Raw genomic sequence first — 112,724 nt, forward strand, 5'->3', positions numbered from 1 at the left:
CCAGCGCAATTCCGTGCTGACCCAATGGCTGCACCACTACAACTGGCACCGCCCTCACATGGGGATCGGTGGCCAGCCACCTATTTCCAGAGTCCTGCTGAACAACGTGGTGGGTTTACACAACTAACAGTCGACTCTACCGGGTCGACTCTACCCGGTCGACTCTGCCCGGCCGACTCTGCCCGGTCGGTTCCATCACCAAGCACGTTCGCCTGCCGACTCAAGCTCGCTCAACGGCCAGCGGCACCATCCGTACGGATGGTCACCGATCTGCGCGGCAAGACCGGCTCGAACGGGATTTGCCAGAATGTAGCAAGCGTGCCTGTGCAGCGACGCGTCACTGCGGATCGCATGATCGTGATAACCCGCCTGCCAGATTGCACCCTGGCTCCCTCGCCGCCGGTTGATTAGAAAGCTGCTGCGCGCCTTGAAGCGCTGCACGCAGTAGCCCAGCGAATGGCCACGTAGTTGAGCCAGCCAGTGGATGTGATCCGGCATGATCACCCAGGCAAACGATGCAGTCAGGCCTTCCCGATCCATCGATCCGAGGAGCTGCATGGCAAGGTCGGCATTGGCAGGGCTATCGAAAACACGATGGCGGTTCCGGCACACCATGGTGATGGTGTAGACGTTGCCGACTATGGATCGGCGGCCGGCAAGCAGTTGAGGGCTGGGCATGAGTTCGAGAATGCCCGCCAGGATGGATGCTCGACATCGGTTCACTGCCAACGTCAGGATCAGGGATCATCTTGATGCAGCGTCCGGGGATGTGGAGTCGCCTGGGTAGAGTCGACTGTTAGTCGACTATCGCGCGAAGCGCGGGCTTTCCAGCATGGGAGAGAAGAGCAGTCGACTAACAGTCGACTCTATCCAGTCGGCTCTACCCAGCCGGTTCTACCCCGTCGGCCCTACCTGGGCAACGCAAACGCCATCACGTAATCGCCGTTCGGGGTTTCCATGAAATGGTGGCCGCCAGCCATGATCACCACGTACTGGCGCCCGCCCTGCTCGTACACCATCGGGTTGGCCTGGCCGCCGGCAGGCAGCTTGGCATGCCAAAGCTCCTTGCCGGTCTTCAGATCGATGGCGCGCAGCAGGTCATCGGTGGCGGCGGCGATGAAGATCAGGCCGCTGGCGGTCACTACCGAACCGCCGTTGTTCGGCGTGCCGATCTCGATCGGCAGGCCGGAACGGATGCCGAACGGTCCGTTGCCGCGCGCACTGCCAAACGGTCGGTCCCACAGCAGCTTGCCGGTGCGCAGGTCGATGGCACGGATACCGCCATAGGGCGGCTGCTTGCACAGCAGGCCGGTGAACGGCAGCCGCCAGCCGGCGTTGACCTGGATGGCGTAGGGCGTACCCACCTGCGGGTCGCCCGCGCCTTCGGCACCGCCCTTGTCGAACCGGACCTTCTCGCGCGGCAGCCAGCCCAGCCGGTCGGCCTCCGCGCGTGGCACCAGCCGGTTGTAGTTGGGCATGTCGTTGTAGTTGGCCACGATCACGCCGCGGCGCGTATCGATGGACACGCTGCCCCAGTCCGAGCCGCCGTTGTAGCCGGGGTACTCGATGGAATGTCGCTCGCTGCTCGGCGGCGTGTAGAACCCTTCGTAGTACGCCTTGCGGAACTGGATGCGGCAGACCAGCTGGTCAATCGGGGTGATGCCCCACATGTCACGCTCGGTCAGGTCATGTTCGCGGCGCAGCGTGTGGTACAGCGAAAACAGCTGGGTGGGAGAACGCTGCTCGGGTTCGACGCCGCCGACCGGCACCTTGCGCTCTTCGGCGGCAGTCAGGAGCTGGCCGTTGCGGCGATCGAGGATGTACATGTCACCCTGCTTGGTCGGCAGCAGGATCGCCGGCACCTTGCCCGCCGCCGTCGGGTAGTCGATCAGGCTGGCCTGCGAACCCAGGTCGTAGTCCCACACATCCTTGCGCACCGCCTGGAAATGCCAGACCGGCTTGCCGGTGGCCACGTCGATCGCCACCAGCGAGGTGGAATAGCGGTTCTGGTTTTCCGTGCGCGAGCCGCTCCAGTAGTCGCCCGCGGCATTGCCCAGCGGCAGGTAGACCAGGCCCAGCGCTTCATCACCGGTGGCGGTGGTCCACATGTTGGGCGTGCCGCGCGTGTAGGTCTGCTCGCGCGGCGGCAGGCCGCTGCGCTCGGGCTGGTCCATGTCCCACGCCCAGCGCAGCTTGCCGGTGATGGCGTCGTACGCCTGGATCACGCCCGACGGCGCATCGCGGCGCTGCCCGTCCAGCACCTGGTGGCCGGTCACGATCACGCCGCGCACGATGGCCGGCGGCGAGTTGATCGACACGTAACCCGGTGGCACCTCGCCCATGCCCAGGGTGATGTCGACCTGCCCGTTGTTGCCGAAATTCGCGCAGGGGCGGCCGCTGTCCGCGTCCACCGCGATGATGCGACCGTCCAGCGTGCCTTCAATGATGCGCGCCCAGCACGCCGGTCGACTGCCCGGTGCAGCGCTGCGGGTGACGCTGGGAGGAGGTTCCGGCAACGCCAGATCAGCGGCAACATCGGCCAATGCTGCATCGGCAAGGGTCGGCGTGCTGGGCTGCTCGTAATAGCTCACACCACGACAGGCAGCGGTATAGGGAATCGAGGCATCCTTCACCTTTGGATCGAACCGCCACAGTTCCTTGCCGCTGGCAGCATCAAGCGCGATCAGGCGGTTGCGTGCGGTGCACAGGTACAGGCGGTCGCCGATCTTCAGCGGCGTGGTTTCGGCACCCCAGCGCTTCTTCGGCATATCCCCGGTACGGAACTGCCAGGCCGGTTGCAACGTGGCCACATTGGCCGGGGTGATCTGCTGCAGCGGCGAATAGCGGGTGCCCGCATTGCTGCGGCCCCACGCCGGCCAGTCGCCCTCGGCGGGCTGGTCAGCCGGCTGCAGGCCCGTGGTATCGCGCGTAGGTTCCAGTCCGGCGCTGACTGCGCCTTCCGGGAACGGCAGGTGCCCGTCCACTTCCCCATGCGGGGCAAAGGCCAAGCCGAAGGCGGCCACGAACACCAGCATCAGCACGCCCGCCACGCTGCGCGACAGGCGTTTTGAAACCGGCTCGCGAAGCGTCGGCGCCAGCAGCGCCAGCACGATGCCCAGCGCCGTCACCAGCCCGAGCCGCGGTACCCAGCGCCAGTAGTCGCTGCCCGATTCCCACCAGGTCCACAGCAGCGTGCCGATGAACACCAGCGCATACAGCAGCGCGCCGCTGCGGCGGTTGCCGAACAACAGGATTCCGCTGGCCAGCAGGCCGAGCCCGGCGATGGCGTAGTACGCCGAGCCGCCAAGGCTGAGCAGCCACGCACCGAGGCCACCGATGACCAGGCCGAGCACGACCAGCAGCAGCGACAGCGCGGTGACGAGGGGATGCCGGGAGGCGCGGACGGGAGCAGGAGCGGACTGCGGCGTGGCGGACATCGTCGATCTCCGGGGGCAGCATGCGCCGTTATCCCACCGCCTGCGTGAAGCGCGCGCGTATGCGTGGCACCCGGATACGACGACGCCGGCACAGGGCCGGCGTCGTCGGTACCTCAGGCTCGCGGCAGGATCACTCCTGCGCGGCGTCCTCGCTGCTGGCAGCAGCCGGTGCGCCGTCGGTCGTGGCCGGGGCGGCGGCAGCCACCTCGTCCTCGTCCTCGTCGATCGAGGCATCCATGCGCTCCACCGCCTGCAGCTTCTCGTCCTTGGAGAGGCGGATCAGGGTCACGCCCTGGGTGTTGCGGCCGACGCGGCTGATTTCCGAGCCACGCGTACGCACCAGGGTGCCACCATCGGAGATCAGCAGGACTTCGTCGTTGGAGCCCATCAGCACCGCGGCGACCAGCTTGCCATTGCGCTCGGTGGTCTGGATGCCGATCACGCCCTGGGTGCCACGGCCCTTGCGCGGATAGTCCGGCAGCGGGGTGCGCTTGCCATAGCCGTTTTCGGTGGCGGTCAGGATGTACTGAACGCTGGCGTCGTCGGCACCATCGATCACCGCATCGCCATTGGCGGCGGCTTCCTCGACACCGTTGTCGTCCTCGTTCTCGTCCTCGATGCCACCGGCACTTTCGGCCACGATCAGGCTGACCACTTCCTCGCCGGCCGGCATCTTGATGCCCCGCACGCCGGTGGCGGTACGGCCCATCGAGCGGACCTTGTCCTCGCCGAAACGCACGGTCTTGCCGTTGGAGGCGAACAGCAGGATGTCGCGCTGGCCGTCGGTCAGGCCGACGCCGACCAGCGCGTCGCCCTCATCGAGGTTGATCGCGATCTTGCCGCGCGCCAGACGGAAGGCGAACTCACCCAGCGGGGTCTTCTTGACCGTACCGTTCTTGGTGGCGAAGAACACGAACTGGCCATCGGCGTAATCGCGCACCGGCAGTACGGCCTGCACGCGTTCACCCGGTTCCAGCGGGATCCAGTTGATGATCGGACGGCCGCGGGCGTTGGAGCCCGCTTCCGGCAGCTGGTAGACCGGCAGCCAGAACACCTTGCCCGAACTGGTGAAGGTCAGCAGCGTGTCATGCGTGTTGACCAGCCACAGCTGTTCGATGAAATCCTCTTCCTTGGTCGCCGCCGCACTACGGCCACGACCACCACGGCGCTGCGCGCGGTACACGCTCACCGGCTGGCGCTTCACGTAGCCGGCATGCGACACGGTGACCACCACGTCTTCCGGCGCGATCAGGTCGAGGATGTCCAGGTCTTCTTCGCTGTGGCGGATCTCGGTACGACGCTCGTCGCCGAATTCGGCCTTCACACTGACCAGCTCTTCGCGGATCACCTGCAGCAGGCGGTCGGGATCTTCCAGGATGTGGATCAGCCCGGCGATCACTTCCAGCAGCTGCTTGTACTCATCGGTCAGGCGGTCCTGCTCCAGCCCGGTCAGGCGGTGCAGGCGCATTTCCAGGATCTGGGTGGCCTGGATCTCGGTCAGCTGGTAGCCGCCCTCGATCAGGCCCACGCCCTTGGGCAGGTCTTCCGGGCGCGAGGCTTCGGCGCCGGCGGCACCCAGCATCGCACCGACCAGGCCCGGCTCCCACACGCGTGCCAGCATGCGCTCGCGTGCTTCGTTCGGGTTCGGCGAGGTCTTGATCAGTTCGATCATCTCGTCGATGTTGGCCAGCGCGACGGTCAGGCCTTCCAGCACGTGGGCACGGGCGCGCGCCTTGCGCAGCTCGAACACGGTACGGCGGGTGACCACTTCGCGACGGTGGCGGACGAACGCCTCCAGCATCTGCTTGAGGTTCATCAACTGCGGGCGGCCATCGACCAGCGCCACCATGTTGATGCCGAACACAGATTCCATCTGCGTCTGCTGGTACAGGTTGTTCAGCACAACCTCGGCAGATTCACCGCGCTTGATCTCGATGTAGATGCGCATGCCGTCCTTGTCGGACTCATCGCGCAGCTCGCTGATGCCTTCGATCTTCTTTTCCTTGACCAGCTCGGCGATCTTCTCGATCAGACGCGCCTTGTTCACCTGGTAAGGAATTTCAGTGACGATGATCGATTCGCGGCCGTTGTCGGCCACTTCGATATCGGCCTTGGCACGGATGCGCACGCGGCCACGGCCGGTGCGGTAGCCGGCGACGATGCCGGCGGTGCCGTTGATGATGCCGGCGGTCGGGAAATCCGGGCCCGGGATGTACTCCATCAGGCCGTCGACGTCGATGTCCGGGTTGTCGATCAGCGCGATGCAGGCGTTGATCGATTCGCTCAGGTTGTGCGGCGGGATGTTGGTCGCCATGCCCACCGCGATACCGGCCGAACCGTTGACCAGCAGGTTCGGGAACCGGGTCGGCATGACCGTCGGCTCCAGTTCCTTTTCGTCGTAGTTGGGCTGGAAATCGACGGTTTCCTTGTCGATGTCCGCCATCAGCTCATGCGCCAGGCGCGACATGCGCGCTTCGGTGTATCGCATTGCCGCGGCGGAGTCGCCATCGATGGAGCCGAAGTTACCCTGGCCATCAACCAGCATGTAACGCAGCGAGAACGGCTGTGCCAGGCGCACCAGCGTGTCGTACACCGACTGATCGCCATGCGGGTGGTACTTACCGATGACGTCACCGACGATACGCGCCGACTTGAAGTAGGGCTTGTTGCTGTGCGCGTTGAGTTCATTCATCGCGAACAGCACGCGGCGATGCACCGGCTTGAGGCCGTCGCGCGCATCCGGGAGCGCGCGGCCCACGATCACGCTCATGGCGTAATCGAGGTAGCTCTTGCGCATCTCGTCTTCCAGGTTGACCTGGATGATTTCCTTGGCGGTTTCTGCCATTCGGGTTCCGTTGTCTGGTAGCGGTCCAGTCCGGCGCAGCCCCCTGCGGGAGGGGGTCGTGCCGGAACCTCGATTCAACCTGCGGATATTACCACAACAGGCCGTTTTCCGCCTCCCTTTACGGGTATTTTACCTGCACAAATCAGGAACTTAGGGGGTTGCCGGCCCGCGGCCGGCACCACCGGGGGCGGAGGTCACGCGGCCCCTCCCCCCGCGCGTCAGCCGCCGAAGGCGGCGCGCATGTTCTCCGGGGTCGGGTTCAGGATCACGCCGCGCTCGGTCACGATGGCGTCGATCAGCTCACCCGGGGTGACGTCGAACACCGGGTTCCAGGCAGCGATGCCCTCTGCCACCGTGCGGGTGCCGCCCACGCCGTACAGCTCGCCCGGATCGCGCTGCTCGATCTCGATCTGGCTGCCGTCCACAGTCTCCATGTCCACCGTCGAGGACGGCGCCACGACCATGAACTTCACGCCGTGATGGCGGGCGGCGATGGCCAGCTGATAGGTCCCGATCTTGTTGGCGGTATCGCCGTTGGCGCAGATGCGGTCGGCACCGACGATCACCCACTGCACAGCGCCGGTCTTCATCAGGTGCGAGGCGGCCGAATCGGCGATCAGCGTGGCGTCAATGCCATCCTGCTGCAGCTCCCACACGGTCAGGCGCGCGCCCTGCAGCCACGGACGGGTCTCGCCAGCGAACACGCGGGCAATGCGGTGCTGGGCCATGCCGGCGCGGATCACGCCCAGCGCGGTGCCGAAGCCGGCGGTGGCCAGCGAGCCGGTGTTGCAGTGGGTCAGCACGCCGCTGCCGGCTTCGATCAGGCCCGCGCCCAGCGCGCCCATGTGGCGATTGGCGGCCAGGTCCTCCTCCGCAATGGCCTGCGCTTCCGCCTCCAGCTTCGCCTTCCAGTCAGCACCGGCGGCATTCAGGCAACGGCGCATGCGCGCCAGCGCCCAGGCCAGGTTGACGGCGGTCGGACGCGAAGCGTTCAGACGCTGCAGCGCCGGTTCCAGCTGCTGCAGCGCGTGCGCACCGTCTGCGGCCTGCACGTCACGTGCGGCCAGCACCACGCCCCAGGCGGCGGCGATGCCGATGGCCGGCGCACCGCGCACGGTCAACGCGTGGATGGCTGCAGCCACTTCGTCACTGTCATGGCAGACCACATGCTCGACCACGAACGGCAGCTTGCGCTGGTCCAGCAGTTGCAGGGCATCGCCGGTCCACAGGATCGGACGGATATGGTCGTAACGGGCGTAGTCGATGTCGGAGGCAGTGTTCATGGGCCCATTGTAGGGCCACGCCCCCCGGGGTTGGAGCCCGCCCGGGCTCAATTCACCGAGAACTCGGCGCGGCAGCCACCGTCCACCCAGATGCCGTTGCGGCTCCAGCCCCAGGTACTGCCTTCCTCGCACGGCGTGCTGGACAGCTGCTCGGAGACGGCGGCACCGACCGAGATGCTGGCGCCGCAGAAACGGCGCTTCTTCGACTTCGATTCACAGGTCAGCCGGCGTGGTACGTCAACGAATCGGCCGTCCTCGTCAGCCACTTCGAAATCCCCCTGGCAACCGCGGCTGGTCCAGACTTCATTGCGCTTGTAGCCCCAGCCCTGCCCTTCGCGGCATGGCAGCGCCGACAGCTGGCGCAGCAGGCGTACTGGCGCGCCATCCAGGCGCACCGGGCAGCTCTGCGGGCGACCATTGGATTCACAACGCACCACGCGACGGACCAGGCGCTTGCCCTCGCTTGCTACCGGCGCAGCACCCGCAGCGCGGCGTGCGCGGAACTCGGCGCGGCAGCCCAGCGTGACCCACACGCCACTGCGGTCGGTGCCCCATTCGCTGCCACGGATACAGCTGCTGTTGGAAAGCTGGCGCACCAGGTCGACGCCGTTGCTGACATCGATATCGCAATGCACCCAGCCCATGTCGCGTGATTCGCAGGTCACCACTTCACCGTCGTAGCCGGCCTGCTGGGCAGATGCCGATGACGGCAACCAGGCACCCCAGAGCGCGATGGAGTAAACCGGTGCAGCGACAACCGCAAACCACTTGACCAAAGCCTTCCCCAGCAGGAATGGATGAACTGCGTGCCAGTGTCCGGCATCTGCCGTGATAAGAGCATCATCCTGCTTACCGAAGCAAGCGCGGAATCGCGGAATTCCGTTCAGTCTTTGACGTTCAGGAACGCAGGTCGCTCATGCGTGGGCAAAGTCGTAGGCCAGCACGTCGGCGATGCGCGGCGTGCGGTTCATCGCCATCAGGAGGCGATCGACCCCCACCGCCACGCCCGCGCACGCCGGCATCGATGGCAGCGCGGCCAGCAGCGCCTCGTCCAGCGCCGGCTGCACCTGGCCACGTTCATGGCGTCGCTGCAGGTCACGCTGGAAGCGCGCGCGCTGCTCGTGGGCGTCGTTCAGTTCGTGATAGCCGTTGGCCAGCTCCACCGCGCCCAGGTACAACTCGAAACGCTCGGCCAGGGGTGGTGTACCGGCACGGATGCGCGCAAGCGCCGCCTGGCTGGCCGGCCAGTCATGGACTACGGTCATCACTGTGTCATCAAACTGCGGCTGGATGCGATGGGTCATCAACAGGTCCAGCCAGTCGTCGCGGGTCAAACCGACCGGATCGATGTGCACATCACCCAGCGCGGCCCGCAATGCAGCCTCATCGGCCTTGAACGGGTCAACGCCCACATGCTGCTCGAACAGCTCGCGGTAGCTCAGCACGCGCAGGGTCGCACTGCGCCCGACCAGCGCCAGCGCCTGGCCGACCAGTTCGGCGGTCTCCTGCACCAGGCGATGATGATCCCAGCCAACCCGGTACCACTCCAGCATGGTGAATTCCGGGTTGTGGCGGCCGCCCGCCTCGCCATTGCGGAACACCCGGCCCAGTTCGTAACAGTCACCCACGCCCGCCGCCAACAGGCGCTTGAGCGGATACTCCGGCGAGGTGCGCAGCCAGCGGCGGCGTCCGCCAGCATCGACATGGCCGGTGAAATCGGTATGGAAGCTGTCGATGTTCGGCTCGGTGTTGCCGGCTACCGACAGGATCGGCGTTTCCACTTCCAGCACATCGCGTTCGGCGAAGAAGCGGCGGACCAGCGCATTGAGCGCGGCGCGCTGCTGCAGCGCGCGCAGCAGGGCCTCGCTCACAGGATGCCCTCCGGGCGCGGGTGGTCCAGCGGCAGGGTCAGCAGATCGCGGGTGTCATCAATGTAACCGCTCGCCAGATAGAGGCGACGGGCCAGCTCGTTGTGGTGGTTCACTTCCAGGCGCAGGCGGCTTACGCCGCGGCCCCGTGCCCGCTGTTCGCAGATGGCCAGCGCCTGCTTGCCGCGGCCGCGACCACGCGCACGATGGCTCAGGTACAGCTCGTCCAGCAGCATGAAGTGGCCGCCCTGCTCCAGGCTGAAGCCCATCGCGATCACTGCGTAGCCGACCACCTCGGCCGCCTCGTCCAGCCACAGCAGCACTTCGCCGTTGCGTGGGTCGGCCAGCAGCGCATCCACGCCGCGACGCACGCGCGCGTCGTCGAAGTCGATCCTGTCTTCGGCATAGAACTCGCGCATCAACGCGATCAACAGTTCTTCGTCGGCACGGGTGGCCAGGCGGAAATCCAGTGGGGCAGTCTGCATCGGTGTTCCTTTGTGCTTCATGCCGGGTGCCGGGCACCCGGCGGCGTCATCATTCGTGTTCGGCAAGATAGGCCAGCAGGCGGTCCTCATCCCACACCGGCACGCCCAGCGACTGTGCCTTGTCCAGCTTGGAGCCGGCCTCGGTACCGGCCACCACGAAGCTGGTCTTCTTCGACACACTGCCGGAGACCTTGGCACCCAGCGCTTCCAGGCGTTCCTTGGCGGCATCGCGGGTGAGCTGGGCCAGGGTGCCGGTCAGCACCACGGTCTGCCCATCCAGCGGACCCGCCACGATCTCGGCCAGCGCCGGCGCCTTGGCCAGGATCTCTCGCATCGCGTTCTCGGCGGCCAACAGCATCGCACCGTGGCCATCAGCGTCCAGCCATTCGGCCAGACCGCGCGCGGTGTCATCGGGCAGGCCGGCGTTGACGAACTGGCCATGCTCGGCATCGAGCACCGCCTGTGCGCCGGGAAGCGCAGCCACCAGCTTTTCGGCGCGCAGGCGGGTGATGCCGGGGATCTCCGACTCAACCAGCAACTGCGCCAGATCCAGCCCGTCGCGCAGCTTGGCACTGGGCGCATGCACGTCGCTGATACGCACCTGGCCGACCTGCAGCAGGTCATCGATGGCCTGCTGGTTGCCCTGCTGCTCGAAGAAGTGGCCAAGCGAACGCGCCACTTCGCCACCGATGTCCGGCACACGCTTGAACAACGGCCACGGCAGGTGACGGATCAGCTCCAGGTCACCGAACCACTGCGCCAGCGCCTTGGCGGTACTTTCGCCCACATGCTCGATGCCGAGCGCGAACAGCAGGCGCTCCAGCGTGGCCGCACGACTGGCGTCGATCGCCGCGATCAGGTTGTCGGCCCACTTGGTGGCGATCTTCTTCGTGTTCCATTCGAAGCTGGCCGGCTGCGCCAGCGCCTGCGCGCGCCAGCCCGGATCGTTGCCGTCCAGCTTGAGCACCGCATTGAGCACCGCACCACTGCCCTCGGCGGGAAGGTGCAGCTTCAGCGCCGCTGCCAGCGCCGACGGCTCCTCGGCGTCCAGCACTAGCTTCAGGTGCAGCAGCGTATCGCGGCTGAGCCGGTACAGGTCGGCCACGCTCTTGACGATGCCCGCGTCCACCAGGGTTTCGATGTACTTGTCGCCGAGACCGTCGATGTCCATGGCGCGGCGCGAGGCGAAATGGGCAATGGCTTCCTTGCGCTGCGCCGGGCAGGACAGTTCGCCCGAACAACGCCACGCCGCCGCCCCCTCCTCACGCACGATCTCCGAGCCGCACACCGGGCAGCGCGTCGGCATCTGCCACGGCGTGGTGCCCTGCGGGCGGCGGTCGAGAATGACGCTGACCACCTCGGGAATCACGTCGCCAGCGCGGCGCACGATCACGCTGTCGCCGACGCGCACATCGAGGCGCGCGATCTGGTCGGCGTTGTGCAGGGTGGCGTTGGACACGATCACGCCAGCCACAGCCACCGGCGCCAGTCGCGCGACCGGCGTGGCAGCACCGGTGCGGCCGATCTGAATCTCGATCGCCTCCACCGTGGTGCTCTGTTCCTGCGCGGGGAACTTGTGCGCGATGGCCCATCGCGGCGCACGGGAGACGAAGCCCATCGCCTGCTGACCCGCACGGTCATCCAGCTTGTAGACCACGCCATCGATATCAAACGGCAGGCCGTCGCGGCGTTCACCGATAGTGCGGTAGTAACCGAGCAGGCCGTCGGTGCCCTCCACCACTTTGCACAGCTCACTGACCGGGAAGCCCCAGGCGCCGAGCTGGGCCAGGGTGCCCGAATGGGTGTCCGGCAGCTCGCCGCCCTGCACTTCGCCGGTGCCGTAGGCGAAGAAACTCAGCCTGCGCTGCGCACTGATCTTCGGGTCGAGCTGGCGCAGCGAACCGGCCGCCGCGTTGCGCGGATTGGCCAGCACCTTGCCGCCCTGCAGGCGCGCACGTTCGTTGTAGGCCTCGAAGTCGGCGCGGGCCATGTAGACCTCGCCGCGCACCTCCAGCACATCCGGCCAGTCCTTGCCGTGCAGGCGCTTGGGAATGTCACCGATTTCGCGCAGGTTGGCGGTCACGTCCTCGCCGGTACTGCCATCGCCACGGGTCGCGCCGAGCACGAATTGGCCATCCTCGTAGCGCAGGCTGATCGCCAGGCCGTCCATCTTCGGCTCGGCCGAGAACCGCAGGCTGCGACGCCCCAGGCGCTCATCGATGCGGCGCACGAAATCGGCCACTTCCTCGTCGCTGAAGGCATTGGACAGCGACAACATCGGTACCGCATGGCGCACTTCCGGGAAGCGGCCGGAGGGGCGCGCACCGACCTGCTGGGTCGGGCTGTCGGCACGGGCCAGTTCCGGGTGCTCACGCTCCAGCGCTTCCAGCTCGCGCACCATCCGGTCGTAGTCGACGTCGGGGATCTCCGGCGCGTCCAGCTCGTGATAGGCGCGGTTGGCCTGGGCGATCTGCCGGCGAAGGTCTTCGGCGCGTTCGGCGGGGCTGGGGCTCATCGGGATCCGGTGGTTCTGGGATGGCCGGGGATTCTACCGCGCCCAGCCGTCAGGCCCTGTAACGCCTCCGCCTTTGCAGCGTCGAGCGTGCTCGACGGGCGCTTCCCGCTCCGGTGCCAACCTTCTCTCTCATTCCGATAGGTGCCAACCTTCTCCCTCGTTCCGGTAGGTGCCAACCTTGGTTGGCACATCTGCATGGCGCGACGCCCCAAAAAGCAGCTTGCCGCCCACCCTCGCCGGCGCTAGCGTGCGACGGTCTGCCCTTCGGAATCCTGCCCGTGACCCTGCCTGCTTCCCGTCGACGCTTCCTGCAACTGGCCGGAGCCGGCCTCGCCGTCGCCGGCAGCGGGCTGCCGCGGCCCGGCCATGCCCAACCCGCGACAGCCGTCGCCCCCGCCCCCGCCGAAGGTGCGGTGCTGCTGAATTTCAACGAATGCCCCTACGGCCCCTCGCCCGCTGCCCAGCAGGCCGCGCGCGACAGCATCGCCGGTTGCGGCCGCTACCGTTTCGCACTGGCCGGACAGGTGCGCGACGCCTTCATCGAACAGGCCCGCATTCCGGCTGATCACGTGCGGCTCTATCCGGGCTCCAGCGAACCGCTGAACCGGGCCGCCGTGCTGTGGACCGGCCCTCAGGCGGGACTGGTGGTGGCCGACCCGACGTTCGAGACGCTGGGCGAGGTCGCCGCCGCACACGGCGCATACGTGCAGAAGGTGCCGCTGCGCAACGATGGCGCACATGACCTGCGCGCGATGGTGGCCGCCGCACACGCGCGCTCGACCGGCCTGCTGTATGTGTGCAACCCGAACAACCCGACCGGCTCGATCAGCCCGCCGGATGAGCTCGCCTGGCTGCTGGCCCACAAGCCTGCGTCCACCCGCGTACTGGTCGACGAGGCCTACCTGCAGTACAGCGAGCAGCCGAGTCTGATCGCGCAGGTGGCGCAGCGCGATGACCTGATCGTGTTGCGCACGTTCTCCAAGCTTTATGGCATGGCCGGCCTGCGCCTGGGCGTGGCGGCCGCGCATCCCGACCGCCTGCGCGAACTGGCCAGCCTGGGCGACAACCCGCTACCCGTGCCAGCACTGGCCGCGGCACTGGCCAGCCTGCAGGATCCTCAGTTGATCGCGCAGCGGCGCCTGCAAAATGCCAAGGTGCGGCAGGCCACCATCGGGTGGCTGGGCAAGCGTGGTTTCAGCTGCGTGCCGTCGGAAGCGAACTGCTTCGTGGTGGATGTGCAGCGCGACGGTGCCGCCTTTGCCAAGGCGATGGCAGACAACGGCGTGATCATTGGCCGCAGCTGGCCGATCTGGCCGCAGCGCGTGCGCGTGACCGTCGGCACCGAAGATGAAATGGCCGCGTTCCGCAGGGCATTTGCCAAGGTCGCCGGCGTACCGGCCTAACCCTGTTGGTGGGGGCGAACCTTGGTTCGCCCCATCCACGCATGGCGTGGATCTACTGTTGTGGGTGCCGACCGCTGGTCGGGGTGGGTGCCGACCGTTGGTCGGCACACCATGGCGCTCACCAGCGCGGGGTCTTGGTCAGCGGCGGCGCCTGGTGCTGGCGATCATAGGCACGCAGTTCGTCACGGATGTGCGCGATGCGCTGCCGGCCGAGAGCGTTGCGGCTGTCGTCCAGCACCACGCCGTCGAGCAGCTCGGCCATGCGCTGCACGGTGGGCAGCATCTTCTCCCAGGCATCCAGCGCGGTCAGCGGCGCCGGCAGGGTCAGGAAGAAGGCGATGGCCGGGGTCTCCATGGCGCGGATGTTGGCCATGTCGAAGCTGCCCGGCTTCATGATGCTGGCCATCGAGAAGATCGGGCCGCGCTCGGGGTGGCCTTCCACCAGGCGGTGGAACACGTTCATGTGGCCGAACACCAGGCCGGTCTTCTCCGCCGCCACCACGATGTCTTCACCACGCAGCTGTTCGCCGGCGCGAGCGGCCACGAACAGCGACACGATCTTGTCGAAGTCCTGGGTGGCGCGCTTGCCAAGGTCGCTGGCCGCGCCGGCGTCGGTGTCGGCCAGGCCAAGCTCGGCCTGCTCGCCTTCCGAGCCCATGCCCGGCTCTACGCGGCCATCGGCCACAGTGACGCCATCATCGCCCAGCACCGGCTCGCGACGCTCGCCGCCGGTCGGTTCCGCGCTTTCCACGCGACGCCCCTGGGGCTTCTTCTTCGGACGGCCAAACAGGAAGATCGCAGCGATCAACAGCAGGCCGGCGGCCAGGATGCCGATGCGCAACAGTGCCGTGTCGGACATTCGATAGGTTCTCCGGCTAGTTCATTCAGGTAATTAGGATGGCACGTCAGGCCGCGCCCGCCAATCGTGCGGCTTCTTCCAGGTCCACGCTGACCAGGCGGCTGACGCCCGGTTCGCGCATGGTCACGCCCGACAGCTGGTGCGCAGCTTCCATCGTCGCCTTGTTGTGGCTGACGAACAGGAACTGCACCTTCTCGCTCATTTCCTTGACCATGTTGGCCAGGCGACCGACGTTGGCTTCATCCAGCGGTGCGTCCACCTCGTCCAGCAGGCAGAACGGTGCCGGATTCAACTGGAAGATGGCGAACACCAGCGCAACTGCGGTCATCGCCTTTTCGCCGCCGGACAGCAGCGAGATGCTGGACACGCGCTTGCCCGGTGGGCGCGCCATGATGGTCACGCCGGTGTCCAGCAGGTCTTCACCGGTCAATTCCAGGTAGGCGTGGCCGCCACCGAACAGGCGCGGGTAGAGCGCCTGCACGCCGGCATTGACACGGTCGAAAGTGTCCTTGAAGCGGCCGCGGGTCTCGCGGTCGATCTTGCGGATGGCATCTTCCAGGGTTTCCAGCGCTGTGGTGAGGTCGGCGTGCTGCGAATCCAGGTAGTCCGAGCGCTGCGAGGCCTCGCCATACTCGTGGATCGCGGCCAGGTTGACCGGCTCCAGCCGGCGCATGCGGCCATCGATCTGGTGCACGGCCTGCTCCCAGTCGCCCAGGCGGGCGTCCTCGGGCAGTGCATTGAGCACGTCCTGCAGCACGAAACCGGCCTTTTCCACCGCCGCCTGCAGGGTATCCGCGCTGAGCACCAGCGCCTGCTGGTCAAGCTTGCGCTGCGAAATGCGCTCACGCTGGGCCAATGCCTGTTCGTCGCGCTGGTGGCGGGTCTGTTCGTAGTTGCGCAGCTCGGCGTCGATGCCGTCCAGCAGCGTGCGCGCCTCGGTCAGCACGCGATCGGCCCGAACGCGCTCTTCCAGCGCATTCTGGTGCTCGGCCTGCAGCGCTTCGACCGGCGAATCACCTTCGTCCAGCTGCGAATGCAGCTCGCCCAGGCGCGAATCCAGCTGCCCGCGCTGGGTGCCCATGCGCTCCAGCGCCTGGCTCAACGAGGCCAGCTGCGCACGCTGCGATTCCAGGGTCAGGGCCAGCGAGTGCGCGCGCTCGCGTACCGCGCGGGCGGCGTCGCGAGCCAGGTCGCGCGCCTCGGTCAACTGGCGGCGCTCGCCCTCCAGCCGCTGCCGGGTCGATTCCAGGTCGCCCATGCTGCTGACCGCGTTCTCCAACCGCGAGCGCGCTTCACGCGCTTGTTCGTTGTTGGCTTCAATGGTTTCCTGCAGCTGCTTCAGCTCGCCTTCGATGCGATCGATGCGCGTGCGCGCTGCCTCCACCTTGCCCTGCTGGCCCTGCAGCTGGCCGGCCAGTTCGGACACCGCGCGATGGGCCTGGTACAGCGCACGCTGCGCATCTTCGCGCTGCTGTTCGGCAGCCTGCAGCTGCTCTCGGAAGCCGGCCAGCTGTTCTTCCAGTTCGGCCTCGCGGTCCTGCAGCTGCTCGATCTGCTCACGCAGCTCCTGGATCTCACGTTCGCGCAGCAGCGCGCCCTGCGCGGCGGCACCGGAGCGCGATACGCGCAGCCAGCCCTGGCCCAGGCGCTCGCCACTCTGGGTGATGATCGAATCGCCTTCCGGAAGGCTGGCCTGCAGCACCTTGGCCTCGGACAGATCCCTGGCACCGTGCAGGTGCGCCAGCAGGCGCCGGATCGCTGCCGGGCCACGCACGCGTGCAGCCAGCGAGGTCGGCGCGACCTTCAGGTCCGCGCCATCGTTGGCGACCAGCGCAATGTGGCCCTCGCCCAGTTCGCCCAGCGCGTCGACCAGGCTGGCCGGGTCATCGACCAGCACGCCTTCGATCAACTGGCCGAGCGCGCTTTCCACCGCGTTTTCCCAACCGGCATCGACATCCAGGCGTTCGCCGACACGCGCCGCCGAGTCCAGCCCACGCGCCTTCAGCCAGGCCACGGCAGCACCCTGCTCCTGGCCCAGCGCGGCCTGCTGCAGGGTTTCCAGCGAAGCCAGGCGACCGCGCAGGCCATTGGCCTGCTTGCGCAGTTCGGCCAGTTCGTTCTGGCCATTGCGCTGCTGTTCCTGCACCGCCGCCACGCCCTGCTTGCGCAGCTCGACGTCTTCGCTCAGTTCATCCAGCGCGGTCTTCTGCGTGTCGTGCCGCAGGTGCAGCTGCTCGAAGGCTTCTTCCAGCGCATCCACGTCCAGCCCGGCGCGCTCGGCGGCCAGGGCTTCACGACGCCGGTCGGCATCGAGGATCTGTTTGTCCAGGTAGTCCACGCGCGTGCGCTCGACGTCGCCGGCGCGCGAGGCTTCCGAACTCTGCGAGGTGTGCTGTTCCCAACGCTGCTGCCAGCTGGACAGCCGGTCTTCAGCCTCGCGCAGGCTTTCCTGCTTTATCTCGTTTTCTTCCTGCAGTTCTTCCAGCTGCGGGGTCGCGGCCTCTACCGCCTCCCGCAGCACCCTCAGCTTGGCCTCGTCGCCACTGATGTGCTGCCCCAGCTCGGCCAGGGCCTGCTGGGTTTCGTCGCGCGCCTTGTGCAGGCGCTGCGACAGCTCGCGCTGGTGCTGGATCTGCTGCTCCAGGCGGGCCAGCGTGCTGCCGACCTGATAGACCGCCGCCTGCGCGGTGTTGAGCGCATCGGCGGCCTCTTCGCGACGCACTCGCGAGGTTTCGATGCGGGCCTCTGCGTCGCGCTGATCGGCGATCAGCTGCTGCAGCTTGGTCTCTTCCTGCGACAGGCCTTCGCGCAGCTTCGACAGGCGCCCATCGAGGCCACGGAATTCCAGCGCCTTCCACTCGGCATCCTTGATCCGGCGCTCTTCCTGCAGGGCCTGGTACTGCTCGGCCTGCTTGGCCTGGCGCTTGAGGTGTTCGAGCTGCTTGCTGATCTCGTCGCGCAGGTCACCCAGCCGGTCCAGATTCTCACGGGTGTGGCGGATGCGGGTCTCGGTCTCCTTGCGACGCTCCTTGTACTTGGAGATGCCGGCTGCCTCTTCCAGGTACACGCGCAGGTCTTCCGGGCGCGCCTCGATGATCTGGCTGATCATGCCCTGCTCGATGATCGAGTAGCTGCGCGGGCCCAGGCCGGTGCCGAGGAACAGGTCGGTGATGTCGCGGCGACGGCACTTGGTGCCGTTGAGGTAATAGTTGCTGGTGCCGTCGCGGCTGACCGTGCGCTTGACCGAGATTTCGTTGAACGAGGCGTACTCGCCGGAAATCGTGTGGTCGGAGTTGTCGAAGATCAGCTCGACCGTGGCCTGCGACACCGGCTTGCGGGCATTGGATCCGGAGAAGATCACGTCGGTCAGCGAGTCGCCACGCAGGCGGCTGGCCGAACTCTCGCCCATGACCCAGCGCACGGCGTCGATGATGTTCGACTTGCCGCAGCCATTGGGCCCCACCACGCCGGTCATGTTGGTCGGCAGGTGCAGGGTGGTCGGATCGACGAACGACTTGAAGCCGGACAGCTTGATCGTGGAAAGACGCATAGGGGTTCCGGACTGGGGCCGGCAAGCGGCCTGCGTTTACCCTCCAAGCCATTGATCCTGTTGGGATCGATGCCCGTGGAACGGGTGTGACGCCCTGAGTATACCGATGTGGACGTGTTCTACGAATGGGCGTGGAACATTGCCCACCCCCACCCCGTCGGACGGACCTGGCCCGACACCGCGGAACGGCGCCAAAAACAAAACGGGCACCCTTGCGGGCGCCCGTTCTGCGGTGATGCCAAGCCTTGCGGCGTGGGATCAGGCTTCGGCGACGACGACGACCTTGACGGTGGTCTCGACGTCGGCGTGCAGGTGGACCAGCACGTCGTATTCGCCGATGTTGCGGAAGGCGCCTTCGCCCAGGATGACTTCGCTCTTTTCCAGCGGCAGGCCGGCGGCGGTGAAGGCCTCGGCGATGTCGCGCGGGCCAACCGAGCCGTACAGCTTGCCTTCGGTCGAAGCGTTGGCGGCGATGGTCACGCTCGCGCCTTCCAGCTTGGCCTTGCGGCCTTCAGCGTCGGCGTGGATGGCCTGGGCCTTGGCTTCGTATTCGGCGCGCTTGGCTTCGAACTCGGCCTTGTTGCTCTCGGTGGCCGGCACGGCCTTGCCCTGCGGCACGAGGAAGTTACGGCCGTAGCCCGGCTTCACGTCGACCAGGTCGCCCAGGTTGCCGAGGTTGGTGACTTTCTGCAGGAGGATCAGCTGCATGGTATTGCTCCAGATAAGTTATTCGTTAGCGAGGCGATGCCCCGCAACAAAGGCTGTCCGAATAGCTGGCACAGCGGGGGCGGCGCCGGGCCGCCCCGCCGGCATCAGACGTCGTGGTTGTCGGTGTACGGGATCAGGGCCAGGAAGCGAGCGCGCTTGACGGCGGTCGCCAGCTGGCGCTGGTACTTCGACTTGGTACCGGTGACGCGGCTCGGCACGATCTTGCCGTTCTCGGTCAGGTACTGGCGCAGGGTGTTGAGATCCTTGTAGTCGATCTCCTTCACACCTTCAGCAGTGAACTTGCAGAACTTGCGGCGACGGAAGAACTTGGACATGGGAAGGCTCCTTAGGCGGCGGAAGCGGCGTCGTCGCCGGCTTCGTTGTCAGCGGTGTTGTTGGACTCGCCTTCTTCGTCGTCACGACGACGGCGCTCACCGCGCTCCGGCTTGTCACCCTTCTCGTCCTTGCTCTTCATGATCAGCGACTGCTCGGTGTCAGCCTCGTCACGCTTGATGACCAGGTTGCGCAGCACGGCGTCGTTGAAGCGGAAGCTCTCGGTCAGTTCGTTCAGAACGGCCTGGTCGGCTTCGATGTTCATCAGCACGTAGTGGGCCTTCACCAGGTTCTGGATCGGGTACGCCAGCTGGCGGCGGCCCCAGTCTTCCAGACGGTGGATGGTGCCGTTGCCGTTCTCGACCAGCGACTTGTAGCGCTCGATCATGGCCGGGACCTGCTCGCTCTGGTCCGGGTGGACCATGAACACGATTTCGTAATGACGACTCATGTTTTTTTCTACCTTTCGGATGTGGCCTTGCGGCCGGACAGCCCCCCGCCGTTGAGACCGCGGTGGGGCAAGGATTCCCGCCGGGAGGCAGGAAGCCGCGCATTATGGCGCAGATGGGGGTGCCGGGCAACCGGCGGGTCACAGGGCAACCTGAACCGGGGGCGCAGCCCCCATGCCGACCCAGGCTGGCCGCTACCGGAGCCCCGCACAGCCCAAGAATCCGCCTGGATTCACCCCAGGTCGACGTGAAGGCGATGCTGGCCGCATTCCAGGCACTGGAACAGGCAGCCGACCATCATCCCGTCCCGGCTCAGGTGCGCCAGCACCCAGTCGGCGTCGCGCGGATTGACCTCCGCCACATCGGGCCGGACCTGGTCGAGGATGGGCAGCAGATCGTCGCTGCCGGCGAAACCGAGGAAGGCGCAGGGCCGTTCACAATGGCTCAGCCAGACCGATTGCTGCCAGGACGGGTAGCCCGGCGTGCGCTCGCAGATCTCCAGCAGCAGCTCAAGAGCGATGCTCGGCGGCGGGTCGGCCGGGCCTGGCGAGACCCCTTCGATATCACTCCAGCCGGTGAATTCACCCTCGTAGCTGGCCGCCGCCCTGCCGTCGGCGATACACCAGGGGCAAAGGTAATCCGGACGCAGACGGGTGTAGAACGGCCCGCGGTAGCGCAGTGTGCGCGGCTGGCCGCAGCAGTCACAGATTCCGTCGACCTCTTCGAAGGAGAGGGCGTAGGCGTTGGGATGATAGGTAAAAGCCGGTCGTTCCATCCGCGGGGTCCCTGCCGAGCCCCGCGTGCCGACCAAGGTCGGCAGCTACCGGGACGCGCCGGGCCGTCAGGCCTTGTCGGCGTCGGTGGTGAAGCTCTCGCCGCAGCCACACTCGGCGGTGGCATTGGGGTTGCTGAACGTGAAGGTCTCGCTCAGGCCGTGCTTGCCGAAGTCGATCACGGTGCCGTCCACCAGCGCCAGGCTCTTGGCGTCGACATAGATCTTCACGCCGTCCTGCTCGAACACGGTATCGCCCTCGCGCTCGTCGCGTGCCAGGTCGGTGATGTGGCCCCAACCGGAGCAACCGGTCTTGGTCACGCCGAAACGCAGGCCCAGCGCACCGGGGGTCTGGGCGACAAAGCGCTGCACGCGCTCGAAGGCAATGGTGGTCAGGCTGACGGCCATGGGGCTACTCCAGAGGTACGGGGACATTATAAGGAGCCGTTGCCGCGAAAAATGCCTCGCAAGCAGAACGCTGCAACCGGTAAACTCCCGTGTTCACAGATCGAGTCGATCAGCAGAGGATTCAAGTCATGACGGTGGTCAGCGTTGAACATGCGCTTGCCGGGAAGATCCCGGAAGGCGGCGAAGTCACGGTACGCGGATGGGTGCGCACGGTGCGCGGTTCAGCGAATCTGGCCTTCGTGAATGTGAGCGACGGCTCCTGCTTCGCCCCGATCCAGGTCGTGGCCGGCGACAGCCTGGCCAACTTCGACGAGATCAAGCGCCTGACCAGCGGCTGCTCGGTCATCGCCACCGGCACCCTGGTGAAGTCGCAGGGCAAGGGCCAGTCGTTCGAGATCCAGGCCAGTGCAGTGGAAGTGGTCGGCTGGGTCGAAGACCCGCTCACCTACCCGATCCAGCCCAAGCCGATGTCGCCGGAGTTCCTGCGCGAAGTGGCGCACCTGCGCCCGCGCACCAACCTGTTCGGCGCGGTCACCCGCATCCGCAACTGCCTGGCCCAGGCCGTGCACCGTTTCTTCCACGAGAACGGCTTCAACTGGATCAGCACCCCGATCATCACCACCTCCGACGCCGAAGGCGCCGGCCAGATGTTCCGCGTGTCCACCCTGGACATGGTGAACCTGCCGCGCGATGAGAAGGGCGCGATCGATTTCAGCCGCGACTTCTTCGGCAAGGAAACCTTCCTGACCGTGTCCGGCCAGCTGAACGTCGAGGCCTACTGCCTGGCGCTGAGCAAGGTCTACACCTTCGGCCCGACCTTCCGCGCCGAGAACAGCCACACCACCCGCCACCTGGCGGAGTTCTGGATGATCGAGCCGGAAATCGCCTTCGCCGACCTGGCCGAAGACGCACGCCTGGCCGAAGAGTTCCTGAAGTACCTGTTCCGTGCGGTGCTGAACGAGCGCAGCGACGACCTGGCCTTCATCGCCGAGCGCGTGGACAAGAACGCGATCACCAAGCTGGAAGACTTCATCAACGCACCGTTCGAGCGCATCGACTACACCGACGCGGTCAGCCTGCTGCAGAAGTCCGGCAGGAAGTTCGACTTCCCGGTCGAATGGGGCCTGGACCTGCAGACCGAGCACGAGCGCTGGCTGACCGAGGAACACGTCGGCCGCCCGGTGGTGGTGACCAACTATCCGGAGCACATCAAGGCCTTCTACATGCGCCTGAACGACGACGGCAAGACCGTTGCCGCGATGGACGTGCTGGCCCCGGGCATCGGCGAGATCATCGGCGGCAGCCAGCGCGAAGAGCGCCTGGACGTGCTGGACGCGCGCATGGCCCAGTTCGGCCTGGATCGCGAGCACTACAGCTGGTACCGCGATTTCCGCCGCTATGGCTCGGTGCCGCACGCCGGCTTCGGCCTGGGCTTCGAGCGCTTGGTGGTGTACGTCTGCGGGCTGTCCAACATCCGCGATGCGATCCCCTACCCGCGCGCGCCGGGCAGCGCGGACTTCTAAGACCCATACGACCACGGAGGTACTGCCCCCATGACCCTGTTCTTCGCCCTCTGTTTCGTCGGCGTTGCAGTGGCCGGGTTCAGTGCCTTCGTGATCTTCTGGCCGCTGACCCTGGTGCACGTGCGCGACCGCCATCCGGCGCTCGCCGCGCGCTTCGGCAGCGGCGCCTTCCTCAAGCCCGATGCCCTGGCCTGGCTGCTGCGCCGCGACTATCGGCAGCAACCGGACCGCTCGCTGTCCGGGCTGGCGACACCGGCCTGGGTATCGCTGCTGACCCTGCTGGCCGGACTGGGCATGGCCGCCCTGCTCTGGCTGGCCTCGCTCTGGTAACACACCCATGAATGACATCACCGCCTCGCGCGACAGCTGGTGGCTGGCCAGCCTCGGCAACACCCTGATCTGGGCGCGCCTGCGCGTTCGCCCGGCCGGCACCGCCGAAGTGCTCGACAGCGATGGCAACACGCTGAGCTACGACAGCGAAGACACCGCCCGTTCGCAATTGTTCGACGCCGAGTTCGTCGAGTACGACGGCCTGGACGAGGAGGACGCACTGGTGCGCGGCTTCAGCCTGCACGAAGTGCAGCCGCCGCAGGCCGACAGCGACGAGGGTCTGCGTGGCCGCATGGTCCAGTCGCTGGGCGGGCGCGCCTGAGCCCTGCATGTTCACCCCGCGCGCCTTCGCCGAGACCGACCTGCTCTGGCTGGACCGCCTGCTGGCGCGCGACCCGTTTGTCACCGTGCTCACCCCCGGCAGCGATGGCCTGCCGGAGCTGACCCGGATGCCGGTGCTGTACCGGCGTGACGGCGACCAGATCGAACTGCGCGGCCACTGGGCCCGCGCCAACCCGCAGTCGCGCCACAGCGGCGCGGCCAAGGTACTGGTCGATGGCCCACACGGCTATGTATCGGCCAGCTGGTATCCGGACAAGGAGCCCGCCGCGCGGGTACCCACCTGGAACTACGCCGCTGCCGAGCTGCGTGGCCAGCTGCAGACCTTCGACGACGCTGATGCGCTGGCCGAACTGGTCGGCGCGCTCAGCGACCGCTTCGAAGCCAGCGTCGGCCAGGCCTGGCAGTTCGATCCCGCGCGCGCCGAACACGGCCCGGAGCTGCGCGCCATCGTCGGCTTCCGCTTCCAGGTGGAACACGTGCAGCTGAAGCTGAAACTCAGCCAGAACCATCCCGACGCCAACCAGCAGGCCGTGATCGCCGCACTGGACGCGCTCGCCTCCCCGTCCTCCCATGAGCTGGCGCAGTGGATGCGCTGGCACCGTGAACAGTCCGCCTCCAGCGGCTGATCACCCCAGCTTCCCGCGACGGCGCGACCAGAACGGCCGCGCCTTGCCCCCACCCGACGCCAGGGATACCGCACATGAAAGACATCCACCGCCTGCTGCAGAACAACCGCGACTGGGCCGACCGCATCGCCAAGGAAGACCCTGAGTTCTTCCAGCAGCTGTCCAAGCAGCAGCATCCGGAATACCTGTGGATCGGCTGCTCCGACTCGCGGGTGCCGGCCAACCAGATCATCGGCATGGCCCCGGGTGAAGTGTTCGTGCACCGCAACGTCGCCAACGTGGTCGCGCACACCGACCTGAACTGCCTGAGCGTGGTGCAGTACGCGGTGGACCAGTTGAAGGTGAAGCACATCCTGATCGTCGGCCACTACGGCTGCGGCGGCGTGCACGCCTGCCTGCACAATACCCGCGTCGGCCTGGCCGACAACTGGCTGCGGCATGTCGGCGACGTGGTGCAGAAGCACCAGGGCATCCTCGATGCGATCGAGGATGACGAGCTGAAGCACGCGCGCCTGTGCGAACTGAACGTGATCGAGCAGGTCGCCAACCTGTGCCGTTCGACCATCGTCGAGGACGCCTGGGCGCGCGGGCAGAAGCTGATGGTGCACGGCTGGGTCTACAGCCTGAAGAACGGCCGGGTCAGCGAAATGGGCATCGATGTCGGTGGACCGGAAGAGCTGAAGCCAGCCTATGAAAAGGCACTGTCCTACGTGCCCCGCCAGGGCCGGCGCGACTGACCTCACTACGGACCACCACCATGCTCGCCTCGCCGATCAACCTGCACGCCTGGATCGAAGAAAACCGCCACCTGCTGAAGCCGCCGGTGGGCAACAAGATGATCGACAACGGCGACTTCATCGTGATGGTCGTGGGCGGGCCGAATTCGCGCACCGACTATCACTACGACGAAGGCCCGGAGTGGTTCTACCAGCTCGAGGGCGAGATGGTGCTGAAGGTGCAGGAGGACGGCGCGGTGCGCGACATCCCGATCCGCGCCGGCGAGATCTTCCTGTTGCCGGCCAGGGTGCCGCACTCGCCGCGGCGCCCGCCCGGCGGCATCGGCCTGGTGGTCGAGCGCAAGCGCCTGCCGCACGAGAAGGACGGCGTGATCTGGCACTGCGAACGCTGCAACCACAAGCTGCACGAAGAGTTCTTCCCGCTGCAGAACATCGAGACCGACCTGCCCAAGGTGTTCGCGCGCTATCACGCCAGCCTGGAGCTGCGTACCTGCAGCCAGTGCGGGCATGTGGATCCGCTGCCGGTGCCGGCGGCGGGCTGACGCCCACACCGGTAGGCGCCCACCCTGGTGGGCGCATCGATCCACGCGCGCCAGCCAAGGTTGGCCACTACCAGAAAACGCGGCGCTCGAAGCGTGGCCGCGTCTACCGGGCCATGCCCCAGGCGCTACACTGGCGGTCCCGTTGCAGCCTGTTGCCCGACCATGTCCGACCTGCTCAGCCGCACCCACGCCATTGCCATGGACGCCGCCGATCCGCTGCGCCCGCTGCGTAACGAATTCCTGATTCCGCGCCATGGCGGTGGCGAGCAGACCTACTTCGTCGGCAACTCGCTGGGCCTGCAGCCGCGTGGCGCCCAGGCCGCGGTGCAGGAAGTGATGAAGCAATGGGGCGAGCTGGCGGTGGAAGGCCACTTCACCGGCCCGACGCAGTGGCTGTCCTACCACCGCCTGGTGAGCGCGCAGCTGGCCCGCGTGGTCGGTGCACTGCCCAGCGAAGTGGTGGCGATGAACACGCTGAGCGTGAACCTGCACCTGATGATGGTCAGCTTCTACCGACCGACCGCGCAGCGCCCGGTGATCCTGATGGAAGCCGGTGCATTCCCGACCGACCGACACGCGGTGGAAGCGCAGATCCGTTTCCACGGGTTCGACCCGGCCGAGTGCCTGGTGGAAGTGCAACCGGACGAAGCCAACGGAACGATCTCGCTCACCGCGATCGAGCGCGCCATCGCCGAACACGGTCCGCGCCTTGCACTGGTGCTGTGGCCCGGCGTGCAGTACCGCACCGGCCAGGCCTTCGACCTCGATGCAATCACCCGTGCTGCCCGCCTGCAGGGCGCGCGCATCGGCTTCGACCTGGCGCACTCGGTCGGCAACCTGTCGCTGCGCCTGCATGACGTCGCACCCGATTTCGCCGTGTGGTGCCACTACAAATACCTCAACAGCGGCCCGGGTGCGGTGGCCGGCGCGTTCGTGCACGAGCGCCATCACCGCGACACCACGCTGCCGCGCTTTGCCGGCTGGTGGGGCCATGAGGAAGCCACCCGCTTCCAGATGGCACCGCAGTTCACCCCCGCCATCGGTGCCGAAGGCTGGCAGCTCAGCAATCCGCCGATCCTCGGCCTGGCGCCGCTGCGCGCGTCGCTGGACCTGTTCGAGCGCGCCGGCATGGAGGCACTGCGCAACAAGTCGCTGGCGTTGACCGGCATGCTCGAAGCGCTTGTACGTGCACGCCTTTCCGGCGTGCTCGACATCATCACCCCGGCCGAGCCACAGCGCCGTGGCTGCCAGCTGTCATTGCGCGTGATCGGTGGCCGCGAGCGCGGCCGTGCGCTGTTCGAGCACCTGCGCGGCATCGGCGTGCTCGGCGACTGGCGCGAGCCGGACGTGATCCGCATCTCGCCCACCCCGCTCTACAACCGCTACCTGGACGTGCACCACTTCGTCGAGGAAGTGGAAGCCTGGGCCGGCCTCTGAGCCGGTCCCTCCCCTACTGCTGGACAGTTCGTTGATCGCACATGCTTCCCGCTCGTTGAGCATTATCGGTGCCGGCCTCGCCGGGTCGCTGCTGGCCATCCTGCTGTCACGCCAGGGCTGGCGCATCACCCTGTACGAACGCCGTGGCGATCCACGCGTGGCCGACTACGAGAGCGGCCGCTCGATCAACCTGGCGCTGGCCGAGCGTGGGCGCAATGCGCTGCGCCAGGCCGGTGTGGAAGACGAGGTCATGGCGCGCGCGGTGATGATGCGCGGACGCATGGTGCATCCGCGCGAAGGCGAACCGCAGCTGCAGCGCTATGGCCGCGACGACAGCGAAGTGATCTGGTCGATCCATCGCAGCGACCTCAACACCACGCTGCTGGAACTGGCCGAACAGGCTGGCGCGACCGTACACTTCCACCGCCGCCTGCACACCGTCGATTTCGACGCCGGCTACGCACGCTTCATCGACGACCGCGACGACAGCCCGCATGACATCCGCTTCGACACCCTGATCGGTGCCGATGGTGCAGGCTCGGCCCTGCGCGCGGCGATGAACCGGCGGGCGCCGCTGGGCGAGGACATCGCGTTCCTCGATCACTCCTACAAGGAGCTGGAAATTCCGCCGGCCGACGATGGCAGCTTCCGCATCGAGCGCAACGCGCTGCATATCTGGCCGCGCGGCCATTACATGTGCATCGCCCTGCCCAATCACGAAGGCACCTTCACCGTCACTTTGTTCCTGCCCAACCAGGGCGATCCCAGCTTCGCCACGATCAATACCGGCGCGCAGGCCGAGGCGCTGTTCGCGCGCGAGTTCGCCGACACCCTGCCACTGATCCCGAACCTGCGCGCAGACTGGGAACAGCACCCGCCGGGCCTGCTTGGCACGCTGACGCTCGATCGCTGGCACCAGCAGGGCCGTGCCGTGCTGATCGGCGACGCCGCGCATGCGATGGTGCCGTTCCACGGCCAGGGCATGAACTGCGCGTTCGAGGACTGCGTTGCACTGGCCCGCCACCTGATGGAGGCCGATGATCTGGAAGGTGCGTTCGCCGCGTTCGAAGCCGAGCGCAAGCCGAATGCACGTGCCATCCAGCAGATGGCGCTGGAGAACTACCTGGAAATGCGCGACCGCGTCGCCGACCCTGCATTCCTGCTGCAGCGCGAACTGGAACAGGAACTGCAGCGGCGCTGGCCGACCCGCTTCGTGCCGCACTACACGATGGTCACCTTCCTGCACACGCCGTACGCCGAGGCGCTGCGCCGCACCGAACTGCAACGCGACATGCTGGTGGCCGCCACCGCCGGCCATGATTCACTGGACAACATCGACTGGGCCGCGCTGGAAGCGCAGATCCACGCGCAGCTGCCGGTCCTGGAGGGCGCGCACTGATGGCTGACAGCTTCCTGTTCTACGATCTGGAAACCTTCGGCCAGGACCCGCGGCGCACGCGCATCTCGCAGTTCGCCGCCATCCGAACCGACGCCGATCTCAACGAAATCGACACCCCGGTCAGCTTCTTCGTGCGCCCGGCCGATGATCTGCTGCCCTCGCCGATGGCCACCCTGGTTACCGGCATCACCCCGCAGCAGGCACTGGCCGAGGGCATCAGCGAGGCCGAGGCCTTCGACCGCATCAACGAGCAGCTGTCGCGCCCCGGCACCTGCGCGCTGGGCTACAACACGCTGCGCTTCGACGATGAGTTCGTCCGCTACGGGCTGTTCCGCAACTTCCACGACCCGTACGAACGCGAGTGGCGCAACGGTAATTCGCGCTGGGACCTGCTGGACATGCTGCGGCTGATGCGCGCGATGCGCCCGGACGGCATCCAGTGGCCGCTGCGCGAGGATGGCGCCACCTCGTTCAAGCTCGAACATCTGGCCGAAGCCAACCACGTGCGCGAAGGCGATGCACACGAAGCACTGTCCGACGTGCGCGCCACCATCGGCATGGCGCGGCTGTTCAAGCAGTCGCAACCACGCCTGTGGGACTACGCCCTGAAGCTGCGCGACAAGCGCTTCGTCGGCGGCCTGCTGGACGTGGCCGCGATGAAGCCGGTGCTGCACATTTCCATGCGCTACCCGGCCAGCCGCCTGTGCGCGGCACCGGTGCTGCCGTTGGCCGTGCACCCGACCATCAACAACCGGGTGATCGTATTCGACCTGGATGGCGAGATCGACGACCTGCTGGAACTGCCGGCCGAGGTGATCGCACAGCGCCTGTACATGCGCGCCAGCGAGCTGCCCGAAGGCGCGGCACGGGTACCGCTGAAGGAAGTGCATCTGAACAAGGTGCCGGCGCTGATCGCCTGGAACCACCTGCGCGCCGATGACCACGCGCGCCTCGGCCTGGATGTGGCTGCGATCGAAGCCAAGGTGGAACGCCTGCGCGCGTTCGCCCCGCAGCTGGCCGAGAAGGCCCGGCAGGTCTACAACCAGCCCCGCGCCGCCACCGTGGCCGACGTCGATGCCTCGCTGTACGACGGCTTCCTCGGCAACGGTGACAAGCCGCTGCTTGCGCTTGCACGCACCACCGCGCCCGAGCAGCTGGCCGCGCTGGAAGGTCGCTTCCGCGACCCGCGCCTGCCGGAGCTGCTGTTCCGCTACCGCGCGCGCAATCATCCCGACAGCCTCGCGCCGCCTGAACGCCAGCGCTGGCAGGATTACCGCCGCCAGCGCCTGCTCGGAGACGGCGGCCTGGGCGAACTCAACCTGCCCCAGTACCAGCAGCAGCTGGATGCACTGGCCGCCGAAGCGCCCGATGACACCCGGCGCCAGGCCCTGCTGCAATCGCTGCGCGACTGGGGCCAGCACCTGCAGGAGACGCTGTGAGCACTTATTTCTCGGACGCCAGCTTCAAGTTCCTGCGCAGCCTTGCGCGGCACAACGACAAGGCCTGGTTCAACGATCACCGCCAGCAGTACGAAGACCACGTGCGGCAGCCGTTCCTGCGCCTGCTGGGCGACCTGCAGCCGGCGCTGGCCGAGGTCAGCGAGCACTTCCGCGCCGATACCCGTGGCGTCGGTGGCTCGCTGTTCCGCATCCATCGTGACGCGCGTTTTTCCAACGACAAGTCGCCGTACAAGACCTGGCAGGGTGCACGCCTGTTCCATGAGCGCCGCCGCGAAGTGGCCGCGCCCTCGTTCTACGTGCACCTGCAGCCGGGCGAGAGCTTCGTCGGCGCCGGCCTGTGGCATCCGGAACCGGAAACCCAGCGCCGCGTACGCCACTTCATCCTCGACAATCCGGGCAGCTGGAAGGCCGCCGCGCATGCACCGGCCCTGCGCAAACGCTTCGATTTCGAGGAGAGCGAAAAGCTGGTGCGGCCCCCGCGTGGCTTCCCGGCCGACTTCGAGTTCATCGACGACCTCAAGCACCGCAACTGGGTGATGTGGCGCTCGCTGGACGATGCCACCATGACCGGCCCGCGCCTGCTGTCCACGCTGGGCAAGGACCTGGCTGGGCTCGGCCCGTTCGTTGACTACCTGTGCGCGGCTCTGGACCTGGAGTTCTGAGCCGCATCACCTGCCGTTCACCACTGGCTGCCTCACTTGCGGCAGTCTGGACAGCATGAAGAAGCTCACTGCACTGGCTGTGCTGCTGGTCCTGGCCTTGGCTGCGTGGTGGTTCGGCGGCCCGTACATGGCCGTGCATGGCCTGTCCAAGGCCATCGAAGAACGCGACACGGCGCGACTGGAACGCTATGTCGATTTCCCTCGCGTGCGCAGCAGCCTGCGCGCCCAGCTCAACGACTATCTGGTACGCCAGGCCGGCCCGGATGTAGCGGCCAGCCCGTTCGGCGCCCTGCTCTACGGCCTCGGCGACCAGCTCGGCGGTGCAGCGGTGGAGACCATGGTGACCCCGACCGGGATCGGCGCAATGCTGCAGGGCCACGTGCTGTGGAAGCGCGGCCGCAATGAACTGCAGGGCGGTGATGCCTTCGGCGCGACCGAGCCGGCACGGCCATTGAAGAACGCCGAGCATCACTTCGAAGCGCTGGACCGCTTCGTGATCGACGTCGATCGCGGCCCCGACCAGCCGCCGATGAAAGTGGTGCTGGAACCGCAAGGCATGTGCTGGAAGGTGGTGGATCTGCGGTTGGGGAGGTCGGCCACCCCGTGACGGGTCATGCCCTTCGACGGTGCTGCTTTCGGTAGGTGCCCACCTTGGTGGGCATGGACCCAGGATGGCGCCAACCAAGGTTGGCGACTACCGCGGTACAGCGCTCTGGTAGATGCCCAGCTTGGTGGGCGCCGATGCATGGCTGTGCCAACCAACGGTTGGCACCCACCCGGCATGGTCTCACCCCTCGTTGGCGACACCGTGCGGTACGTGGCCGGCGGCCACGTGTTCGCGCGCACTGTCGATGTTGTGCTGCGAATCATCGAAGAAGATGTCGGCACCGAACGCCTGCAGGAAGGGCCCCTTGTGGCGGCCGCCGAGGAACAGCGCTTCGTCGAGGCGCACTCCCCACTCGCGCAGGGTGCGGATTACGCGCTCATGCGCCGGTGCCGAGCGTGCGGTCACCAGCGCAGTGCGGATCGGCGCGCTCTCGCCGGCCGGGAACACTTCCTGCAGCGTATGCAGGGCCGACAGGAAACCGCGGAACGGGCCGCCGCTGAGGGGTTCGCGGGCCCGTTCACGCTCGTGCCGGCCAAACGCCTCCACGCCCTGCTCGCGTGAGATGCGCTCGCTCTCGTCACCGAAGATCACCGCGTCACCGTCGAAGGCGATGCGCAACTGGCCGGCCGGGCGACCGGTATCGATCTGGTCGGCCGCCGCGGCGGCGGTTTCGCCGGGCGGCTTGGGCAGGATGGTCGCCGCGGCGATGCCGTGGCGCAGCGCGCTGCGCACCGATTCCGGGTTCGCCGACAGGAACAGGTCGGTGCCGAACGGCTTCACGTACGGCCAGGTCGGCTCGCCGGCGGTGAACGTTGCACGGATGATGCCCAGGCCGTAGTGCTGGATCGAATTGAAGATGCGCAGGCCGGTATCGGCCGAGTTGCGCGACAGCAGGATCACCTCGACGCGAGGATTCTCCGGGCTGGCCCCCTGGTTCAAAGCCAGCAGCTTGCGTACCACCGGAAACGCCACGCCGGGGCCGAGGATATCGTCCTCGTGCTGGCGCTGGAATTCGGCATAGGCCGCCACGCCATCGCTCTCGAACAGCGCGTGGCTTTCCTCGAGGTCGAACAGCGCGCGCGAGGTCACCGCGACGGTCAGCAAACGGGGGGAGTTGTCGCCCATCGGTGGGGGTCCTTCAAGCGGTCGGCACGGCCGGCTGCCCATTGTCCTCAAAAAACGAACTGTTCGCTCAGGATCCGGTCTTCCAGGTTGTGCTCCGGGTCGAACAGCAGGGTCACGCGGCGGTCCTTCGACTCACGGATGGTCACCTCGACCACGTCGCGGGTCTCGTGCGAATCGGCAGTCACGCTGACCGGGCGCTTGTACGGATCGAGCACGCGGAAGCGCACTTCGGTATCGGCCTTCAGGATCGCGCCGCGCCAGCGCCGCGGCCGGTACGGGGCCAACGGCGTCAGCGCGATGGTGTGCGAGCCCAGCGGCAGCACCGGACCATGCGCGGAATAGTTGTAGGCGGTACTGCCGGCCGGGGTGGCCACCAGCACGCCGTCGCCGATCAGTTCGGCCACGCGCTCCTGGCCGTTGAGGTCGATGCCAATATGCGCGGCCTGCCGGGTCTGGCGCAGGAGCGAAACGTCGTTGTAGGCCAGCGAGCCGGTACTGGTGCCGGACTCGGTCAGCGCCACCATTTCCAGCGGGCGCAGGTTGGCCGGTTCTGCGCGTGCGATGCGGGCCTGCACGTCGTCGTCTCCACGGTACTGGTTCATCAGGAAGCCGACCGTGCCCAGCTTCATGCCGAACACCGGCTTGCCCAGGTGCCCATGCCGATGCAGGGTCTGCAGCATGAAGCCGTCGCCCCCCAGCGGGCACAGCACGTCGGCCTGCTCCGGCGCGTGATCGCCATAACGCGAGATCATCGCCGCGCGGGCCATCTGCGCGGGCTCGGCGGTGCTGGCCAGGAAAGCGATGCGGGGGGTGTCGCTCATCGGTGGATCCGGGTGGGTGTGCCTGCAAGAGCATACCCGGTAGTGCTGGCCGGCAGCTGCACCCGGTTGCGGTTCATGCGGCTGCCGGCCAGCGGCCGGCACTACCGTGCAATGCAGAACGGTCCCGCTTTCGCGGGGCCGTTCCGGTTCACGCATGCCAGGCATGGCCTGGCACTACTTCACTTACGCGCCGTGTGCCGCCAGCTGGCCCAGGCGCTGCACCGCGACCGAAACGGTCGGGTAGTCCAGGGTCTTCTGCTCGGCCAGTTCGGCCAGCATCGCCAGGGTGAAGCGCAGGCTGTTGTCGTCGCGGCCCATCCAGGCTGCGACCTTGGCCTCCGCGCTGCTGCCCTTGGTGCCCAGCACCTGGCCGGCCAGGTTGCGGTGGTTGGCGGCCAGCTCGTCACGCAGCACGCCACGTGCCACGGCGTGCCAACGACCGTTGACCTCCAGCGCATCGACCTGCTCGAACAGCCACGGCAGCTGCAGGGCATCGCCCAGGCGGAAGTGGACCTTGGACACGTCCACCGGCTTCAGCTTGCGGGTGCGGGCCAGTTCGATGATGTCGAACGCCGGCTCCAGGAAGTGCAGTTCGGCCAGCTGCTGCGCCAGCGCGGACGGCAGGCCCTTTTCCTTCCACTCGGCCACCAGGGCTTCGTAGGTCGGACGCTGCGAATCCGGCAGCACACCCGAGGCAACGCGGATGTCGTTGAACGGACCCTGGTAGCGGTTGACCGCTTCAGTGATGCCCGGCATCGCGCCCGGGCGCGACAGCAGCCAACGCACGAACGAACGCTGCAGCTTCCAGATCACTTCCAGTGCGTCGATCTGCACCGACTCCGGCACCTTGCCGTCGAGTGCATCGATCTGCGCCCACAGCGCGCGCGCATCCAGCGTTTCGCGGCTGATGGTGTAGGCCTTGGCGACCTCGGCGATGGAACGGCCGGTGTCTTCCTGCATGCGCATCAGGAAGGTGGCGCCCATGCGGTTGATGGTCTGGTTGGTCACGGCCGTGGCGATGATTTCGCGCTTCAGGCGGTGACGCTCCATCGCGTCGGCGTACTTCTTCTGCAGCGGGGTCGGGAAGTAACGCTGCAGTTCCTTGGACAGGTACGGATCTTCCGGGATGTCCGATTCCAGCAGCTGGGCGAACGCCACCAGCTTCGAGTAGGACAGCAGCACCGACAGTTCCGGGCGGGTCAGGCCCTGGCCGCGTGCCTTGCGCTGGGACAGCTCGGCGTCGGACGGCAGGAACTCGATCTGGCGATCCAGCAGGCCCTGCTGTTCCAGGGTACGGATGAAGTGCTGCTTGGAACCCAGGCGCTTGACCGCCATCCGCTCCATCAGGCTCAGCGCCTGGTTCTGGCGGTAGTTGTCATTGAGCACCAGCTCGGCGACTTCATCGGTCATCGAGGCCAGCAGCTTGTTGCGCTGCTCGACGGTCAGCTTCTTGGCCCGCACCACATCGTTGAGCAGGATCTTGATGTTGACTTCGTGGTCGGAGGTGTCCACACCGGCCGAGTTGTCGATGAAGTCGGTGTTGAGCAGCACGCCGGCCTGGGCGGCTTCGATGCGGCCCAGCTGGGTCATGCCCAGGTTGCCGCCCTCGCCCACCACCTTGCAGCGCAGCTCGCCACCGTTCACGCGCAGGGCGTTGTTGGCGCGGTCGCCGACATCGCTGTGCTGCTCGCTGGCAGCCTTCACGTAGGTACCGATGCCGCCGTTCCACAGCAGGTCGACCGGTGCCTTCAGGATCGCGCTCATCAGATCGTTCGGCGACAGCGCCTTGACGTTGTCATCCAGGCCCAGCGCTTCACGCACCTGCGGGGTGATCTCGATCGACTTCAGGCTGCGCGGGTACACGCCGCCGCCCTTGCTGATCAGCTTGGCGTCGTAGTCCGCCCAGCTCGAACGCGGCACGGTGAACAGGCGCTCACGTTCGACGAACGTGGTGGCCGCATCCGGGTTCGGGTCCAGGAAGATGTGGCGGTGGTCGAAGGCAGCGACCAGGCGGATGTGGCGCGACAGCAGCATGCCGTTGCCGAACACGTCGCCGGACATGTCGCCGACGCCGACCGCAGTGAAGTCCTGGGTCTGGCTGTCACGGCCCAGAGCACGGAAGTGGCGCTTGACCGATTCCCACGCACCGCGTGCGGTGATGCCCATGCCCTTGTGGTCATAGCCAACCGAACCACCGGAGGCGAACGCATCGCCCATCCAGAAGCCGTGCGCGATGGCCAGGCCGTTGGCGATGTCGGAGAAGGTCGCGGTGCCCTTGTCGGCGGCCACCACCAGGTACGGATCGTCCATGTCGTGGCGCACGACATCCACCGGCGGCACGATCTTGTTGTTGACGATGTTGTCGGTGATGTCCAGCAGGCCCTGGATGAACAGCTTGTAGCAGGCCACGCCGTTGGCGAAGATCGCGTCGCGGTCGCCGTTCACCGGCGGGGTCTTGGCGAAGAAGCCGCCCTTCGCGCCGACCGGCACGATCACGGTGTTCTTGACCATCTGTGCCTTGACCAGGCCCAGCACTTCGGTACGGAAGTCTTCGCGACGGTCCGACCAGCGCAGGCCGCCACGGGCGACCGCGCCGAAGCGCAGGTGGGTACCTTCCACGCGCGGGCCGTAGACGAAGATCTCGCGGTACGGGCGCGGCTTCGGCAGGTCCGGCACCAGCGCCGAATCAAACTTGAAGCTGATGACATGGCCGTGCTGGCCGTTGGCATCGGTCTGGTAGTAGCTGGTGCGCAGGGTCGCGTCGATCACGCCCATGAACGAGCGCAGGATGCGGTCCTCGTCCAGGCTGGACACACGGTCCATCAGCTTCAGCAGCGCATCGCGCGCGGCCTGCATCTGCGCGTCGCGGTCACCCTTGCGGGCGTCGACCACGGTCTTGAGCACCTTCAGGGTGGCGTCGTCGCCGGCAGCCAGCACATCGAAGTGGGCCTTCAGCTGGGCCTGGCCGGCGGCGATGTCGTCCTTGCTCTCGTGGCCGGTAGCCGGATCGAAGCGCGCTTCGAACAGCTCGACCAGCAGTCGGGCCAGCAGCGGGTAGCGCGCGAAGGTGCCTTCCACGTAGGCCTGCGAGAACGGCACGCCGGTCTGCAGCAGGTACTTGCAGTAGCCACGCAGCATGGCGACCTGGCGCCAGTGCAGGCCGGCAGCCAGCACCAGGCGGTTGAAGCCGTCGTTCTCGGCATCGCCGTGCCAGACGCGGGCAAAGGTCTCGCCGAAGGCTTCATCGACGCTGGCGGCATCGATCGCGCCGGCGGTCGATTCGACCTCGAAGTCCTGCACGTACACCGGGGCGTTGTCGACCGACAGGCGGTACGGACGCTCGGCGATCACGCGCAGGCCCATGTTTTCCATCATCGGCAGCGCGTCCGACAGCGGGATGTCGTCCAGCTGGCGATACAGCTTCAGGCGCAGGCCATCACCGCTTTCGCGCGGCACGGCCTGCAGGCTCAGGCGCAGGTCGTCCGGGCCGGTCAGGGCATCAAGCTGGCTGACATCGTTGGCTGCAACCGCGGTGCTGTTGTCTTCGATGTAGCCGGCCGGCAGCGCCTTGCCGATACGCGCGGCGATGCGCAGGCCTTCGGTCTCGCCGTGGCGGGCCACCAGCGCTTCGCGCAGGTCGTCCTGCCAGTTGCGCAGCACCTGGGCCAGCTTCTGCTCCAGTTCGGCGGTATCGACGTCGAGCATTTCACCCGGCTTCGGGCGCACGATCAGGTGCACCTGGGCCAGCGGCGATTCGCCCAGCACCACCGAGCTGTCCACGTACTCACCGTGCAGCGCGTCCTTCAGCATCGCCTCGATGCGCAGGCGCACGTCGGTGTTGAAGCGCTCGCGCGGCAGGTAGACCAGCGCGGAAATGAAACGGCTGTACTTGTCGCGGCGCAGGAACAGGCGGCTGCGCACGCGTTCCTGCAGGCCCAGCACGCCCATCGCGGTGCGGAACAGTTCGTCCTCGCTGGACTGGAACAGTTCTTCGCGCGGCAGGGTTTCCAGGATGTGGCGCAGGGCCTTGCCACTGTGGCTGGCCGGGGCCAGGCCGGACTGCTTCATCACGTGCTCGTGGCGCTGGCGCACCAGCGGGATCTCCCACGGGCGGCGGTTGTAGGCGCTGGAGGTGAACAGGCCGAGGAAGCGCTGCTCGCCGATGATCTTGCCCTTGGCGTCGAATTCCAGCACGCCGATGTAGTCCATGTAGCCGGCGCGGTGCACGCGCGAACGGGCATTGGTCTTGGTCAGGATCAGCGCGTCCTTCAGGCCGGACGTGGCGTTCAGGCCCTGCGCGGCCAGGGTCTTGACCGGGCGGGCCGCGGACTTGTCCTTGCCGCGCATCAGGCCCAGGCCGGTGTCGTTCAGCGGCGCCAGTACGTCTTCCTTGCCCTGCTTCTCGACGCGGTACTCGCGGTAGCCGAAGAAGGTGAAGTGGTTGTCGGCGGCCCAGCGCAGGAACTCCTGTGCTTCCTTGCGCGATGCATCGTCGACCGGCAGCTGGCGCTTGCCCAGGTCGTCGGCCAGCGCCAGTGCCTTGTCCTTCATCGGCTGCCAGTCGCGCACGATCGCGCGCACTTCGTCCAGCGCCTTGTTGATGGCCTGTTCGATGGCGGCCATGGCTTCGGCCGGCTGGCGGTCGATCTCCAGCAGCATCACCGACTCGGCATCACCCTCGCCGACCTTGACCAGCTTGCCGGCCTTGTCGCGGGTGAAGCGCAGCACCGGGTGGCCCAGCACGTGGACGCCCACGCCCTGCTCGGCCAGCGACATGGTGACCGTATCCACGAGGAACGGCATGTCATCGTTGACGATCTGCAGCACGGTGTGCGGCGATTCCCAACCGTTGGCCTTCGCGGTCGGATTGAACACGCGGACGTTGGCCTTGCCGGCCTTGCGGGCACGCGCGAATTCCAGCGTCTCAGCCGCGAGAGCGGCCCACTCTTCAGCGCTGTGGTGCGGGAACTCGTCCGATTCCATGCGCTTGTAGAAGTCAGTGGCAAAGGCCACTGCTTCGGCCTGTGCGGCCGCGGGGTAGCGCTTGCGCAAGGCCGTGTACACCGGCTCCAGGGAGAAACCAGCGGTCACTGCGACCTCCGACTCTGCTGGTTTCGTCTTGTTCTTCACGGTCTTGGCTGCGGTTTTTTGCGGTTTCATGGCAGAGCGATGCGCTTGCTCAGTTGGGAAAATGAAATTGTAGCCCTACCGCGCGAAAAGGCCTTGCTGCAGGACGGAATAAGCAGATTCGGGTTTGCTGCGGTTCAAACGCCTATTCAGTTCGCACCGGTATGGTGCTGGCGCCTGTTTCAGCACTGCCGACAGGATCGGCAAAACGTGTTACCGGAAGACACACGCGGCGACGCCGACGCGATTCCACAATCCTGAACTGGACGGTATAGTCCACCGCGTGAACCCGGCCTACCTCCCCGTTGCCCTCGATGCACGCGATGAGCGTGTGTTCGACGCCGTACGCGAACTGCTGGCCCAGCAGGGCATGCAGATGAGCATGGAGGCGGTGGCCCAGCACGCCGGCTGCTCCAAGCAGACCCTGTACTCGCGCTACGGCAGCAAGCAGGAACTGCTGCGCCGGGTGATGCAGCGCCACGTCGGCCACGCCACCGGCGCCATGGTTCGTGCACTCCGCACTGACGACCTGCGTGCCAGCCTGCTCCAGTTCGCCACCGACTTCCTGGAGCACTTCAACCAACCGCACGTGGGCCAGGCCTGCCGGCTGATCGCCGCCGACGCGGCCCAGTTTCCCGAAGAGGCGCGTACGCTGTACCGGCACGGAGCCGGCGCACTGACGCTTCATCTTGCTGAATGGATTGAAACCGTTTGCATGCGTGGCCAGCTCCGGCATGACGACCCGCACTTCATGGCCGAACTGCTGCTGAGCATGATTGCCGGTCAGGATTTCGACAAACAGCGTTTCCATACCCCCCATCGTGATGACGCGCGGCTGCGTCGGCGCTGGGCAGAGTTCTCCGTCGACAGCTTCCTGCGCGCCTTCGCGCCTCAGCCGTCGCCGGCCCCGTCTTCAAACCAACCCCGGAGTTCCTCCTGATGACCGCCCCACTCCGCACCCTTGCCTTGACGTGCGCCGTTGCTGTCGCGCTGGCTGCCTGCAAGAAGCCGGAACAGCAGACGCCCCCGCCGCCGGAGGTGGGCGTGATCGACGCCAAGCCGCAGACCCTGCCGCTGCAGCGCGAGCTGGTCGGTCGCCTGTCGCCGTTCCGCAGCGCCGACGTGCGTGCGCGCGTGCCGGGCGTGCTGCTCAAGCGCGTCTACCAGGAAGGCTCGCAGGTCAAGCAGGGCCAGACCCTGTTCCTGATCGACCCGGCGCCGCTGCGTGCCTCGCTCAACGCCTCCGAAGCACAGCTGGCCTCGGCCCGCGCGACCTACGCCAACGCCAAGGTGGCCGCCGACCGTGCACGTTCGCTGGCGCCGCAGCAGTTCGTCTCCAAGTCCGACCTGGACAACGCTGAATCGGCCGAGCGTACCGCGCTGGCGGCGGTCAAGCAGGCCGAAGCAGCGGTGACTTCCTCGCGCATCAGCCTGGGCTACACCGAAGTAACCGCACCGATCAGCGGCGTGGCCAACAAGCAGCAGGTCACCGAAGGCGCGCTGGTCGGCCAGGGCGATGTGACCCTGCTGACCACCGTCGACCAGCTCGACCCGCTGTACGTGAACTTCTCGCTGAGCGTGGACGAGCTGACCCAGCTGCGCGCGCAACAGGCCAAGGGCGCGCTGGCGCTGTCGGGCGACGGCAAGGCCACGGTGAACGTCAAGCTGGCCGATGGCAGCACCTACAGCGAGCCGGGCACCCTGGACTTCTCCTCGACCACGGTCGACCCGGCCACCGGTGCGGTGTCGTTGCGCGCGTTGCTGCCGAACCCGCAGCAGATCCTGCTGCCGGGCGCCTTCGTCAGCTTCCAGGCCAACCTGGGCGAACGCAACAATGCCTTCCTGGTACCGCAGCAGGCCCTGCTGCGCGACACCACCGGCGGCTACGTGATGGTGGTCGGCGCCGACGGCAAGGTCGCGCGCAAGAACGTGAAGACCGATGGCGCGCAGAACGGCAACTGGCTGGTCAGCGACGGCCTGGCCGCCGGCGACAAGGTGATCGTGGCCGGCGTGCAGAAGGTCAAGGAAGGTGCACCGGCGGTGGCCAAGCCGTGGACCCCGGGGCAGGACGCCAACGGCAAGCCGGCCGCAGGCGGCGCCGCTGCGGCGGGCACCGCACCGGCTGCTGGCAAGGCACCGGCCGACGCGGCCAAGCCCGAGCAGGCCGATGCGGCCAAGCCGGCCGCCACCGATTCGAACAAGCAGTAACGGGAACCTTCCGTCATGCCTAAATTTTTCATCGAACATCCAGTCTTCGCCTGGGTGGTGGCGATCCTGATCTCGCTCAGCGGCGTGATCGCGATCCTCAACCTGGGCGTGGAGTCCTATCCCAACATCGCCCCACCGCAGGTCACCGTCTCGGCCACCTACCCGGGCGCCAGTGCCGACACCACGGAAAAATCGGTCACCCAGGTGATCGAGCAGCAGCTGACCGGTATCGATCACCTGCTGTACTTCAGCTCTTCCTCGTCGTCCAACGGCCGTGCGCAGATCACCCTGACCTTCGAGACGGGTACCGATCCGGACATCGCCCAGGTGCAGGTGCAGAACAAGGTCTCGCTGGCCACGCCCCGACTGCCTTCGGAAGTGACCCAGCAGGGCGTGGTGGTGGCCAAGGCCAACGCCGGCTTCCTGATGGTGGTGGCGCTGCAGTCCGATACCCCGACCATCAACCGTGATGCGCTGAACGACATCGTTGGTTCGCGCGTGCTCGACCAGGTCTCGCGTATCCCCGGCGTCGGCAGCACCCAGCAGTTCGGTTCCGAGTACGCCATGAACATCTGGCTGAACCCGGAAAAGATGCAGGGTTATGGCCTGTCGGCCAGCCAGGTGCTGGCTGCGGTGCGCGCGCAGAACGTGCAGTTCGCCGCCGGTGCGCTTGGCTCGGATCCGTCGCCGGAAGGCCAGCACTTCACCGCCACGGTCTCGGCCGAAGGCCGCTTCAGTTCGCCGCAGGAGTTCGAGAACATCATCCTGCGCGCCAACGCTGACGGCTCGCGGGTGCTGTTGAAGGACATCGCCCGCGTTGCCTTCGGTGCCAACAACTACGGTTTCGACACCCAGTACAACGGCAAGCCGACCGGTGCCTTCGCCATCCAGCTGCTGCCGGGCGCCAACGCCCTGAACGTGGCCGAGGCGGTGCGCGCCAAGATGGACGAGCTGCAGCCCAGCTTCCCGTCCGGGGTGACCTGGTTCTCGCCGTACGACAGCACCACCTTCGTCAAGATCTCGATCCAGGAAGTGGTCAAGACGCTGTTTGAAGCAGTGTTCCTGGTGTTCCTGGTGATGCTGATCTTCCTGCAGAACTTCCGCGCCACGCTGATCCCGACCCTGGTCATCCCGGTGGCGCTGCTCGGTACCTTCCTGGGCATGTGGATGATCGGCTTCACGATCAACCAGCTGACCCTGTTCGCGATGGTGCTGGCAATCGGCATCGTGGTCGATGACGCGATCGTGGTGATCGAGAACGTCGAACGCATCATGACCGAGGAAGGCCTGGCGCCGAAGCCGGCCACGCAGAAGGCGATGACCCAGATCACCGGCGCGGTGGTGGCGATCACCGTCGTGCTGGCTGCGGTGTTCATCCCGTCCGCCCTGCAGGGCGGCGCCGCCGGTGAGATCTACAAGCAGTTCGCCCTGACCATCGCCATTTCGATGGCGTTCTCGGCGTTCCTGGCGCTGGGCTTCACCCCAGCGCTGTGCGCGACCTTCCTGAAGCCGACGCACAACGACAACCCGAACATCGTCTACCGCACCTTCAACAAGTACTACGACAAGATCAGCCACACCTATGTCGGCCACATCACCTCGGCGGTGCGCCATGCGCCGCGCTGGATGATCCTGTTCGTGGTGCTCACCGCACTGTGCGGCTTCCTGTTCACCCGCATGCCGGGCAGCTTCCTGCCGGAAGAAGACCAGGGCTATGCGCTGGCGATCGTGCAGCTGCCGCCGGGCTCGACCAAGGGCCAGACCAACGAAGTGTTCGCGCAGATGCGTGGCATCCTGGAAAAGCAGGATGGCTATGAAGGCATGCTGCAGGTGGCCGGCTTCAGCTTCGTCGGCTCCGGCGAGAACGTGGGCATGGGCTTCATCCGCCTGAAGCCGTGGGAAGAACGCAAGTTCACCGCACCCGAGTTCATCCAGAACATGAACGGCGCGTTCTACGGCATCAAGGAAGCGCAGATCTTCGTGGTCAACCTGCCCACCGTGCAGGGCCTTGGCCAGTTCGGCGGCTTCGACATGTGGCTGCAGGACCGCAGTGGTGCCGGTTACGAGCAGCTGACGCAGGCCCGCAACATCCTGCTCGGCCAGGCCGCGCAGAAGCCGGACCACCTGGTCGGCGTGCGCCCGAACGGCCTGGAAAACGCGCCGCAGCTGCAGCTGCATGTGGACCGCGTGCAGGCGCAGTCGATGGGCATGTCGGTGTCGGACGTGTACAGCACCATCCAGCTGATGCTGGCCCCGGTGTACGTCAACGACTTCTTCTACGAAGGCCGCATCAAGCGCGTGACCATGCAGGCCGATGGTCCGTACCGCACCGGCCAGGAATCGCTGAAGAGCTTCTACAGCCCGTCCAGCCTGACCACCAATGCCGATGGCACCAACGCGATGATCCCGCTCAACACGGTGGTCAAGTCCGAGTGGGTGTCGGCACCGCCGTCACTGAGCCGCTACAACGGTTACTCGGCGATCAACATCGTCGGCTCGCAGGCCCCGGGCACCAGCTCGGGTGAAGCGATGCAGACCATGGAAAGCATCGTCAACGAAGACCTGCCGGCCGGCTTCGGCTACGACTGGTCCGGCATGTCCTACCAGGAAATCCTGGCCGGCAACGCCGCGACCCTGCTGCTGGTGCTGTCCATCGTGGTGGTGTTCCTGTGCCTGGCCGCGCTGTATGAAAGCTGGTCGATCCCGGTAGCGGTGCTGCTGGTGGTACCGCTGGGCGTGCTGGGCGCGCTGGGCCTGTCGATGCTGCGTGGCCTGCCCAACGATCTGTTCTTCAAGATCGGCCTGATCACCGTGATCGGCCTGGCGGCGAAGAACGCGATCCTGATCGTGGAGTTCGCGGTGGAGCAGCGCGCCGCCGGCAAGAACCTGCGCGATGCCACCATCGAAGCGGCCCGCCTGCGTTTCCGCCCGATCCTGATGACCTCGTTCGCGTTCATCATGGGCGTGATCCCGATGGCGATCTCCACCGGCGCGGGCGCCAACTCCCGCCATGCCATCGGTACCGGCGTGATCGGCGGCATGCTGTTCGCCACCCTGCTCGGCCTGTTGATGATCCCGGTGTTCTTCGTGGTCGTGCGCCGCATGCTGGGCGACAAGCTGGATGAACCGTCCAAGGAGTTCATGGAACGCCAGCGCGACGCGGATGCAGCACACCGTCCGGATCGTTGATCCAGCGGTGAACTGAAACGAGAAAGGCCCCGGAGCGATCCGGGGCCTTTGTTGTTGCCGCTTCTGGATCCATGCCGCCCCAGGTTGGCATCTACCGGGGCAACGGCATACCCGGTAGTCGCCAACCTTGGTGGGCGCTGTCCGGGCAGCGTCTCAGCGCAACACTGCGATCACCACGCATGCCGCCACAATCGCCAGTGCAGGCCATTGCATCGGCAGGAAGAAGAAGTGATGCGGAGCATGCTGCCCAGGTGCACGCGGCTTTCGATTGAGCACGAAACCCAGCACCGTGTTGATTGCCGAGCCAAGGCCGAACGCCAGCAGGACCTGACTGAGTGAAGTATTGCCGCGACCTACCGCTGGATCCGGGAACAGGATGAGGATGAGCAGCACGGCAGCGATCGGTGTGAGCAGGGTCAGCAGCCCTGCGCCTCGATAGATGAGCATGTGGTGGCGTCCATGAACGGTGGAGCATTCTGCGACCAAGGAGCGGGAATGCCAATGGATCGTTGGCATGTCGCCTGCCCGGAGACCGGTCGCATACGGCCTGTACTGAAAAGTCCCTTCCACTGCTGCGCCGACAACGAGGCGCTCAAGGCGTCTACCGGTTTCGCATAAGGCCCCCGCTTTGGATTCCTGGGCGCGCAGAAGTGCGGCACGCCCGGATCGTTGCTATCCAGATGCCTCCACGGCAATCGATCCGATGCCGCCCAGGAGACAGTTCATGGAAAGAGCACCACTACGACGCTTCAGCCGCCCCGCCCTTCTGCTTGGCGCGCTCTTCGCGGCCAGCAGCGTCCAGGACGCACATGCGGCAGGTGTCCTCGTCTGCGACAACTGTCGCGATCCACGCGCACTGGCGCTTTACTCGGGCACGGGGCCCACCATCGTCGTCGACTTCCAGCAGCGCCGGCTCCATGGCTTCGATGTGGAATACGATCGCGAGCTGCGTCGGTATCGCGCCACCAGGGCGCAGATCCCCGAGCCAATCAACGCATCCTTCAATCGGATCATGGGGATGCTCGACAACAACGTGCCAACCGTACAGTTCGCGCCGCGGCAGTGGGCCGGAAGAGGAGTCCAGTACGAGGTTCATCCTGATGACCCGCAATACGCCAACGGCATAGGCTTCCCGGAAGAGCACAAGAACCTCAACGCCTACGATGTCGTGCAGATGGCAACCGAGCGATTCAGGCTGGAGAGCGCCATGGGCAAGGCATTCACAGGCGCCACGACATCGTCGAGGGCCTGGAACAGCATGGCGACATTCCTGTCCTCGATCGGCCTGAGCTTCGTCAGCAAGGCCCTCGGAATCGACGGTGCAATCTACAGGATCACCTGGCGCGATGGCTCGAAGACTACGCTGGCCATCGTCTCTTCGTCAGTGGACACCGCCAGATACGTGCAAGGCCAGAGCAAGGACGCCAATGGCAACATGATTCCCGACGGCGCGGCAACCAGCCCCGGCCTGGCCCAACACTTCGCCGGCACCTACAACTTCAACAGCCGGGACGATCTGGATCGATGGATCGACTCCGGTCGCCTCTATGGGGTGAACATGTTCCCCGGTGCTCCACCTGAGTCGCTGCAGATCGTCTGTGAATGGAACGGAACGGATATCGTTTGCCGATTGCCACGTTGATCGCACAAAGGAAACGGGGCGGCAATCGCCGCCCCGTCGCGTCCATCAGCGCAACCCGGTCTCGTTGCGCGCGATCACCAGGCGCTGGATCTCCGAGGTGCCCTCGTAGATCTCGGTGATCTTGGCATCACGGAAGTAACGCTCCAGCGGCATCTCCTTCGAGTACCCCATGCCGCCGTGGATCTGCACCGCCTGGTGGGTGATCCACATCGCTGCTTCCGAAGCGGTCAGTTTGGCCACCGCTGCTTCGGTGCTGAAACGCTTGCCCTGGCTCTTCACCCACGCGGCACGCAGGGTCAGCAGCAGCGCTGCGTCCAGCTTGCACTTCATGTCGGCGATCTTGGCCTGGGTCATCTGGAAGGTGCCGATGGCCGCGCCGAACGCCTTGCGCTCCTTCACGTACTCCAGGGTCGCCTCATAGGCGGCGCGGGCGATGCCGATGGCCTGCGAGGCGATGCCGATGCGGCCGGCATCGAGCACGCTCATGGCGATCTTGAAGCCCTCGCCTTCCTGGCCCAGCACGTCTTCGGCCTGCGCCACGTAATCGTTGAACTCGATCTCGCAGGTGGCCGAAGCGCGGATGCCCAGCTTCGGCTCGGTCTTGCCGCGACCGAAGCCCGCCTTGTCGGTATCGATGAGGAAGGCGGTGATGCCACGCGCGCCCTTGTCCGGCTCGCTCATCGCGAACAGCACGATGTACCTGGCCACCGGGCCGGAGGTGATCCAGCTCTTCTTGCCGTTGATGACGAAGGTGCCGTCGGCCTGCTTCACCGCGCGGCAGCGCATGGCGGTGGCATCGGAGCCGGACTGCGGCTCGGTCAGCGCGAACGCGCCGATGGCCTCGCCCTCGGCGATCGCACGCACGTAGGTCTGCTTCTGCTGCTCGGTACCGTGGGTGAGGATGCCGTTGCAGAACAGCGAGTTGTTGACCGACATGATGGTCGAATGGGCTGCGTCGGCGGCGGCGACCTCCACCATCGCCAGCACGTACGCAACCGGGTCCATGCCCGCGCCACCGTATTCGGTCGGCACTTCGATGCCCATCAGGCCGTTCTCGCCCAGCAGGCGGATGTTGTCGAGCGGGAACTCGCCGGTACGGTCATGGTGCTCCGCGCTCGGGGCGATCTTCTCCTGCGCGATGCGCCGCGCAACGTCCTGCAGCATCAACTGCTCTTCGGTAAAGCTGAAATCCACAACACCCTCCCGGGTACATGAAGTTATGGGCTACATACGGCGCGCCCAGGTGCCCCGATTGTACCGGGGCCCGGCTGTTTCCGTACGCTGGCGACTTGACCGCGACGGGCCCTTTCAGCGAATATATCTCTATATCGCGATAGGTAGATATTTATGGATCTTGAAGACTGGTCGACCCGCCTGAAGGTGTTCGCCGATGCGACCCGCGTGCGCCTGCTGGCGCTGCTGGAGCAGGAGGAACTGACCGTGGCCGAACTGTCGGCGATCACCCGGCTGGCACAGCCACGCGTGTCCACCCACCTGGCGCGCCTGAAGGAAGCCGGCCTGGTCCGCGACCGCCGTGCGGGCGTATCGGCCTATTACCGCTTCGACGAGGCCCAGCTGGACCCCGCGCAGCGTGCATTGTGGCATGCCTTGAGCAACGGAAGCGATGACCCGCTGCTGCGCCAGGACGCTGAACGCGTCGCTGCCGTGCTGGCCCACCGCGCCTCCGACCAGAACTGGGCCGACAGCGTGGCCGGCGACATGGAACGCCACTACTCCCCGGGGCGCACCTGGGAAGCCCTCGCCCGCACCGCGCTGCCGCTGCTGGAGACCGGCGACGTGCTGGACATCGCCTCTGGTGACGGCGTGCTGGCCGAACTGGTGGCCCCGCATGCCAAGCGCTACATCTGCATCGACACCAGCGCGCGCGTGGTCGCCGCCGCCAGCGAGCGCCTGCGCCGTCTGCCCAACGTGGAAGTGCGCGAGGGCGACATGCATGCGCTGCCCTTCAAGGACAACAGTTTCGATCTGGTAGTGCTGATGCACGCGCTGACCTACGCCAGCAAGCCGGCGCAGGCGGTGACCGAAGGCGCGCGCGTGCTGCGCCCGGGCGGGCGCCTGCTGCTGTGCAGCCTGGCCCGCCATGAACACAAGGCCGCGGTGGAGGCCTACGGCCACGTCAACCTCGGCTTCAGCGACAAGGAGCTGCGCAGGTTCGTCGACAAGGCCGGCCTGCAGGTATCCAGCCTGGAGACGGTCACCCGCGAGAAGCGTCCGCCGCACTTCGAAGTGATTTCGCTGATCGCCCACAAACCCTGAGCCCGAGAACGCCATGCCTGCCCTGCCCTGGTTGCATCCTGAGCGTGCCAACGCCCTGCTCGACGCCCTGCGCGAGCGGATCCTGATCATCGACGGTGCGATGGGCACGATGATCCAGCGCCACGGCCTGCAGGAAGACGATTACCGTGGCGAACGCTTCGCCGGCGGTTACGATCACAGCCATGGCCCCGGCTGCGACCACGGCACGCCGGAGGGCCATGACCTGAAGGGCAACAACGATCTGCTGCTGCTGACCCGGCCGCAGATCGTCGCAGACATCCACACCGCCTACCTGGAAGCGGGCGCGGACCTGGTCGAAACCAACACCTTCAATGCAACCTCGGTCAGCCAGGCCGACTACCACCTCGAACACCTGGTGTACGAGTTGAACAAGGCCGGCGCTGCGGTCGCGCGCACCTGTTGTGACGCCGTGGCCGCAACCACCCCGGGGAAGCCGCGCTTCGTGATCGGGGTGGTCGGCCCGACCAGCCGCACCGCCTCGATCAGCCCGGACGTGAACGATCCGGGCTTCCGCAACACCAGCTTCGACGAACTGCGCGACACCTACCGCGAAGCCATCGAGGGCCTGATCGACGGCGGCGCCGACACCATCATGGTCGAGACCATCTTCGACACGCTCAACGCCAAGGCCGCGCTGTATGCGCTGGAGGAAGCGTTCGATGCGCGCGGCGCGCGGTTGCCGGTGATGATCTCCGGCACTATCACCGACGCTTCCGGTCGCACCCTGTCCGGGCAGACTGCGGAAGCCTTCCATGCCTCGCTGGCGCATGCACGGCCGCTGTCGATCGGGCTGAACTGCGCGCTGGGCGCCGATGCGATGCGACCGCACGTGGAAACCCTTGCGCAGGTCGCCGACTGCTACGTCAGCGCACACCCCAATGCCGGCCTGCCCAATGCCTTCGGCGAGTATGACGAGACGCCGGAGGACATGGCCAGCACCCTGCGAGGCTTCGCCGAAGATGGCCTGCTGAACCTGGTCGGCGGCTGCTGCGGCTCCACGCCCGACCATATCCGCGCCATTGCCGCGGCTGTGGCCGGGCTGCCGCCGCGCGCACTGCCCGGCACCCGGGAGCAGGCCGCATGAATGTCGCCGCCACCGTTCCGCACTTCCCGCCCTATTGCTGCTGAGCCGACGCCTGCCATGACGCCTGTCCGCCCTACCCGCCTGTCCGGCCTGGAACCCCTGGTCATCACCCCGGACCTGCTGTTCATCAACGTCGGCGAACGCACCAACGTGACCGGCAGCGCGCAGTTCCGCAAGCTGATCAAGGAAGGCCGCTACGAAGAAGCGGTGGACGTGGCCCGCCAGCAGGTGGCAAGCGGCGCGCAGATCCTCGACGTCAACATGGACGAGGGCCTGATCGATTCGGAAGCGGCGATGACCCGCTACCTCAACCTGATCATGTCCGAGCCGGACATCGCCCGCATCCCGGTGATGGTCGACTCCTCCAAGTGGAGCGTGATCGAGGCCGGCCTGAAGTGCCTGCAGGGCAAGAGCGTGGTCAACTCGATCTCGCTGAAGGAAGGCGAGGCGCTTTTCCGCGAACACGCGCGCAAGGTCCTGCGCTATGGCGCCGCCGCGGTGGTCATGGCCTTCGATGAAAGCGGGCAGGCCGATACGTGTGCGCGCAAGGTCGAGATCTGTACCCGCGCCTACCGCATCCTGGTCGACGAGATCGGCTTCCCGCCGCAGGACATCATCTTCGACCCGAACATCTTCGCCGTCGCCACTGGCATCGAAGAACATGACAACTATGCGGTGGACTTCATCGAAGCCACCCGCATCATCAAGCAGACGCTGCCGCACTGCCACGTCTCCGGTGGTGTCTCCAACGTCTCGTTCTCGTTCCGCGGCAACGAAACGGTGCGCCAGGCCATCCATTCGGTGTTCCTGTACCACGCCATCGCCGCCGGCATGGACATGGGCATCGTCAATGCCGGTGCCATGCCGATCTACGATGAGCTGGAGCCGGAGCTGCGTGAGCGCGTGGAGGATGTGATCCTCAACCGCCGCAGCGATGCCACCGAACGCCTGCTGGAGATCGCCGAGCGCTACAAGGGCAGGAAGGGTGCGGCGAAGACCGAAGACCTGGCCTGGCGCGACAAGCCGGTGGCGCAGCGCCTGGCGCATGCACTGGTGCACGGCCTGGATGCCTTCGTTGAGGAAGACACCGAACTGGCCCGACAGGCCTCCAGCCGCCCGCTGGACGTGATCGAGGGCCCGCTGATGGACGGCATGAACATCGTCGGTGACCTGTTCGGCGCCGGCAAGATGTTCCTGCCGCAGGTGGTGAAATCCGCGCGTGTGATGAAGAAGGCCGTGGCCTACCTCCTGCCGTACATCGAGGCGGAGAAGGCGCGCAGCGGCGACACTGCCAAGAGCAACGGCAAGATCATCATGGCCACGGTGAAGGGCGATGTGCATGACATCGGCAAGAACATCGTCGGCGTGGTCCTGGCCTGCAACAACTTCGAGGTGGTCGACCTTGGCGTGATGGTGCCGGCGCAGAAGATCCTCGATGCCGCGCGCGAGCACAACGCCGACCTGATCGGCCTGTCCGGTCTGATCACTCCCTCGCTGGAGGAGATGAGCCACGTCGCCCGCGAGATGGAGCGCCAGGGTTTCAATCTGCCGCTGCTGATCGGCGGCGCCACCACCTCGCGCGCGCACACCGCGTTGAAGATCGACCCGCACTACAAAGCGCCTACGGTGTGGGTGAAGGACGCCTCGCGCGCGGTCGGCGTGGCCCAGTCGCTGATCTCGCGCGACCTGCGCGAAGCCTTCGTTGCCGCCAACGAGGCCGACTATGCCGAGATCCGGGCACGGCACCGCAATCGTGGCGATGCCAAGCGCCTGGTGCCGCTGGAACATGCACGCGGGCAGAAGTTCCAGGGCGACTGGGGGAACTACACGCCGCCCGCGCCGAAGCAGCCAGGCCTGCACGTCTTCGATGACTATCCGCTGGCCGAGCTGGTCGAGTACATCGACTGGACGCCGTTCTTCCAGGCCTGGGAGCTTGCCGGCAAGTTCCCGGCGATCCTCACCGACGAGATCGTCGGCAGCCAGGCCAGCGAGCTGTACCGCGATGCCCGCGCGATGCTCGACCGCATCGTCGGCGAGAAGTGGCTGACCGCCAAGGCCGTGTTCGGCCTGTGGCCGGCCAACAGCGTCGGCGACGACGTGCGCGTGCAGCACCCACAGGGCGAGACCACCCTGCACTTCCTGCGCCAGCAGGTGGACAAGCCGGCCGAGCGCCCGGATTTCTGCCTGGCCGATTTCATCGCGCCGACCGACAGCGGCAGGCAGGACTGGATCGGCGCGTTCGCGGTCACTGCCGGCATCGGCATCGATGCCCACGTGGCGCGCTTCGAAGCCGAGCATGACGACTACAACGCGATCCTGCTGAAGGCCCTGGCCGACCGCTTCGCCGAAGCCCTGGCCGAGCGCCTGCATCAGCGTGTACGCACGGAATTCTGGGGTTATGACCAGGCCGAGACGCTGGACAACGACGCCCTGATCGATGAGCAGTACCGTGGCATCCGCCCCGCTCCCGGCTATCCGGCGTGCCCCGAGCACAGCGAGAAGCGGCGCCTGTTCGATCTGCTGCGGGCCGAGGCCAACGCCGGCATGGAACTGACCGAGAGCTTTGCGATGCTTCCGACCGCCGCGGTATCGGGCTACTACTTCAGCCATCCGCAAAGCCAGTACTTCGTGGTCGGGCGCCTCAGCCGCGAGCAGGTCACCGACTACGCCCGGCGCAAGGGCGTGGAGCGCGCCCAGGCCGAGCGCTGGCTGGCCTCCAACCTCGACTACGATCCCGAATGACACAGAATGGGGACGGAGGGGATCAAGTCGCTTGTGGCACAAATGACTTGATCCCCTCCGTCCCTTTTTTGCTTCATCATTCCGCGATGACCGTTCCCGTTGCCCGTCTTTCCAGCTTTTACCTGTTCTATTACGCGGCGCTGGGCGCGTTCACTCCGTACTGGAGCCTGTTTTTGACCGCGCGCGGCATGAGCGTGACCGCCATCAGCGTGATGATGGGGCTGTGGTATGCCACACGCGTGGTTGCACCCAGTGCCTGGACCTCGCTGGCAGCCACCTCACCGCGGCCGATCCGACTGTTGCGCATCGGCTGCGTACTGACCCTGATCAGCTTCGCCGCATTCCTGCTGCCTCTGCCGCAGCCATGGATGTATCCGGCGATGATCGTGTTCTGCTTCTTCTACAACGCGGTGATGCCGCAGTTCGAGTCGATCACCCTCACCCATCTCGGCAGCGACAGCCATCGCTACGGCCTGATCCGGGTCTGGGGTTCGCTTGGGTTCATCGCCATCGTCACCCTGTTCGGCTGGCTGATCGAAGGTGACGGCACCGCCGGCCGCGCCGGGCTGCTGCCCTGGATGATGCTGCCGCTGTTCGTCCTGCTGGTCGCCTCGGCCTTCAGCAACCACTACGCACGCGACATCGGCAGGACCGGCGGCGATGCCAGCGGCTTCTGGCAGATCGTGCGCCGCCCGCCGGTGCTGGCGTTCTTCCTGGCCGCTTTCATGGAGCAGCTCTCGTTCGGCCCGTACTACACCTTCTTCTCGGTCTACATGGACCACCACGGCTATCGCACATCCACGCTCGGCCTGCTCTGGACCATCGGCGTGGTGTTCGAAGTGGGCGTGTTCTTCACCATCGGCCGCTTCTTCCGCCGCTATGACGCCAGCTGGATGCTGCTGATCGCGCTGGTCAGTTCCTGCCTGCGCTGGGCGGTGACCGCACTGTTCCCGGAAAACCTGCCGGTGATGCTGCTGGCGCAGACCGCGCACGCGCTGGGCTTTGCCGCGTTCTTCGCCGCGGCGATGCAGATGCTGGCGATCTACTTCCCCGGACGCCTCAATGGCCATGGCCAGGGCCTGCTGTACGGTTTCTCGTCCGGTGTCGGCGGCGTGCTGGGCGCGCTCATCGCCGGCCAACTGTGGAAGATCGACGAGGGACGCACGGCCTTCCTCGCCGGTAGCGGATTCGCTCTGGTCGGCGCACTGCTGTGCTTCTTCGCGCTGAGCCTGCCGTTGATCCGTGCACGCCGCAGCACTGCGCGCGTCCGGTAACGAAAACGCCGGGCAATGCCCGGCGTTTTCATCGTGCAGCAGGTGCAGTTACCAGACCAGGTCGTCCGGTACCTGGTACTGCGGGTCTGCGTAGGGATCTTCCTCGGCCGGCGCGTTCGGGTCGACCTTCAGTGCCACCGATGCGGCAAACACCGCTTCGGACTGTGCCAGCACTTCGGCGGTCACCAGCAGGTAACGGCCATTGAGCTGGACCACGCCCAGCTCACCGGCATTGAGCGCGGTCAGCTGTTCGGCGGTCACGTAGATGCGCTTGATCTTGCCGCCATACGGGAAGTGGCGAGCGATATCAGCCGCCTCGGAGTTCAGGCCCTTGTCCTTCAGCAGTTCTTCCAGCTTGGCCTTCGCCTCGCGGCGCACGCGTGCTTCTTCCTGCTTCAGGCGCTCGGTCTCGATGCGCTCTTCCTTCTCACGCTGCGCACGGATGGCATAGGCCTTGGCCAGATCCATCTCTTCGGCGCTGCGCGGCTTGCGCGGGCCCTGCTGGCCCGGGCCACGCGACTGGCCGGGCCTGCCCGGGCCACCGTGGCCATGCCCGCGACGCTCGCCGGGCTTGTGCTCGCCCTTGCCAGCGCCCTGCGGCTTTCCATTGCCGTTGCCACCCTTGCCCTGCGGGCGGCCATCACGGCGGGGGCCATCATTCTTGCGCTCGGGCTTGGGCGCGGGCCTGAAGCCCAGGCCCATCAGCTGGTCGCGGAGGGTATCGCTCATAGGATTCGGATCAGTAGTGCGGCGGCGGTGGTTCGCTCGCCGGATCGGAAGAATTCAGTGCGTTGCGGACCTTGCCCAGGTCCTCCAGCAGCACACGCAGCACGTCGGCGTTGCGCATGCCCTGCATGCGGGCATCGGCCAGCGCATCGCTCAATTCGGCAAGCGCCTGTTCCTGGAAGGACACGCGCATTTCCAGTTCGACCAGGCGCGCTTCCAGCGCCTGCTCGCGTTCGGTCGGCAGCAGGTCAGACATGCAGCGAACGCCCCCGGCCAATGCCGTAGTACGCCAGGCCGGCAGCTTCCACTTCGGCAGGATCGTACAGATTGCGCCCATCGAACACCGCCGCGTCCTTCAGCTGCTCGCGCAGCTTCTGGAAGTCGGGGCTGCGGAACTGCTTCCACTCGGTGACCACCACCAGCGCGTCGGCCCCTTCGAGGGCCTCATCAGCACTGCTGCAGAACACCAGGTCATCGCGCTCGCCGAAGATGCGCTGCGATTCATGCATCGCTTCCGGGTCGTAGGCACGCACCGTGGCACCGCCCTCCCACAGCTGCGCCAGCAGGCGACGGCTGGAGGCTTCACGCATGTCGTCGGTGTTCGGCTTGAAGGCCAGGCCCCACACGGCAAAGGTCCTGCCGCGCACGCCTTCGTCCTCGCCCTTGTCGTAATGACGCTGGATGAGGGCGAACAGGTGGCCCTTCTGCGCATCGTTGACCGCTTCCACCGCGTTCAGCAGCTTCGGCTCAAGACCATGCTGCTGGGCGGTGCGGGCCAGCGCCTGCACGTCCTTGGGGAAGCAGGAGCCACCGTAGCCGGCGCCCGGGTAGATGAAGTGCCAGCCGATGCGCGGGTCCGAGCCGATGCCCTGGCGGACCTGCTCGACGTCGGCACCGACGCGCTCGGCGATGTTCGCGATTTCGTTCATGAACGAAATCTTGGTCGCCAGCATCGCGTTCGCCGCGTACTTGGTCAGCTCGGCCGAGCGCACGTCCATTTCCACCACTCGGTCGTGGTTGCGGTTGAACGGCGCATACAGACGACGCATCACCGCGACCGACTCCTCGCTGGTCGCACCAATGATGATGCGGTCCGGGCGCATGCAGTCGGCGACCGCGTCGCCTTCCTTCAGGAATTCCGGGTTGGACACCACGTCAAAGGTGATATCCGCGCCACGCGCGGCAAGTTCTTCAGCAATGGCCGCACGCACCTTGTCGGCGGTGCCCACCGGCACCGTCGACTTGTTGACCACCACGGTCGGCACGCTCATGTGCCGGCCAATGGTACGGGCCACGGCCAGTACGTACTGCAGGTCAGCGCTGCCATCCTCGTCCGGCGGGGTACCGACGGCGATGAACACCACCTGGCCATGCGCGATCGCGGACGCGGCATCGGTGGTGAATGCCAGCCGCGACGCGGCGTGGTTGGCCTTCACCATCGGCTCCAGGCCGGGCTCATAGATCGGGATGATGCCCTGGTTGAGGCCATCCACCTTGGCCTGGTCGATATCGACGCAGACCACCTGATGACCGACATCGGCCAGGCAGGTACCGGTCACCAGACCTACATAACCGGTACCGAAAATCGCAACGCGCATGTCCGTGCAGGCTCCGTGGTGGCTTACGGCAGGACGCCCAGCAGCTCGACGTCGAACGTCAGAGTCGCGTTCGGGCCGATCGGGCCACCCGGCGTGCCGTTCTCGCCATAAGCCAGATTGCCCGGGATCCAGAAGCGGTACTTCGAACCGACCGGCATCAGCGCAACGCCCTCGGTCCAGCCCTTGATCACCTGGTCCAGGCCGAACTCGGCCGGCTGACGACCATAGGAGCTGTCGAACACGGTGCCGTTGAGCAGCTTGCCTTCATAGTTCACGCGCACCTTGCTGCTCGGCAGCGGGCGCTCGCCGCTACCCGGGCGGATGACCTGGTACTGCAGGCCCGAGGCCGTCGTCACGACGCCCGGCTGGGTCTTGTTCTTGGCCAGGAAGGCATTGCCTTCTTCGCGGTTGGTCTGCGCAGCAGCGGCAGCCTTGGCCTGCATTTCAGCCTGCTTGCTGCCCATGAAGGCCTGGATGGTGGCGGTCGCGTCAGCTTCCGTCATCTTCGGCTGGCCCTTGGTCAGGCCGGTGCTGATCGCGTCAAACAGCGAGGCAACATCGATGTCGTCCTTCAGCTGCGCCAGCGACGGGCCCACAGAGTAGGAACCGATCATCTGCGACACCTTGACGCGGTCGACCTTCGGCGGCTGCGAACCCGGCGCCATGCCCGGCACCTGCTGGCCGCTGCGGGCCATCACGACCTGGCGCAGGGCCGCGTCGGTGGCCTTGGCCTGTTCCTGGGTGATCTGCGGCTGCAGGCCTTCGAACGAACGCTCCACGGCGGTGCGCAGCGCGGCCACGTCGATCTCATCGGCGATCGGGGTGAACGACTTGGCCACGTCCAGGCCGATGGCGTAGCCGAGCTTCTGCTTGGGGGAATTCAAGGTTGCGGTCTCCTTGGCGGCTGCGGGGGCAGCCGATTGTTGCGACAGAGCGACACCTGAAGTGCCCATCGCCAGAATCAGAACCGACGCCGCGGCGCCGCGCATTCCCATCTTCATTCGCTGCATTCCTGGAAGTGTCTGGGCGCCGACGTCGGCGCGAAAAGAAGCATTGTCGCACGCATGCCGTCGATGTCGAGGCATCCGTGCCGGATATCAATGTGCGGCCGCTGCGGCCAGCGCCTTGTCGATGGCCGCAGTCAGCTGCGGATCATCCGGCGTCACCTTGCTGGCGAACTGGGCGATGACCTTGCCATCGCGGCCGACCAGGTACTTGTGGAAATTCCAGCCCGGTGCCACGCCGGTGGCCGCGGTCAACCGTTGATAGAGCGGCGTCGCCTCCGCACCGACCACGTGCACCTTCTCGAACATCGGGAACTTGACCCCGTAGGTGAGCGTGCAGAAATCCTGGATCTGCTTCTCGTCACCGGGCTCCTGGCCCTTGAAATCGTTGGACGGGAAGCCGAGCACGGCAAAGCCGCGGCCGGCATAGCGCTTCTGCAGCGCCTCCAGGCCTTCGTACTGAGGGGTATAGCCGCACTTGCTTGCGGTATTGACCACCAGCAGCACCTGCCCGTGGTAGCGCTGCTGCAGGTTGACCTGCTGCTTGCTGGCCAGCGGGCGGTAGTCGAGGTCGAGAAGATCGGCCGCCAGCACCTGAGTGGAACCGGCCAGGCCGGCTACCAGCAGGGTCAGCAGGGACAGGCCGCGCAGGCGGCGCGGCATAACGGTCGGCAAGGGCATCGAGAGCAGTCCGCGGTGGCCATTCACAGGGCCGGCCGGTAGCGGCCGGAGTCGGCCGAACTATAGCACCGGGCCCCCTTCCCCCTTGTTGCAAGGGGCGCCTGTGGCTTTGCGCGGCGTGGCGCTTTCCTGCACGACCCGCCAGCAACGGCGCAGTAATGACATAGCATGGACAACACTGAATGGAAGGCGGGCCTGGGTCGGCCCGCGCCAGAACCTGATTTCCCTTCCGAATCAATCAGATAAACGGATATTTCAGCGATTTGACCACCCCTGCCATCAGTTGGGGACGGCAAGGGGTTGCACGTAGGCGTGCCGGTGTTATAGTTGCATACAACACCAGTCACCTGAGACAGGGGGAAGCCATGAACGCCCGGATCCGTCGCAACCTCACCGCACCCGCGGCCGCTGCTGTTTCGACCCTGATCGTGCTGGCCTGGCTGGCCACGCCCACCGCCCCCGCCTCGCCCGACAGTGCGCAGGATGCAATCGCTACACCGGCCGGGAACGCCGATTCCTCCCCCCCTCCCCCGCGTCGGCTGCACAGCTCCCTGTCCATGCCGTATTTCTCGTTCGCCCAGCCGCTGACCCCACGGAGCTGAATATGAGCGACATCCAGTGGAGCGACGGCGCTCCCATCTACCGTCAGTTGAAGGAGCGCGTGATCGCCATGATGCTCGACGGAATCCTCAAGCCGGGCGATGCCCTGCCTTCGGTGCGCCAGGTGGCCGCCGATTACCAACTGAACCCCATCACCGTTTCGCGCGCTTACCAGGAACTGGCCGACGAAGGCCTGGTCGAAAAGCGCCGCGGGCTGGGCATGTTCATGACCGAGCAGGCCGCCACGCAGCTGCGCAGCAGCGAGCGCGAGCGCTTCCTCAATGAAGAATGGCCGGCCGTGCTGGAGCGCATCCAGCGCCTGGGCCTGAGCCTCGACGAATTGCTGCCCCAGGGGAAAGTCTGATGAATAGCACCGCAAGCGAACCGGTCATCACCGCCCGCGGCCTGCGCAAGGCCTACAAGTCCACCGTTGCCCTCGACAGTGCCAGCTTCAGCATTCCGAGCGGGCGCATCGTCGGCCTGATCGGTCCCAATGGCGCCGGCAAGACCACCGCGCTGAAGGCCATTCTTGGCCTCACCTCGGTGGAAGGTGAGTTGAGCGTGCTCGGGCGCGACCCGCGGCTGCACCGCGACGAACTGATGAACGACATCTGCTTCATCGCCGACGTCGCCGTGCTGCCGCGCTGGCTGAAGGTGCGCGAAGCCATCGATTTCGTCGCCGGCGTGCATCCGCGCTTCGACCGCGCCCGCTGCGAGCGCTTCCTGGCCAACACCAAGCTGCAGCCGAAGCAGCGCGTGCGCGAGCTGTCCAAGGGCATGATCGTGCAGCTGCACCTGGCGCTGGTGATGGCCATCGATGCCCGCATCCTGGTACTGGACGAGCCCACCCTGGGCCTGGACATCCTGTACCGCAAGGAGTTCTACCAGCGCCTGCTGGAAGACTACTTCGACGAGCAGAAAACCATCATCGTCACCACCCACCAGGTGGAAGAGATCGAGCACATCCTCAGCGACGTCATGTTCATCCGTGATGGCCGAATCGTGCTCGATGCGGAAATGGACGAGGTCGGCCAGCGTTACACGGAACTGCTGGTCAACGCCGACCAGCTGGAGACCGCGCGCGCCCTGAAGCCGATCGACGAACGCAGCCTGGCGTTCGGCAAGACCGTGATGCTGTTCGACGGCGTACCGCGCGCCCAGCTTTCCACCCTTGGCGAGACCCGCAGCCCGGGCCTGGCCGACCTGTTCGTCGCCGTCATGAAGGGGACCTACGCATGAATGCCGTCAACCATCCCGTCAGCCCCCTCGGCACGCTGCGCTGGCTGCTCAAGCGCGAGTACTGGGAAAACCGCGGCGGTTTCCTGTATGCCCCGCTGATCGCCGGCCTGATATCGCTGGTGATGAGCACCGTTGGCATCGCCTTCGGCCTGTTCGCGCTGAACCGCGCGGCGCGCAACGGTGCGCTGCATGTCGATGGCGAGAGCGTGAACGTCAATGGCCTGGACCTGGCGCTGCTCACCCGCAACATCGACGGCAAGGACCTTGCCGACCTCGGTAACGGCCTTGACCTGACCCTGGTGCTCAGCTCGGCATGGCCGTTCCTGGTGCTGGCCTTCGTGGTGTTCTTCTATTGCCTCGGCGCCCTGTACGACGACCGCCGCGACCGCAGCATCCTGTTCTGGAAGTCGTTGCCGCTGTCGGATACCCAGACCGTGCTGTCCAAGGTCATCAGCGCACTGGTCGTGGCACCGCTGATCGCGGTGATTGCCGGCATCATCACCATGTTCGGCTTCATGCTGATCATCAGCATCGTCGCGCTGATGCACGGTGGCAGCCCGATGGCGCTGATCTGGGGGCCCGCCAGCCCGTTGACCCTGGCCGCTGGCCACCTGAGCTGGATTCCGGTCTACGCGCTTTGGGCCCTGCCCACTGCAGGGTGGCTGCTGCTGTGCTCGGCCTGGGCCAAGAGCAAGCCGTTCCTGTGGGCGGTGATGCTGCCACTGTTTGCCGGCGTCATCGTCAGCACCACCAAGATCATGCCGCTGTTCGGCCTGACCACCGGCTGGTTCTGGCAGAACATCGTCGGCCGCCTGCTGCTGGGCGGCGTGCCCGGCATGGACCTGCTGTACCGCCTCGGCGCAGGTGAAGGTTCGCGCCGCGACCTGGATTCGGTGGTCAGCCTGATGTCCCCCGCCTCGCAGCTGAAGTCGCTGGCGATGCCGGAGCTGTGGATCGGTGCGGCCGTCGGGGCACTGTTCATCTTCCTCGCCATCCGCCTGCGCAAGCGCGCCGGCGAGATCTGATTCCATCCATCCGGAGGCACCACCCATGCGTTCTCTGCTCGCCTGTTCTGCGTTGTTGCTGTTGCCGTTGTCGGCGCTGGCCGCCGATGCTCCGAACTGCAAGTTCACTGCCGCCCGGGCACTGAAGCTGGACGTGGCCGGCGCCAAGACGGTGGTGTTCGAGGTCAACCAGCATGACCTGAAGGTGGTCGCCAGCGGCGGCGGCGGCCAGCTGGACGGCCGCGCCTGCGCGTCCAGCCAGGAATGGCTGGACCAGCTGGTACTGGACCAGCGCAAGGTGGGCGACAAGCTGGTGGTGAGCCTGCGCCGCGACGGCCGCCAAAGCGGCATCAGCCTGGGCAACAGCTACGCCTGGCTGGATATCCGTGGCAGCGTGCCGGACAACCTGCCGCTGCAGTTCAAGGTCGGCTCGGGTGACGCCAGCGTGGAGAACGCACAGTCGCTCAGCGTGGACGTCGGCTCCGGTGACGCGGTGGCCCGCGGTACCCGTGGCAGCATCCACGCTGCAGTGGGTTCCGGCGACCTCAACATCGATGGCGGCAGTTCGCTGAATCTGCTGTCGCTGGGTTCAGGCGACGTCAATGCCCGCAACATCGGCGGCGATGCCATCACCGGCACTGTTGGTTCGGGTGACCTGAAGATCACCGATGTGCGCGGCAACGCACGCCTGGATACGGTCGGCTCCGGCGACATCGAGTTCAAGCGCGTGCAGGGCAGCGTCGAAGTCGGCGTGGTCGGCTCCGGTGGCATCGATCTGGCCGATATCGGCGGCAACGTGCATGTGCGCAGCCACGGCTCGGGCGACATCCAGGTGGACGGCGTACGCGGCAGCCTGACCGTCGATCACAGCGGCAGCGGCGATATCGAACACCGCAACGTCAGCGGCCGGGTCACCCTGCCGCGCAGCAAGTAATCCTCTTCCACACACGTCCAGGGGAACATCATGAACCTGTTGCGCCTGCTGCCCGCCACCCTGCTGTGCCTGCCGCTGATCGCCTGTGGTGGCACGTCCTCCGCCCCCGACAAGAGCGTCGGCAAGAGCGTCGCCGAAGCCACCAGCGGCGTCGGCCAGACCGTCAAGGAAGCCATGGACGATGCCCGCAAGGACATCGCCCAGGGCAACATCAAGATCTCGGCCGACAAGCAGCCGCGTGCGGAGATCACGCCGGATGGCCGCCTGCTGATCGCCGGCAAGGAGGTCGCCGCCAACGACGTCCAGCGCCGCCACCTGCAGGAGTACCGCGGTCACGTGGTCGCCGTTGCGATGGCGGGCATGGATGTCGGGCTGGCCGGCGCCAAACTCGGCGCCAACGCCGCCGGTGAAGCGCTGAAGGGCATCTTCAGCGGCGACAGCGAAGGGGTGGAGAAGCGCATCAACGCCGAAGCCGCCAAGATCGAGGCCCAGGCCAAGCGCATCTGCGATCGCCTGCCGGCGATGCTGGCCAGCCAGCAGGCACTGGCGCGCGAGCTGCCGGCATTCAAGCCCTACGCGACGATGGACCAGAGCGACGTGGACGACTGCGGCAAGGACAACTCGGTCACGTTCTCCAACTGAGACAAATCGACGCACCCGACCGGCTGCGGCCTTCCGTTGCCGGTCGGGCACTGTCGGCGGGCTTACAATGGGCCCCCCGGATGCCCCCGAACCGAACGCCATGAAGAAGTTGTTCCTGCTGCTGGCCGCCCTGCTCTGCCTGGGCCTGGTCGGCTGCGACAAGGATTACCGCAATCACCGCGCCGAGCGCGGCAAGCCCAAGATTTCCGTCAGCGAAGGCATGGTGACCGTGCGCCGCCCGCCGGCACCGAACATCATCATCCTCGGCGACGGCACGATGAAGGTGGACGAGATCCAGATTCCACTGGACGACGGGCAGAAGCAGATGCTGCAGACGATGTTCGGCAAGCTGCAGGTGCTGCGCCAGAACACGCTGGTGGCCGCACCGGCCGATCCGAACATGCAGCCGGTGAAGATCCAGCCGCCGGAGGGCATGGAGGTGATCCCGGCCGACCTGATCCAGCGCATCCCCGAGTTCAAGGATTACACCGACACCTTCGGCAACATCGTCGCCGACCGTCGCTGAAGAAAAACGCCGCCCGAGGGCGGCGTTCTTCGTTTCCGTAGAGTCGAGCCATGCCCGACTCCGGAACAACCGTCGAGCGTGGCTCGACTCTGCAGCCGGCAGATCACCCCCCGGCGCCACCACCGCCAGCCTGGATGCCACCAGCAGTCAGCGCAGTCGGGTCCAGCAGGCGACGCAACTCGGCCTCGTCAAGCCCGCTGTCTTCCAGCGCCACGTCCAGCACCGGGCGCTGTTCCTTGTAGGCACGCTTGGCGATCGCCGCTGCCTTCTCATAGCCGATGATCGGGTTCAGCGCGGTGACCAGGATCGGGTTGCGCGCCAGCGCCTCGGCCACGCGGTCCTCGCGCACCTTCAGCCCTGCGATCGCGCTGTCGGCCAGCAGCCTGGACACATTGGCCAGCAGGCCGATGCCATCGAGCAGGTTCACCGCGATCAACGGCAGGGTGACGTTGAGCTGGAAGTTGCCGGTCTGCCCGGCCACGGTGATCGCGGTGTGGTGGCCGATCACCTGCGCGCAGGCCATCACCGTGGCTTCCGGAATGACCGGGTTGACCTTGCCCGGCATGATCGAGCTGCCCGGCTGCAGTGCCGGCAGTTCGATCTCGCCCAGCCCGGCCAGCGGACCGGCGTTCATCCAGCGCAGGTCATTGGCGATCTTGATCAGTGCCACGGCCAGCGCATTGAGCTGGCCGGACAGTTCCACCGCGTCGTCCTGCGCGGCCAGGCCTTCGAACTTGTTCTCGGCGCTGTCGAACTTGAAACCGGTCTGCTGCTTCAGCGCCTTGGCCACCTGCGCGCCGAAGCGCGGGTCGGCGTTGATGCCGGTACCGATGGCGGTGCCGCCCAGCGGCAACCGGCGCACGCGCTTGAGGCTGTCTTCGATGCGCTCCTGCGCCGAGGCCAGCTGCGCCGACCACGCACCGAATTCCTGCTCGAAGGTGAGCGGCATCGCGTCCATCAGGTGGGTACGGCCGGTCTTGACCACCTTGCGCAGGCTGCGGCCCTTCTTGTCCAGGGTCTTGCGCAGGTGCACCAGCGCCGGCAGCAGCTGCTCGTGCGTCGCCAGCACCGCCGACACCCGCAGCGCAGTCGGAATCACGTCATTGGAGCTCTGCCCCTGGTTGACGTGGTCATTGGGATGCACGGTGGTCTTGCCCGCCTTGCCGGCACGGTTGGCCAGGGTGGCGATGACCTCATTGGCATTCATGTTCGACGACGTGCCCGAACCCGTCTGGTAGACGTCGATCGGGAACTGCGCGTCCCAGTTGCCGGCGGCCACTTCGGCAGCAGAGGTCTGGATGGCCTTGGCCACATTCTTCGGCAGGTGGCCCAGCTCGGCGTTGACGCCGGCGGCTGCGCCCTTGACCAGGCCCAGGGCGCGGATGAAACCGCGCGGCATGCGCTGGCCCGACACCGGGAAATTCTGCACGGCGCGCTGGGTCTGGGCGCCCCACAGGGCATCCGCAGGCACCTGCAGCTCGCCCATGCTGTCGTGTTCGATTCTGAAACCCTTGCTTGCAGCTTTGCTCATTGCATCAACTCCGCACTACTTCAGTTGGGGAAAGGGAAGCGGCGGCTGGCAGGGTGTCGCTTCCCGGGCTGGCGGCTGCGGCCACAATACTCCCTTGCCCGCAGCACGGGATGACGAGGGCGGGCCAGATCGTTCCACCTGCACGGCCGTTCTGCGCGCGCAAGGGTAGTGCCGGCCGCTGGCCGGCAATCCATGCAATCGAGGGCCGGGCGTGGTTGCCGGCCAGCGGCCGGCACTACCTGACCGGCACGTCGTAGAATATGGCCCCCGCCGCTCGTCCCAGCCCTGCCGACATGTCCGATTCCGCCCTGCTCGCCCTGTCCCCGCTCGATGGCCGCTACGCCGGCAAGGTCGACGCCCTGCGCCCGATCTTCTCCGAATACGGCCTGATCAAGGCCCGCATCGTGGTCGAGGTGGAATGGCTGCTGGCGCTGGCCGCCGAACCGGGCATCGTCGAACTGGCGCCGTTCTCCGACGCCGCCGTCGCCCGCCTGCGCGGGTTGGCCGCCCGCTTCAGCCCGGCCCAGGCCGCGCGCGTGAAGGAGATCGAGCGCACCACCAACCATGACGTCAAGGCGGTGGAGTACTTCATCAAGGAACAGCTGAAGGACGACGCCGAGCTGGCTCCGGCGCTGGAATTCGTGCATTTCGCCTGCACCAGCGAAGACATCAACAACCTCAGCTACGGCCTGATGCTGGAACAGGCCCGCCGCGAGGTGCTGCTGCCGACCCTGGACGGCATCGCCACCACGCTGCGCAACCTCGCCCACGCCCAGGCCGGCCAGCCGATGCTGTCGCGCACCCACGGCCAGACCGCCTCGCCGACCACCCTGGGCAAGGAACTGGCCAATGTGGTCGCCCGCCTGGAGCGCCAGCGCCGGCAGATCGCTGCGGTCGAGCTGACCGGCAAGATCAACGGCGCGGTCGGCAACTACAACGCCCACGTGGCCAGCTACCCGGACGTGGACTGGCCGGCCTTCGCCGAGCGCTTCGTGACCGGCCTGGGCCTGGTGTTCAACCCGTACACCACGCAGATCGAGCCGCACGACAATGTTGCCGAGATCGGCGATGCTGCGCGCCGCGCCAACATCATCCTGATCGACCTGGCCCGCGACATCTGGGGCTACATCTCGCTGGGCTACTTCAAGCAGCGGCTGAAGGAAGGCGAAGTCGGCTCGTCGACGATGCCGCATAAGGTCAATCCGATCGATTTCGAGAATGCGGAAGGCAACTTCGGTATCGCCAACGCGCTGTTCGAGCACTTCAGCGCGAAGCTGCCGATCAGCCGCTGGCAGCGTGACCTGACCGATTCCACCGTGCTGCGCGCACTGGGCACCGCGTTCGGCCACAGCCAGGTGGCGCTGGATTCGCTGGCCAAGGGCCTGGGCAAGCTGGAAGTGAACCCGCAGCGCCTGGATGCCGACCTGGACGCGGCCTGGGAAGTGCTGGCCGAGGCCGTGCAGACGGTGATGCGCCGCCACGGCCTGCCGAACCCGTATGAGCAGCTGAAGGCGCTGACCCGCGGCCAGGGCATCACGGCCGAGTCGATGCGTGCGTTCGTGCAGGGGCTCGAGTTGCCGGCGGATGCGAAGCAGCGCCTGCTGGAGATGACCCCGGGCAGCTACACCGGCCTGGCCGAGTCGCTGGCGAAGAAGATCTAAGGGGTTTCCTTTGCGGCGGCGGCCGCGGGCGCTGCCTGCGGCAGGCAACGGCAACGGCAACGGCGACAGCAACATCAACGTCCAGAGCGGCTCTGGATTGCTGCTAGCTGGGCGGGGCGGGAGGGGCCAGCGGGACACGCCGTGAACCCATCCATGGGGGCTCGATGGCGCCATCCATGGCGCCAACGGTCCCGCTGGCCCCTCCCGCCCCACCTCTGACAGATTTCCGGTGACGGATCGAAGAGCGTGGGGTTGTCGGGACGGAATTTGAAAGAGGGACGCGGCTTCGCCGCGTCCCTCTTTTGTTTTGGCACGAGCAAGCGCAGCGCGCGACCCGCTGTTGCTTTTGCTTTTCTTCTTCCATTCCGTGGCGGGCCGCGCAGGAAACTGTCAGGGGCCGGGCGGGGTGGGTTCGCGGGACCGTTGGCGCCATGGATGGCGCCATCGAGCCCCCAGGGACGGGTTCACGGCGTGTCCCGCGAACCCACCCCGCCCGGCCCAGCCCATGAAGCCAGCGCTTTGCGCGACCAACCACCCCGCCACGAGGGGCTCCCCCGTTGGCCGGACACCCCGCGACAATCCCGCGCACGTGCGCAATCCCCACGAACGGCGGACAATGGAGATCTCAGGCGGCCCGCTGCGCCGCCCCTCCCGCTTTCCGCTGCAAGGATTCCCCCATGGCCGCCCGCAAGTCCTCCGCCCCCCTGATCGAAGTCACCGCCCGCCCCGGCCAGCCGCTGGGCATGGCGCCGGCCACCTTCCTGCGCGACTTCTGGCAGAAGCGCCCGCTGCTGATCCGCAACGCCTTCCCCGACTTCCAGACCCCGGTGCAGCCGGAAGACCTGGCCGGGCTGGCCTGCGAGGAAGGCGTGCTGGCGCGCCTGATCGAGCACGACAAGACCCAGGACGGCTGGCGCGTGCGCACCGGCCCGTTCCAGGAAGACGTGTTCCCCGCCCTGCCCGACCATGACTGGACACTGCTGGTACAGGACGTGGACAAGTGGGACCCGGACGTGCGCGCCCTGATCGAGCACTTCAGCTTCCTGCCGCGCTGGCGCATGGATGACGTGATGATCAGCTTCGCCGCCACCGGCGGCTCGGTCGGCGCCCACGTCGACCAGTACGACGTATTCCTGCTGCAGGCCCACGGCCACCGCCGCTGGCAGATCGATGCCAGCGAATCGATCAAGGGCAGGCAGCCGCCGCTGGGCTTCCGCCCCGACGTGGAGCTGAAGCTGCTGAAGGTGTTCAAGCCCACCCACGACTGGGTGCTGGCGCCGGGCGACATGCTCTACCTGCCGCCGAACGTGCCGCACCACGGCGTCGCCGAAGACCCCTGCCTGACCTTCTCCTTCGGCATGCGTGCGCCGTCCTCGGCCGAGCTGATCAGCGACTACCTGGACACCCTGATCGCCGATGCCGACGAGAACATCCGCTACCAGGATGCCGACCTGAAGGTGCCGGCCGACCCGAACGAGATCGACACGGTGGCGATGGCGCGGGTGATCACCGCGCTCAACGCCATCCGCATGAACGATCCGGACAAGCTGGGTGACTGGTTCGGCCGTTTCATCACCACCTACCGCGCGGCCGGCGAAGTGATGGCTCACCAGGCCGCACCGGCAGCGGAGGAAGTGGTCCAGGCCCTGGCCTCGGGCCTGCTGCTGCAGCGTCATCCGTGGGCACGCCTGGCCTGGCGCCGGGCCAAGCGCGGCGCCAGCCTGTACGTCAGTGGCCAGGACTTCGCGCTGCCGGTGAAGGACGCGCAGCGCCTGGCCGGCGCCGAGCAGCTCGATGCCGCCGCCTATCGCGGCCTGTCCGACAAGGGCCGCGCGGTGGTCCAGCAGCTGTTGGTCGGTGGCGTGTTCCAGCTGATCGATCCGAACGAGGTGTATGACGCTGAAGATGAGGATGACGGCGAAGACGCCGTGGTGCTCGGCGAAGTGGTCGAAGGCCGTGACCGTGTCGACGCGATCGACGCCGAGGCGGTGTCCGACGATGTCCACACCGTGACCGTGCACGACGACGGCATCGAGGTCATCGTCAACTTCGAGGATCACGACGAAGACGACAGCGACGACGGTCGCGCCTGAGCCCTGCCATGGTCCGGGTCCAGCAGGTCAGCCACGCCGACGCCCACGTTGCCATCCACGACGTGCGCCAACGCGTGTTCGTGCAGGAACAGGGCATCGCCGCCGAACTGGAACGCGATGCGCTGGACCCGCTCAGCGCCCATGTGCTGGCGCTGGACAGTGACAACCAGCCGGTCGGCACCGGTCGGCTGGCCCCGGACGGCCGCATCGGCCGCATGGCGGTGTTGGCCAGCCATCGCAGCCACGGGGTCGGTGAGGCCCTGCTGGAGGCACTGGTCGATGCCGGGCGCAGGCTCGGCCTGGCCGAGCTGCACCTGCACGCCCAGCTGCCCGCCCGCGATTTCTATGCCCGCCAGGGCTTCCTGCCGGAAGGCGAGGTATTCGAGGAGGCCGGCATCGGCCACCAGCAGATGCGCCGCCGGTTGGGCGCGGCCAGTGCCATCGACAGCCGCGAGCAGGCGGTGGCCATCACCACGGCCATCGTCCACCGCGCCCGCCGCCAAGTGTGGCTGCACAGCCGTCAGCTGGACCCGGGACTGCTCGACGCGCCGCCGGTACAGGCCGCCCTGCGCCGCTTCGTCACCGCCCGCCACGACAAGCAGCTGCGGGTGATCGTGCACGACGCCGCCGCCATCGCGTCTGCCGGGGCGCCGCTGCTGGCCTTGGCTCAACGCCTGCCCAGTGTGATCCAGTTCCGCGAGGCCACCGATCCGGTCGACCGTGCGCTGGCCTCGGCCTGCCTGCTCAACGACGCCGGCGACTTCTACTTTCGTCTGATCGGTCATCGCCTCGACGGCGAGGCAGGCGTCGCACTGCCTGCACGTTCGCAGCCGTTCGAGCAGCAATTGCAGCGGGTCTGGGACCGTTCGCGCGATTGCAGCGAACTGCGTGCGCTCGGCATCTGAGCGGGTACCGCCCACTCAACCTGTCTGGAAGCGGCACCGGGGGACCCGGGATGCCCGTTTTGGTGCCCCTTCCTGTCCGGATGGGGGTACAATTTGGCTGTTTGAACGCGCCCGCGCAGGGCTATTCATCTTCCTGCCGGGTCCTTCTGAAGCCATACCCCACAAAGCGAATCAACACCCTCCATCGTGGACAATCAACTGAAGCAGTTTGCGCAATCTTCGCAGCTCGCCGGCGGCAACGCCTCCTATGTCGAGGACCTGTACGAGCAGTACCTGGTCTCCCCGGACAGTGTCGATCCCAAATGGAAGACCTACTTCGACGGCTTCAAGGGCCGCGAAGCAGGCGACATTCCGCACTCGGCCGTCATCTCCCACATTGCGGACGCGGCCAAGGAAGCGCTGAAGGCCGGCACCGGCAACGGTGCGGGCGACGAGCGTGAACGCAATGTCGGTCGTCTGATCACCGCCTACCGCTCGCGCGGCCACCTGGACGCCCGCCTCGATCCGCTGGGCCTGGCCGCGCCGGTCAACACCCCGGACTTGGGCCTGCCGTTCCACAGCCTGTCCGATGCCGACCTCAACAGCGAGTTCAGCACCGGCGGCGTCGGTGGCCAGCCGCGCATGAAGCTGCGCGACCTGCTGGCACGCCTGAAGGCGACCTACACCGGCTCGATCGGTGCGGAGTTCATGCACATCTCCGAGGTCGAGCAGCGCCAGTGGATCTACAAGAAGCTGGAAGCAGCCGGCGGCAACTACCAGCTGGACGCTGACACCCAGCGCCGCACCCTGGAGCGCCTGACCGCGGCCGAAGGCCTGGAGCGCTACCTGCACACCAAGTACGTCGGCCAGAAGCGCTTCTCGCTGGAAGGCGGCGACTCGCTGATCCCGATGATGGACACCATCATCCGCAACGCCGGCAAGGATGGCGTCAAGGACGTGGTGATCGGCATGGCCCACCGCGGCCGCCTGAACGTGCTGGTCAACACCCTCGGCAAGAACCCGCGCAAGCTGTTCGACGAGTTCGAAGGCAAGTTCGAGCACGACGAGCACGCTTCTGCCGGCGACGTGAAGTACCACATGGGCTTCTCGGCCGACGTGGCTACCGACGGCGGCCCGGTGCACCTGGCGCTGGCGTTCAACCCGTCGCACCTGGAAATCGCCGACCCGGTCGTGGCCGGTTCCGTGCGTTCGCGCCAGGAGCGCCGCAAGGACACCGCACGCAAGCAGGTCATGCCGATCCTGATCCACGGCGATGCGGCCTTCTCGGGCCAGGGCGTGGTCATGGAGCTGTTCCAGATGTCGCAGGCCCGCGGCTTCGCCGTCGGCGGCACCGTGCACATCGTGGTCAACAACCAGGTCGGCTTCACCACCTCCAACCCGCTGGACACGCGCTCCACGCGCTACGCCACCGACGTGGCGAAGATGATCGCCGCCCCGGTGCTGCACGTGAACGGCGATGATCCGGAAGCGGTGGTGTTCGCCGCGCAGCTGGCCTTCGAGTTCCGCCAGAAGTTCGCCAAGGACGTGGTCATCGACCTGATGTGCTACCGCCGTTGGGGCCACAACGAGGCCGACGAGCCGGCGATCACCCAGCCGCTGATGTACCAGGTGATCCGCAAGCACCCGACCACCCGCGAGATGTACGCCGAGCAGCTGGAAAAGGCAGGCGTGATCGCTGCCGGTGCCGGCAAGGCGATGGTCGATGCCTACCGCGAGAAGCTCGATGCCGGTGAGGTGACCACCGAGCTGGCCAAGGTCGAGAAGACCCCGCCGACCAGCCCGCTGTTCGTCGATTGGCCGAAGCTGCTGGAAGGCAAGCTGTCCGACCCGGTCTCGACCAAGGTCGAGAAGAACAAGCTGGTCGAACTGGCCAAGCTGATCAACACCATTCCCGAAGACGTGCAGCTGCACTCGCGCGTGGCCAAGGTCTATGACGACCGCCGCAAGATGGCCGCCGGCGAGATCCCGGGCGACTGGGGCTTTGCCGAGAACCTGGCCTACGCCACCCTGCTCGACGAAGGCCACGCACTGCGCCTGGTCGGCCAGGACGTCGGTCGCGGTACGTTCACCCACCGCCACGCGATCCTGCACGACCAGAAGACCGACAACTACTACATGCCGCTGCGGCAGCTGGTGGATTCGCCGGAGAAGGCCACCGTCATCGATTCGCTGCTGAGCGAAGAAGCGGTGATGGCCTACGAGTACGGCTTCTCCACCACCGATCCGAACACGCTGTGCATCTGGGAGGGCCAGTTCGGCGACTTCGCCAACGGCGCCCAGGTGGTGATCGACCAGTTCATCGCCGCCGGTGAAGCCAAGTGGGGCCGCATTTCCGGCCTGACCCTGCTGCTGCCGCATGGCTATGAAGGGCAAGGTCCGGAGCACAGCTCGGCGCGCCTGGAGCGCTTCCTGCAGCTGTGTGCACTGGAGAACATGCTGGTGGTGGTTCCGTCCACCCCGGCACAGGCCTTCCACATGCTGCGCCGCCAGCTGCACCTGACCACCCGCAAGCCGCTGGTGGTGATGTCGCCGAAGTCGCTGCTGCGCCACAAGCTGGCCGTGTCGACCCTGGACGAACTGGCCAACGGCGAGTTCCAGCACCTGATCGGCGACGCCAGTGCGGACGCCAAGAAGGTCAAGCGCGTGGTGCTGTGCTCGGGCAAGGTCTACTACGACCTGCTGGAAGACCAGACCAAGCGTGGCCAGGACGACGTGGCGATCATCCGCGTGGAGCAGCTGTATCCGTTCCCGCGTGCGCTGCTGGCTGCCGAGCTGAAGAAGTACGGCAAGGCCACCGACGTGGTGTGGACGCAGGAAGAACCGCAGAACCAGGGTGCGTGGTACCAGATCCGCCACCACCTGCAGTTCTGCCTGGCCGACGGCCAGAACCTGCACTACGCCGGTCGCGCACGTTCGGCGTCGCCGGCTGCCGGTCACATGGCTGACCACGTCCGCGAACAGCAGCAGCTGATCGCCGACGCGCTGGTCAACCCGTTCAACGACACGTTCGCTGAATAATCCTCCCCCTATTTAGAAGACAAACCAGGAAGCTCCCGCAATGGCCACCGAAGTCAAAGCCCCGGTACTGCCCGAATCCGTCGCCGACGGCACCATCGCCACCTGGCACAAGAAGGTGGGCGACGCCGTCAAGCGCGACGAAAACCTGCTTGACCTGGAAACCGACAAGGTCGTCCTGGAAGTGCCGTCGCCGGTCGACGGCGTGCTGAAGGAAATCAAGTTCGCCGAAGGCTCGACCGTGACCTCCAGCCAGGTCGTGGCGATCATCGAAGAAGGCGCCGTGGCTGCTGCCCCGGCTCCGGCTGCCGAAGCCGCTCCGGCTGCAGCCGCTGCCCCGGCCGCTGCTGCTCCGGCCGCTGCCGCCGCTCCGGCCCCGGCCGCCAAGTCGGCCGCCGATGCGCTGCCGCCGGGCGCCCGCTTCACCGCCATCACCGAAGGCGTGAACCCGGCCGACGTCGACGGCACCGGCCGTCGCGGCGCGGTGACCAAGGAAGACATCGTCAACTTCGCCCGCAACGGCGGCGCCGGCAAGGCCGGTGGTGCACGTCCGGAAGAGCGCGTGCCGATGACCCGCATCCGCAAGCGCATTGCCGAGCGCCTGATGGAGTCGAAGAACTCCACCGCCATGCTGACCACCTTCAACGAAGTCGACCTGTCCAAGGTGTCGGCGGCGCGCAAGGAACTGCAGGACGAGTTCGTCAAGGCCCACGGCATCAAGCTGGGCTTCATGAGCTTCTTCGTGAAGGCCGCCGCCAACGCGCTGCAGCGCTTCCCGCTGGTCAACGCCTCGATCGACGGCGACGACATCATCTACCACGGCTACTCGGACATCTCGATCGCCGTCTCGACCGAAAAGGGCCTGGTCACCCCGGTCCTGCGCAATGTCGAGCGCATGTCGTTCGCCGACATCGAGAAGACCATCGCCGACTACGCCAAGAAGGCGCGTGACGGCAAGCTGGGCCTGGATGAACTGCAGGGCGGTACCTTCACCGTGACCAACGGCGGCACCTTCGGTTCGCTGCTGTCGACCCCGATCATCAACCCGCCGCAGAGCGCCATCCTGGGCATGCACGCCATCAAGGAGCGTCCGATCGCCCAGAACGGCCAGGTCGTGATCGCGCCGATGATGTACCTGGCGCTGTCGTACGACCACCGCATCATCGACGGCAAGGATTCGGTGCAGTTCCTGGTGGACATCAAGAACCAGCTGGAAAACCCGGGCCGCATGCTGTTCGGCCTGTAAGACACCTCCCGCCCCTCCGCGCCTGCGCGGAGGGGTTCTGGTAATGCATCAAGGAATAATTCAATGGCTGAACAATTCGACGTCGTCGTCATCGGTGCCGGCCCGGCCGGTTACCACGCTGCCATCCGCGCGGCCCAGCTGGGCCTGAAGACCGCCTGCATCGACGCGGCGCTGGGCAAGGAGGGCAAGCCGGCCCTCGGCGGCACCTGCCTGCGCGTGGGCTGCATCCCGTCCAAGGCGCTGCTGGATTCCTCGCGCCAGTTCTGGAACATGGGCCACATCTTTGGCGACCACGGCATCAGCTTCAAGGATGCCAAGATCGACGTCGAGGCGATGGTTGGCCGCAAGGACAAGATCGTCAAGCAGTTCACCGGCGGCATCGGCATGCTGTTCAAGGCCAACAAGGTCGCTGCCTATTATGGTTTTGGCGAGCTGCAGCCGGGCAACGTGGTCAAGGTCACCCAGCATGACGGTTCCATCGTCGAGCTGAAGGGCACCAACGTCATCATCGCGGCCGGTTCGGATTCGATCGAACTGCCGTTCGCCAAGTTCGACGGCGAGACCATCGTCGACAACGTCGGCGGCCTGGACTTCACCGAAGTGCCGAACCGCCTGGCGGTGATCGGCGCCGGCGTCATCGGCCTGGAACTGGGCAGCGTGTGGAAGCGCCTGGGCGCGGAAGTCACCATCCTCGAAGCCATGCCGGAGTTCCTGGCGGCTGCCGACGCCGAAGTGGCCAAGACCGCTGCCAAGGAATTCAAGAAGCAGGGCCTGGACATCAAGCTCAATGCCAAGGTTTCCAAGACCGAGATCACCGGCAAGGGCAAGAAGAAGGAAGTCATCGTCACCTACACCGACGCTGAAGGCGAAAAGACCCTGACCGTGGACAAGCTGCTGGTGGCCGTTGGCCGTCGCGCCGCCACCAAGGGCCTGCTGGCCGAAGGCACCGGCGTCAAGATCAACGAGCGCGGCCAGATCGAAGTCGACGCGCACTGCCACACCGGCGTCAACGGCGTGTGGGCGGTCGGCGACTGCGTGCGCGGCCCGATGCTGGCGCACAAGGGCTTCGAGGAAGGCATCGCGGTGGCTGAGCTGATCGCCGGCCTGCCGGGCCACGTCAACTTCGACACCATCCCGTGGGTCATCTACACCGAGCCGGAACTGGCGTGGGTCGGCAAGACCGAAGCCCAGCTGAAGGCCGAAGGCATCCCTTACAAGGCCGGCAGCTTCCCGTTCGCCGCCAACGGCCGTGCCGTGGCGATGATCGAGCCGGCGGGCTTCGTGAAGATCCTGGCCCATGCCGAAACCGATCGCATCCTCGGCATGCACCTGGTCGGCGCCAACGTCTCCGAGCTGGTGCACGAAGGCGTGCTGACCATGGAGTTCAGTGGCTCGGCCGATGACCTGGCCCGCATCTGCCACGCCCACCCGTCGCTGTCGGAAGTGATCCACGACGCGGCGATGGCGGTCAGCAAGCGCGCCATCCACAAGGCGAACTGATCGGCATCATGGTCGGTGCCGACCGTTGGTCGGCACTCACCTGCAGACGAAAAACCCCGCCTTGGCGGGGTTTTTTGTTGCCCGTTTTCCTGCAGAGCCAAGCCCATGCTCGGCTCTCCGGTCGGCAGCCGCGGAGGGTGAAGCCGAGCGTGGGCTCGGTTCTACACCTTTCCAGCCGGCTTCTTCGGCGGATCGTCACAGATGCGGTGCTGGGCCACGGTTTCACCGGCCTTCCACTCCTTCACCACCCGGCAGCGCTCCTTGGGTTTGACCGCCTTGGCCGCTGCCGCATCCGCCTCATCGGCAGCGGCGGCCTGCTGGCGTTCCAGCCATGCGGACGGCGGGACCGGTGTGGCCAGTGCCGGCCCCGCGAGCAATGCCAGCGCGACCAGCAACACAGCCCTCATGCCGCCACCGGGCCGCCGCCGAGCAGGCGCGCGGGCAGCATGAACAGCGCGCGCAGGAACGCAAACAGCGCCGAGAAGGTGATGCCGACCAGGCGGAACGGCAGGCTCAGCAGCCACACGAACGGCCAGGCGATCAGGGCGAGGATCGCCAGCGGCCAGCACAGCACGAACAGCAGGCACCACACACCGAGCGCGAACAGGGTCTTCATCACGGTCTCCTTGTGGCGGCACCTTGCCGCCTGCGGACACCTTGGCGCCCCGCTCTGGCCGCCCGCAAACGGTTTGCGACGAAACCCGGCTCGGGGCGATGAATCCGGTGGTGGGGAAACCGAAGATTGATCAGGTTGCCGGCCAGCGGTCGGCACGACCGAACGGATTCACACCGGCACTGCGCCCGGGCGGCCGTGGGTGACCTGGAAGCGCGCCGCAGTGCGCACCGGCGCATCCGCGCGCAGCACGCTGTCGGCGAAGCGCAGCTCCGCATCCACGGTCTGCCGGTTCAGCTGCAGCTTCCACCAGCCGCGGCGGTCACCGTCGAAATAGCGGATGTGCGGGTTCTGCGCTATCGACGGCCCATAGTACGGCCCGTACGGTGTGTCGTCGCCGCCGCTGCTGATCGCCGGCGCGATGAATTCGGTGGCGACGACCGGCGCGCTGGCCGCGTCGAAATCCAGCTTCAGGTCGTTGACGAAGGTGGAATGCCAGTCACCACCGAGCACGATGGCATTGCCCTGCCCGCCTGCCTGCATCGCCTGCAGCAACCGCTTGCGTGCGGCGGGATAGCCGTCCCAGGCATCGTTCCAGAAGCGCTCTCGCGCCGTGCCGCCGTCCAGCCGCAGCTGCGCCATCAGCAGCTGCTGCACCACCACGTTCCAGCGCGTGCCGCGTGCGGCCGCCATCGACTGCGCGAACCAGGCTTCCTGGCCCACGCCCAGCATGCTAATGCGTGGATCCAACGCAGCGTCGCAGCGCGGCGACTCGCCCACCCCGCAGGGATTGGCCGGACGGAACTGGCGGCAGTCGAGCAGCGCAAGCTGTGCCAGATCGCCGTAACGCAGGCGCCGATGCACGCGCAGGCCACCGTTGCCCGCAGGCGTACTACGCATCGGCAGGTGTTCGTAGAACGCGCGGTAGGCCGCCGCGCGGCGAACGATGAAGTCCTCCGTCGAGACGCCGGGCTTCTCCGGATGGATGCCCGAGTAATCGTTCTGCACTTCGTGGTCGTCCCAGATCACCGCGAACGCGTGGGCGGCGTGCGCGGCCTGCAGATCGGGATCGAGCTTGTACAGCGCGTACTGGTCGCGGTAGCGCTCCAGGCCGACGGTCTCGCCACTGAAGCGTTCCGCATCCAGCGTGAGACCACGCGCGTTCTGCAGTGGGCTGTACTCGTACAGGTAGTCACCGGCATGCAGCACCAGGTCGACATCACTCTTTGCGATATCGCGCAGCACCGGGTAGTAGCCACTGTTCCAGGCCTGGCAGGTGCACAGGGCCAGCCGCAGCTGCTGCAGCTGCGTGTCGGGCAGCGGCGCGGTGCGGAAGTGGCCGACCGCGCTTTCCTCGTCACCGTCGCAGGCAAAACGGTAGTAGTAGTCGCGGCCTGGGCGCAGGCCATTGACCTCCACGTGCACCGAATGGGCCAGCTCGGGCACCGCCGCGGCGACGCCACGCTGCACCAGCCGGCGCATGCCCGGGTCTTCGGCCACGAACCAGCGCACCGGCACCGCCCGCGATGGCATGCCGCCGCCGTTGAGCGGGTCCGGCGCCAGACGCGTCCACAGTACGGCTCCCTGCGGATCCGGATCGCCGGCGGCGACGCCCAGGGTGAACGGATCACGCCCCAACCGCGGGCGTGGGCCGGCCGTGGCCAGCCCCGGCATCGCCGCCAGTGCGATCGCCGCCCCCGTGCCCTGCCACGCCATGCGCAACAGGCGACGACGGCTTTCCGGATCGACGGGGCCGCGCATCAGAAGTGCACGGTGGCGGTGGCCATCACCTGCCGCGGCGCGCCAACCTGCATGGTCGCCAGGCTGCGGGTCGGGTCGGCGGCGTAGGTGCCGTTGGTGTTGATCGAGGACAGGTAGCGCTTGTCGGTCAGGTTGGTCAGGTTCAGCGCCACGGTCAGGTTCTGCGCCGGGCCGAGCTTGCCGAAGTCATAGGCCACCGAAGCGTTGACCAGCCAGTAGCTGGGCACCGACACGTCGTTGGTATAGGTCACGTAACGCTTGCCGACATGGTTGGCGGCCAGGCGCAGGTCCCACGGGCCCGGGGTCCAGGCCAGGGTGCTGGCGAACATCCATTCCGGGGTGTCGACGGTCTTCTTGCCGCGGGTCGGCACCACGCCGTTGTTGACGTAGTCGTTGTCGTAGGTGCTGTCATTCCACGACAGCGCGTTGGACCAGGACAGGTCCTGCATCGGCTTCAGCTGCAGGGTCGCCTCGGCGCCGCGGCTGGTTACCGAACCGACGTTGGAGAACAGCGCCGGGCAACCGAGGATGCCCACGCACTGCGCGATGGCCAGCAGACGGTTGTCGAACTTGACGTCGTACACCGCTACCGAGGCTTCATAGCCCTGGCCGTAGCCGCGCCAGCCCAGCTCGATGGTGCGCGACTGTTCCGGTTTCAGGTTCTTCGCGCTGGCATCGAAGGCGGCCTGCGGCACGTTGAACGGGCTGCCCACGCCCAGCGCGTAGGCGGCCACGTTCTTGGCGAACGAGCCGAAGATCTCGTTGCCCTCGTTGAGCTTGAAGTTGAAGCCCGCCTGCGGGAGCAGGCCCTTCTTCGAGGTCAGGCTGCTGTTGTTGGCATAGCTGCCCAGCGGCGTGCGCACGCGGGTGCGGGTGTGCGGCGACTTCGCGCCGATGTCGATGGTCAGGCGGTCATCGAACAGGCGGAAGCGGTCCTGCACGTAGAACTGGCGGGTGATGGTGGTGTAGCGCTGGTGCCACACGCGCTGGTCCGGATTGCGCAGGAAGAAGTCGTCGGTGATCGGGCCGTCGATGTAGTAGAAGTTGCGCTGCACGCTGTGGCCGTTGTCTTCGTACCACAGGCCCGCCTCCAGTTCGTGGCCCGCCACGTTCCAGGTGAACGCCGAGGTCACGCCGGTGCGGTCAATCGCATACTCGGTGGTGCGGATCGAGATCGGGATCTCGCGGCTGGTGCCCGGGTTGGACGGATTGGACGGGCTGAACCAGTGGCCCTGGCCACGGTTGCTGTGGTTGTAGACGTTGACCTTCAGGCGCATCGACTCGTTCAGGCCGAAATCACCGGCAATGCTGGACACATCGTCATTGCGCAGGCCGTGACCGGAGTAATAGGCGTCCCACGGGCTGTTGACGCCACCACTGTACTTTCCGCGTGCAGCAGCCACCGCGCGATCCCAGTCCGGCGCGTAGTTGTCCCAGTCCCAGCCGAGGCGATCGATCATCTCCAGCGACAGGTCCTGGTAGTCGGCCTCGACGCGGCGCGAAGCGTTGAACAGCGCGGTGATCCTGCTGTCCGTGCCGAAGTTGTAGGTGGCCTTGCCGTTGAACTGCTTCAGTTCCTGCGAGCCCTTGCCCTTCCACTTGTCGCCTTCGGAATACACGCCGGACAGGTAAGCGGCAAAGCCCTGGTGGTCGCCGGTATCGAGGCGTGCATAGCTGCGGCGCGCATTGTCGCTGCCGAAGCTCTGTGCCAGCACGACCCCATATTCGGTGGACGGATCGATCGAGTAGAACTGGAACACGCCGCCGAGGTTGCTGGTGGACGGCGTACCCAGCGCACCAATGCCGGTGGAGACCTCCGCACCGCCCAGGTTCTCGCTGATCACCGCGCGGCTGATGTGCAGGCCGTTGCTGTTGCCGTAGGCCATGTTGCCCAGCGGAATGCCATCGAGGGTGTAGCCCAGGCGATTCTGGTTGAAGCCACGCAGGCTGATGCTGGTGGACCATTCGTAGGCGCCGGTGGCATCGGCCGATTCGAAATGCACGCCCGGCTTGGCCGCCAGCAGCTTCAGCGGGTTGGCACCGGGCGGCAGGACCTTCATGTCCTCGGCGGTCACGCGCTGCACCTGGCGGGCTTCGCCGCGGCCGATCACCGAGATCGAATCGAGGGTCGTGGCCGACTGCGCGTCGGTCGCCGGGGCGGTTTCAGCGACAGCCAGCGACGGCAGCGAAGCACAGACCAGCAGGGCCAGCAGATTGCGGCGAAGCGGAGCGTGGGACGGCATGGAGGCGGATTCCTTGGGCACGCTGGACGCCGAAGGGCGGCGTCGAAGAGCAGCAGCGGCGGAATCGTAGAAGCCTCGCGTTACATGTCATTTACACGCCACGTACGGAAGATTGGCGTTCTGAATGGTTTGCCAGCCGTGGGGTGGTTGCCGGCCAGCGGCCGGCACTACGGTTATTCGAATGAGCCGACCGAGTCGTGGGCCAGGTTGTCGAAGCGGGTGTACTCACCGAAGAACTTCAGCTTGCACGATCCGGTCGGGCCACCACGGTGCTTGCCGATGATGATCTCGGCCAGGCCCTTGTCCGGCGAATTTTCCTTGTTGTAGTAATCGTCGCGGTAGATGAACACGATCATGTCCGCGTCCTGCTCGATTGCGCCCGATTCGCGAAGGTCGGCCATCACCGGGCGCTTGTCGGTACGTGTTTCCAGCGAGCGGTTGAGCTGCGACAGCGCGATCACCGGCACGTGCAGTTCCTTGGCCAGGCCCTTCAGCGAACGCGAGATCTCCGAGATTTCGGTGGCGCGGTTTTCACTGTTGCCCGGCACGCTCATCAGCTGCAGGTAATCGATCACCACCAGGCCCAGGTCGTGCTCGCGCTTGAGCCGGCGGCACTTGGAACGCAGCACTTCCGGCGACACGCCCGGCGTATCGTCGATGAAGATCTTGGTTTCCTTCAGCATCTTGATTGCGCTGGTGACGCGGCTCCAGTCTTCATCTTCCAGCTGGCCGGTACGCAGGCGCTGCGCGTTGATGCGGCCGTTGGAGGAGATCAGGCGCATCGCCAGCTGCGAGGCCGACATTTCCATCGAGAACACCGCCACGCCCTTCTTCGACTTGATCGCCGCGTACTCGGCGATGTTCAGTGCAAAAGTCGTCTTGCCCATGGCCGGGCGCGCGGCGAGGATGATCAGGTCGGTCGGCTGCAGGCCGGCAGTCATCGCATCGAAGTCGTTGTAGCCGGTCGGCAGGCCGGTGATGTTGCCGCCGTTCTCGAAGCGGTTGCGCAGTTCCTCGAAGGCATCCTTCAGCGCGCCAGGCATCGCCACGAAGTCGGTACGGCCGCGTGCACCCTGTTCAGCGATGGCGAACACGCTCTTCTCCGCAGAGGCCAGCAGCTCACTGCTGTCACGGCCCTCAGGCTGGAAGCCATCGTTGACGATGTCGGTGCCGACCTGGATCAGCTGCCGCAGCACGGCCTTGTCACGCACGATCTCGGCATAGGCCACGATGTTGGCCGCCGACGGCGTGGTGCTCGCCAGCTCGATCAGGTAGGCACCATCGCCCACCAGCTCCAGCTTGCCCTGTGATTCGAACCACTCGCCCAGGGTCACCGCGTCGAACGGCCGCTCGCGCTCGGACAGCTCACGGATCGCGCGGTAGATCATCTGGTGATCGCGGCGGTAGAAATCGCCCTCGGTCAGCTGGTCGTTGACCCGGTCGTAGGCCTCCGGCGCCAGCATCAGGCCACCCAGCACCGCCTGCTCGGCTTCCACCGAATGCGGCGGAACGCGCAACTGGTCGATACGCGATTCATCGCGATCACGATCAAAGCCATCACCGCGCTCTCTGCGGTTGGAACGGAAGCCGGAACGAGCGGACATGCTGCGGTGTTTCCTGCAAAAGTGGGCCGGACGAGTGTAGGCATGCGCCGACCCCGGCAGCCATGGACAAGCCTGTGGATAAGCCGTGGAGAAACGGGGGATATCCGCCAGTGCCTGGCCACTCTGGCGCGGGGGCGTCGCAGTGCCTGCGACGGGCGCCGTTGCGGCGCCCGGGTGGGTCATTATCGCAGATCAGGCGGCCAGGGTCGGATTCCGTGCAGCGCAAGGGCTCCGGTGCTCAGCGGAACGTGGGGCCAGGGCCCGCCGCTGCGCGCCGGGATCCGACCCGCGGCCTGGCTGCTGCTACCCCATCGGTCTCAGTCGCCCTTCACATGCACCGCGATCAGTGCCAGGAACCGGTCCACGTAGCCCTGCAGGAATTTCTGCGTGCCCTCGTTGTGGATCGTGCCGTCGGCGTCGATCAGGCCGTCCTTGAAATGGATGAACGCCTCGGGCTGGCCGAGCACGTGCATGTCCAGGAAGGCCAGGCTGTTGCGCAGGTGCTGCTGGGCCACGGCGGTGCCGATCTGGCCGATGGAGGCGCCGATCACCGCCGCCGGCTTGCCGGCAAACGCACTGTCACCGTAGGGGCGCGAGCCGATGTCGATGGCGTTCTTCAGCACGCCCGGCACCGACCGGTTGTATTCGGGGGTCACGAACAGCACCGCGTCGGCGGCGCGCACCTGATCCTTCAGCCGGGTGCCCTGAGGCGGGTACTGGCCATCGAAATCCTGGTCGTACAGCGGTAGATCACCAATCTGCACGTACTGGAAGCGCGCGCGGTCGCCAGCGATCTTCTCCAGCGCATGGGCCAGCTTGCGGTTGCAGGAATCCTTGCGCAGGCTGCCGACGAACACGGCGATGGTGGGGACGGACATAGGGACATACTCCTCACGGTGCGGGAGGCCCAGCCTAGACGCCGGGCCCGTGCCGTCCGGTGAAGATCAGCCCCCGGTCACGCGGGCCCGCACCTGCCGCCAATGCGCCTGCCAGGCCTGGAACATCAGCACGTTCCACAGGTGGGTATGCCACTTGCGCTGGCCGCCCAGGAACTGCTGCCACAGCGGCTGCACCGCCGCCGCCGACAGCACGCCTTCGCGCTCCAGGCGCGCCGGCTGCAACAGATCCTCGGCCCACGGCCGCAGGTCGCCCTTCAGCCAGTCGCTGACCGGCGCGCCGAACCCGCGCTTGGGCCGGTGCACCATTGACTGCGGCACGTAGCGGCCAAGCACGCGCTTGAGCAGCACCTTGCTGGTGGTTTCGCTGCGCTTGAAGCCCAGCGGCAGCGACCAGGCGAACTCGGCCACGCGCCAGTCCAGCAGCGGCGCGCGTGCCTCCAGGCTGACCGCCATCGAGGTGCGGTCGACCTTGCAGAGCAGGTCATCCGGCAGGTAGGTCACGTAATCGGCCAGCATCATCGCGTCGGCCGGCGTGCCGGCACCGTGCAGCGGATCGGCCAGGTCGTAGAAGCTGCCGGCGGCCTGTGCGCCGGGCACTGCCGCGGCGGGGTCGCGCCAGCGCGAGATGCGGTTGCGGTACACGTCGCCAATGCCTCGCGCGCCGGACTCGGCCAACAGCGCGGCCAGTCCGCCGGTCCGCGAGGCCTCGCCCTGGTGCTGCGCGCGCGCGCCCATCCAGCGTCGCAGCGGGCCCGGCACGCGGCCCAGCATCTGCCAGTTGCGCAGCGCGCGCACGTAGCGGGTATAGCCGAAGAACAGCTCATCACCGCCGTCGCCAGACAACGCCACGGTCACGCCCTGCCGCGCCAGCCGGGCGACCAGCGCGGTTGGCACCTGCGAGGCATCGGCAAAGGGTTCGTCGAACATTGCCGGCAGCTGCGGCACGACTGCCAGTGCATCCGCGCCGCTGACGTAGAGCTCGGTGTGGTCGCAGCCCAGATGCGTGGCCAGTTCCCTGGCCAGCGGTGCCTCGTCGTGGCCCGAATCGGTGAAACCGATGCTGAAGCTGTGCACCGGCTGCCCGCTCTGCGCCTGCATCAGCGCCGCCACCAGCGACGAATCGGTACCGCCGGACAGGAACACGCCCACCGGCACGTCGGCCACCATGCGCAGCGCCACCGCGTCGCGCAGCAGCCCGTCCAGCTGCTCCTCTGCTTCCTCGATGCGGCCCTGGAACGGCGCAGCCAGTGCCGCCTGCATGCGTGCACGCGCATCCCAGTACGGGCGCTGCGCCTGCTCCGGGCGATGCGCCGATGCACCCGCCGCCACGGCTTCGGCGTCCAGGCGCAGCACGCGGCCGGGCATCAGCTTGTAGCAGCGCTGGTGGATGCTGTGCGGGGCCGGAATGTAATCCAACCGCAGCAACAGGGTCAGCGCGTCGCGGTCGATGTCGTTGTCGAACGCCGGGTGCTGCCACAGCGCTTTCAGTTCGGAACCGAACACCAGGGTGTCACCGGCCCAGCCGTAGTACAGCGGCTTCTTGCCAACGCGGTCGCGTGCCAGCCACAGGCACTGCGCCTGGCGGTCCCACAGCGCGATGGCGAACATGCCGTTGCAACGCTGCAGGGTTTCTTCCATGCCCCACTGCAGGATCGCCGCGAGCAGCACTTCGGTGTCGGAATGGCCACGGAAAGCATGCCCCAGCGGCTCCAGTTCGGCACGCAGGGCGGCGAAGTTGTAGACCTCGCCGTTGTAGGCCATCACGTACCGACCATCGGACGAGGCCATCGGCTGGTGGCCCAGCGGCGACAGATCGAGAATGCTCAGCCGACGGTGCGCCAGCGCGATGCCTGCCCCGGCATCGACCCAGCTGCCGCCATCATCCGGCCCGCGGTGGTGCAGCGCCTCGCCCATGGCCAGGACCTGCGCCTGCAGCACCTCGGCCGACGCCACCGGCGCCGGCAACAACATTCCCGCCAATCCACACATGCATCAAGGTTCCTGCGCCAGTTCAAGGGCGGCGCCAATCACCGCATTGTCGCTTGGAAGCCCGAACATTGCTGCCCCTGCCAGCGGGGTATAGGTATCGGCGCCGCAGACCCGGCGCAGCGGCAGGTGGCCGAAACCGGCCTCGACCAGTGCGGTGACCACGCCCTCGCCCACCCCTCCACTGTGGCGGCCCTCGTCCAGCACCAGCACGCGCCGTGCGCTGGCGGCCTGGCTGGCGATGAAGCCGGCATCCAGCGGCACCAGCCAGCGCAGGTCGACCACCCGTACCTGCCAGCCCAGCTGCTGTTCGATGGCCCGCGCTGCGCGCAGCGCCATCGGCACGCCATTGCCGTAGGTGTACACCACCAGGTCGCCAGCCTCCGGCCCGTAAACACGGCCTTCGCCCGGCACCAGTGCCCGGCCCTGGGCCGGGTAGTCGAACAGCCACTGGCCATCGCCCGGCTCATGCAGGTCCTTGCTCATGTACAGCGCGATCGGCTCCAGGAACACCGCCACGCGCCCATCCACCCGGGCCAGCGCCGCCAGCGTGCGCAGCATCATCACCGCATCGTCGCCGCGCGATGGGCAGCCGACCACCAGCCCGGGGATGTCGCGCAGGGCGGTGACCGAGTTGTCGTTGTGGAAATGGCCGCCGAAACCCTTCTGGTAGCCCAGCCCGGCCACCCGCACCAGCATCGGGTTGCGGTACTGGTCGTTGGAGAAGAACTGCAGCGAACAGGCTTCGCCACGCAGCTGGTCGATGGCGTTGTGCAGGTAGGCCAGGTACTGGATCTCCGGGATCGGCAGCATGCCCATGTTGGCCAGGCCCTGCGCCATGCCCAGGATCATGGTCTCGTCCAGCAGGGTGTTGAAGACCCGGCGCGGCCCGAAGCGGCGCAGCAGATCCTTGGTGACGGTGTAGACACCGCCCTTCTGCGCCACGTCCTCGCCGAACAGCAGGCTCTGCGGATACTTGGCCAGCAGCTCCTGCAGACCATGATTGATCTGGATTGCGAGATGCCGCGGCGCCTGTCGTTCCGGCAATGCCTCGGCACCGCCATAGAGTGCCTCGCGTGCTTCGGCAGCGACCTCGCGCTGCGCTTCGGCCTGCACCGCTGCAGGGGTGTACGGTGCCAGCGGCGCCATCACCTCCCGCAGCGACTGCAGCTTCGCACTGCCTTCGGCATCGGCGGCAGCGGCCATGCAGCGCGCGCGCATCGTTTCGTAGGCCACTTCGATGGCGGCCGCATCCATCCAGCCTGATTCCAGCGCGATCTGCGCCGAGCGCAGCAGCGGATCCTGCGCCTCGGCCGCGCACAGTTCCGGCAGCGCGCGCCATTCCACTTCAAAGTCGGTGCCGGCATGGCCCATCAGGCGCGTGGTGCGCAGATGCAGGAAGGTCGGCCGCCGCGTGCGCCGGCAGTGTTCCACCGCCGCCTGCACCTGGGCGTGCCCGGTGGCCAGGTCGAGGCCATCGGCAAAGAAATAGTCCAGCCCCGGCTGGTGGCTGAAGCGCTCGGCGATCCAGCCATCGGGGGTCTTCACCGAGATGCCCAGGCCGTTGTCCTCGCAGACGAACAGGATCGGCGCCGGTAGTTTCTGGTAGGCCGACCACATCGCGGTATTGAAGGCGGTCTGCGCGGTGGCGTGGTTGGCCGACGCATCGCCGAACGAGCACAGCACGATGCTGTCGGTGGGAATGGGCAGCGCCTGCCCCAGCCGCTTGCCACTCTCGATGGCCAGTGCGGTGCCCAGCGCTTTGGGCAGGTGCGACGCAATCGTCGAGGTCTGCGGCAGCACCCACAATGGCTTGCTGCCCCACACCTTGTGGCGGCCACCGCTGGCCGGATCATCCGCGCTGGCGGCGAAGGACAGTGCCGCATCGCGCAGCGGGTCGATGCCCGGCACCTGCCGCGAACGCTCGGCCATGAAGGCGCCGGAACGATAGTGCAGGAAGGCAGGATCGGTGTGCCGGCAGGCCCGCGCCAGCAGCGCGTTGCCTTCATGGCCGGACGAACCGATGGTGTAGAAGACCTTGTTCTGCACGCGCAGCACGCGCGCCATCAGGTCCAGCTGGCGACTGGCCAGCTGCGAGTCGAACAGTTCATCGAAGGCGGCAGCGGTGAGCGTACTGCCCGGCAGGATCGGAGCATCTGCCGCGGGTCGCGGGCGCGGCGTCCCGCGCCACCCGCGCACCGCCTCAAGGAAATTGACGTCGCACACCTCGGCGCGGTTGAGCCCCCGCATGCGCGCGGGAATCGGATCCGGAACCACAGCGAACATCGAACACCCTCCGTGTCGTTGTTGCGTTCCGCCCGGCAATACCGGGCGCTACCCTGTGGGCATCACGCCGCCTCGAAACGCGAGCGCACCTCGGCGGTCACCGCCGGCATCGGCAGGAAGCGCGGCTGCGCACGCACGCGCTGCAGCCAGGCGCGAACTTCCGGGAACGGCTCCAGGCTGATGCCGCCCTCGCCCGCCACATCGGTATAGGCAAACAGGGCGATATCGGCAATGCCGTATCCGCTGCCGGTGAACCACTGCGCTTCGCGCAGGTGCTGCTCCATCACCGCCAACGCGGTGGCGGCACGCTCGTGCAGGCGTGGCAGTTCGGCACGGCGTGGCGAGTCGGGCGCCGTCCAGCCCCGGATGAAGCGCGCTACCGCCACGCACGGCTCGTGCGTGTACTGCTCGAAGAACATCCAGCTCAACGCCTGCGCACGCTCCCATCCATCGCTGGGCAGGTAGGGCGTGCCTTCGGCCAGCCAGAACAGGATCGCGTTGGACTCGGTCAGCACGCGGCCGTCGTCGCGGACGATCAGCGGCACCTTGGCATTCGGGTTGAGCGCCAGGAATTCGGGCGTGTGGGTCTGGCCATGGGCACTGTCCACTTCCACCCAGCGGTAACGGCTGCCGAGCTGCTCAAGCAGCAGCCGGACCTTGTGGCAATTGCCCGAGACCGACATGCCATGCACCGTCAGCGGGACGCGCTCTTCCACCATTGCCTGCTCCATCGGATCCGGCCGGCGGCCGGCTGCGTGCAGTCTGGCAAGTGCGCCAGGGAATGCCAAGCGCGGATGCAGCATGGCACCCCGGTAGTGCCGGCCGCTGGCCGGCAATCGCACGAATCCTGCTGCAACGAGGTTGCCGGCCAGCGGCCGGCACTACCGGGTCACGTTCAGCGTGCACGCTGCTGCCACTGTTCGCGCGACTGGCCCCAGATCTGCATCGGTTTGTCGTTGTACGGCGGCGGCAGTTCGCCCATCCGCAGCAACGTGCTGCCCAGCTTGCGCGCGACCGCCCGCGAGTTGTCGTTGTTCTCGGCGATGGTATGGATCACCTCGTGCCAACCCAGCGTGTCGAAGGCCCAGTCGATCGCCGCGACTGCCGCTTCCGGCGCATAGCCCCGGCCCCAGCTGGCGCGGCGGATGCCCCAGCCGACCTCGGTACCCGGCCAGTCCTGCGGTTGCCAGGGGCCCATCCGCCCGATCCAGTCCCCGCTGGATTTTTCGATCACGCTGAACATCGAAAAGCCGAACAGCTGCCAGGCGCCAGCCAGGCTGCAGAAGCCGCGCCAGGCTACCGAAGGCGGCTGCACGCCACCGAGGGTGCGCATCGTTTCCTCGTCGGCGCAGAACGCCAGATAGGGTTCGTAGTCCTCGCGCAGCAGCGGACGCAGGATCAGGCGCTCGGTTTCCAGGCGCAGGTCGAAGATGCTCATGCCGACTCCATGTCGAAGGGGCCACCATGATGGTGGATTCCGCCTCCACACGGATGAATGCCCGCGCTCACAACGAAACGGGCCGGCATGCGCCGGCCCGTCGGGTACAGCACGTATTCTGGATTACTGGCGCGTGGCCGCAGTGGCGCCGGCAGCAGCGGTCTGCGTGACCAGCTGGCCATCGACCACCGGCAGGCGATCGCTGGCCGGCTTGTTGTCCATGCGCACGGTCTTCTCGGCGCCGTCGTAGCGGTAGGTCACGTTGTAGCCCTTCACCACGTCATTGGTGCCCATGGCGATGCGGTTGCCCGGCTTGCTGGCCATGCGCATGGTGCCGGTGGTGCCGTCCTCGTTGCGGTAGGTCACGTTGTAGCCGGTAACACGGCTCGACTCGGAGGTGGCGGTCTCGGTGTGGCACTGGCGTTCGGTGCGGTTGACCACGCGGCCACCCACATGGCGCTTGTCGATCTGGTTGCCGATGAAGCCACCGGCCACGGCACCGGCTGCGGTCGCGGCCTTCTTGCCGTTGCCACCGCCGACCTGGTTGCCGAGCAGGCCGCCGACCACCGCGCCGACCACGGTGCCGCCGACGTTGCCGTCACGCTCCGGCAGGCGCTCCTGCACGGTCACGTCCTGGCAGACCTCGTGCGGGGTCTGGGTGGTGGAGGTCTCGCGCACGGGATCGGTGCCGATCACGGTGGCGTAGGCCTTCTGCTTCTCGGTGATCGGGTCGACCTTCAGCACGTCGGCGTATTCCAGCCCGCGCGGTGCAGACGGGTCGAGCGTGTCACCACGCGCGCCATCGTCAACGGCATTGCCGTCAACCAGCCGCGATTCACCGTTGGGGGTTCCGGCGCTGATGGAATCAGGCGACTTGTCGCCGCTCTTCATGAAGGCGGCGGTGGCGATGCCACCGACCAGCAGCGCGCCCGCTGCGACCAGGACAGTTGTAGTTGTGCTTTTCATGACCTGCTCCTTGCGGACCATCCGCAACGTTCTCGGCCCAGATTGCAGCATGCACTGCCTGAACGGAATCTCCACATTTCCTGCTCATTCCTGTAACCCATTCAGCATCGGGAAATGCTGGGCCCGTGGTAGCGTTTGCATATTCCCCACGAGGATCCACGCCATGGCCAACCCGATGCTGCTGCCGGTACTGCAATGGGCCCGCCGGCTGCGCTACCCCACCCTGTTCAAGCTGACCGCCGGCCTGTTCGTGCTGACCCTGTTCATTCCCGACCCGATTCCGTTCGTCGACGAGCTGGTACTGGGCTTCGGCACCCTGCTGCTGGCCAACTGGAAGAGCCGCAATACAGTCCCGGCCCCGCCGCCGCTGGAACAGCGTTGATCCCGCTGGTCGACAGCCACTGCCATCTGGATGCCAGTGAGTTCGATGCTGACCGCACGGCGGTGATCGAGCGCGCGGGCGCCGCGGGCGTGCGCGAGCAGGTGGTACCGGCCGTCACGGCCGCCAGCTGGCCGAAGCTGCGCGAGGTCTGCCGGCAGGCACCGGGGCTGTACCCGGCCTACGGCCTGCATCCGATGTTCCTGGCCGAGCACCGGCCCGACCATCTGCCGCTGCTGCGCGAATGGATCGTTCGCGAACGCCCGTGCGCGATCGGCGAATGCGGGCTGGACTTCTTCGTCGAGGGACTGGATGCAGAGGCGCAACAGGCGTACTTCATCGGCCAGCTGCAACTGGCCCGCGAGTTCGAGCTGCCGGTGATCGTGCATGCGCGACGCGCGGTGGATGCGGTCATTGCCGCGATCCGTCGCGTCGGCGGCCTGCGCGGCGTGGTGCACAGCTTTTCCGGCAGCCCGGAACAGGCCGCGCAACTGCACCGGCAAGGCTTCCTGCTCGGTCTCGGTGGTCCGCTGACCTACGATCGCGCTCAACGGCTGCAGCGCCTGGTGCGCGGGATGCCGCTGGAACAGCTGCTGCTGGAGACCGACGCGCCCGACCAGCCTGACGCCGGCATCCGCGGCCAGCGCAACGAACCAGCGCGACTGGCAGTCATCGCCCGCCACGTGGCCGCACTGCGCGGGATGGAGCTGGACGCGGTGGCCCAGGCCACGACGGAGAATGCGCGGCGCCTGTTCGCGCTGCCGGCAATGTAACTGGCAGGTGCCGGCCGCTGGCCGGCACGATCCATCACACCTCGCTGGACTCGACCACTTCGGCCTTCACCTTCTTCGGCTCCAGCAGCATTTCAAGCGCCTTGCCGACCGCCGCGAAGGCGAAGGCACCGGTGATGTGGGTTGCCGCACCGAGGCCTGCGCCACAGTCCAGTTTCAATGCAGCATCCGCACCGAGGTTCGGGCGGATGCCGCAGACGCTGCCATCGGCCTGCGGATACTTCACGTTTTCCAGCGAGTACACCGCCGGTACGCCAAAATAGCGCTTGGCATTCTTCGGGAAATTGAACTCGCTGCGCAGCTTCTTGCGGATCAGCGCCAGCATGGCGTCGTGCTCGGTGCGCGAGACATCGCGGATGCGCACCAGGGTCGGATCGGTGCGACCACCGGCAGCCCCCACGGTCAGCAGCGGCAGCTTGCGGCGGCGGCACCAGGCGATCGTCTCGACCTTCACCCGGAAGCTGTCGCAGGCATCGATCACCAGGTCGAAGCCACGGTCCAGCAACTCGGCCATGTTCGACACGGTCAGGAATGCCTGCACGGCATCGACCTCGATGTCCGGATTGATCGCACGGCAACGCTCGGCCATCGCCTCGGCCTTGTTGCGTCCGTAGTTGCCTTCCATCGCCGGCAGCTGCCGGTTGGTGTTGGACACGCAGATGTCATCGGCGTCGATCAGGGTCAGGCGGCCGACCGCCGAACGCGCCAGCGCTTCCACCACCCACGAGCCGACCCCGCCCATGCCCACCACCGCCACGCGGCTGCCCTGCAGGCGCTCGAGCGCACCTACGCCATACAGCCGTTCGATGCCGGCGAAGCGTTGTTTGACCTGTTCGTTCATGCGGCTATTTTAACGTGCAGGCGCCAGTGCCTACAGCGCGCCGGCATCGAACCCACCGTTGCACGCCCGGAGAGCCCGCCATGAACGCCAGCCCGCCCCGCCGCCCATCCACTGCCCAGCGGTACCTGTTCGTGCTGTGCCTGGGCCTGCTGATCGGCCTGGTCGCCACGGTCATGGTCGGCCGCGCCCTGCAGGCCCGCCGCGACCCGTTCCCGGACAGCCTGATGCAGGTGATGCAGCGGCAATCGCAGCTGCTGCAGCAGGCCCAGCAGCAGAACCGCTGCAGCCTGGCCGACAGCGTGCCGCGGCTGCAGGCCCTGCGCCTTCTGTCCAACGACCTCGACCTGGCCTTTCCCGGGCTGAAGGACAACGGCCGGTTCCAGCAGCACGCCAGCCAGCTGCGCGGCAACCTCAACGCCGCATTGGCGGCTCCGCCCAGTGACTGCACCGCCCTGGCCAAGGTCGTGGAAACCGTGCAGGCCGACTGCCGCGCCTGCCACCAGGACTTCCGCTGACGCGCATTCATCCTGTAGCCGGGCAAGGCACGCCTGGTTGGCACCTTGTTCACGTTCGAAAGGAGAGGATTCGTCCACCCTGCTGCATGACGCAGTACCACCCAACACACCCGCCTTCACGGCCAGGAGACGCTCCATGAAGATCCAGCTCATTGCCGCCAGCGCCATCGCTACCCTCGCCCTGGCTGGCTGTGCCACCTCGCCCGGCTACAGTGGCGGTGGTTACAACAACGGCTACAACAATGGTGGCTACGGCAACAACGGCGGTTACAACCAGGGCCGTTGCGCTGACTGTGGCATCGTCACCCGCATCAACACCGTGCCGTCGGGCCGCACCGCGCCCAGCGCGACCGGCGCCATCCTCGGCGGCATCGTCGGTGCCGTGGCCGGCCATGAGATCTCCGATCACACCGGTGGCAGCCGTGGCAACAAGAACATCGCTGCGGCCGCAGGCGCGGTCGGTGGCGCGCTGGCCGGCAACCAGATCCAGAAGAACGTGACCAGCGATACCTACGACATCAGCGTGCGCATGGACGATGGCCGCACCATCGTGGTCAACCAGCGCGACCTCGGCGGCATCCGCGAAAACACCTACGTGCGCGTGGTCAACGGCAAGGTCATCCTGCGCTGACCTGCGCCGGGCCGGCGGCAAAGAAAAAGGCCCGCTTGCGCGGGCCTTTTTCATGTGACGGCTTGCAGCGCGATCAGGTCGGCTGCACGGCGTCGGCCTGCAGGCCCTTCTGGCCCTGCACGACGGTGAAGGTGACCTTCTGGCCTTCCTTCAGGCTCTTGAAGCCCTGGGTCTGGATGGCACGGAAGTGCACGAACACGTCTTCGCCGTTTTCACGGCTGATGAAGCCGAAGCCCTTTGCATCGTTGAACCACTTGACGGTACCGGTCTCGCGATCAGACATCTCACTAACTCCCTGGTGACTCTCTCTTGTTGTTGGAAACGCCTGGTGGGCGGCTGACAAGCAAGGGGGAAGCGAGGTGCATCGATGCAGCGGATCGGGAAGATCTTGCTTCATCAGGCCACGATCCACGGTGACCTTGCCAAGCTCAGCGACTGCAACTTAACCCGCCCAAAACGAAAAAGCAACTGGCAAAATCTTTCACTGTCAACCCCAAAACGGCGACCATACGGGACAGCATGGGACTCTCATTCATCTTATATCTGCTAGCGGTCATTTTTGTCCTTGTCGGCATCGCCGGAATCATCCTGCCGGCCCTGCCCGGCATCCCGCTGGTGTTCATCGGACTGCTGCTGGCGGCCTGGGCGGACGGCTTCACCCACGTCGGCTGGCCGACCCTGGTCGCGCTGGGCGTACTGACCGTCCTCTCGCTGCTGGTGGACGTGCTGGCCACGGTGGTGGGTGCGCAGCGGGTCGGTGCCAGCCGCAAGGCGCTGTGGGGTACGTTCGTCGGCAGCATCGTCGGCCTGTTCTTCATGCCGATCGGCCTCTTTGCAGGCCCCCTGATCGGCGCCCTGGCCGGCGAGTACTGGCACACCCGCGAACTGGGGCGCTCGACCAGGGTAGGCCTGGCCACCTGGCTCGGTATCCTGCTCGGCCTGGCGCTGAAACTGGCCGTGGTGATCGCGATGCTCGGCCTGTTCGCCTTCGCCTGGTTCCTGTAACCCGCACTGCCTTCACGCCGCGCGCACGCGGTGCCCGTGCATAAACCGTGGGGGCTGGCCGTGAACCGGTGCAGCCGCCACACTGTGCGATTCCCGTATTCACCTAAGGGCCTGCTGCAATGACCCTGTCTCCGCTGCTTCCCCGTCTCGCGCCGCTGGCGCTGGCCCTGGCCAGTGCGCCGCTGGCCGCGCAGGAGTTCGCGCCCAGCGCCGAAGCCTCGCCGGCCGCGTGCGCGGCGATTACCACCGATGCTGCCCGCCTGGCCTGTTATGACCGCCAGTTCGGCCGTACCCCGCAGGCCACTGCCGAGGCCGACGCTGCGGCCGAGGCGGCCGCGCAGGCCCGTCGCGAAGAACGCCAGACTGCACGCGTGAGCCAGGGCGAAGAGAAGCTGCGCGAGCGGGTCAGCGATCTGTTCCGTCCAGCAGCCCCTGACAGCGCACTGGCCAATGCTGGCCGCGGTTCGCTGCTGGACAGCCGCTGGGAACTGGCCGAGGACTCCAAGCTGGGTCCGTTCCAGCTGCGCGCCTACAAGCCGGTGTACCTGCTGCCGGCGTTCTGGACCAGCGATCGCAACACCACGCCGCATTCGCCGAACCCGGCCAACACGGTCACCACGCCGCAGGTGCTGGACAGTGCCGAGCTGAAGTTCCAGATCAGTTTCAAGACCAAGATCGCCGAGAACCTGTTCGGCGACAACGGCGACATCTGGGCCGGCTACACCCAGAGCTCGCGCTGGCAGGCCTACAACGGCGAGGATTCGCGCCCGTTCCGCGAAACCAATTACGAGCCGGAAGTGATGATGGTGTTCCGCAACGGCTACTCGATCGGTGGCTGGCGCGGGCGCATGACCGGCATCGCGCTGAACCACCAATCCAACGGCCGCGCCGACCCGCTTTCGCGCAGCTGGAACCGGGTGATGCTCAACATCGGCCTGGACCGCGAGAACTGGGCGCTGGTGCTGCGCCCCTGGTACCGCATTCCCGAGACCCGCAGCGACGACAACAACCCGGACATCGAGGATTACATGGGCCGCGGTGATGCGACCCTGACCTGGAACCGCAACGGCCACGAAGTCTCGCTGATGGCGCGCCATTCGCTGCGCACCGGCAGCCGCTCGCACGGTGCCCTGCAGCTGGATTACGGTTTCCCGATCAGCAACCTGCTGCGCGGGCATGTGCAGGTGTTCGACGGTTACGGCGAAAGCCTGATCGACTACAACCACAAGGCCACCTACGTGGGCGTGGGCGTGTCGCTGCTGGAGTGGTTCTGATGCCCGTGACGATCTGGCACAACCCGGCCTGCAGCAACTCGCGCGGCGCATTGAAGCTGATACGTGATGCCGGCTTCGAGCCAGTGGTGATCGAGTATCTCGGCAATCCACCCGATGTGGCTACACTGCGCCAGGTGCTGGCCGAATCAGGATTGAGTGCACGTGATCTGGTGCGCAGCAAGGAAGCGCAGTTCGCCGAACTGGGCCTGGAAGGTGCGGACGAGGCCACGCTGCTGGCCGCGATGGCCGAACACCCGCGACTGATCAACCGCCCCGTGGTGCGCACGGACAAGGGCACACGCCTGTGCCGTCCACCGGAAACAGTGCTGGAGATCCTGTAACCCGCCTCGCCGCCGCGTAGCGGAGCGTGTTGGTAGAGTCGACTGTTGGTAGAGTCGACTGTTAGTCGACTCCCTCCTCACCCTTCATATGCATCCGCGGAAAAGCCCGCACTGCGTGCGATAGTCGACTGACAGTCGACTCTACCCCAGCGCCCTCTTCTACCCGGACGCCCTCCTCCCCGGCTGGCTTACAGCCAGTCGGTGATGCCTTCGCGGCGGTACACCTCGGCGAACGCCGGGCGCGCCTTCATCAACGTGGCGTGCGCCTTCAGTACCGGCCAGGTGTCGGTGGGCCTGGGCATGTTGCGCGACCAGCGCATCAGCATCACCAGCATGTAGTCGACCACGCAGGGCGTGGCGCCCAGCAGGTAGGGGCCATGTGCATGCAGGTGCGCGGCCACATGCTGCCAGGCCGCTTCCAGGCGCTGCCGTGCCATGCCGCGGCTGGCCTCGATATTCGCCTCGCCCGCCATTTCGTGTGGATAGAACCAGGCTCGATAGGCCGGCTGCAGCGTATTGGCACACCAGAACATCCAGCGGTAGGCATCGGCGCGCTGCGGCGTGCCCAGCGCGGGCAGCAGGTTGGCGTCCGGATGGCGATCAGCCAGGTACAACGCAATGGCCGCCGCTTCGGTCAGTACCAGGCCATCGATCAGCAGGGTCGGCACCACACCGGCCGGATTCAGCGCCAGGTACTGCGCCGACTTGTGCTCGCGCGCGTCGAAATCCAGCAGCACCAGTTCATGCTCGATGCCCAGCTCGATCAGCAGCCAGTGCACCACCAGCGCGGCGGTACTGGTCGAACCATACAGCGTGGTGCTCATGCAGAAGATCCTGTACAGGTGGATCAGCCGATTATGCGCCCGCGCGCACGATCGTTGCTCAGCCGCAGCTGCTCATGCAGGAATCACGGCGTTCGCCACAGGACATCATCGGCGCGCGCATCGTACAGTCATGCGTCTTCAGTTCGCAGGCATGGCGCAGGTCCGGGTTGTCCACGTCCTTGCAGCGCTTGTCCGGCGCCGGCACCATCCGCTGCTCGCAATTGCTCTGGCGGCTGCCGAGAGAGTCATTCTGCGCCATGCAGCTGCGATAGCCGGCCTGGCACTGCACGCGGCACTGCGCCGATGCAGGGAAATCCGCGCCTTCGTACGACGCTGGGGTGCTGCAGCCGGCCAGCGCCAGCAGCATGCCTACCGCGATGAATCGATGCAGGGCCATGGACACGTCCTGTGCGAGGGTGTGCCGACCATAGCAAAGCAAGGGCTACAGGCGCGTTAATCCTCCCCCCGGATACAACAACGGCGCCACACGGGCGCCGTTGTCTGGACCGGAGCGCGCGGGGAGTTACTCCACCACCACCGGAATCTTGCCGATGCGGGCCTGCCATTCGCGCGGGCCGGTCTTGTGCACCGATTCACCGGTGGAGTCGACTGCCACGGTCACCGGCATGTCCTGCACGGTGAACTCGTAGATCGCCTCCATGCCCAGGTCAGCGAAACCAACCACCTTGGCGGCCTTGATCGCCTTGGACACCAGGTAGGCCGAGCCACCCACGGCCATCAGGTAGGCCGACTTGTGCTTCTTGATCGCCTCGATCGCGGCCGGGCCGCGCTCGGCCTTGCCGACCATGCCCAGCAGGCAGGTCTGTGCCAGCACCTGCTCGGTGAACTTGTCCATGCGGGTGGCGGTGGTCGGGCCGGCCGGGCCCACCACTTCGTCGCGCACCGGATCGACCGGGCCGACGTAGTAGATGAAGCGGCCCTTCAGATCGACCGGCAGTTGCTCGCCCTTGTTGAGCATGTCGACCATGCGCTTGTGCGCGGCATCGCGGCCGGTCAGCAACTTGCCGTTGAGCAGCAGGGTCTGGCCCGGCTTCCAGCTGGCCACGTCTTCCGGCGTGATCGTGTCCAGGTCCACGCGGGTGCCCTTGGACGCGTCGTAGGTCAGCTTCGGCCAGTCTTCCAGCGACGGCGGGTCCAGCATCACCGGGCCGCTGCCATCGAGGGTGAAGTGCGCATGGCGGGTGGCCGCGCAGTTCGGGATCATCGCCACCGGCAGGTTGGCCGCGTGGGTCGGGTAGTCGTTGATCTTGATGTCGAGCACGGTGGTCAGGCCACCCAGGCCCTGCGCACCGATGCCCAGCGCGTTGACCTTCTCGTACAGCTCCAGGCGCAGCTCTTCGATGCGGTTGGACGCACCACGGGCCTGCAGCTCGGTGATGTCGATCGGCTCCATCAGCGCTTCCTTGGCCAGCAGCATCGCCTTCTCGGCGGTGCCACCGATGCCGATGCCGAGCATGCCCGGCGGGCACCAGCCGGCGCCCATGGTCGGCACGGTCTTCAGCACCCAGTCGACGATCGAGTCGGACGGGTTGAGCATGGCGAACTTGGTCTTCGCTTCCGAACCACCGCCCTTGGCGGCGACGATCACGTCGACCTTGTTGCCCGGCACCACCTTGACGTTGACCACGCCCGGGGTGTTGTCCTTGGTGTTGATGCGCTTGCCGGCCGGATCAGCCAGCACCGAAGCGCGCAGCTTGTTGTCCGGGTGCATGTAGGCACGGCGCACGCCTTCATTGGCCATGTCTTCCACGCCCATGGTGGCGTCGTCCCAGCGCACGTCCATGCCGATTTCCAGGAACACGGTGACGATGCCGGTGTCCTGGCAGATCGGACGGTGGCCTTCGGCGCACATCCGCGAATTGATCAGGATCTGGGCCATCGCTTCCTTCGCGGCCGGCGACTCCTCGCGCTCGTAAGCGGCGGCGAGGTTCTTGATGTAGTCGACCGGGTGGTAGTACGAGATGTACTGCAGCGCGTCGGCGATGGACTGGATGAGGTCTTCCTGCTTGATCGATGTCACGTCTTGCTCGCTTGCTCGAGGCTGGCGGGGGTAATCCGCCCATTTTACCCCCTCCCCCGGCCCCGGGGTGGTAGTGCCGGCCGCTGGCCGGCAAGATTCCCCCGACGCTCTGTCACGCCACGCGCCACTGCGGCGTCCTTGCCCACATGAACGCCGAAACCGCTTTCCAGACCCACCGCCCGCGCCTGATGGCCCTGGCCTACCGCCTGCTTGGCAGCCGCGCCGACGCCGAAGACGTGGTCCAGGATGCCTGGCTGCGCTGGTCCGGCGCCGACCCGGCGGCCGTCCGCGACCCCGAAGCCTGGCTGGTCACCACCACCACCCGGCTCGGCCTGGACCGGCTGCGCGCGGCCAAGCGCGAGCGCGTGCACTACGTCGGCCCATGGCTGGCCGAGCCGCTGGCGGTCACCCTGGAGCCCGACCCGGCGCCCGGCCCGGCCCAGCTGCATGCCCTGGCCGACGACGTTTCGGTCGCCTTCCTGACCCTGCTTGAACAGCTCGGCCCCGAGGAACGCGCCGCTTTCCTGCTGAAGGAGGCCTTCGACCACGACTACCGCGAGATCGCCGAGCTGATCGGCCACAGCGAGGCCAACTGCCGGCAGCTGGTGCACCGTGCCCGGCAGCGCCTGCAGGCCGGACGGCCGCGCTTCAACGCCGATGCCAGCCAGCACCGGCAGCTGCTGGCGCGCTTCATGGATGCCTCGCAGCGCGGCGACAGCGAGGCGATCCAGGCCCTGTTGCACGCCAACGCGTTGCTGGTGTCCGACGGCGGCGGTGTGGTCACCGCAGCGGTGCGCCCGCTGCTGGGCGCCGAGCGCATCGGTCGCCTGTTCTGGGCGATTGCCCGCCGCGGCGCGGTGCATCCGGCGCAGCTGGGTTACGTCAACGGCGAGCCGGCGATCCTGCGCTTTGTCGGTGATCGCTTGCACTCGGTCACCACCATCGAGGTGGTCGATGGCCGCATCGCCAACGTGTACAGCGTGTTGAATCCGGGAAAGTTGCCGGGGGTTGTCACGCGCGGCGACGCTGCGGCGTCCTGGTAGTGAAAGGCGGCCATCGTGGCCGCCGTGGAGCCTCCGATGTCCAATCACACTTCTCCCCGCGTCCCCTACACCCGCCTGGCCGCCGAGGCCTTCAAGGGCCTGCTGGCCACCAGCCAGGCGGTGCATGACAGCTCGATCGATCCGACCCTGATGGAACTGGTGTTCCTGCGCGTGTCGCAGCTCAACGGCTGCGGCTACTGCATGGACATGCACGGCACGGCGCTGCGCAAGGGCGGCATCGAGCCGCGCAAGCTGGACACACTGCCGGCATGGCACGAGAGCCGCTTCTTCGACGAACGCGAGCGCGCGGCGCTGGGCTGGGCCGAGGCACTGACCCGGCTGACCGACGGCGCGCCGTCGCAGGCGGCGTTCGATGCATTGGCGCCGCACTTCGATGAGAAGGGCATCAGTGACCTGAGCATGGGCATCGCGGTGATCAATGCCTGGAACCGCCTCGGTGCGGGGTTGCTGCCGCCGCTGCCGGCCTGACCCACCCGGCCTTCGACAGTTCATCGGTGCTGCTGGTAGGTGTCGACCTTGGTCGACACGGTAGATCCACGCCATGCGTGGATGCGGGAGAGTCGGATCCCTTCGCTTCGCGAAGGGCTCTGACCCGCTGTGGGTCGCTGGGGTCAGAGCCCGCGCAAAGGGATCTGACCCCGGTGCCGGCCACACGCCTGCACTGACCCCCTCTGCACGTATCAGGCGCGCACAATACGCGCATGCCTGCTACCCCCACCGCTGGCGCTGACGCCGCGAAGAAACCCAGCCTGCGCCAGCGCTTCAGGGCGATGCGCAACCTGCCGCCGTTCCTGCGCATGGTCTGGAAGACCAGTCCCGCGCTCACCCTGGCCAGCCTGGGGCTGCGCCTGATCCGCGCGCTGCTGCCGGTGGCGATGCTGTACGTCGGCAAGCTGATCATCGACAGCGCCCTGCACCTGAGCCAGCACGACGCGGGCTTCCCGCCGCTGGGCGAAGCGCTGTCCAGCGGCGTGCTGAATCCGCTGCTGGGCCTGCTGGCGCTGGAATTCGGCCTGGCCATCGCCTCGGACCTGCTCGGCCGGCTGGTCAGCTACGCCGATGCCCTGCTCTCCGAGCTGTTCGCCAACGTCACCAGCATCCGGCTGATGGAACACGCGGCAACGCTGGATCTGGAGGACTTCGAGGACCCGGACCTGCAGGACAAGCTGGACCGTGCGCGGCGCCAGACCATGGGCCGGATGAACCTGATGAGCCAGCTGTTCGGCCAGGTCCAGGACGCGATCACCGTGGCCAGCCTCGCCGTCGGCCTGCTGGTCTACGCGCCGTGGCTGATCCTGCTGCTGGCGCTGGCACTGGTGCCGGCCTTCATCGGCGAATCGCACTTCAATGCGGCCGGTTACAGCCTCAACTTCCAGTGGACGCCCGAGCGCCGCCAGCTCGACTACCTGCGCCAGCTCGGTGCCAGCGTGGAAACGGCCAAGGAAGTGAAGATCTACAACCTGCACCGCTTCCTGGTGGAACGCTACCGGCGGCTGTCGGTGGCGCTGTTCCAGGCCAACCGTGCACTGGCCCGGCGCCGCGCGTTCTGGGGCACGCTGCTGGCTGCGCTGGGCACGCTGGGGTATTACACCGCCTACGCCTACATTGCCTGGCGCACGGTGCGCGGCGACTTTTCGATCGGCGACCTGACCTTCCTTGCCGGCAGCTTCCTGCGCCTGCGCCAGCTGCTGGAAGGCCTGCTGATCGGCTTCTCGCAGGTGGCCAGCCAGGCGCTGTACCTGGACGACCTGTTCTCGTTCTTCCAGATCGAGCCGGAAATCCATTCGCGCGAAGGTGCGGTGCGCGTGCCGCAGCCGATCCAGCAGGGTTTCGTGTTCGAGAACGTCGGTTTCCGCTATCCCGATGCCGAACAGTGGGCGGTGCGCCACCTCGATTTCCAGCTGCAGTCCGGCGAAGTGCTGGCCCTGGTCGGCGAGAACGGCGCGGGCAAGACCACGCTGGTGAAACTGCTGGCACGGCTGTACGAGCCGGACGAAGGCCGCATCCTGCTCGACGGCCGCGACCTGCGCGACTACGACCTGGACGACCTGCGCGCCAACCTCGGGGTGATCTTCCAGGACTTCGTGCGCTACAACCTCAGCGCCGGCGAGAACATCGGCGTCGGCCAGGTCGAGGCGATGGACGACCAGGCACGCATCGCCGATGCCGCGCGGCGAGGCATGGCCGAGGAAGTGATCGACGACCTGCCCGGCGGCTACGACCAGCTGATCGGGCGCCGCTTCAAGCAGGGCGTGGACCTGTCCGGTGGCCAGTGGCAGAAGATCGCCATTGCCCGCGCGTGGATGCGCAATGCGCAGGTGATGATCCTGGATGAGCCAACGGCAGCGCTGGACGCGCGCAGTGAGTTCGAAGTGTTCCAGCGGTTCAGGGAGCTGGCGGATAATCGTACGGCAGTGCTGATTTCCCACCGTTTCTCTTCGGTACGCATGGCCGATCGCATCCTGGTGCTGGCCGATGGCCGCATCGAGGCCAGCGGCACCCATGAGCAGCTGATGGCCCAGGGAGGACGGTACGCCGAGCTGTTCGAGCTGCAGGCGGCGGGTTACCGCTGAGAACGCCTCTCGTTCCGCCCAATGAGAACCCATCTCATTTGAGATAGAATCAACCCCGACGACTTTCGATAGATACGCCCATGTCCTCCGCTTTCGGCGCCGAAACGGTGCTTGAGGTCCGTCACTGGACCGATGCCTACTTCAGTTTCACCACTACCCGCGACAGCGGCTTCCGCTTCGAGAACGGCCAGTTCGTGATGATCGGCCTGGAAACCGAGGCACGGCCGCTGCTGCGCGCCTATTCCATCGCCAGCGCCAACTGGGAAGAGCACCTGGAGTTCTTCAGCATCAAGGTGCAGGACGGCCCGCTGACCTCGCGCCTGCAGCACATCAAGCCGGGCGACAAGGTGCTGGTCGGCAAGAAGCCCACCGGCACCCTGCTGATCAGCGACCTGCACCCGGGCAGGAACCTGTACCTGCTGGGCACGGGCACCGGCATGGCGCCGTGGCTGTCGGTCATCAAGGACCCGGAGACCTACGAGCGCTTCGAGAAGGTGATCCTCTGCCACGGCGTGCGCTACGAGAAGGATCTGGCCTACCGCGATTACTTCGAGAAGGAACTGCGTGAGCACGAGTTCCTGGGAGAGATGATCGGCGACAAGCTGCTGTACTACCCCGCGGTCACCCGCGAGCCGTTCGCCAACCAGGGCCGCCTGACCCAGCTGATGGAAAGCGGCCAGATGCAGCGCACCCTCGGCCTGCCGGAGCTGAGCCCGGAAAACGACCGCGCGATGATCTGCGGCAGCCCGCAGATGCTGGCTGATCTGCGCAGCGTGCTCGATGCCCGCGGCTTCCAGGTCTCGCCGCGCATCGGCCAGCCGGGCCACTACGTGTTCGAGCGCGCGTTCGTCGAGAAATGATCTGCAACGGCAGCCGGCAGCCGGCCGCCGGCCGGCTCTCCGTGCGCTCCGGGATTGCCGGCCAGCGGCCGGCACTACCCCCTTCACAGCAGCGCTTCGATCGCGCTGCGGAGCTGTTCCGGCCTGGTGGTTGGCGCAAAGCGCGCAGCCACCCGCCCCTGGCGATCGACCAGGAACTTGCTGAAATTCCACTTGATGCGGGCGCTACCCAGCAAGCCCCGCTTCTCGCGTGACAGCCATGCCCACAACGGATCAGCCCCCTCGCCGTTGACCTCGATCTTCTCCGAAAGCGGGAAGCTGACCGGATAATCCAGCGAACAGAACTGGCGGATCTGCGCGGCGTCCCCCGGCTCCTGCGCGCCGAACTGGTTGCATGGGAAGCCGATCACCACCAGGCCACGCTCGCGATACTCCTGCCACAGCTGTTCCAGCCCGGTGTACTGCGGGGTGAAGCCACAGCGGCTGGCGACATTGACCAGCAACAGCGGGTGACCCCGGTACCCGGCGAGGGCCTGTGGCTGGCCGTCGAGGTCGCGGAAGCTGAAATCGTAGGCAGTGGTCATGGCGGTGAACCGTGGGCGGTGAATGCATGGTACCCGCGCCCGGCCGCGGCAACATGCCTTTTGACACAAGTGCGGGCGCCGCCGGCCGGGTTACCCTCGGGCCCTTGTTTGCCTTACCGGAGTTCCTGCCTTGACCACCCGCCTTGCCCTTGCCGTGGCCATGTCCCTCGGCCTTGCCCTGCCCGCCTTCTCGGCCGGCGCCGCCACCCCGGCCGCCAGCAGCACCGCCCAGCAGGCCAATCCCTTCTTCGCCGAAAGCCCGCTGCCGCTGCACTTCCCGCAGTTCGACAAGATCAAGGACAGCGACTTCGCCCCGGCCTTCGACGCCGGCATGGCGCAGCAGCTGAAGGAAGTGGAGGCCATCGCCAACAACAAGGCCAAGCCGACCTTCGACAACACCATCATCGCCCTGGAAAAGAGCGGTGATGTCCTCGACCGCGCGACCACCGTGTTCTTCAGCCTGGTCGGTGCCGACACCAACGACACCCGCAAGAAGCTGCAGGCCGACTACTCGGCGAAGTTCGCCGCGCACAGCGATGCGATCGCGCTGAACGGCAAGCTGTTCGCCCGCATCCAGGCGCTGTATGACACCCGCAGCCAGCTGGGCCTGGACGCCGAAGGCGTGCGCCTGGTCGAGAAGTACTACGACAACTACGTGCGCGCAGGCGCCAAGCTGTCCGACGCCGACAAGGCCAAGCTGAAGGAGATGAACGCCGAGCTGGCCAACCTGGGTACCAAGTTCAGCCAGAACGTGCAGTCGGAGGTGAACGCTTCGGCGATCACCGTCGACGACGTCAAGCAACTGGACGGCCTGTCCAAGGAGCAGATCGCCGCCGCCGCCGAAGCCGCCAAGGCCCGCGGCCAGGACGGCAAGTACGTGATCACCCTGCTCAACACCACCGGCCAGCCGCCGCTGACCAACCTGGCCAACCGCGCCCTGCGCCAGAAGATCTACGAAGCATCGGTGAGCCGCGGCAGCCGCGGCGGTGAGTTCGACAACACCGCTCTGGTCTCGCGCATCATGCAGCTGCGCGCCGACAAGGCCAAGCTGATGGGCTTCCCGAACTTCGCCGCCTACAACCTGACCAACCAGACCGCCAAGACCCCCGAAGCGGTCAACGCGATGCTGGGCAAGCTGGCCCCGGCCGCGGTGGCCAACGCCAAGCGTGAAGCCGCCGACCTGCAGGCGATGATCGACCAGGAACAGAAGGCCGCTGGCAAGCCGACGTTCAAGCTGGAACCGTGGGACTGGGCCTTCTACAGCGAGAAGGTGCGCCAGGCCAAGTACAACTTCGACGAGTCGCAGCTGAAGCCGTACTTCGAAATGAAGAACGTGCTGGAGAACGGCGTGTTCTACGCCGCGGGCCAGGAATTCGGCCTGACCTTCAAGCAGCGCACCGACCTGCCGGTCTACCACGATGACGTCACCGTCTACGACGTGTTCGACGCCGACGGCAGCCAGCTGGCGATCTTCATCTTCGACCCGTATGCACGCGCCTCCAAGCGCGGTGGTGCGTGGATGAACTCCTACGTCTCGCAGTCCAAGCTGACCGGCTTCAAGCCGGTGGTCGCCAATCACCTGAACATTCCGAAGCCGCCGGCCGGCCAGCCGACCCTGCTGACCTGGGACGAGGTGAACACCACGTTCCACGAGTTCGGCCACGCCCTGCACGGCATGTTCTCCAACGTGAAGTACCCGTACTTCTCGGGCACCTCGGTGCCGCGTGACTTCGTCGAGTTCCCCTCGCAGGTCAACGAGATGTGGGCCGACAACCCGGTCATCCTGAAGAACTACGCCAAGCACTACCAGAATGGTTCGGCGATGCCGCAGGCACTGCTGGACAAGGTGCTGGCGGCAGCCAAGTTCAACCAGGGCTTCGCTACCACCGAGTACCTGGGTGCGGCCATGCTGGACCAGCGCTGGCACCAGATCGGCGCCGACCAGGTGCCGGCCGCCAAGGACGTGATGGCCTTCGAGCGCGCCGCGCTGGAGAAGGACGGCATCTACTACGCGCCGGTGCCGCCGCGCTACAAGACCCCGTACTTCAGCCACATCATGGGCGGCTATTCGGCCGGTTACTACGCCTACATCTGGTCGGAAGTGCTCGACGCCAACACCCAGAAGTGGTTCAAGGACAACGGCGGCCTGAGCCGCAAGAACGGCGACCACTTCCGCGCCACCCTGCTGTCCAAGGGCGGCAGCGTCGACGCGATGCAGCTGTTCCGCGATTTCGCCGGCCACGAGCCGCAGATCGAACCGCTGCTGGAAAAGCGTGGCCTGACCGGCGCCGGCAACTGATCGCCCGCGCAGTAGCCTGAAACGAAAAACCGCCCGGGAAACCGGGCGGTTTTTTTGTTGGGACATCCACGCATGGCGTGGATCTACTGGTGGGTGCCGACCGTTGGTCGGCACGATCCATTCGCGCCACGAACCCCGGCATCATCGATCCACACATGACGCACTCCAGTAGATCCGCGCCATGCGTGGATGCGCTTCCAGATCAGCGCCGAAACAGTCGCTCCCACCACCGTCGTTTCGGCGCACCGGGCGCGGCAGCGGCAGTCGATGCGATATCCGGGTGCGCTGCCACGAACTCCGCCAGCTGGGCCGCCGCGGCTTCCGCATAAAGGATCGCGCCATCCGGCGCGCAGTTCAGCAGATTGCTCAAGCTGGTCGATGCATTGAGATCCATCGGGTTCGGCTCGACCACCTCGCTGGCCTCCAGCAATCCGCATCCGCTGGCGATCGCTTCATCGACAACACGCCAGAAAACGACCAGGCGTCCATCGGAGAACAGCTCCTCCAGGCGCGCAGCAAGTGCGCTGTCCACTGCATAATCAGCGCGTAATTGCTTCAGCCGGGCATGCGTGATGAACACGCCACCACCATAGTTTTCACGTAGATGGTTGCCGGCGGCAGCATCCGCCCACTGCAACGGCACCAGTTGCCGCCAGTCCGCGAAATACCGGGCGACCACCGGATCGTCGATGAAAAACGAAAGGGCGCTCCCGCGGAGATAGTGATACCGCCGAAGGTGGCCGGCCACGATCGCCAGGTACAAAGCGTGCCCCTTCTCGAAAGGCACGTCGGCGCTGATCGAGCGAGCCTCGTCGATGCGTTCCTGCAACTGCTCCATGTAGAACGGCTCGATCCGGAACCGCTGTTGCAGCGCCTCGACCAGCGTCACGTCCTCCAGAGCACGGAAATAGATGTCACGGATCTCCGAATCCGCGACTGGATGGTAGGTGATGTCCCAACCCATGCTGCAACGCCTTCAGGAATGCGGTAACCCCGCCGACCCAACAGCGTAGCGTCGACGACGCCCACGCGCGGAGCTGACCGTGCAACACACGGATTTGGCGTCAGTAAGTATCGCATCCGGCCTGATCTACCCCTGCGCACCCTCAGCGTGGCGCCACGTACCCACCCGGTACGCCTTCCGGCGACAGCACCAGCTGCCACAGCTGCGCGTGCCGGCAGCGGAAGGTGGCCATCGATCCGGCCAGGTAGAACCGCCACATGCGGCGGAAATGCTCGTCGTAGCGCGCGTCCAGCTGCGGCCACGCCGCTTCCACGTTGCGTCGCCAAGCCTGCAGGGTGAGGTCGTAGTCGGTGCCGAAGTTGTGCCAGTCCTCCAGCACGAAGCGCCCTTCGAACGCCTTGCTGATCTGCACCGCCGACGGCAGCATTGAATTGGGGAAGATGTAGCGCGCGATCCACGGATCGGTGCGATGCCGCGAGATGTTGGTGCCGATGGTGTGCAGCAGCAGCAACCCGCGCGAAGACAGGCAGCGCCTGGCCACCTCGAAGAAACTGGCGTAGTTCTTGTCGCCGACATGCTCGAACATGCCGATCGAGAAGATCGCATCGAACGGCTCATCCAGTTCGCGATAGTCCTGCAGGCGGATCTCGATCGGCAGGCCGGCGCACAGTTCGCGTGCGAACCCGGCCTGTTCCTGCGAAATGGTCACGCCGACGCCGGTGACGCCGTAGCGCTCTGCTGCGAACTTCAGGGCTTCACCCCAGCCACAGCCGATGTCCAGCACACGCTGCCCGGGGCGCAGCCCCAGCTTGCGGCAGACCAGGTCCAGCTTGGCCTCCTGCGCGGCATCGAGATCACCGGCATTGCGCCAGTAGCCGCAGCTGTACACCAGGCGTTGGCCGAGCATGGCCTGGTAGAGGTCGTTGCCAAGATCGTAGTGGCGGCGGCCCACTTCGTAGCTGCCCTGCCCGACCTGCAGGTTGAACAGGCGCGCCTTCAGCGCATCGGCCACTTCGCGCCAACCGTGCACCCGTTCATCCAGGTGTGCCTGCATCAGGTGGACGAGGAATTCATCGAGGACGTTGGCATCCCACCAACCGTCCATGTAGCTCTCGCCGAGGCCGAGCGAGCCGTGCGCCATGACCCGCGCGAAGAAACGCGGGTCATGCACCTGGATGTCCTGTGGCTGGGTGCCGCCGATGCGGACCCCGGCTTCCTGCAGCAGGCCGGCGACCCGCTCCTGCAACCCTGTATCCACGCCACCTCCTCGACTGCGGTCAACCGCGTGCGAACAGCTCCACGTAGTCCTTGGCCACGTGCGGCAACAGCACCGCCGCCGGTACGTCGGCGGTCTGGGTGCCGTCCGAGTATGGACCCACCTGGTACGGCGGGAAAACAAAGCGCAGCGCGGTGATCTGCCCCTTGTCGTTGGTCAGCGGCTGGAACTGGCTGAAATTGTCGGCCTGGGGGCCGGTACCGTCGGCGATCATGCGCGATGCGTTACGCAGCGATTCCTGCAGCTGGGCCGGGTCCATGTCCTCGCCACTGAGGCGGGTGGCCACGCGTTCGCGCAGCTGGTCGGCGACGAAATCACTGATCGCCTTCCAGCCCTTGGCATCGGCCACCAGCTTGTCGGCACTGAGCATCTGCTGCTGCGCCGGCAGCCACACGAAACGCGCCACCAGCGGCTCGCCGTGGGCGCCACCGGTATAGCGGCTGCCATCGGCACTGACCACCACCAGCTGCGGCGTTTCCAGCAGCTTTTCGAAGCTCAGCGACAGTTCGTAGGGCATGGTCGGCTTGTCATTGCCGAGCCCGTCCAATGCCTGCTGCAGGTCGCTGCGTGCGCTGGTTGCGTAGTTCTGCAGCGCGCGCGCCAGGCCCGGGTAGCGATCGATGCCGGCCGGGTAGCTGATGCCCACCACTTCGCGCTCGTTGTTCTCGATCACGTCGCGCAGGTCCAGCGGCGCTTCCGTGGCCGGCGTTTCACCTGCGGCAGTGGCCTCGGCGGCGGGGGCCGCGTCGGTCGCCGGTGCCGGCTCGCTTTCACGCTGGCAACCGGCCAGCAACAGCACGCCCACCACGCCGGCCAGCACGCTGCCGTGCAATGGCCGGTTGTTTCCAATCTTCATCGGGATCCCCTGTTCATGTTTGTACATCATCGCCTGCCATGGCTGAAGCGTGGCCCGCTGGCATTCAGCCAGCGAGCAGGTCGTGGTACTCCTCGTGCCGCTGCAGGAAGGCTTCGGCGTAGGAACATGCCGGCACCACCTTGTACTTCTGCTCGCGGGCAAAGCGCAGTGCCACGCGGGTCAGCTCACCTGCGATGCCACGGCCGGCAATCGGCTCGGGTACCTCGGTGTGGGTGATGACCATGCGCCTGCGTTTGATCTGGTAATCGAGCACCGCCAGCTGTCCGCGCACACGGGCGGTGAAGCGATGGTTGGCCAGGTCGTGTTCGACCTCGTAGGCCAGACCGGGGGGCGTGACCGAAGCCATGGAACTGTCTCCTGCGGCGACTGCGTGGATGGTGCGCAGCCGGGCGCCATGATCGCGTGAAGCCTGAACAGGGGCAAGTCCAATCCATTCACGTCAGTTTTCGACCCTCAAGCTGGAGCGAGGACGGCCGCTATCGCCTGTGGAGGGGTACGGCCATGCTGGCACGGCCCTTGCGACCGTTGATCATGCGCACCACCGCGGAGGCTCCGATGCACCCCAGCGATTCCCATTCCGACACCGACCGCGCCCTGCTGGAGGGCCTGCTGCAGCTGGCGGTGGAAGGGCAGACCGAAGATCAGGATTTCCAGCGCATCGGCGAAGAGGTATTCGCCCGCCTGCTGGACACCTACGGCCAGCAGACCCGCGCCTGACCAGGAGCGGGTCCCTGCCCCCGGGGTCGGATCCAGTGGATCCGACCCCAGCCCCTCAACCGCCGCCGAGACGGAAGGTCGGGTTGGAAAGCTCGCGCAGGAAGTGGGTGAAGATGCTCGGCTGCATGGCCAGCATGAAGATCACACCGAACGCCGCGCCCGCCAGGTGGGCGCTGTGGTTGATGCGATCACCACCGCGCTTGTCCATCCAGATGCTGTAGCCCACGTAGAACGCGGCATAGACAATGGCCGGTGCCGGGATGAAGAACACCAGGATGATCGACCACGGCTTGATCAGGATGAAGGCGAACAACACCGCCGACACCGCTCCGGACGCGCCCAGGCTGAGGTAGTTCGGGTTCTTCTGGTTCTTCAGGTAGCTGGGCAGGATCGAGACCAGCAGCGCACCGATGTAGAACGCCGGGTAGGTCAGGTAGCTGCCGGTCAGCTGCACCATCACGCTCTCGATGAATCCCCCGAAGAAGAACAGGGTGATCATGTTGAAGATCAGGTGCGACCAGTCGGCGTGGATGAAGCCATAGGTCACCAGCCGGTCGTACTGGCGGTGACGGTCGATGGCCGGCGGCCACAGGATCAGGCGGTCGGCCAGCTTGCGGTTGTTGAACGCCATCCACGACAGGAGGGCGGTGATGGCGATCAACAGCAGATTGACGGGGGTCATGTCAGGCTCAGGCGCTACGGTAGTTGTCGACCATACGATAGCGTTTCGCGTACCAACCGAAGGCCAACGCCGCGACGAAGGCGAAACCGGCGAAGAAGAACATCAGGAATGCCGCCTCGCTCAGGCCCGTACTGGCGATCTTGTGGGTCACCGCATCGTTGCGCACAGCAGCGTTGGACAGCAGCACCCACAGGTTGCCGATGGTGGTGGTCAGGTTCCAGAAGCTCATCACCACGCCCTTCATCGCCTGCGGCGCCTGGCTGTAGGCGAACTCCAGGCCGGTGGCCGAGACCAGCACCTCACCGAAGGTCAGCAGCGCATACGGCAGCATCTGCCAGAAGATCGACATGGCATTGCCACCATCCATCACCACCTGGATGCCGCCGACCACGATCCAGGCCAGGCCACTGAAGGCGATGCCGGCGGTCATGCGGCGCAGCGCGGTCGGCTCGAAGCCGAAGCGGCGCAGGGCCGGGTACAGCACCAGGTTGTTGAACGGAATCAGGATCATCACCAGCAGCGGGTTCAGCGCCTGCATCTGCGAGGCGGTGAACCAGCTCGGCATCTGCATCTGCTGGCCCTGCAGGACCCAGGTCGAGGCCTTCTGGTCGAACAGCGAGAAGAACGGCGTGGTCAGCGCGAAGATCACCAGCACGCGCAGCACCGAGCGCACGCCTTCAACCGCTTCGGCCGGATGCTGGCCACGGGCGCGATCGAGCTGCAGCCAGGTGCCACCGCCGATGCCCGCCAGGATCGACACCAGCGCCAGGCACAGGCAGATGACGATGCCCAGCGAGCCGACCAGGCCGAACGAGGCCGCTGCCAGCACCAGGCCGAGCACGGCGATCACCAGGCCCGGACGGCCCTGGCCGGCCACGCGCGTGGTCAGTGCGGTACGCACCACGTTGGCGAACGAATGCGGGTCCTTCGGCGGCAGCGGTACCAGCACGTAGCGCTTGCGACCCAGCCAGAACACGAAAGTGGCGATGAACATCAGGATGCCCGGGATGCCGAACGCCCACTGCGGGCCCCAGTTCTTCAGCACCAGCGGGATCAGCAGCGAGGCGAACAGCGAGCCGAAGTTGATGATCCAGTAGAAGGCGTCGAAAACGATCTTGGCCAGGTGCTTGTTGCTCTGGTCGAACTGGTCGCCCATGAACGAGGCCACCAGCGGCTTGATGCCACCGGCACCCAGCGCGATCAGGCCCAGGCCGAGGAAGAAGCCCTCGCGGCTGTTCTCGAACAGCGCCAGGCACAGATGGCCGGCACAGTAGACCAGGCTGAACCAGAGAATGGTGTGGTACTTGCCGAAGAACCTGTCGGCCAGCCAGCCTCCGAGCAGCGGGAAGAAATACACGCCGATCATGAAGCTGTGCATGATGTCCTTGGCTTCACCGGCACGGCCTTCCGCAGTGATTTCCTGCAGCAGCAGCGAGGTGATCAGGAACTGCACCAGGATGTTGCGCATCCCGTAGAAACTGAACCGCTCGCAGGCCTCATTGCCGATGATGTACGGGATCTGGCGCGGCATCTTTCCCTGGCCGGCGATGGGGGCAACTGCGTCGTGGCTCATCCTGTAAGGCAATCCTGCAAAGCGAAAGGCGCAAGGTTACCGGAAGCGGGGCTTGCGAAGCACGCTGCAGGGCTGCATGACAACGGTGCCAATCCGTGGCAGGCAACGTCACTACATGCCGGAAGTCACGGCACCTGCACGACAAAAGCGTAAACTTATCGTTATGCGCCCCCTCGCCCACGCCCGTCTCCTGCTCAGCTGTCTCGTGCTGCTGCTGGCGTTGCAGGCACAGGCGCGGCCGCAGGCACCGGCCGCCGCCAGCGGTGAGGCCGAGCCCCGGCAGCTGACCGTGGCCGCGCTGGAATTGCCCAGCCGCGATGATGCGCAGTGGAAGCAGCGCCGCGAACAGGTGGCGCACCTGCTCACCGAGCTGCAGCCGGACGTGATCTCCGTACAGCAGGTGCTGCAGCAGCAGGGCCGCAATCCGGCCTGCTGGCTGGCCAGCCGGCTGCGCTACAGCTGCGACTTCGTTACCGCCGATCCGCCCAGCCAGCCGTTGCGGCACGGCAACGCGATGCTGACCCGGCTGCCGGTCAGCGAGGATGGCGTGACCCTGCTGCACCCACCCGGCGCCTTCAGCGCCGCCGGCATGATGCGGCTGAAGCTGGGCCAGGCGCTGGTAAACATCTATGTGGCACGGCTGCGCCCGGACCCGGACGAGGCCACTGCCCGCCAGCACCAGACCAGCGACCTGATGACCTGGATCGGCGCCACCGCCGAGGGCATGCCCAGCCTGATCGCCGGTGATTTCTCGGCAACCACCGTCGAGCTCGTGCGCAGTACCCCGGGGTTCCAGCCGGCCCGGCGCAATCCGGGTGGCCGCCCCGAGCCGCCGGCGGCCAGCGGCGGTGGCGCCAGTGGTCATGGCCTGGACGTGCTGTTCCAGGTCAAGCACTTCGGCGGCATCCGCCAGCAGCCGATCCTGCTGCCGGCCGACGGCGACCTGCCGGGCCTGCGTCTGGGCGTAATGGCCACCCTGCGCCTGCAGGGCGATGCGGCCACGGCCGAATAGGTAGTGCCGGCCGCTGGCCGGCATTCCAAGGCTGCCGGCCAGCGGCCGGCACTACCAATGCGGAAAACAAAAAGGCCGGGGTTTCCCCCGGCCTTTTCTGTTCATCCTGTTACCACGATCAGGCAATCGCTTCCTGGTAACGGCGCTCGACTTCGTTCCAGTCGATGACGTTGAAGAACGCGCCGATGTATTCCGGGCGGCGGTTCTGGTACTTCAGGTAGTACGCGTGTTCCCACACGTCCAGGCCGAGGATGGGGGTGTTGCCTTCCATCAGCGGGCTGTCCTGGTTGCCGGTGCTCTCGACCACCACCTTCTTGTCCGGAGTCACGCTCAGCCAGGCCCAGCCGCTGCCGAAACGGGTCAGCGCTGCCTTGGTGAAGGCGTCCTTGAACTTGTCGAAGCCGCCCAGGTCCTTGTCGATGGCCTTGGCCACGTCGCCCACCGGGTTACCGCCCGCGTTCGGTGCCATCACGGTCCAGAACAGCGAGTGGTTGGCATGGCCGCCACCGTTGTTGCGCACCGGACCCTGCAGGTTCTCCGGCAGCGACTTGAGCTTCTTCACCAGTTCTTCGACCGGCAGGTCAGCGTACTCGGTGCCTTCCAGCGCCGCGTTGACGTTGTTGATGTAGGTCTGGTGATGCTTGGTGTGATGGATTTCCATCGTCGCCGCATCGATATGCGGTTCCAGCGCGTCGTAGGCGTAGGACAGCTTGGGCAGGGTATAGGCCATGATGCATCTCCTGATTGCGAGGGCACCCGACGGTGTCGGGCGTTGCGCGGTGAATGATGGGGACAGACCGCCAGATTACCAAGGGGGATGTAAAGGAAATTGCGTCCTGCCGGTGAGCACGACGGCAATTGTTACGCAGCGGTGACGCGGCGCCGTCCTCATGCACCGTGCAGCGCGCAGGCGCTACAGTGCGAGCACCACCCTCGCCCGCTTCCTTGCCCATGCGCAACCCCCGGCTGCTGATCACCGCCATCGCCCTGCTGCTGCTCGGCCTGGTCGTCAACCATTTCATGCAGCGCCCGCCGGCGCCGCAGTTCGCGCCGGACCTGCAGGGTGCGACTGCCGCGCGCGCACCGGCCACGGCCACGCCCGGCAAGGGCAACGGTCTGCCCGCCTTCCTGCCCGCCGAAGCCCTGCAGACGATCGCGCTGATCCAGCGCGGCGGGCCGTTCCCGCACCGCCAGGATGGCAGCACCTTCGGTAACCGCGAACAGCAGCTGCCGCAGCTGCCGCAGCGTCCGCGCGGTTACTACCGCGAATACACCGTGGACACCCCCGGCGCGCGCACCCGTGGCACGCGCCGCATCGTCACCGGCGGCGATCCGCCGGAGGCGTGGTACTACACCGACGACCACTACGAATCGTTCCGCAGCTTCACCGTACCGGCCCAGGGAGCGCAGTGATGAGCCACGATGATTTCGGCCTCGGCCTGCATGACATCAACAATGCCGGCGTCTACGCCATCGACAGCGACGACATCGGCGCACTGGCCGCAGCGATGCGCGATGCCGGCCTGAAGGTGATCCGCATCGACCTGGAAGGCGTCGCCGACAAACGCACCCTGCTCGCCCGGCTGGCGGCGCAGCTGGATTTCCCGGCTGGCTTCGGCGGCAACTGGGATGCACTGTCGGACAACCTTCGTGATCTGCAATGGCTGCCGGCCGACGGTTACGCGCTGTTCCTGGCCGACGTGGATACGTTGCGCGCCTCCACACAGAAGGATTTCGACACGTTGCTGGACGTGATGGACGAAGCCAGCCGCGACTGGGTCGGCCGCGACGTGCCGTTCTGGGTGTTCCTGTCGCAGAGCGCGTAGGGCAATGCCCTGGTAGAGGCCGACCTTGGTCGGCGTTCCTGTGCCAACCAAGGTTGGCACCTACCCAAGCGCGAGCCGGCCAGCGTGTGGCGCGCGCGCCTTGCCTAGCGGCTCCCGTTATCTTCCTGCAGCTCTTTCTTGAACGGAATGTCCGGCGGCGGCCGTGCCACCGCCGGCTGGTCCTGCATGTTCGGATTGGTGAGGCCGCAGCCGCCACCCGCCTGCAGGATCGAGATCACGCAGGAGATCTTCGTACCGGTGCCCGGCAACGGAATCTCCATCGACTTGATGCCCTTGCGCACCCATTCGGCCAGCAGTGATTCCTGCGGCACCCAATACTTGTCGAACGAAGTCGGCGTGTAATCGTACGGCGGTCGCTTCAACCAGGTGCCAGACTGCGCGATGCGCTCCTTGCTCCAGCCATCGTTGGCGCCACCGGGGGCACCACGTTCGGCGTGACCGCCACCTTCCTGCCCCGGCACGCGCACGCTGCCGTCGGCATTGAACAGGCCATTGCCCTTGCCGGCGGCACTGGCCTGGCTTGCGCCCCTGCTGGCGCCGTCGTGGTTGCGGCTCGACGCGCCCCAGTCGTCGCCCTTGGCAGGCGTAGCCCAGTTGCCCGGGTTGGGAGCCGGACGCGCGCCGGCCTGGGCCGGTGTCGTGCTGGAGGCGGATGGCCGTGGCGTGCTGCTGTTGGCCTGGGTTGCAGTGCTACTGGCCGCAGGCGCGGGCGTTGCCGCTGGCGCGCTGCCACTGGACGTTGAAGGCGCCGCCGCGGGTGCCGACGCAACTTCGCGCTCGCGCACCAGCAGGTCACGGCCTGCCGGCGCACGCACGGTCGGCTCGCGCCCGGCCACAGCAGCCATCCGTACCTGCGGATCGACCACGGCCTGCACTTCGCGCTCGCGCACCTGCACATCGCGCTGCGGCACACGGACCTGTACATCGGCCGTGCGCAGCGGCTGCGATATCGCCGGTGCATCGACCGTACTGATTTCACGCTCC

Annotated in this window: 101 protein-coding genes (1 of these 101 running past the window's edge); 50 read left to right on the forward strand and 51 right to left on the reverse strand. The window is 66.5% G+C overall.

Annotation, left to right across the window (positions count from 1 at the left end; translation table 11 throughout):
- Positions 1-127 (forward strand): integrase core domain-containing protein (locus AC5P5R_RS06185; protein ID WP_146257439.1); only part of this gene is annotated, 127 nt, incomplete at its 5' end.
- A gap of 68 nt (positions 128-195) precedes the next feature.
- On the opposite strand, the gene AC5P5R_RS06190 is transcribed toward AC5P5R_RS06185, so the two are convergent.
- From AC5P5R_RS06190 to ligA, 8 genes are all read right to left on the reverse strand, one after another.
- On the reverse strand, positions 196-678 hold the full coding sequence (locus AC5P5R_RS06190; protein WP_024957222.1) for an REP-associated tyrosine transposase: 483 nt from the start codon (positions 676-678) through the stop codon (positions 196-198).
- 230 nt (positions 679-908) lie between these two features.
- The gene (locus tag AC5P5R_RS06195; protein WP_100438733.1) at positions 909-3,437 is read right to left on the reverse strand and encodes a membrane-bound PQQ-dependent dehydrogenase, glucose/quinate/shikimate family; all 2,529 of its coding nucleotides are present in this window, start codon (positions 3,435-3,437) and stop codon (positions 909-911) included.
- 130 nt (positions 3,438-3,567) lie between these two features.
- Positions 3,568-6,282 carry a DNA gyrase subunit A gene (gene gyrA / locus AC5P5R_RS06200; protein WP_100438734.1) on the reverse strand — a complete coding sequence of 905 codons (2,715 nt, stop codon included), beginning with the start codon at positions 6,280-6,282 and terminating at the stop codon, positions 3,568-3,570.
- Between the two features lie 218 nt (positions 6,283-6,500).
- Entirely contained in the window at positions 6,501-7,565 is a 1,065-nt protein-coding gene (gene mtnA, locus AC5P5R_RS06205) for an S-methyl-5-thioribose-1-phosphate isomerase (RefSeq protein ID WP_005413901.1), read from the reverse strand.
- Positions 7,566-7,612: 47 nt separating this feature from the next.
- Entirely contained in the window at positions 7,613-8,341 is a 729-nt protein-coding gene (locus tag AC5P5R_RS06210; protein WP_005413902.1) for a DUF3011 domain-containing protein, read from the reverse strand.
- Positions 8,342-8,479: 138 nt separating this feature from the next.
- Positions 8,480-9,436: an EF-P lysine aminoacylase EpmA gene (gene epmA / locus AC5P5R_RS06215; RefSeq protein WP_164281690.1), complete on the reverse strand. Its 957-nt coding sequence runs from the start codon at positions 9,434-9,436 to the stop codon at positions 8,480-8,482.
- Positions 9,433-9,918, reverse strand: coding sequence for a GNAT family N-acetyltransferase (locus AC5P5R_RS06220; RefSeq protein ID WP_005413904.1), 486 nt, complete (start codon positions 9,916-9,918; stop codon positions 9,433-9,435). The genes epmA and AC5P5R_RS06220 overlap by 4 nt, the downstream gene beginning before the upstream one ends.
- Positions 9,919-9,967: 49 nt before the next feature.
- On the reverse strand, positions 9,968-12,439 hold the full coding sequence (gene ligA / locus AC5P5R_RS06225; RefSeq protein WP_172476292.1) for an NAD-dependent DNA ligase LigA: 2,472 nt from the start codon (positions 12,437-12,439) through the stop codon (positions 9,968-9,970).
- A gap of 272 nt (positions 12,440-12,711) precedes the next feature.
- Between ligA and AC5P5R_RS06230 the strand changes: the two genes are divergently transcribed.
- Positions 12,712-13,836 carry a pyridoxal phosphate-dependent aminotransferase gene (locus AC5P5R_RS06230; protein WP_111723015.1) on the forward strand — a complete coding sequence of 375 codons (1,125 nt, stop codon included), beginning with the start codon at positions 12,712-12,714 and terminating at the stop codon, positions 13,834-13,836.
- Positions 13,837-13,954: 118 nt separating this feature from the next.
- On the opposite strand, the gene zipA is transcribed toward AC5P5R_RS06230, so the two are convergent.
- The 7 genes from zipA to AC5P5R_RS06265 form a co-directional block, all read right to left on the reverse strand.
- Positions 13,955-14,695 (reverse strand): cell division protein ZipA, encoded by a 741-nt coding sequence (gene zipA / locus AC5P5R_RS06235; protein ID WP_005410225.1) that lies wholly within the window; start codon positions 14,693-14,695, stop codon positions 13,955-13,957.
- Positions 14,696-14,741: 46 nt separating this feature from the next.
- Positions 14,742-18,245, reverse strand: coding sequence for a chromosome segregation protein SMC (gene smc, locus AC5P5R_RS06240; RefSeq protein WP_060380549.1), 3,504 nt, complete (start codon positions 18,243-18,245; stop codon positions 14,742-14,744).
- A 258-nt stretch (positions 18,246-18,503) separates the two neighbouring features.
- Positions 18,504-18,953: a 50S ribosomal protein L9 gene (rplI, locus tag AC5P5R_RS06245; RefSeq protein ID WP_005410227.1), complete on the reverse strand. Its 450-nt coding sequence runs from the start codon at positions 18,951-18,953 to the stop codon at positions 18,504-18,506.
- A gap of 104 nt (positions 18,954-19,057) precedes the next feature.
- Positions 19,058-19,288 (reverse strand): 30S ribosomal protein S18, encoded by a 231-nt coding sequence (gene rpsR / locus AC5P5R_RS06250; RefSeq protein WP_002804494.1) that lies wholly within the window; start codon positions 19,286-19,288, stop codon positions 19,058-19,060.
- 11 nt (positions 19,289-19,299) lie between these two features.
- Positions 19,300-19,737, reverse strand: coding sequence for a 30S ribosomal protein S6 (rpsF, locus tag AC5P5R_RS06255; RefSeq protein ID WP_005410228.1), 438 nt, complete (start codon positions 19,735-19,737; stop codon positions 19,300-19,302).
- Between the two features lie 230 nt (positions 19,738-19,967).
- The gene (locus tag AC5P5R_RS06260; RefSeq protein WP_100438736.1) at positions 19,968-20,510 is read right to left on the reverse strand and encodes a CbrC family protein; all 543 of its coding nucleotides are present in this window, start codon (positions 20,508-20,510) and stop codon (positions 19,968-19,970) included.
- 66 nt (positions 20,511-20,576) lie between these two features.
- A complete protein-coding gene (locus tag AC5P5R_RS06265) occupies positions 20,577-20,915 on the reverse strand; it encodes a HesB/IscA family protein (protein ID WP_100438737.1) in 339 nt (112 codons plus the stop codon).
- A gap of 128 nt (positions 20,916-21,043) precedes the next feature.
- Here AC5P5R_RS06265 and asnS point away from each other — a divergent pair, with 128 nt between their 5' ends.
- From asnS to AC5P5R_RS06320, 11 genes are all read left to right on the forward strand, one after another.
- Positions 21,044-22,438, forward strand: coding sequence for an asparagine--tRNA ligase (gene asnS / locus AC5P5R_RS06270; protein WP_005410231.1), 1,395 nt, complete (start codon positions 21,044-21,046; stop codon positions 22,436-22,438).
- A 30-nt stretch (positions 22,439-22,468) separates the two neighbouring features.
- Entirely contained in the window at positions 22,469-22,768 is a 300-nt protein-coding gene (locus AC5P5R_RS06275) for a hypothetical protein (RefSeq protein WP_005410232.1), read from the forward strand.
- Between the two features lie 7 nt (positions 22,769-22,775).
- Positions 22,776-23,090, forward strand: coding sequence for a hypothetical protein (locus tag AC5P5R_RS06280; protein ID WP_005410233.1), 315 nt, complete (start codon positions 22,776-22,778; stop codon positions 23,088-23,090).
- Positions 23,091-23,097: 7 nt separating this feature from the next.
- Positions 23,098-23,736: an FMN-binding negative transcriptional regulator gene (locus AC5P5R_RS06285; RefSeq protein ID WP_100438738.1), complete on the forward strand. Its 639-nt coding sequence runs from the start codon at positions 23,098-23,100 to the stop codon at positions 23,734-23,736.
- A gap of 74 nt (positions 23,737-23,810) precedes the next feature.
- The gene (can, locus tag AC5P5R_RS06290) at positions 23,811-24,473 is read left to right on the forward strand and encodes a carbonate dehydratase (RefSeq protein WP_005413910.1); all 663 of its coding nucleotides are present in this window, start codon (positions 23,811-23,813) and stop codon (positions 24,471-24,473) included.
- Positions 24,474-24,493: 20 nt separating this feature from the next.
- Positions 24,494-25,015, forward strand: coding sequence for a 3-hydroxyanthranilate 3,4-dioxygenase (locus tag AC5P5R_RS06295; RefSeq protein WP_005413911.1), 522 nt, complete (start codon positions 24,494-24,496; stop codon positions 25,013-25,015).
- A 162-nt stretch (positions 25,016-25,177) separates the two neighbouring features.
- Positions 25,178-26,452 (forward strand): kynureninase, encoded by a 1,275-nt coding sequence (kynU, locus tag AC5P5R_RS06300; RefSeq protein WP_100438739.1) that lies wholly within the window; start codon positions 25,178-25,180, stop codon positions 26,450-26,452.
- Between the two features lie 31 nt (positions 26,453-26,483).
- Positions 26,484-27,851 (forward strand): FAD-dependent oxidoreductase, encoded by a 1,368-nt coding sequence (locus tag AC5P5R_RS06305; protein WP_043034703.1) that lies wholly within the window; start codon positions 26,484-26,486, stop codon positions 27,849-27,851.
- Positions 27,851-29,290 (forward strand): exodeoxyribonuclease I, encoded by a 1,440-nt coding sequence (gene sbcB / locus AC5P5R_RS06310; RefSeq protein ID WP_043034704.1) that lies wholly within the window; start codon positions 27,851-27,853, stop codon positions 29,288-29,290. Before AC5P5R_RS06305 ends, sbcB begins: the two co-directional genes overlap by 1 nt.
- Positions 29,287-29,973 carry a DUF2461 domain-containing protein gene (locus AC5P5R_RS06315; protein WP_005410240.1) on the forward strand — a complete coding sequence of 229 codons (687 nt, stop codon included), beginning with the start codon at positions 29,287-29,289 and terminating at the stop codon, positions 29,971-29,973. Before sbcB ends, AC5P5R_RS06315 begins: the two co-directional genes overlap by 4 nt.
- Before the next feature lie 55 nt (positions 29,974-30,028).
- Positions 30,029-30,580: a DUF2939 domain-containing protein gene (locus AC5P5R_RS06320; protein ID WP_329751782.1), complete on the forward strand. Its 552-nt coding sequence runs from the start codon at positions 30,029-30,031 to the stop codon at positions 30,578-30,580.
- 180 nt (positions 30,581-30,760) lie between these two features.
- Here AC5P5R_RS06320 and AC5P5R_RS06325 read toward each other — a convergent pair whose 3' ends face one another.
- From AC5P5R_RS06325 to AC5P5R_RS06335, 3 genes are all read right to left on the reverse strand, one after another.
- On the reverse strand, positions 30,761-31,705 hold the full coding sequence (locus AC5P5R_RS06325; protein ID WP_005410242.1) for a 5'-nucleotidase: 945 nt from the start codon (positions 31,703-31,705) through the stop codon (positions 30,761-30,763).
- 47 nt (positions 31,706-31,752) lie between these two features.
- Positions 31,753-32,526, reverse strand: coding sequence for an NAD kinase (locus AC5P5R_RS06330; RefSeq protein WP_005410243.1), 774 nt, complete (start codon positions 32,524-32,526; stop codon positions 31,753-31,755).
- A gap of 183 nt (positions 32,527-32,709) precedes the next feature.
- The gene (locus AC5P5R_RS06335) at positions 32,710-37,686 is read right to left on the reverse strand and encodes an NAD-glutamate dehydrogenase (protein ID WP_044570577.1); all 4,977 of its coding nucleotides are present in this window, start codon (positions 37,684-37,686) and stop codon (positions 32,710-32,712) included.
- A gap of 250 nt (positions 37,687-37,936) precedes the next feature.
- On the opposite strand from AC5P5R_RS06335, the gene AC5P5R_RS06340 reads away from it, so the two are divergent.
- Genes AC5P5R_RS06340 through AC5P5R_RS06350 form a run of 3 tightly spaced genes read left to right on the forward strand, consistent with a single transcriptional unit; the run spans position 37,937 to position 43,050 of the window.
- Positions 37,937-38,593, forward strand: coding sequence for a TetR/AcrR family transcriptional regulator (locus AC5P5R_RS06340; RefSeq protein ID WP_005410245.1), 657 nt, complete (start codon positions 37,937-37,939; stop codon positions 38,591-38,593).
- Positions 38,593-39,861, forward strand: a complete 1,269-nt coding sequence (locus AC5P5R_RS06345; protein WP_005413920.1) for an efflux RND transporter periplasmic adaptor subunit — start codon at positions 38,593-38,595, stop codon at positions 39,859-39,861. Before AC5P5R_RS06340 ends, AC5P5R_RS06345 begins: the two co-directional genes overlap by 1 nt.
- A gap of 15 nt (positions 39,862-39,876) precedes the next feature.
- Positions 39,877-43,050: a multidrug efflux RND transporter permease subunit gene (locus tag AC5P5R_RS06350; RefSeq protein WP_033835832.1), complete on the forward strand. Its 3,174-nt coding sequence runs from the start codon at positions 39,877-39,879 to the stop codon at positions 43,048-43,050.
- Positions 43,051-43,203: 153 nt separating this feature from the next.
- Here AC5P5R_RS06350 and AC5P5R_RS06355 read toward each other — a convergent pair whose 3' ends face one another.
- On the reverse strand, positions 43,204-43,566 hold the full coding sequence (locus AC5P5R_RS06355; protein ID WP_224119239.1) for a hypothetical protein: 363 nt from the start codon (positions 43,564-43,566) through the stop codon (positions 43,204-43,206).
- 208 nt (positions 43,567-43,774) lie between these two features.
- Here AC5P5R_RS06355 and AC5P5R_RS06360 point away from each other — a divergent pair, with 208 nt between their 5' ends.
- On the forward strand, positions 43,775-44,692 hold the full coding sequence (locus AC5P5R_RS06360; RefSeq protein WP_005413923.1) for a hypothetical protein: 918 nt from the start codon (positions 43,775-43,777) through the stop codon (positions 44,690-44,692).
- Between the two features lie 45 nt (positions 44,693-44,737).
- Here the strand turns inward: AC5P5R_RS06360 and AC5P5R_RS06365 are convergent, their stop codons facing one another.
- Complete coding sequence (locus tag AC5P5R_RS06365) at positions 44,738-45,886, reverse strand: acyl-CoA dehydrogenase family protein (RefSeq protein WP_033833586.1); 1,149 nt, start codon at positions 45,884-45,886, stop codon at positions 44,738-44,740.
- 153 nt (positions 45,887-46,039) lie between these two features.
- Here AC5P5R_RS06365 and AC5P5R_RS06370 point away from each other — a divergent pair, with 153 nt between their 5' ends.
- The 4 genes from AC5P5R_RS06370 (at position 46,040) to AC5P5R_RS06385 (ending at position 52,090) form a co-directional block, all read left to right on the forward strand.
- Entirely contained in the window at positions 46,040-46,969 is a 930-nt protein-coding gene (locus tag AC5P5R_RS06370) for an ArsR/SmtB family transcription factor (protein ID WP_005410251.1), read from the forward strand.
- 13 nt (positions 46,970-46,982) lie between these two features.
- Positions 46,983-48,074 (forward strand): homocysteine S-methyltransferase family protein, encoded by a 1,092-nt coding sequence (locus tag AC5P5R_RS06375; protein WP_033835833.1) that lies wholly within the window; start codon positions 46,983-46,985, stop codon positions 48,072-48,074.
- Between the two features lie 57 nt (positions 48,075-48,131).
- On the forward strand, positions 48,132-50,816 hold the full coding sequence (gene metH, locus AC5P5R_RS06380) for a methionine synthase (RefSeq protein WP_033833945.1): 2,685 nt from the start codon (positions 48,132-48,134) through the stop codon (positions 50,814-50,816).
- Positions 50,817-50,902: 86 nt separating this feature from the next.
- A complete protein-coding gene (locus tag AC5P5R_RS06385; RefSeq protein WP_033833946.1) occupies positions 50,903-52,090 on the forward strand; it encodes an MFS transporter in 1,188 nt (395 codons plus the stop codon).
- Positions 52,091-52,138: 48 nt separating this feature from the next.
- Here AC5P5R_RS06385 and AC5P5R_RS06390 read toward each other — a convergent pair whose 3' ends face one another.
- The 5 genes from AC5P5R_RS06390 to AC5P5R_RS06410 all read right to left on the reverse strand — a co-directional run bounded on the left by AC5P5R_RS06390 (position 52,139) and on the right by AC5P5R_RS06410 (position 56,099).
- Positions 52,139-52,819 (reverse strand): DUF2058 domain-containing protein, encoded by a 681-nt coding sequence (locus AC5P5R_RS06390; RefSeq protein WP_033833947.1) that lies wholly within the window; start codon positions 52,817-52,819, stop codon positions 52,139-52,141.
- 10 nt (positions 52,820-52,829) lie between these two features.
- Positions 52,830-53,072: a SlyX family protein gene (locus tag AC5P5R_RS06395; protein WP_005410256.1), complete on the reverse strand. Its 243-nt coding sequence runs from the start codon at positions 53,070-53,072 to the stop codon at positions 52,830-52,832.
- Positions 53,065-54,414, reverse strand: a complete 1,350-nt coding sequence (locus AC5P5R_RS06400) for a UDP-glucose dehydrogenase family protein (RefSeq protein ID WP_005410257.1) — start codon at positions 54,412-54,414, stop codon at positions 53,065-53,067. Before AC5P5R_RS06400 ends, AC5P5R_RS06395 begins: the two co-directional genes overlap by 8 nt.
- Before the next feature lie 23 nt (positions 54,415-54,437).
- Positions 54,438-55,415: an FKBP-type peptidyl-prolyl cis-trans isomerase gene (locus AC5P5R_RS06405; RefSeq protein WP_005413927.1), complete on the reverse strand. Its 978-nt coding sequence runs from the start codon at positions 55,413-55,415 to the stop codon at positions 54,438-54,440.
- A gap of 96 nt (positions 55,416-55,511) precedes the next feature.
- The gene (locus AC5P5R_RS06410; protein WP_005410259.1) at positions 55,512-56,099 is read right to left on the reverse strand and encodes a glutathione peroxidase; all 588 of its coding nucleotides are present in this window, start codon (positions 56,097-56,099) and stop codon (positions 55,512-55,514) included.
- Positions 56,100-56,464: 365 nt separating this feature from the next.
- Here AC5P5R_RS06410 and AC5P5R_RS06415 point away from each other — a divergent pair, with 365 nt between their 5' ends.
- The 7 genes from AC5P5R_RS06415 to AC5P5R_RS06445 all read left to right on the forward strand — a co-directional run bounded on the left by AC5P5R_RS06415 (position 56,465) and on the right by AC5P5R_RS06445 (position 61,044).
- Entirely contained in the window at positions 56,465-56,701 is a 237-nt protein-coding gene (locus AC5P5R_RS06415) for a hypothetical protein (protein ID WP_005410260.1), read from the forward strand.
- Positions 56,702-56,703: 2 nt separating this feature from the next.
- Positions 56,704-57,063 (forward strand): GntR family transcriptional regulator, encoded by a 360-nt coding sequence (locus AC5P5R_RS06420; RefSeq protein ID WP_005410261.1) that lies wholly within the window; start codon positions 56,704-56,706, stop codon positions 57,061-57,063.
- Positions 57,063-57,938 carry an ABC transporter ATP-binding protein gene (locus tag AC5P5R_RS06425; protein ID WP_005410262.1) on the forward strand — a complete coding sequence of 292 codons (876 nt, stop codon included), beginning with the start codon at positions 57,063-57,065 and terminating at the stop codon, positions 57,936-57,938. Before AC5P5R_RS06420 ends, AC5P5R_RS06425 begins: the two co-directional genes overlap by 1 nt.
- Positions 57,935-58,963 (forward strand): ABC-2 transporter permease, encoded by a 1,029-nt coding sequence (locus AC5P5R_RS06430; protein ID WP_005410263.1) that lies wholly within the window; start codon positions 57,935-57,937, stop codon positions 58,961-58,963. Before AC5P5R_RS06425 ends, AC5P5R_RS06430 begins: the two co-directional genes overlap by 4 nt.
- Positions 58,964-58,988: 25 nt before the next feature.
- Positions 58,989-59,876: a GIN domain-containing protein gene (locus tag AC5P5R_RS06435; RefSeq protein WP_060380458.1), complete on the forward strand. Its 888-nt coding sequence runs from the start codon at positions 58,989-58,991 to the stop codon at positions 59,874-59,876.
- Positions 59,877-59,906: 30 nt separating this feature from the next.
- Positions 59,907-60,518: a YggN family protein gene (locus tag AC5P5R_RS06440; protein WP_005413931.1), complete on the forward strand. Its 612-nt coding sequence runs from the start codon at positions 59,907-59,909 to the stop codon at positions 60,516-60,518.
- Between the two features lie 100 nt (positions 60,519-60,618).
- On the forward strand, positions 60,619-61,044 hold the full coding sequence (locus AC5P5R_RS06445; RefSeq protein ID WP_033833950.1) for a hypothetical protein: 426 nt from the start codon (positions 60,619-60,621) through the stop codon (positions 61,042-61,044).
- 103 nt (positions 61,045-61,147) lie between these two features.
- Here AC5P5R_RS06445 and AC5P5R_RS06450 read toward each other — a convergent pair whose 3' ends face one another.
- Positions 61,148-62,575 (reverse strand): class II fumarate hydratase, encoded by a 1,428-nt coding sequence (locus AC5P5R_RS06450; protein ID WP_060380459.1) that lies wholly within the window; start codon positions 62,573-62,575, stop codon positions 61,148-61,150.
- Positions 62,576-62,868: 293 nt separating this feature from the next.
- On the opposite strand from AC5P5R_RS06450, the gene purB reads away from it, so the two are divergent.
- The 6 genes from purB (at position 62,869) to lpdA (ending at position 72,995) form a co-directional block, all read left to right on the forward strand.
- Complete coding sequence (gene purB / locus AC5P5R_RS06455; RefSeq protein ID WP_049403132.1) at positions 62,869-64,236, forward strand: adenylosuccinate lyase; 1,368 nt, start codon at positions 62,869-62,871, stop codon at positions 64,234-64,236.
- A gap of 677 nt (positions 64,237-64,913) precedes the next feature.
- The gene (locus tag AC5P5R_RS06460; protein WP_012480783.1) at positions 64,914-66,329 is read left to right on the forward strand and encodes a ribosomal protein uL16 3-hydroxylase; all 1,416 of its coding nucleotides are present in this window, start codon (positions 64,914-64,916) and stop codon (positions 66,327-66,329) included.
- A gap of 8 nt (positions 66,330-66,337) precedes the next feature.
- Complete coding sequence (locus tag AC5P5R_RS06465; RefSeq protein ID WP_012480784.1) at positions 66,338-67,234, forward strand: GNAT family N-acetyltransferase; 897 nt, start codon at positions 66,338-66,340, stop codon at positions 67,232-67,234.
- 186 nt (positions 67,235-67,420) lie between these two features.
- Entirely contained in the window at positions 67,421-70,252 is a 2,832-nt protein-coding gene (locus AC5P5R_RS06470; protein ID WP_005413939.1) for a 2-oxoglutarate dehydrogenase E1 component, read from the forward strand.
- A 40-nt stretch (positions 70,253-70,292) separates the two neighbouring features.
- A complete protein-coding gene (gene sucB / locus AC5P5R_RS06475; protein WP_005410272.1) occupies positions 70,293-71,495 on the forward strand; it encodes a dihydrolipoyllysine-residue succinyltransferase in 1,203 nt (400 codons plus the stop codon).
- 63 nt (positions 71,496-71,558) lie between these two features.
- A complete protein-coding gene (gene lpdA, locus AC5P5R_RS06480) occupies positions 71,559-72,995 on the forward strand; it encodes a dihydrolipoyl dehydrogenase (protein ID WP_164281504.1) in 1,437 nt (478 codons plus the stop codon).
- A gap of 161 nt (positions 72,996-73,156) precedes the next feature.
- Here lpdA and AC5P5R_RS06485 read toward each other — a convergent pair whose 3' ends face one another.
- From AC5P5R_RS06485 to AC5P5R_RS06535, 11 genes are all read right to left on the reverse strand, one after another.
- Positions 73,157-73,402, reverse strand: coding sequence for a hypothetical protein (locus AC5P5R_RS06485; RefSeq protein ID WP_005410274.1), 246 nt, complete (start codon positions 73,400-73,402; stop codon positions 73,157-73,159).
- Positions 73,399-73,611 (reverse strand): hypothetical protein, encoded by a 213-nt coding sequence (locus AC5P5R_RS06490; RefSeq protein WP_005410275.1) that lies wholly within the window; start codon positions 73,609-73,611, stop codon positions 73,399-73,401. Before AC5P5R_RS06490 ends, AC5P5R_RS06485 begins: the two co-directional genes overlap by 4 nt.
- 168 nt (positions 73,612-73,779) lie before the next feature.
- The gene (locus AC5P5R_RS06495; protein WP_099498128.1) at positions 73,780-75,369 is read right to left on the reverse strand and encodes an alkaline phosphatase D family protein; all 1,590 of its coding nucleotides are present in this window, start codon (positions 75,367-75,369) and stop codon (positions 73,780-73,782) included.
- Positions 75,369-77,612, reverse strand: coding sequence for a TonB-dependent receptor family protein (locus tag AC5P5R_RS06500; protein ID WP_060380295.1), 2,244 nt, complete (start codon positions 77,610-77,612; stop codon positions 75,369-75,371). The genes AC5P5R_RS06495 and AC5P5R_RS06500 overlap by 1 nt, the downstream gene beginning before the upstream one ends.
- 173 nt (positions 77,613-77,785) lie before the next feature.
- Complete coding sequence (locus AC5P5R_RS06505; RefSeq protein ID WP_005410278.1) at positions 77,786-79,216, reverse strand: replicative DNA helicase; 1,431 nt, start codon at positions 79,214-79,216, stop codon at positions 77,786-77,788.
- Between the two features lie 317 nt (positions 79,217-79,533).
- Entirely contained in the window at positions 79,534-80,094 is a 561-nt protein-coding gene (locus tag AC5P5R_RS06510) for an NADPH-dependent FMN reductase (RefSeq protein WP_005410279.1), read from the reverse strand.
- A gap of 66 nt (positions 80,095-80,160) precedes the next feature.
- A complete protein-coding gene (asnB, locus tag AC5P5R_RS06515) occupies positions 80,161-82,104 on the reverse strand; it encodes an asparagine synthase (glutamine-hydrolyzing) (RefSeq protein ID WP_100438743.1) in 1,944 nt (647 codons plus the stop codon).
- A 3-nt stretch (positions 82,105-82,107) separates the two neighbouring features.
- Positions 82,108-84,387: a transketolase C-terminal domain-containing protein gene (locus AC5P5R_RS06520; RefSeq protein WP_012480788.1), complete on the reverse strand. Its 2,280-nt coding sequence runs from the start codon at positions 84,385-84,387 to the stop codon at positions 82,108-82,110.
- A 62-nt stretch (positions 84,388-84,449) separates the two neighbouring features.
- On the reverse strand, positions 84,450-85,106 hold the full coding sequence (locus AC5P5R_RS06525) for a glutathione S-transferase family protein (protein WP_005410282.1): 657 nt from the start codon (positions 85,104-85,106) through the stop codon (positions 84,450-84,452).
- 176 nt (positions 85,107-85,282) lie between these two features.
- On the reverse strand, positions 85,283-85,825 hold the full coding sequence (locus AC5P5R_RS06530) for a GNAT family N-acetyltransferase (RefSeq protein WP_100438744.1): 543 nt from the start codon (positions 85,823-85,825) through the stop codon (positions 85,283-85,285).
- A gap of 123 nt (positions 85,826-85,948) precedes the next feature.
- Positions 85,949-86,791, reverse strand: a complete 843-nt coding sequence (locus tag AC5P5R_RS06535) for a glycine zipper 2TM domain-containing protein (RefSeq protein WP_049397942.1) — start codon at positions 86,789-86,791, stop codon at positions 85,949-85,951.
- A 163-nt stretch (positions 86,792-86,954) separates the two neighbouring features.
- On the opposite strand from AC5P5R_RS06535, the gene AC5P5R_RS06540 reads away from it, so the two are divergent.
- Together AC5P5R_RS06540 and AC5P5R_RS06545 are read left to right on the forward strand one after the other, a co-directional pair.
- On the forward strand, positions 86,955-87,173 hold the full coding sequence (locus tag AC5P5R_RS06540; protein ID WP_005410285.1) for a DUF6116 family protein: 219 nt from the start codon (positions 86,955-86,957) through the stop codon (positions 87,171-87,173).
- The gene (locus AC5P5R_RS06545) at positions 87,170-87,943 is read left to right on the forward strand and encodes a TatD family hydrolase (protein ID WP_080353398.1); all 774 of its coding nucleotides are present in this window, start codon (positions 87,170-87,172) and stop codon (positions 87,941-87,943) included. The genes AC5P5R_RS06540 and AC5P5R_RS06545 overlap by 4 nt, the downstream gene beginning before the upstream one ends.
- A 34-nt stretch (positions 87,944-87,977) precedes the next feature.
- Here the strand turns inward: AC5P5R_RS06545 and AC5P5R_RS06550 are convergent, their stop codons facing one another.
- Positions 87,978-88,802: a tRNA threonylcarbamoyladenosine dehydratase gene (locus AC5P5R_RS06550; RefSeq protein WP_060380902.1), complete on the reverse strand. Its 825-nt coding sequence runs from the start codon at positions 88,800-88,802 to the stop codon at positions 87,978-87,980.
- Positions 88,803-88,882: 80 nt separating this feature from the next.
- Between AC5P5R_RS06550 and AC5P5R_RS06555 the strand changes: the two genes are divergently transcribed.
- Positions 88,883-89,317, forward strand: coding sequence for a cytochrome c (locus AC5P5R_RS06555; RefSeq protein WP_005413950.1), 435 nt, complete (start codon positions 88,883-88,885; stop codon positions 89,315-89,317).
- A gap of 136 nt (positions 89,318-89,453) precedes the next feature.
- Positions 89,454-89,948 (forward strand): glycine zipper 2TM domain-containing protein, encoded by a 495-nt coding sequence (locus AC5P5R_RS06560; RefSeq protein WP_005417545.1) that lies wholly within the window; start codon positions 89,454-89,456, stop codon positions 89,946-89,948.
- Between the two features lie 73 nt (positions 89,949-90,021).
- On the opposite strand, the gene AC5P5R_RS06565 is transcribed toward AC5P5R_RS06560, so the two are convergent.
- Positions 90,022-90,231 (reverse strand): cold-shock protein, encoded by a 210-nt coding sequence (locus tag AC5P5R_RS06565; protein WP_005410290.1) that lies wholly within the window; start codon positions 90,229-90,231, stop codon positions 90,022-90,024.
- Between the two features lie 236 nt (positions 90,232-90,467).
- Here AC5P5R_RS06565 and AC5P5R_RS06570 point away from each other — a divergent pair, with 236 nt between their 5' ends.
- From AC5P5R_RS06570 to arsC, 3 genes are all read left to right on the forward strand, one after another.
- A complete protein-coding gene (locus AC5P5R_RS06570) occupies positions 90,468-90,953 on the forward strand; it encodes a DUF456 domain-containing protein (RefSeq protein WP_043034719.1) in 486 nt (161 codons plus the stop codon).
- A gap of 119 nt (positions 90,954-91,072) precedes the next feature.
- Entirely contained in the window at positions 91,073-92,227 is a 1,155-nt protein-coding gene (locus AC5P5R_RS06575) for a phospholipase A (RefSeq protein ID WP_005413953.1), read from the forward strand.
- Positions 92,227-92,568, forward strand: a complete 342-nt coding sequence (gene arsC, locus AC5P5R_RS06580; protein WP_024956646.1) for an arsenate reductase (glutaredoxin) — start codon at positions 92,227-92,229, stop codon at positions 92,566-92,568. The genes AC5P5R_RS06575 and arsC overlap by 1 nt, the downstream gene beginning before the upstream one ends.
- 188 nt (positions 92,569-92,756) lie before the next feature.
- Here arsC and AC5P5R_RS06585 read toward each other — a convergent pair whose 3' ends face one another.
- The 3 genes from AC5P5R_RS06585 to AC5P5R_RS06595 form a co-directional block, all read right to left on the reverse strand.
- Positions 92,757-93,392 carry a glutathione S-transferase family protein gene (locus tag AC5P5R_RS06585; protein WP_049451482.1) on the reverse strand — a complete coding sequence of 212 codons (636 nt, stop codon included), beginning with the start codon at positions 93,390-93,392 and terminating at the stop codon, positions 92,757-92,759.
- A 58-nt stretch (positions 93,393-93,450) separates the two neighbouring features.
- Positions 93,451-93,789: a hypothetical protein gene (locus tag AC5P5R_RS06590; protein WP_005413956.1), complete on the reverse strand. Its 339-nt coding sequence runs from the start codon at positions 93,787-93,789 to the stop codon at positions 93,451-93,453.
- A gap of 126 nt (positions 93,790-93,915) precedes the next feature.
- Complete coding sequence (locus AC5P5R_RS06595) at positions 93,916-95,433, reverse strand: fumarate hydratase (protein WP_099473680.1); 1,518 nt, start codon at positions 95,431-95,433, stop codon at positions 93,916-93,918.
- Positions 95,434-95,579: 146 nt separating this feature from the next.
- Between AC5P5R_RS06595 and AC5P5R_RS06600 the strand changes: the two genes are divergently transcribed.
- The 4 genes from AC5P5R_RS06600 (at position 95,580) to AC5P5R_RS06615 (ending at position 99,930) form a co-directional block, all read left to right on the forward strand.
- Positions 95,580-96,476 carry an RNA polymerase sigma-70 factor gene (locus tag AC5P5R_RS06600; RefSeq protein WP_099497588.1) on the forward strand — a complete coding sequence of 299 codons (897 nt, stop codon included), beginning with the start codon at positions 95,580-95,582 and terminating at the stop codon, positions 96,474-96,476.
- Positions 96,477-96,512: 36 nt separating this feature from the next.
- Positions 96,513-96,965, forward strand: coding sequence for a carboxymuconolactone decarboxylase family protein (locus AC5P5R_RS06605; RefSeq protein ID WP_005413960.1), 453 nt, complete (start codon positions 96,513-96,515; stop codon positions 96,963-96,965).
- A 233-nt stretch (positions 96,966-97,198) separates the two neighbouring features.
- On the forward strand, positions 97,199-99,070 hold the full coding sequence (locus tag AC5P5R_RS06610) for an ABC transporter ATP-binding protein (protein ID WP_099497587.1): 1,872 nt from the start codon (positions 97,199-97,201) through the stop codon (positions 99,068-99,070).
- A gap of 80 nt (positions 99,071-99,150) precedes the next feature.
- Positions 99,151-99,930 carry a ferredoxin--NADP reductase gene (locus AC5P5R_RS06615; RefSeq protein WP_005410300.1) on the forward strand — a complete coding sequence of 260 codons (780 nt, stop codon included), beginning with the start codon at positions 99,151-99,153 and terminating at the stop codon, positions 99,928-99,930.
- A gap of 83 nt (positions 99,931-100,013) precedes the next feature.
- On the opposite strand, the gene AC5P5R_RS06620 is transcribed toward AC5P5R_RS06615, so the two are convergent.
- Entirely contained in the window at positions 100,014-100,493 is a 480-nt protein-coding gene (locus AC5P5R_RS06620; protein ID WP_005413962.1) for a glutathione peroxidase, read from the reverse strand.
- Between the two features lie 130 nt (positions 100,494-100,623).
- On the opposite strand from AC5P5R_RS06620, the gene AC5P5R_RS06625 reads away from it, so the two are divergent.
- Positions 100,624-102,792, forward strand: a complete 2,169-nt coding sequence (locus AC5P5R_RS06625; protein ID WP_049397923.1) for a M3 family metallopeptidase — start codon at positions 100,624-100,626, stop codon at positions 102,790-102,792.
- A 202-nt stretch (positions 102,793-102,994) separates the two neighbouring features.
- On the opposite strand, the gene AC5P5R_RS06630 is transcribed toward AC5P5R_RS06625, so the two are convergent.
- The 4 genes from AC5P5R_RS06630 to AC5P5R_RS06645 all read right to left on the reverse strand — a co-directional run bounded on the left by AC5P5R_RS06630 (position 102,995) and on the right by AC5P5R_RS06645 (position 106,255).
- Positions 102,995-103,756: a hypothetical protein gene (locus tag AC5P5R_RS06630; protein WP_012480798.1), complete on the reverse strand. Its 762-nt coding sequence runs from the start codon at positions 103,754-103,756 to the stop codon at positions 102,995-102,997.
- Positions 103,757-103,898: 142 nt separating this feature from the next.
- Positions 103,899-105,014 carry a cyclopropane fatty acyl phospholipid synthase gene (cfa, locus tag AC5P5R_RS06635; protein ID WP_012480799.1) on the reverse strand — a complete coding sequence of 372 codons (1,116 nt, stop codon included), beginning with the start codon at positions 105,012-105,014 and terminating at the stop codon, positions 103,899-103,901.
- A 19-nt stretch (positions 105,015-105,033) separates the two neighbouring features.
- On the reverse strand, positions 105,034-105,915 hold the full coding sequence (locus AC5P5R_RS06640) for a DUF3298 and DUF4163 domain-containing protein (protein ID WP_005410304.1): 882 nt from the start codon (positions 105,913-105,915) through the stop codon (positions 105,034-105,036).
- Positions 105,916-105,952: 37 nt separating this feature from the next.
- Complete coding sequence (locus tag AC5P5R_RS06645; protein WP_005410305.1) at positions 105,953-106,255, reverse strand: GNAT family N-acetyltransferase; 303 nt, start codon at positions 106,253-106,255, stop codon at positions 105,953-105,955.
- Positions 106,256-106,464: 209 nt separating this feature from the next.
- On the opposite strand from AC5P5R_RS06645, the gene AC5P5R_RS06650 reads away from it, so the two are divergent.
- Positions 106,465-106,626: a hypothetical protein gene (locus AC5P5R_RS06650; protein ID WP_005413966.1), complete on the forward strand. Its 162-nt coding sequence runs from the start codon at positions 106,465-106,467 to the stop codon at positions 106,624-106,626.
- 55 nt (positions 106,627-106,681) lie between these two features.
- Here the strand turns inward: AC5P5R_RS06650 and AC5P5R_RS06655 are convergent, their stop codons facing one another.
- Positions 106,682-107,308, reverse strand: a complete 627-nt coding sequence (locus tag AC5P5R_RS06655) for a rhomboid family intramembrane serine protease (protein ID WP_005410307.1) — start codon at positions 107,306-107,308, stop codon at positions 106,682-106,684.
- Between the two features lie 7 nt (positions 107,309-107,315).
- Positions 107,316-108,881: a POT-type proton-dependent oligopeptide transporter gene (locus AC5P5R_RS06660; RefSeq protein ID WP_005413967.1), complete on the reverse strand. Its 1,566-nt coding sequence runs from the start codon at positions 108,879-108,881 to the stop codon at positions 107,316-107,318.
- A 163-nt stretch (positions 108,882-109,044) separates the two neighbouring features.
- Between AC5P5R_RS06660 and AC5P5R_RS06665 the strand changes: the two genes are divergently transcribed.
- Entirely contained in the window at positions 109,045-109,893 is an 849-nt protein-coding gene (locus tag AC5P5R_RS06665) for an endonuclease/exonuclease/phosphatase family protein (RefSeq protein ID WP_100438746.1), read from the forward strand.
- Between the two features lie 118 nt (positions 109,894-110,011).
- Here the strand turns inward: AC5P5R_RS06665 and AC5P5R_RS06670 are convergent, their stop codons facing one another.
- Positions 110,012-110,623 carry a superoxide dismutase gene (locus AC5P5R_RS06670; protein WP_005410310.1) on the reverse strand — a complete coding sequence of 204 codons (612 nt, stop codon included), beginning with the start codon at positions 110,621-110,623 and terminating at the stop codon, positions 110,012-110,014.
- Between the two features lie 221 nt (positions 110,624-110,844).
- Here AC5P5R_RS06670 and AC5P5R_RS06675 point away from each other — a divergent pair, with 221 nt between their 5' ends.
- Both AC5P5R_RS06675 and AC5P5R_RS06680 read left to right on the forward strand, forming a co-directional pair.
- The gene (locus AC5P5R_RS06675; RefSeq protein WP_100438747.1) at positions 110,845-111,306 is read left to right on the forward strand and encodes a guanyl-specific ribonuclease; all 462 of its coding nucleotides are present in this window, start codon (positions 110,845-110,847) and stop codon (positions 111,304-111,306) included.
- The gene (locus tag AC5P5R_RS06680; protein WP_005410312.1) at positions 111,306-111,719 is read left to right on the forward strand and encodes a barstar family protein; all 414 of its coding nucleotides are present in this window, start codon (positions 111,306-111,308) and stop codon (positions 111,717-111,719) included. The genes AC5P5R_RS06675 and AC5P5R_RS06680 overlap by 1 nt, the downstream gene beginning before the upstream one ends.
- Before the next feature lie 104 nt (positions 111,720-111,823).
- Here AC5P5R_RS06680 and AC5P5R_RS06685 read toward each other — a convergent pair whose 3' ends face one another.
- Positions 111,824-112,724, reverse strand: the 3' portion of a protein-coding gene (locus tag AC5P5R_RS06685) for a hypothetical protein (protein ID WP_100438748.1). It continues 866 nt past the right edge of the window; the window shows 901 of its 1,767 coding nt (coding positions 867-1,767); its start codon lies beyond the right edge, outside the window; it ends in the stop codon at positions 111,824-111,826.

It is taken from the genome of Stenotrophomonas sp. YJH_SMC_19 (assembly GCF_059367915.1).

What these genes read in the sequence shown, in the direction of transcription:
- AC5P5R_RS06195 (WP_100438733.1), bottom strand. Translation starts at nt 3,437, where the DNA reads ATGTCCGCCACGCCGCAGTCCGCTCCTGCTCCCGTCCGCGCCTCCCGG.
- AC5P5R_RS06285 (WP_100438738.1), top strand. Translation starts at nt 23,098, where the DNA reads ATGTTCACCCCGCGCGCCTTCGCCGAGACCGACCTGCTCTGGCTGGAC.
- arsC (WP_024956646.1), top strand. Translation starts at nt 92,227, where the DNA reads ATGCCCGTGACGATCTGGCACAACCCGGCCTGCAGCAACTCGCGCGGC.
- smc (WP_060380549.1), bottom strand. Translation starts at nt 18,245, where the DNA reads ATGCGTCTTTCCACGATCAAGCTGTCCGGCTTCAAGTCGTTCGTCGAT.
- AC5P5R_RS06350 (WP_033835832.1), top strand. Translation starts at nt 39,877, where the DNA reads ATGCCTAAATTTTTCATCGAACATCCAGTCTTCGCCTGGGTGGTGGCG.
- AC5P5R_RS06395 (WP_005410256.1), bottom strand. Translation starts at nt 53,072, where the DNA reads ATGTCTGACCTGCTGCCGACCGAACGCGAGCAGGCGCTGGAAGCGCGC.
- AC5P5R_RS06560 (WP_005417545.1), top strand. Translation starts at nt 89,454, where the DNA reads ATGAAGATCCAGCTCATTGCCGCCAGCGCCATCGCTACCCTCGCCCTG.
- AC5P5R_RS06525 (WP_005410282.1), bottom strand. Translation starts at nt 85,106, where the DNA reads ATGGTGGAAGAGCGCGTCCCGCTGACGGTGCATGGCATGTCGGTCTCG.
- AC5P5R_RS06325 (WP_005410242.1), bottom strand. Translation starts at nt 31,705, where the DNA reads ATGGGCGACAACTCCCCCCGTTTGCTGACCGTCGCGGTGACCTCGCGC.
- AC5P5R_RS06550 (WP_060380902.1), bottom strand. Translation starts at nt 88,802, where the DNA reads ATGAACGAACAGGTCAAACAACGCTTCGCCGGCATCGAACGGCTGTAT.
- sucB (WP_005410272.1), top strand. Translation starts at nt 70,293, where the DNA reads ATGGCCACCGAAGTCAAAGCCCCGGTACTGCCCGAATCCGTCGCCGAC.
- AC5P5R_RS06640 (WP_005410304.1), bottom strand. Translation starts at nt 105,915, where the DNA reads ATGTACAAACATGAACAGGGGATCCCGATGAAGATTGGAAACAACCGG.
- kynU (WP_100438739.1), top strand. Translation starts at nt 25,178, where the DNA reads ATGTCCGACCTGCTCAGCCGCACCCACGCCATTGCCATGGACGCCGCC.
- AC5P5R_RS06385 (WP_033833946.1), top strand. Translation starts at nt 50,903, where the DNA reads ATGACCGTTCCCGTTGCCCGTCTTTCCAGCTTTTACCTGTTCTATTAC.
- AC5P5R_RS06585 (WP_049451482.1), bottom strand. Translation starts at nt 93,392, where the DNA reads ATGAGCACCACGCTGTATGGTTCGACCAGTACCGCCGCGCTGGTGGTG.
- AC5P5R_RS06440 (WP_005413931.1), top strand. Translation starts at nt 59,907, where the DNA reads ATGAACCTGTTGCGCCTGCTGCCCGCCACCCTGCTGTGCCTGCCGCTG.
- AC5P5R_RS06665 (WP_100438746.1), top strand. Translation starts at nt 109,045, where the DNA reads ATGCGCCCCCTCGCCCACGCCCGTCTCCTGCTCAGCTGTCTCGTGCTG.
- AC5P5R_RS06570 (WP_043034719.1), top strand. Translation starts at nt 90,468, where the DNA reads ATGGGACTCTCATTCATCTTATATCTGCTAGCGGTCATTTTTGTCCTT.
- AC5P5R_RS06445 (WP_033833950.1), top strand. Translation starts at nt 60,619, where the DNA reads ATGAAGAAGTTGTTCCTGCTGCTGGCCGCCCTGCTCTGCCTGGGCCTG.
- AC5P5R_RS06345 (WP_005413920.1), top strand. Translation starts at nt 38,593, where the DNA reads ATGACCGCCCCACTCCGCACCCTTGCCTTGACGTGCGCCGTTGCTGTC.
- AC5P5R_RS06375 (WP_033835833.1), top strand. Translation starts at nt 46,983, where the DNA reads ATGCCTGCCCTGCCCTGGTTGCATCCTGAGCGTGCCAACGCCCTGCTC.
- AC5P5R_RS06360 (WP_005413923.1), top strand. Translation starts at nt 43,775, where the DNA reads ATGGAAAGAGCACCACTACGACGCTTCAGCCGCCCCGCCCTTCTGCTT.
- sbcB (WP_043034704.1), top strand. Translation starts at nt 27,851, where the DNA reads ATGGCTGACAGCTTCCTGTTCTACGATCTGGAAACCTTCGGCCAGGAC.
- AC5P5R_RS06420 (WP_005410261.1), top strand. Translation starts at nt 56,704, where the DNA reads ATGAGCGACATCCAGTGGAGCGACGGCGCTCCCATCTACCGTCAGTTG.
- AC5P5R_RS06320 (WP_329751782.1), top strand. Translation starts at nt 30,029, where the DNA reads ATGAAGAAGCTCACTGCACTGGCTGTGCTGCTGGTCCTGGCCTTGGCT.
- AC5P5R_RS06575 (WP_005413953.1), top strand. Translation starts at nt 91,073, where the DNA reads ATGACCCTGTCTCCGCTGCTTCCCCGTCTCGCGCCGCTGGCGCTGGCC.
- AC5P5R_RS06265 (WP_100438737.1), bottom strand. Translation starts at nt 20,915, where the DNA reads ATGGCCGTCAGCCTGACCACCATTGCCTTCGAGCGCGTGCAGCGCTTT.
- AC5P5R_RS06610 (WP_099497587.1), top strand. Translation starts at nt 97,199, where the DNA reads ATGCCTGCTACCCCCACCGCTGGCGCTGACGCCGCGAAGAAACCCAGC.
- AC5P5R_RS06600 (WP_099497588.1), top strand. Translation starts at nt 95,580, where the DNA reads ATGAACGCCGAAACCGCTTTCCAGACCCACCGCCCGCGCCTGATGGCC.
- AC5P5R_RS06670 (WP_005410310.1), bottom strand. Translation starts at nt 110,623, where the DNA reads ATGGCCTATACCCTGCCCAAGCTGTCCTACGCCTACGACGCGCTGGAA.
- AC5P5R_RS06355 (WP_224119239.1), bottom strand. Translation starts at nt 43,566, where the DNA reads ATGCCAACGATCCATTGGCATTCCCGCTCCTTGGTCGCAGAATGCTCC.
- can (WP_005413910.1), top strand. Translation starts at nt 23,811, where the DNA reads ATGAAAGACATCCACCGCCTGCTGCAGAACAACCGCGACTGGGCCGAC.
- AC5P5R_RS06295 (WP_005413911.1), top strand. Translation starts at nt 24,494, where the DNA reads ATGCTCGCCTCGCCGATCAACCTGCACGCCTGGATCGAAGAAAACCGC.
- AC5P5R_RS06510 (WP_005410279.1), bottom strand. Translation starts at nt 80,094, where the DNA reads ATGTCCGTCCCCACCATCGCCGTGTTCGTCGGCAGCCTGCGCAAGGAT.
- AC5P5R_RS06555 (WP_005413950.1), top strand. Translation starts at nt 88,883, where the DNA reads ATGAACGCCAGCCCGCCCCGCCGCCCATCCACTGCCCAGCGGTACCTG.
- AC5P5R_RS06335 (WP_044570577.1), bottom strand. Translation starts at nt 37,686, where the DNA reads ATGAAACCGCAAAAAACCGCAGCCAAGACCGTGAAGAACAAGACGAAA.
- AC5P5R_RS06330 (WP_005410243.1), bottom strand. Translation starts at nt 32,526, where the DNA reads ATGAGCGACACCCCCCGCATCGCTTTCCTGGCCAGCACCGCCGAGCCC.
- lpdA (WP_164281504.1), top strand. Translation starts at nt 71,559, where the DNA reads ATGGCTGAACAATTCGACGTCGTCGTCATCGGTGCCGGCCCGGCCGGT.
- AC5P5R_RS06490 (WP_005410275.1), bottom strand. Translation starts at nt 73,611, where the DNA reads ATGAAGACCCTGTTCGCGCTCGGTGTGTGGTGCCTGCTGTTCGTGCTG.
- AC5P5R_RS06505 (WP_005410278.1), bottom strand. Translation starts at nt 79,216, where the DNA reads ATGTCCGCTCGTTCCGGCTTCCGTTCCAACCGCAGAGAGCGCGGTGAT.
- AC5P5R_RS06650 (WP_005413966.1), top strand. Translation starts at nt 106,465, where the DNA reads ATGCACCCCAGCGATTCCCATTCCGACACCGACCGCGCCCTGCTGGAG.
- AC5P5R_RS06460 (WP_012480783.1), top strand. Translation starts at nt 64,914, where the DNA reads ATGGCCGCCCGCAAGTCCTCCGCCCCCCTGATCGAAGTCACCGCCCGC.
- AC5P5R_RS06530 (WP_100438744.1), bottom strand. Translation starts at nt 85,825, where the DNA reads ATGAGCATCTTCGACCTGCGCCTGGAAACCGAGCGCCTGATCCTGCGT.
- AC5P5R_RS06430 (WP_005410263.1), top strand. Translation starts at nt 57,935, where the DNA reads ATGAATGCCGTCAACCATCCCGTCAGCCCCCTCGGCACGCTGCGCTGG.
- AC5P5R_RS06520 (WP_012480788.1), bottom strand. Translation starts at nt 84,387, where the DNA reads ATGTTCGCTGTGGTTCCGGATCCGATTCCCGCGCGCATGCGGGGGCTC.
- AC5P5R_RS06190 (WP_024957222.1), bottom strand. Translation starts at nt 678, where the DNA reads ATGCCCAGCCCTCAACTGCTTGCCGGCCGCCGATCCATAGTCGGCAAC.
- AC5P5R_RS06425 (WP_005410262.1), top strand. Translation starts at nt 57,063, where the DNA reads ATGAATAGCACCGCAAGCGAACCGGTCATCACCGCCCGCGGCCTGCGC.
- AC5P5R_RS06495 (WP_099498128.1), bottom strand. Translation starts at nt 75,369, where the DNA reads ATGCGCGGCCCCGTCGATCCGGAAAGCCGTCGTCGCCTGTTGCGCATG.
- AC5P5R_RS06615 (WP_005410300.1), top strand. Translation starts at nt 99,151, where the DNA reads ATGTCCTCCGCTTTCGGCGCCGAAACGGTGCTTGAGGTCCGTCACTGG.
- AC5P5R_RS06400 (WP_005410257.1), bottom strand. Translation starts at nt 54,414, where the DNA reads ATGCGCGTTGCGATTTTCGGTACCGGTTATGTAGGTCTGGTGACCGGT.
- AC5P5R_RS06465 (WP_012480784.1), top strand. Translation starts at nt 66,338, where the DNA reads ATGGTCCGGGTCCAGCAGGTCAGCCACGCCGACGCCCACGTTGCCATC.
- zipA (WP_005410225.1), bottom strand. Translation starts at nt 14,695, where the DNA reads ATGTCCGACACGGCACTGTTGCGCATCGGCATCCTGGCCGCCGGCCTG.
- AC5P5R_RS06675 (WP_100438747.1), top strand. Translation starts at nt 110,845, where the DNA reads ATGCGCAACCCCCGGCTGCTGATCACCGCCATCGCCCTGCTGCTGCTC.
- AC5P5R_RS06680 (WP_005410312.1), top strand. Translation starts at nt 111,306, where the DNA reads ATGAGCCACGATGATTTCGGCCTCGGCCTGCATGACATCAACAATGCC.
- AC5P5R_RS06435 (WP_060380458.1), top strand. Translation starts at nt 58,989, where the DNA reads ATGCGTTCTCTGCTCGCCTGTTCTGCGTTGTTGCTGTTGCCGTTGTCG.
- AC5P5R_RS06390 (WP_033833947.1), bottom strand. Translation starts at nt 52,819, where the DNA reads ATGAGCGATACCCTCCGCGACCAGCTGATGGGCCTGGGCTTCAGGCCC.
- AC5P5R_RS06630 (WP_012480798.1), bottom strand. Translation starts at nt 103,756, where the DNA reads ATGGGTTGGGACATCACCTACCATCCAGTCGCGGATTCGGAGATCCGT.
- AC5P5R_RS06280 (WP_005410233.1), top strand. Translation starts at nt 22,776, where the DNA reads ATGAATGACATCACCGCCTCGCGCGACAGCTGGTGGCTGGCCAGCCTC.
- AC5P5R_RS06565 (WP_005410290.1), bottom strand. Translation starts at nt 90,231, where the DNA reads ATGTCTGATCGCGAGACCGGTACCGTCAAGTGGTTCAACGATGCAAAG.
- AC5P5R_RS06405 (WP_005413927.1), bottom strand. Translation starts at nt 55,415, where the DNA reads ATGAAGATGGGAATGCGCGGCGCCGCGGCGTCGGTTCTGATTCTGGCG.
- AC5P5R_RS06590 (WP_005413956.1), bottom strand. Translation starts at nt 93,789, where the DNA reads ATGGCCCTGCATCGATTCATCGCGGTAGGCATGCTGCTGGCGCTGGCC.
- AC5P5R_RS06660 (WP_005413967.1), bottom strand. Translation starts at nt 108,881, where the DNA reads ATGAGCCACGACGCAGTTGCCCCCATCGCCGGCCAGGGAAAGATGCCG.
- AC5P5R_RS06620 (WP_005413962.1), bottom strand. Translation starts at nt 100,493, where the DNA reads ATGACCACTGCCTACGATTTCAGCTTCCGCGACCTCGACGGCCAGCCA.
- AC5P5R_RS06605 (WP_005413960.1), top strand. Translation starts at nt 96,513, where the DNA reads ATGTCCAATCACACTTCTCCCCGCGTCCCCTACACCCGCCTGGCCGCC.
- purB (WP_049403132.1), top strand. Translation starts at nt 62,869, where the DNA reads ATGTCCGATTCCGCCCTGCTCGCCCTGTCCCCGCTCGATGGCCGCTAC.
- AC5P5R_RS06540 (WP_005410285.1), top strand. Translation starts at nt 86,955, where the DNA reads ATGGCCAACCCGATGCTGCTGCCGGTACTGCAATGGGCCCGCCGGCTG.
- AC5P5R_RS06535 (WP_049397942.1), bottom strand. Translation starts at nt 86,791, where the DNA reads ATGAAAAGCACAACTACAACTGTCCTGGTCGCAGCGGGCGCGCTGCTG.
- AC5P5R_RS06220 (WP_005413904.1), bottom strand. Translation starts at nt 9,918, where the DNA reads ATGCAGACTGCCCCACTGGATTTCCGCCTGGCCACCCGTGCCGACGAA.
- metH (WP_033833945.1), top strand. Translation starts at nt 48,132, where the DNA reads ATGACGCCTGTCCGCCCTACCCGCCTGTCCGGCCTGGAACCCCTGGTC.
- mtnA (WP_005413901.1), bottom strand. Translation starts at nt 7,565, where the DNA reads ATGAACACTGCCTCCGACATCGACTACGCCCGTTACGACCATATCCGT.
- gyrA (WP_100438734.1), bottom strand. Translation starts at nt 6,282, where the DNA reads ATGGCAGAAACCGCCAAGGAAATCATCCAGGTCAACCTGGAAGACGAG.
- AC5P5R_RS06370 (WP_005410251.1), top strand. Translation starts at nt 46,040, where the DNA reads ATGGATCTTGAAGACTGGTCGACCCGCCTGAAGGTGTTCGCCGATGCG.
- AC5P5R_RS06655 (WP_005410307.1), bottom strand. Translation starts at nt 107,308, where the DNA reads ATGACCCCCGTCAATCTGCTGTTGATCGCCATCACCGCCCTCCTGTCG.
- rplI (WP_005410227.1), bottom strand. Translation starts at nt 18,953, where the DNA reads ATGCAGCTGATCCTCCTGCAGAAAGTCACCAACCTCGGCAACCTGGGC.
- AC5P5R_RS06645 (WP_005410305.1), bottom strand. Translation starts at nt 106,255, where the DNA reads ATGGCTTCGGTCACGCCCCCCGGTCTGGCCTACGAGGTCGAACACGAC.
- AC5P5R_RS06410 (WP_005410259.1), bottom strand. Translation starts at nt 56,099, where the DNA reads ATGCCCTTGCCGACCGTTATGCCGCGCCGCCTGCGCGGCCTGTCCCTG.
- AC5P5R_RS06275 (WP_005410232.1), top strand. Translation starts at nt 22,469, where the DNA reads ATGACCCTGTTCTTCGCCCTCTGTTTCGTCGGCGTTGCAGTGGCCGGG.
- rpsF (WP_005410228.1), bottom strand. Translation starts at nt 19,737, where the DNA reads ATGAGTCGTCATTACGAAATCGTGTTCATGGTCCACCCGGACCAGAGC.
- AC5P5R_RS06260 (WP_100438736.1), bottom strand. Translation starts at nt 20,510, where the DNA reads ATGGAACGACCGGCTTTTACCTATCATCCCAACGCCTACGCCCTCTCC.
- AC5P5R_RS06485 (WP_005410274.1), bottom strand. Translation starts at nt 73,402, where the DNA reads ATGAGGGCTGTGTTGCTGGTCGCGCTGGCATTGCTCGCGGGGCCGGCA.
- asnB (WP_100438743.1), bottom strand. Translation starts at nt 82,104, where the DNA reads ATGTGTGGATTGGCGGGAATGTTGTTGCCGGCGCCGGTGGCGTCGGCC.
- rpsR (WP_002804494.1), bottom strand. Translation starts at nt 19,288, where the DNA reads ATGTCCAAGTTCTTCCGTCGCCGCAAGTTCTGCAAGTTCACTGCTGAA.
- AC5P5R_RS06415 (WP_005410260.1), top strand. Translation starts at nt 56,465, where the DNA reads ATGAACGCCCGGATCCGTCGCAACCTCACCGCACCCGCGGCCGCTGCT.
- AC5P5R_RS06500 (WP_060380295.1), bottom strand. Translation starts at nt 77,612, where the DNA reads ATGCCGTCCCACGCTCCGCTTCGCCGCAATCTGCTGGCCCTGCTGGTC.
- AC5P5R_RS06450 (WP_060380459.1), bottom strand. Translation starts at nt 62,575, where the DNA reads ATGAGCAAAGCTGCAAGCAAGGGTTTCAGAATCGAACACGACAGCATG.
- asnS (WP_005410231.1), top strand. Translation starts at nt 21,044, where the DNA reads ATGACGGTGGTCAGCGTTGAACATGCGCTTGCCGGGAAGATCCCGGAA.